The 112,927-nt window shown below is 73.0% G+C and carries 79 protein-coding genes and 2 pseudogenes; 58 read left to right on the top strand and 23 right to left on the bottom strand.

Features of this window, described 5'->3' with window-relative positions; genetic code table 11:
- Nucleotides 1-151 precede the first annotated feature (151 nt).
- The 9 genes from AQJ30_RS26895 to AQJ30_RS26935 all read left to right on the top strand — a co-directional run bounded on the left by AQJ30_RS26895 (nt 152) and on the right by AQJ30_RS26935 (nt 15,399).
- A complete protein-coding gene (locus tag AQJ30_RS26895) occupies nt 152-1,591 on the top strand; it encodes a gamma-aminobutyraldehyde dehydrogenase (RefSeq protein WP_067239134.1) in 1,440 nt (479 codons plus the stop codon).
- A gap of 295 nt (nt 1,592-1,886) precedes the next feature.
- Complete coding sequence (locus AQJ30_RS26900; protein WP_079084324.1) at nt 1,887-5,609, top strand: LamG domain-containing protein; 3,723 nt, start codon at nt 1,887-1,889, stop codon at nt 5,607-5,609.
- Between the two features lie 993 nt (nt 5,610-6,602).
- The gene (locus AQJ30_RS26905) at nt 6,603-12,164 is read left to right on the top strand and encodes an RHS repeat domain-containing protein (protein ID WP_245727148.1); all 5,562 of its coding nucleotides are present in this window, start codon (nt 6,603-6,605) and stop codon (nt 12,162-12,164) included.
- A complete protein-coding gene (locus AQJ30_RS26910; protein ID WP_159052394.1) occupies nt 12,151-12,618 on the top strand; it encodes a hypothetical protein in 468 nt (155 codons plus the stop codon). The genes AQJ30_RS26905 and AQJ30_RS26910 overlap by 14 nt, the downstream gene beginning before the upstream one ends.
- 174 nt (nt 12,619-12,792) lie before the next feature.
- Nucleotides 12,793-13,203, top strand: coding sequence for a hypothetical protein (locus AQJ30_RS26915; protein WP_067239139.1), 411 nt, complete (start codon nt 12,793-12,795; stop codon nt 13,201-13,203).
- Nucleotides 13,200-13,802, top strand: a complete 603-nt coding sequence (locus AQJ30_RS26920; RefSeq protein ID WP_067239142.1) for a class F sortase — start codon at nt 13,200-13,202, stop codon at nt 13,800-13,802. Before AQJ30_RS26915 ends, AQJ30_RS26920 begins: the two co-directional genes overlap by 4 nt.
- 89 nt (nt 13,803-13,891) lie before the next feature.
- The gene (locus AQJ30_RS26925) at nt 13,892-14,383 is read left to right on the top strand and encodes an RNA polymerase sigma factor (protein ID WP_067239145.1); all 492 of its coding nucleotides are present in this window, start codon (nt 13,892-13,894) and stop codon (nt 14,381-14,383) included.
- Nucleotides 14,367-14,954 (top strand): hypothetical protein, encoded by a 588-nt coding sequence (locus tag AQJ30_RS26930; protein ID WP_245727137.1) that lies wholly within the window; start codon nt 14,367-14,369, stop codon nt 14,952-14,954. Before AQJ30_RS26925 ends, AQJ30_RS26930 begins: the two co-directional genes overlap by 17 nt.
- A 55-nt stretch (nt 14,955-15,009) precedes the next feature.
- Entirely contained in the window at nt 15,010-15,399 is a 390-nt protein-coding gene (locus AQJ30_RS26935; protein ID WP_067239147.1) for a hypothetical protein, read from the top strand.
- Between the two features lie 49 nt (nt 15,400-15,448).
- Here AQJ30_RS26935 and AQJ30_RS26940 read toward each other — a convergent pair whose 3' ends face one another.
- Nucleotides 15,449-16,348, bottom strand: a complete 900-nt coding sequence (locus tag AQJ30_RS26940; protein WP_067239150.1) for a hypothetical protein — start codon at nt 16,346-16,348, stop codon at nt 15,449-15,451.
- 98 nt (nt 16,349-16,446) lie between these two features.
- Here AQJ30_RS26940 and AQJ30_RS26945 point away from each other — a divergent pair, with 98 nt between their 5' ends.
- Nucleotides 16,447-18,687 (top strand): heavy metal translocating P-type ATPase, encoded by a 2,241-nt coding sequence (locus tag AQJ30_RS26945; protein WP_067239152.1) that lies wholly within the window; start codon nt 16,447-16,449, stop codon nt 18,685-18,687.
- Nucleotides 18,688-18,761: 74 nt separating this feature from the next.
- Nucleotides 18,762-19,256, top strand: a complete 495-nt coding sequence (locus AQJ30_RS26950; protein ID WP_067239155.1) for a hypothetical protein — start codon at nt 18,762-18,764, stop codon at nt 19,254-19,256.
- Here AQJ30_RS26950 and AQJ30_RS26955 read toward each other — a convergent pair.
- The 3 genes from AQJ30_RS26955 to AQJ30_RS26965 all read right to left on the bottom strand — a co-directional run bounded on the left by AQJ30_RS26955 (nt 19,249) and on the right by AQJ30_RS26965 (nt 22,470).
- A complete protein-coding gene (locus AQJ30_RS26955) occupies nt 19,249-20,406 on the bottom strand; it encodes a serine hydrolase domain-containing protein (protein WP_067239157.1) in 1,158 nt (385 codons plus the stop codon). The genes AQJ30_RS26950 and AQJ30_RS26955 overlap by 8 nt on opposite strands.
- A 170-nt stretch (nt 20,407-20,576) precedes the next feature.
- Entirely contained in the window at nt 20,577-21,260 is a 684-nt protein-coding gene (locus tag AQJ30_RS26960; protein ID WP_067239159.1) for a glycerophosphodiester phosphodiesterase, read from the bottom strand.
- A 34-nt stretch (nt 21,261-21,294) separates the two neighbouring features.
- A complete protein-coding gene (locus AQJ30_RS26965; RefSeq protein WP_067239297.1) occupies nt 21,295-22,470 on the bottom strand; it encodes an adenosine deaminase in 1,176 nt (391 codons plus the stop codon).
- A gap of 97 nt (nt 22,471-22,567) precedes the next feature.
- On the opposite strand from AQJ30_RS26965, the gene AQJ30_RS39565 reads away from it, so the two are divergent.
- Nucleotides 22,568-23,326, top strand: a complete 759-nt coding sequence (locus AQJ30_RS39565; protein WP_245727138.1) for a DUF4190 domain-containing protein — start codon at nt 22,568-22,570, stop codon at nt 23,324-23,326.
- Here the strand turns inward: AQJ30_RS39565 and AQJ30_RS26975 are convergent.
- Entirely contained in the window at nt 23,319-23,903 is a 585-nt protein-coding gene (locus tag AQJ30_RS26975; protein ID WP_067239162.1) for a riboflavin biosynthesis intermediates N-glycosidase, read from the bottom strand. The genes AQJ30_RS39565 and AQJ30_RS26975 overlap by 8 nt on opposite strands.
- A gap of 213 nt (nt 23,904-24,116) precedes the next feature.
- Here AQJ30_RS26975 and AQJ30_RS26980 point away from each other — a divergent pair, with 213 nt between their 5' ends.
- The 7 genes from AQJ30_RS26980 (at nt 24,117) to AQJ30_RS27010 (ending at nt 31,910) form a co-directional block, all read left to right on the top strand.
- Entirely contained in the window at nt 24,117-25,679 is a 1,563-nt protein-coding gene (locus AQJ30_RS26980; protein ID WP_067239164.1) for a gamma-aminobutyraldehyde dehydrogenase, read from the top strand.
- Nucleotides 25,680-25,730: 51 nt separating this feature from the next.
- Nucleotides 25,731-26,981, top strand: coding sequence for a polyamine ABC transporter substrate-binding protein (locus AQJ30_RS26985; protein WP_067239166.1), 1,251 nt, complete (start codon nt 25,731-25,733; stop codon nt 26,979-26,981).
- Nucleotides 26,978-28,144 carry an ABC transporter ATP-binding protein gene (locus tag AQJ30_RS26990; protein WP_067239169.1) on the top strand — a complete coding sequence of 389 codons (1,167 nt, stop codon included), beginning with the start codon at nt 26,978-26,980 and terminating at the stop codon, nt 28,142-28,144. The genes AQJ30_RS26985 and AQJ30_RS26990 overlap by 4 nt, the downstream gene beginning before the upstream one ends.
- A 2-nt stretch (nt 28,145-28,146) precedes the next feature.
- On the top strand, nt 28,147-29,076 hold the full coding sequence (locus AQJ30_RS26995; RefSeq protein ID WP_067239172.1) for an ABC transporter permease: 930 nt from the start codon (nt 28,147-28,149) through the stop codon (nt 29,074-29,076).
- The gene (locus AQJ30_RS27000) at nt 29,076-29,876 is read left to right on the top strand and encodes an ABC transporter permease (RefSeq protein WP_067239174.1); all 801 of its coding nucleotides are present in this window, start codon (nt 29,076-29,078) and stop codon (nt 29,874-29,876) included. The genes AQJ30_RS26995 and AQJ30_RS27000 overlap by 1 nt, the downstream gene beginning before the upstream one ends.
- Before the next feature lie 27 nt (nt 29,877-29,903).
- On the top strand, nt 29,904-31,334 hold the full coding sequence (locus AQJ30_RS27005; protein ID WP_067239177.1) for an NAD(P)/FAD-dependent oxidoreductase: 1,431 nt from the start codon (nt 29,904-29,906) through the stop codon (nt 31,332-31,334).
- A gap of 123 nt (nt 31,335-31,457) precedes the next feature.
- Nucleotides 31,458-31,910, top strand: coding sequence for a hypothetical protein (locus AQJ30_RS27010; RefSeq protein WP_067239180.1), 453 nt, complete (start codon nt 31,458-31,460; stop codon nt 31,908-31,910).
- Nucleotides 31,911-31,940: 30 nt separating this feature from the next.
- Here the strand turns inward: AQJ30_RS27010 and AQJ30_RS27015 are convergent, their stop codons facing one another.
- Both AQJ30_RS27015 and AQJ30_RS27020 read right to left on the bottom strand, forming a co-directional pair.
- Nucleotides 31,941-33,623, bottom strand: coding sequence for a PucR family transcriptional regulator (locus AQJ30_RS27015; protein WP_067239182.1), 1,683 nt, complete (start codon nt 33,621-33,623; stop codon nt 31,941-31,943).
- Nucleotides 33,624-33,765: 142 nt separating this feature from the next.
- A complete protein-coding gene (locus AQJ30_RS27020; protein ID WP_067239185.1) occupies nt 33,766-36,294 on the bottom strand; it encodes an ATP/GTP-binding protein in 2,529 nt (842 codons plus the stop codon).
- Nucleotides 36,295-36,587: 293 nt separating this feature from the next.
- Between AQJ30_RS27020 and gabT the strand changes: the two genes are divergently transcribed.
- The 3 genes and pseudogenes from gabT (at nt 36,588) to AQJ30_RS27030 (ending at nt 40,617) form a co-directional block, all read left to right on the top strand.
- Nucleotides 36,588-37,922, top strand: a complete 1,335-nt coding sequence (gene gabT, locus AQJ30_RS27025) for a 4-aminobutyrate--2-oxoglutarate transaminase (RefSeq protein WP_067239187.1) — start codon at nt 36,588-36,590, stop codon at nt 37,920-37,922.
- 442 nt (nt 37,923-38,364) lie between these two features.
- Nucleotides 38,365-38,943, top strand: a pseudogene (locus tag AQJ30_RS37335) (phosphatase PAP2 family protein); the annotation flags it as partial.
- Between the two features lie 210 nt (nt 38,944-39,153).
- Nucleotides 39,154-40,617 carry an aldehyde dehydrogenase family protein gene (locus AQJ30_RS27030; RefSeq protein WP_425424172.1) on the top strand — a complete coding sequence of 488 codons (1,464 nt, stop codon included), beginning with the start codon at nt 39,154-39,156 and terminating at the stop codon, nt 40,615-40,617.
- A gap of 97 nt (nt 40,618-40,714) precedes the next feature.
- Here the strand turns inward: AQJ30_RS27030 and AQJ30_RS27035 are convergent.
- Nucleotides 40,715-43,622, bottom strand: a pseudogene (locus AQJ30_RS27035) (glycoside hydrolase family 3 C-terminal domain-containing protein).
- A 367-nt stretch (nt 43,623-43,989) separates the two neighbouring features.
- Here AQJ30_RS27035 and AQJ30_RS27040 point away from each other — a divergent pair.
- The 6 genes from AQJ30_RS27040 (at nt 43,990) to AQJ30_RS27065 (ending at nt 52,837) form a co-directional block, all read left to right on the top strand.
- Nucleotides 43,990-45,693: an extracellular solute-binding protein gene (locus AQJ30_RS27040; RefSeq protein ID WP_067239188.1), complete on the top strand. Its 1,704-nt coding sequence runs from the start codon at nt 43,990-43,992 to the stop codon at nt 45,691-45,693.
- A 27-nt stretch (nt 45,694-45,720) separates the two neighbouring features.
- Nucleotides 45,721-46,785 carry an ABC transporter permease gene (locus AQJ30_RS27045; protein WP_067239190.1) on the top strand — a complete coding sequence of 355 codons (1,065 nt, stop codon included), beginning with the start codon at nt 45,721-45,723 and terminating at the stop codon, nt 46,783-46,785.
- The gene (locus AQJ30_RS27050) at nt 46,782-47,741 is read left to right on the top strand and encodes a carbohydrate ABC transporter permease (RefSeq protein ID WP_067239192.1); all 960 of its coding nucleotides are present in this window, start codon (nt 46,782-46,784) and stop codon (nt 47,739-47,741) included. The genes AQJ30_RS27045 and AQJ30_RS27050 overlap by 4 nt, the downstream gene beginning before the upstream one ends.
- Nucleotides 47,742-47,902: 161 nt before the next feature.
- A complete protein-coding gene (locus tag AQJ30_RS27055) occupies nt 47,903-49,897 on the top strand; it encodes a beta-galactosidase (protein ID WP_067239193.1) in 1,995 nt (664 codons plus the stop codon).
- A complete protein-coding gene (locus AQJ30_RS27060; RefSeq protein WP_067239195.1) occupies nt 49,894-52,092 on the top strand; it encodes a glycosyl hydrolase family 95 catalytic domain-containing protein in 2,199 nt (732 codons plus the stop codon). Before AQJ30_RS27055 ends, AQJ30_RS27060 begins: the two co-directional genes overlap by 4 nt.
- A 31-nt stretch (nt 52,093-52,123) precedes the next feature.
- Entirely contained in the window at nt 52,124-52,837 is a 714-nt protein-coding gene (locus tag AQJ30_RS27065; protein WP_067239196.1) for a glycoside hydrolase family 12 protein, read from the top strand.
- 60 nt (nt 52,838-52,897) lie between these two features.
- Here the strand turns inward: AQJ30_RS27065 and AQJ30_RS27070 are convergent, their stop codons facing one another.
- Both AQJ30_RS27070 and AQJ30_RS27075 read right to left on the bottom strand, forming a co-directional pair.
- Nucleotides 52,898-54,946: a glycoside hydrolase family 31 protein gene (locus AQJ30_RS27070; RefSeq protein WP_067239198.1), complete on the bottom strand. Its 2,049-nt coding sequence runs from the start codon at nt 54,944-54,946 to the stop codon at nt 52,898-52,900.
- Between the two features lie 183 nt (nt 54,947-55,129).
- A complete protein-coding gene (locus AQJ30_RS27075; RefSeq protein ID WP_067239200.1) occupies nt 55,130-56,143 on the bottom strand; it encodes a LacI family DNA-binding transcriptional regulator in 1,014 nt (337 codons plus the stop codon).
- A 440-nt stretch (nt 56,144-56,583) separates the two neighbouring features.
- On the opposite strand from AQJ30_RS27075, the gene AQJ30_RS27080 reads away from it, so the two are divergent.
- The 7 genes from AQJ30_RS27080 (at nt 56,584) to AQJ30_RS27110 (ending at nt 66,031) form a co-directional block, all read left to right on the top strand.
- Entirely contained in the window at nt 56,584-58,527 is a 1,944-nt protein-coding gene (locus AQJ30_RS27080; RefSeq protein ID WP_067239202.1) for an acyl-CoA dehydrogenase family protein, read from the top strand.
- Between the two features lie 243 nt (nt 58,528-58,770).
- Nucleotides 58,771-60,060, top strand: coding sequence for a 1-deoxy-D-xylulose-5-phosphate reductoisomerase (gene dxr, locus AQJ30_RS27085; RefSeq protein WP_067239203.1), 1,290 nt, complete (start codon nt 58,771-58,773; stop codon nt 60,058-60,060).
- The gene (locus tag AQJ30_RS27090; protein WP_067239205.1) at nt 60,057-61,361 is read left to right on the top strand and encodes a M50 family metallopeptidase; all 1,305 of its coding nucleotides are present in this window, start codon (nt 60,057-60,059) and stop codon (nt 61,359-61,361) included. Before dxr ends, AQJ30_RS27090 begins: the two co-directional genes overlap by 4 nt.
- Nucleotides 61,362-61,532: 171 nt before the next feature.
- The gene (ispG, locus tag AQJ30_RS27095; protein ID WP_067239207.1) at nt 61,533-62,693 is read left to right on the top strand and encodes a flavodoxin-dependent (E)-4-hydroxy-3-methylbut-2-enyl-diphosphate synthase; all 1,161 of its coding nucleotides are present in this window, start codon (nt 61,533-61,535) and stop codon (nt 62,691-62,693) included.
- Between the two features lie 139 nt (nt 62,694-62,832).
- On the top strand, nt 62,833-63,681 hold the full coding sequence (locus AQJ30_RS27100; protein WP_067239209.1) for a GNAT family N-acetyltransferase: 849 nt from the start codon (nt 62,833-62,835) through the stop codon (nt 63,679-63,681).
- Nucleotides 63,682-63,714: 33 nt separating this feature from the next.
- Entirely contained in the window at nt 63,715-64,248 is a 534-nt protein-coding gene (locus AQJ30_RS27105) for a GNAT family N-acetyltransferase (RefSeq protein ID WP_067239210.1), read from the top strand.
- Nucleotides 64,249-64,330: 82 nt separating this feature from the next.
- Nucleotides 64,331-66,031: a proline--tRNA ligase gene (locus AQJ30_RS27110; RefSeq protein ID WP_067239212.1), complete on the top strand. Its 1,701-nt coding sequence runs from the start codon at nt 64,331-64,333 to the stop codon at nt 66,029-66,031.
- A 69-nt stretch (nt 66,032-66,100) separates the two neighbouring features.
- Here the strand turns inward: AQJ30_RS27110 and AQJ30_RS27115 are convergent, their stop codons facing one another.
- Genes AQJ30_RS27115 through AQJ30_RS27125 form a run of 3 tightly spaced genes read right to left on the bottom strand, consistent with a single transcriptional unit; the run spans nt 66,101 to nt 68,128 of the window.
- The gene (locus AQJ30_RS27115) at nt 66,101-67,000 is read right to left on the bottom strand and encodes an aminoglycoside phosphotransferase family protein (protein WP_067239214.1); all 900 of its coding nucleotides are present in this window, start codon (nt 66,998-67,000) and stop codon (nt 66,101-66,103) included.
- Between the two features lie 28 nt (nt 67,001-67,028).
- Nucleotides 67,029-67,526 carry a ferritin-like domain-containing protein gene (locus AQJ30_RS27120; RefSeq protein ID WP_067239216.1) on the bottom strand — a complete coding sequence of 166 codons (498 nt, stop codon included), beginning with the start codon at nt 67,524-67,526 and terminating at the stop codon, nt 67,029-67,031.
- Nucleotides 67,523-68,128, bottom strand: coding sequence for a hypothetical protein (locus AQJ30_RS27125; protein WP_067239218.1), 606 nt, complete (start codon nt 68,126-68,128; stop codon nt 67,523-67,525). Before AQJ30_RS27125 ends, AQJ30_RS27120 begins: the two co-directional genes overlap by 4 nt.
- Nucleotides 68,129-68,374: 246 nt before the next feature.
- Here AQJ30_RS27125 and rimP point away from each other — a divergent pair, with 246 nt between their 5' ends.
- From rimP to AQJ30_RS27165, 9 genes are all read left to right on the top strand, one after another.
- Nucleotides 68,375-68,872 (top strand): ribosome maturation factor RimP, encoded by a 498-nt coding sequence (gene rimP, locus AQJ30_RS27130; RefSeq protein WP_067239220.1) that lies wholly within the window; start codon nt 68,375-68,377, stop codon nt 68,870-68,872.
- A 2-nt stretch (nt 68,873-68,874) separates the two neighbouring features.
- Nucleotides 68,875-69,873 carry a transcription termination factor NusA gene (gene nusA, locus AQJ30_RS27135; RefSeq protein WP_067239221.1) on the top strand — a complete coding sequence of 333 codons (999 nt, stop codon included), beginning with the start codon at nt 68,875-68,877 and terminating at the stop codon, nt 69,871-69,873.
- A gap of 90 nt (nt 69,874-69,963) precedes the next feature.
- Nucleotides 69,964-70,260: a YlxR family protein gene (locus AQJ30_RS37345; protein WP_079084325.1), complete on the top strand. Its 297-nt coding sequence runs from the start codon at nt 69,964-69,966 to the stop codon at nt 70,258-70,260.
- 146 nt (nt 70,261-70,406) lie between these two features.
- Nucleotides 70,407-73,499 carry a translation initiation factor IF-2 gene (gene infB, locus AQJ30_RS27140; RefSeq protein ID WP_067239223.1) on the top strand — a complete coding sequence of 1,031 codons (3,093 nt, stop codon included), beginning with the start codon at nt 70,407-70,409 and terminating at the stop codon, nt 73,497-73,499.
- A 153-nt stretch (nt 73,500-73,652) separates the two neighbouring features.
- Nucleotides 73,653-73,946: a DUF503 domain-containing protein gene (locus AQJ30_RS27145; RefSeq protein WP_067239225.1), complete on the top strand. Its 294-nt coding sequence runs from the start codon at nt 73,653-73,655 to the stop codon at nt 73,944-73,946.
- 37 nt (nt 73,947-73,983) lie between these two features.
- Nucleotides 73,984-74,433, top strand: a complete 450-nt coding sequence (rbfA, locus tag AQJ30_RS27150; protein WP_067239227.1) for a 30S ribosome-binding factor RbfA — start codon at nt 73,984-73,986, stop codon at nt 74,431-74,433.
- The gene (gene truB / locus AQJ30_RS27155) at nt 74,430-75,335 is read left to right on the top strand and encodes a tRNA pseudouridine(55) synthase TruB (RefSeq protein WP_067239228.1); all 906 of its coding nucleotides are present in this window, start codon (nt 74,430-74,432) and stop codon (nt 75,333-75,335) included. Before rbfA ends, truB begins: the two co-directional genes overlap by 4 nt.
- Nucleotides 75,336-75,602: 267 nt before the next feature.
- A complete protein-coding gene (locus AQJ30_RS27160; protein ID WP_067239230.1) occupies nt 75,603-79,148 on the top strand; it encodes a S1C family serine protease in 3,546 nt (1,181 codons plus the stop codon).
- A gap of 133 nt (nt 79,149-79,281) precedes the next feature.
- On the top strand, nt 79,282-80,238 hold the full coding sequence (locus AQJ30_RS27165; RefSeq protein WP_067239232.1) for a bifunctional riboflavin kinase/FAD synthetase: 957 nt from the start codon (nt 79,282-79,284) through the stop codon (nt 80,236-80,238).
- Between the two features lie 129 nt (nt 80,239-80,367).
- Here the strand turns inward: AQJ30_RS27165 and AQJ30_RS27170 are convergent, their stop codons facing one another.
- From AQJ30_RS27170 to eccE, 3 genes are all read right to left on the bottom strand, one after another.
- Nucleotides 80,368-83,754 (bottom strand): SCO5717 family growth-regulating ATPase, encoded by a 3,387-nt coding sequence (locus AQJ30_RS27170; protein ID WP_245727139.1) that lies wholly within the window; start codon nt 83,752-83,754, stop codon nt 80,368-80,370.
- 391 nt (nt 83,755-84,145) lie between these two features.
- A complete protein-coding gene (locus AQJ30_RS27180) occupies nt 84,146-84,931 on the bottom strand; it encodes a hypothetical protein (protein WP_067239237.1) in 786 nt (261 codons plus the stop codon).
- Nucleotides 84,931-86,115, bottom strand: coding sequence for a type VII secretion protein EccE (gene eccE, locus AQJ30_RS27185; RefSeq protein ID WP_067239239.1), 1,185 nt, complete (start codon nt 86,113-86,115; stop codon nt 84,931-84,933). Before eccE ends, AQJ30_RS27180 begins: the two co-directional genes overlap by 1 nt.
- Before the next feature lie 376 nt (nt 86,116-86,491).
- On the opposite strand from eccE, the gene eccB reads away from it, so the two are divergent.
- Nucleotides 86,492-88,012 carry a type VII secretion protein EccB gene (gene eccB, locus AQJ30_RS27190; protein ID WP_067239240.1) on the top strand — a complete coding sequence of 507 codons (1,521 nt, stop codon included), beginning with the start codon at nt 86,492-86,494 and terminating at the stop codon, nt 88,010-88,012.
- 22 nt (nt 88,013-88,034) lie between these two features.
- The gene (mycP, locus tag AQJ30_RS27195; RefSeq protein ID WP_079084327.1) at nt 88,035-89,333 is read left to right on the top strand and encodes a type VII secretion-associated serine protease mycosin; all 1,299 of its coding nucleotides are present in this window, start codon (nt 88,035-88,037) and stop codon (nt 89,331-89,333) included.
- A 50-nt stretch (nt 89,334-89,383) separates the two neighbouring features.
- On the opposite strand, the gene AQJ30_RS38525 is transcribed toward mycP, so the two are convergent.
- The 3 genes from AQJ30_RS38525 to AQJ30_RS27210 all read right to left on the bottom strand — a co-directional run bounded on the left by AQJ30_RS38525 (nt 89,384) and on the right by AQJ30_RS27210 (nt 92,907).
- Nucleotides 89,384-89,932, bottom strand: coding sequence for a hypothetical protein (locus AQJ30_RS38525; RefSeq protein ID WP_159052395.1), 549 nt, complete (start codon nt 89,930-89,932; stop codon nt 89,384-89,386).
- Between the two features lie 21 nt (nt 89,933-89,953).
- Entirely contained in the window at nt 89,954-92,269 is a 2,316-nt protein-coding gene (locus AQJ30_RS27205; RefSeq protein WP_067239242.1) for a hypothetical protein, read from the bottom strand.
- Nucleotides 92,270-92,370: 101 nt separating this feature from the next.
- Nucleotides 92,371-92,907, bottom strand: coding sequence for a hypothetical protein (locus AQJ30_RS27210; protein WP_067239244.1), 537 nt, complete (start codon nt 92,905-92,907; stop codon nt 92,371-92,373).
- A 493-nt stretch (nt 92,908-93,400) separates the two neighbouring features.
- Between AQJ30_RS27210 and AQJ30_RS27215 the strand changes: the two genes are divergently transcribed.
- A complete protein-coding gene (locus AQJ30_RS27215; protein WP_245727141.1) occupies nt 93,401-93,745 on the top strand; it encodes a WXG100 family type VII secretion target in 345 nt (114 codons plus the stop codon).
- A gap of 72 nt (nt 93,746-93,817) precedes the next feature.
- On the top strand, nt 93,818-94,117 hold the full coding sequence (locus AQJ30_RS27220; protein ID WP_067239245.1) for a WXG100 family type VII secretion target: 300 nt from the start codon (nt 93,818-93,820) through the stop codon (nt 94,115-94,117).
- 146 nt (nt 94,118-94,263) lie between these two features.
- Here AQJ30_RS27220 and eccCa read toward each other — a convergent pair whose 3' ends face one another.
- Complete coding sequence (gene eccCa, locus AQJ30_RS39570) at nt 94,264-98,376, bottom strand: type VII secretion protein EccCa (protein ID WP_245727142.1); 4,113 nt, start codon at nt 98,374-98,376, stop codon at nt 94,264-94,266.
- 185 nt (nt 98,377-98,561) lie between these two features.
- Here eccCa and eccD point away from each other — a divergent pair, with 185 nt between their 5' ends.
- Complete coding sequence (gene eccD, locus AQJ30_RS27235) at nt 98,562-100,076, top strand: type VII secretion integral membrane protein EccD (RefSeq protein WP_067239247.1); 1,515 nt, start codon at nt 98,562-98,564, stop codon at nt 100,074-100,076.
- A gap of 143 nt (nt 100,077-100,219) precedes the next feature.
- Nucleotides 100,220-101,737: an outer membrane protein assembly factor BamB family protein gene (locus AQJ30_RS27240; protein ID WP_067239249.1), complete on the top strand. Its 1,518-nt coding sequence runs from the start codon at nt 100,220-100,222 to the stop codon at nt 101,735-101,737.
- A 60-nt stretch (nt 101,738-101,797) separates the two neighbouring features.
- On the opposite strand, the gene AQJ30_RS27245 is transcribed toward AQJ30_RS27240, so the two are convergent.
- Nucleotides 101,798-102,106 carry a DUF397 domain-containing protein gene (locus AQJ30_RS27245; protein WP_067239250.1) on the bottom strand — a complete coding sequence of 103 codons (309 nt, stop codon included), beginning with the start codon at nt 102,104-102,106 and terminating at the stop codon, nt 101,798-101,800.
- 317 nt (nt 102,107-102,423) lie between these two features.
- Here AQJ30_RS27245 and rpsO point away from each other — a divergent pair, with 317 nt between their 5' ends.
- The 5 genes from rpsO to AQJ30_RS27270 all read left to right on the top strand — a co-directional run bounded on the left by rpsO (nt 102,424) and on the right by AQJ30_RS27270 (nt 107,855).
- Nucleotides 102,424-102,714, top strand: coding sequence for a 30S ribosomal protein S15 (gene rpsO, locus AQJ30_RS27250; RefSeq protein WP_067239252.1), 291 nt, complete (start codon nt 102,424-102,426; stop codon nt 102,712-102,714).
- A 302-nt stretch (nt 102,715-103,016) separates the two neighbouring features.
- Complete coding sequence (locus tag AQJ30_RS27255) at nt 103,017-105,239, top strand: polyribonucleotide nucleotidyltransferase (RefSeq protein ID WP_067239253.1); 2,223 nt, start codon at nt 103,017-103,019, stop codon at nt 105,237-105,239.
- Nucleotides 105,236-106,615 carry a M16 family metallopeptidase gene (locus AQJ30_RS27260; RefSeq protein WP_067239255.1) on the top strand — a complete coding sequence of 460 codons (1,380 nt, stop codon included), beginning with the start codon at nt 105,236-105,238 and terminating at the stop codon, nt 106,613-106,615. Before AQJ30_RS27255 ends, AQJ30_RS27260 begins: the two co-directional genes overlap by 4 nt.
- A 26-nt stretch (nt 106,616-106,641) precedes the next feature.
- Nucleotides 106,642-107,394 carry a 4-hydroxy-tetrahydrodipicolinate reductase gene (gene dapB / locus AQJ30_RS27265; protein WP_067239257.1) on the top strand — a complete coding sequence of 251 codons (753 nt, stop codon included), beginning with the start codon at nt 106,642-106,644 and terminating at the stop codon, nt 107,392-107,394.
- An 8-nt stretch (nt 107,395-107,402) separates the two neighbouring features.
- Nucleotides 107,403-107,855 (top strand): tetratricopeptide repeat protein, encoded by a 453-nt coding sequence (locus tag AQJ30_RS27270; protein WP_067239259.1) that lies wholly within the window; start codon nt 107,403-107,405, stop codon nt 107,853-107,855.
- A 121-nt stretch (nt 107,856-107,976) separates the two neighbouring features.
- Here the strand turns inward: AQJ30_RS27270 and AQJ30_RS27275 are convergent, their stop codons facing one another.
- Both AQJ30_RS27275 and AQJ30_RS27280 read right to left on the bottom strand, forming a co-directional pair.
- Nucleotides 107,977-108,528: a YdbT family protein gene (locus AQJ30_RS27275; RefSeq protein ID WP_067239260.1), complete on the bottom strand. Its 552-nt coding sequence runs from the start codon at nt 108,526-108,528 to the stop codon at nt 107,977-107,979.
- A 92-nt stretch (nt 108,529-108,620) separates the two neighbouring features.
- Nucleotides 108,621-108,884, bottom strand: coding sequence for a hypothetical protein (locus tag AQJ30_RS27280; RefSeq protein ID WP_067239262.1), 264 nt, complete (start codon nt 108,882-108,884; stop codon nt 108,621-108,623).
- A 213-nt stretch (nt 108,885-109,097) separates the two neighbouring features.
- On the opposite strand from AQJ30_RS27280, the gene thyX reads away from it, so the two are divergent.
- The 3 genes from thyX (at nt 109,098) to AQJ30_RS27295 (ending at nt 112,780) form a co-directional block, all read left to right on the top strand.
- A complete protein-coding gene (gene thyX, locus AQJ30_RS27285; RefSeq protein ID WP_067239264.1) occupies nt 109,098-109,826 on the top strand; it encodes an FAD-dependent thymidylate synthase in 729 nt (242 codons plus the stop codon).
- A 212-nt stretch (nt 109,827-110,038) separates the two neighbouring features.
- The gene (gene dapA / locus AQJ30_RS27290) at nt 110,039-110,938 is read left to right on the top strand and encodes a 4-hydroxy-tetrahydrodipicolinate synthase (protein ID WP_067239265.1); all 900 of its coding nucleotides are present in this window, start codon (nt 110,039-110,041) and stop codon (nt 110,936-110,938) included.
- A 156-nt stretch (nt 110,939-111,094) separates the two neighbouring features.
- On the top strand, nt 111,095-112,780 hold the full coding sequence (locus tag AQJ30_RS27295) for a ribonuclease J (RefSeq protein WP_067239267.1): 1,686 nt from the start codon (nt 111,095-111,097) through the stop codon (nt 112,778-112,780).
- Nucleotides 112,781-112,927: the final 147 nt, after the last annotated feature.

The raw sequence follows: 112,927 nt of genomic DNA on the forward strand, positions 1-112,927 counted from the left end.
GCAAGGTCGAGGCGATGAAATTCGTTGTCTACGTGACGGAAGCCTGCGGATTTCGCAGCTACGGCGGGATCGGGGGTGTTGAAAACGTCGGCTCTCCGATTAGGCTGGGTGTCTCAGTCATTGGACACCCCTGACCCTTGGAGGGCCGGCAGTGAGCACCGAGCTGCGTCGTCTGCGCAATTACATCGACGGTGAGTTCCGGGACGCCGCCGACGGACGGACCACCGAGGTGGTCAACCCCGCGACCGGCGAGGCGTACGCGACCGCCCCGCTGTCCGGGCAGGAGGACGTCGACGCCGCCATGGCGGCCGCCGCCGCGGCCTTCCCCGGCTGGCGCGACACCACCCCCGCCGAGCGCCAGAAGGCCCTCCTGAAGATCGCGGACGCGTTCGAGGCGCGCGCCGAGGACCTGATCGCCGCGGAGGTGGAGAACACGGGCAAGCCCGTCGGGCTCACCCGCACCGAGGAGATCCCGCCGATGGTCGACCAGATCCGCTTCTTCGCGGGTGCGGCGCGGCTGCTCGAGGGCCGCTCGGCCGGCGAGTACATGGAGGGGCTCACCTCGATCGTCCGCCGCGAGCCGGTCGGCGTCTGCGCGCAGGTCGCGCCGTGGAACTACCCGATGATGATGGCCGTGTGGAAGTTCGCCCCGGCGATCGCCGCGGGCAACACGGTCGTGCTGAAGCCGTCGGACACCACGCCGGCCTCCACCGTCCTGATCGCGGAGATCCTCGGCGAGATCCTGCCCAAGGGCGTCTTCAACGTCATCTGCGGCGACCGCGAGACCGGCCGCATGATGGTCGAGCACCCCACCCCGGCCATGGCCTCCATCACCGGCTCGGTCCGCGCCGGCGTCGAGGTCGCCAAGTCCGCCTCCGCCGACGTCAAGCGCGTCCACCTGGAGCTGGGCGGCAAGGCCCCGGTCGTGGTGTTCGAGGACACCGACATCGCCAAGGCCGTCGAGGACATCTCCGTCGCCGGGTTCTTCAACGCCGGCCAGGACTGCACGGCCGCCACGCGCGTGCTGGTCCACGAGTCCATCCACGACGAGTTCGTCTCGGCGCTCGCCAAGACGGCCGCCGAGACCAAGACCGGCCACCCGGACGACGAGGACGTGCTCTTCGGCCCGCTGAACAACCCGCGCCAGCTCGAGCAGGTCGCCGGCTTCATCGAGCGGCTGCCGGCGCACGCCAAGGTCGAGGCGGGCGGCCAGCGGGTCGGCGACAAGGGCTACTTCTACGCCCCGACGGTCGTCTCCGGCCTGAATCAGGACGACGAGATCATCCAGAACGAGGTCTTCGGCCCGGTCATCACCGTCCAGTCCTTCAGCGACGAGGACCAGGCGGTCGAGTGGGCCAACGGCGTGGAGTACGCGCTGGCCTCCTCGGTGTGGACCAAGGACCACGGTCGCGCCATGCGCCTGTCCAAGAAGCTCGACTTCGGCTGCGTGTGGATCAACACCCACATCCCGCTGGTCGCCGAGATGCCCCACGGCGGCTTCAAGAAGTCCGGCTACGGCAAGGACCTGTCGGCGTACGGGTTCGAGGACTACACCCGCATCAAGCACGTGATGACGTCGCTGGACGCGTGACCCCGGACCGGGCCGCACCGCCCGGGACCTGACGAGGCCCGCACCCTTGGGGGTGCGGGCCTCGTCGTCTGTGCCCCCGGCGCTCCCCAGGGGGCGGGAAACCGGCGGTCACCTGCCCGTTCTCCGGTGCTGTGACGCAGAACACCCTTGACCCGCGTGATCCGAACACAAGATCATCACAGCTCTTGTTAAGGAAAATTAAAGAAACGGGTGGGGCGTGTTGACCCAACAACGGTGGCGCGGCTGGCGTCACGCGATACGGAGCGGGGCGGTCACCGTCGCACTCCTCGGGGGAATGGTCCCGGCGCTCGGCGCCGGGGCGACCGGAGCCCTCGCCGCCGACGGCGGCACCGCGGCGGCGGCCGACGAGACGCCCGAGGCCAGGGCGAGTGCCCTCGCGGCCAAGACCGGTGAGCGGGTGGGCGTCGGCGCGGCGACCACCGAGTCGACCCAGGTGTTCGCCAATCCCGACGGCAGCTTCACACAGGAGATGAACGCGGCGCCGGTCCGCGCCCAGCGGGACGACGGGACCTGGGCGGCCATCGACACCACGCTGGTGCGCGACGCCGACGGTTCGGTGCGGGCCCGCAACACCACCGCGGACCTCACGTTCTCGGGCGGTGGCACCGGCAAGCGGCTGGTCACCCTGGCGGACGACGGGCACGAGCTGTCGCTCGGCTGGCCCACCGCACTGCCCGCGCCCCGCCTGGAGGGCGCGACCGCCACCTATGCCGACGTCCTGCCCGACGTCGACCTGCGGCTGACCGCGTTGAGCACCGGCTACACGTCCGTCCTGGTGGTGCGGACCGCCGAGGCGGCGAAGAACCCGGCACTGGACGGCATCAGGATGAGCCTCGCGGGTGACGGCCTGGACGTCACCCCGACGAAGGACGGCGGGTTCGTCGCGCGCGACGGCGACGGCACCCCCGTCTTCGAGAGCCCGGCGGGTCGGATGTGGGACTCGGCAGGTGACACCGCGGACGCCGACACCGCGGGCGCCACCACGCAACTCGCCCGCACCGCGCCCCTGACGACACCGTCGGCCTCCGACGCGCCGACCCCAGCGTCCGGCACCCCCTCCCCGGAGCCCGCGACCACCGCGCCCGGGCAGGCCCCGGCTGCCACCCCGCTGCCCGCAGCCCACGGCGAGCCGGCCCCCACCGAGGGCCCCGGCACCGGCGACGCGGTGGCCGACCTCCCGCTGAAGGTCACCGGCACGACGCTGCAGATCACGCCCGACCCGGCGCTGCTGCACGGCGAGGACACCGTCTTCCCGCTGTACATCGACCCGCCGACCAAGGGCATCTCGCTCGGCGACTGGACGGCGCTGGCCTCCAACGGCACCAAGTACTGGAAGTTCGACGGGGACAAAGGCGTGGGGCGCTGCTCCAACTACGCCGGTTACCTCTGCTCCAACAGCCCGTACACCCAGCGCATGTACTTCGAGTACCCGCTGTCCTCGATCCACGGCAAGAAGATCCTCGACGCGACGTTCGAGGTGTACCAGACGTGGACGTTCACGTGCACGCCCCACTGGTACGACCTGAGCCACGTCACCTCGGGCATCTCCTCGAGTACCACCTGGTCCTCCCGCCCGAGTGCGGACGACCTGATGGGCGACCGGTCCGTGGCCTACGGCCGGGGCAGCCTGTGCGACCCCTCGCAGCCGGCGAACTGGGTGCGCTTCAGCGACAACGTCGCGGGCGGTGAGACCAACGAGAACCTGACGCCGACCCTCGCGGCCCACGCGGCGAACAAGTCGGCGCAGATCACCTTCTCGCTCACCGCGCACGACGAGTCGGACGCGGGCGCCTGGGCGCGCTTCCGCAACGACGCGAAGCTGTCCGTCACGTACGTCTCCTACCCGGACAAGCCGACCTCGTACGGCGTCCAGCAGGGCACCACCGGGCGTGCCTGCAACGCCTCCACGCTGCCCTTCGCCACCAGCGACACCACGCCGAAGATGCTCGCCACGGTGCAGTCGGCGGACGGCTCCAACGCCCAGCTGCGCGCGCTGTTCGAGGTGTGGAAGGCGGACGGCTCGAGCCGGGTCTGGTACGCGGCCTCGCCGGATGCGGCCTGGGTCGCCGACAACGCCGTGCGCGACGCGTCCACGGGTGCGCTGGCCGCCCAGACGAACTACCGGATGCGGGTCAAGACGCAGGCCTACTACAAGACGGACCGGGGCGACACCGGTGTGCTCGACTCCTCCTGGTCGTCCTGGTGCTACTTCCGAGTCGACACCGACTCGCCACCGCCCCCGGTCGTCACCAGCGCGGACGGCACCTACAAGCCCGCCGAGACCGACCCCGCCGCGGGTGGTGTCGGCACCCCGGGCAAGTTCACCTTCACTCCCGCCGACACCAACGCCACCACGCCCGGCATCCAGTCGGACGTCGTCAGCTACCGGTGGAAGCTGAACAGCGGCGCGCTCTCCCCACCCATCAACGTGTCCACCGGCGCCTCGACCACCGTGTCGATCACCCCGAACCAGGCCGGTGAGAACACCGTCCAGGTGTGGGGCTACGACGCCGCGAGCCACAGCTCACTGACCGGCTACTACAGCTTCCTGGTCAAGGGCGCCGAACTGCCCTCGGGCACCTGGCACCTGGACAACGGCACGGCCGACGCGACGACCGCGACCCAGCACCCGCTGACCAACAACGGCGCCACCTGGGACACCCTGTCCCGCAGCGGCACCGGTGCGGCCAAGCTCAACGGCACGACGGCGTACCTGAACACCGCCGGTCCGGTCCTCGACACCACGAAGTCCTTCACCGTCTCCGCCTGGGCGCGGCTGACGAAGAACGACGTCAACTACACCGTGCTGTCCCAGGCCGGTACCAACGCCTCCGGGTTCCAGCTGTACTACTCCAGCAGCTACAAGGCGTGGGTCTTCAACCGGCACCAGACGGACGTCGTCAACCCGGGCATCACCCGCTCGATCGGCACCCGGCCGCCGGTCCTGAACGCCTGGACGCACCTGACGGGCGTCTACGACGCGGCCAACCAGACGGTCCAGCTCTACGTCAACGGTGTCCCGCAGGGCACTCCGGTCGCGTTCACCACCCCGTGGAAGGCGTCCGGCAACCTGCAGATCGGCAGGCTCTGGTACGACGGCGGCGGCAAGGAGAACTTCTCCGGCACCATCGACGAGGTGAAGGTCTGGTCGCGCGCCCTCGCCGACACCGAGGTCGCCCACGAGGCGTGGCTGGAGGACGAGGACCTCAGCGACGGCACCGCCGGCGACCCCGTCCCCGCCCTCGTCGCCCGCTGGGACGCCACCGACACGGCCAACGCCACCGGCACCACGGTCAAGGACACCAGCGGCTTCGCCCGTAACCTCACCCTCAACGGGGCGGCGCTCACCACGATCACCACGGGCGACCCCGACATCGGTGAGGAGGTCACGTCCCGTCAGACGATGGGCCTCAACGGCACCAGCGCCTACGCCACGGCCACCGGCCCCGTCGTCGACGACACCGGCTCCTTCACCGCGACCGCCTGGGTCACCCTCGACCCGGCCAAGTTCACCGACACCACCAAGTCCTACGCGGTGCAGGTGTTCGGCCAGTCCGGCACCAGCCAGTCCGCCTGGGGCGTCTGGTACGAGCAGCCCGCCGGCAGCGCCCAGGGCCAGTGGACCTTCGGCCGCCCGGACAAGGACGGTACCGGTGCGGTCTGGACCCGCAGCGACTCCACGGCGTTCGCCACCGCCCAGCTGGGCGTCCCGGTCATGCTCACCGTCGTCCACGACGCCCAGGCGGCCGCCGACCCCGACGACACCTCCCGTCTCGGCGGACTCAAGCTGTACGTCGACAGCGCCCTGATGGGCGACGAGGACGGGGTGTCGTACTCCGCCCCATGGCAGGGCACGGGCGCCTTCGAGATCGGCCGGGCGAAGATCAACGGCGCTGCCGCGCGCTACTTCCCCGGCACGATCGACAGCGTCCGCGTCTGGGCGGGAGCCACCTCCACCGGCGCGATCGCCGACCGGCGCAACGCCGAGCAGCAGTAACGACCGACCGGGACAGGGCGGGCGTCCCCACGCCCGCCCTGTCCCGCGCTGTCCTTTTCCGACCTCCGAGAACCGGGACCCACCGTGTCTTCCTCACCACCCCCGAAACGACGTGTGCCAAGGGCGGTCGTCCGCCGCTGGCTCGGCCGCGGCGCGCTGATCGCCGCGCTCTCCCTGCTGCCGCAGGTCGTGGCCCCGTCGGGCTACGACTTCACCGCCCAGGCGCAGTCCGCGGCCGGCCGCAAGAAGCTGGAGAACCGGCCCGAGGCCAGGATCGACAAAGTGGGCGTGCTCAAGCCGAGCACGTCCAAGGCCCCCAGGGACAAGGCCGCACCGGCCGTCGCGCAGACGCGTGAGCGGCTGGGCCGGGCCGCCTGGCCCACCGCGGGCAGGGCGACCGCCGACGTCCCGCCGACCGGTGGGACGTCCCTGACCGTGGGCGGCCTGGGCGTGACCCTGGACCAGATGCCCGCCGCCGCGGCGAAGAGCAGGCCGACGACCAAGGCACTCGCCTCCGCCCCGGCCGGGAAGGTCGCCCTCGGCGTCCAGTCCCGGACGGCCGCGCAGAAGGCGGGCGTCAACGGCGTCCTGCTGCACCTCGCCCCGTCCGGCGGCGTGGGCAAGCTGCGCGTCTCCCTGAGCTACGCCTCGTTCAAGGACGTCTACGGCGGCAACTTCGGCCCCCGGCTGCGTCTGGTGACCCTCCCGGCGTGTGCGCTGACCACCCCGCAGAAGGCGGCGTGCCGCACGCAGACACCGGTCGCGGGCGCCGACAACGACGCCGCGTCCCAGACGGTGAGCGGCACCGTCTCCACCCGCACCCCGATGCTGCTCGCGGCCGCGGCCACGGCCGACGGTTCCGGCGGCGGCAGCGACTACGGGGCCACCCCGCTGGCGCCGACCGCGACGTGGGAGGCCGGCGGCAGCGCCGGCGACTTCAGCTGGAACTACCCGCTGCGCGTGCCGCCGGCGACCGCCGGCCCGTCGCCGAACCTGTCGATCTCGTACTCCTCCGGTGCGGTGGACGGCCGCACGGCCGGCGAGAACAACCAGACGTCGGTCGTCGGCGAGGGCTTCTCGATCACCGAGTCCTACATCGAGCGCAAGTACGCCACCTGCAAGGACGACGGACAGTCCGGCAAGGGCGACCAGTGCTGGAAGTACGCCAACGCCACGATGGTCCTCAACGGCAAGGCCGTCGAACTGGTCAACGCCTGCACGGACAAGGCGGCCTGCGACAGCGCGGCCCTGTCCCAGGCGTCGGGCGGCACCTGGAAGGTGAAGAACGAGGACGGCACCCGCGTCGAGCACCTGACGGGCGCGACCGGCAACGGTGACGACAACACCGAGTACTGGAAGGTCACCGACGCCTCCGGCACCCAGTACTTCTTCGGCAAGCACCGCCTGCCCGGCTGGAGCGACAAGGGCACCACGGACACCGCCGACGACGACCCGGTCACCAACTCGGTGTGGACGGTACCCGTCTTCGGTGACGACTCGGGTGAGCCCTGCTACAAGTCGACCGGCTTCGCCGACTCCTGGTGCAACCAGGCCTGGCGCTGGAACCTGGACTACGTCGTGGACACCCACGGCAACGCCTCCACGTACTGGTACGCCAAGGAGACCAACTACTACTCCAAGAACGCCGACACCACGGTCAACGGCACCGCCTACACCCGCGGCGGCTACCTCAACCGCATCGACTACGGCCTGCGTAGCGACCTGATCTACAGCAAGCCCGCCGCCCAGCAGGTGCGCTTCACCTACGCCGAGCGCTGCGTCGTCTCCGGCGGCTGCTCCAGCCTCACCTCGACCACCAAGGCCAACTGGCCCGACGTGCCGTTCGACATGATCTGCGCCTCGGGCACCAAGTGCACCACGCAGATCGGCCCGTCGTTCTTCACCCGCAAGCGCCTGACCGACGTCACCACGTCGGTGTGGACGGGCAGCGGCACCACCCAGCGGGACGTGGACACCTGGCACCTGGACCAGAGCTTCCCCGACACCGGTGACGCCTCCTCGCCGAGCCTGTGGCTGAAGTCCATCCAGAACACCGGCAAGGCCAACGGCACCACGGCCCAGCTCCCGCCCGTCGTCTTCGGAGGCATCCAGACGGCCAACCACGTCGAGGGCAGCGGCCCGGACACCCTGCGCTACATCAAGTGGCGCGTGCGGACCGTCAAGTCCGAGACCGGCTCGACGACCACGGTCAACTACTCGGACCCGGACTGCATCTGGGGCACCGGCATGCCGGCGGACATCGACAAGAACACCCGCCGCTGCTTCCCCGTCAAGTGGTCCCAGTCGGGGGCCACCCCGGTCACCGACTGGTTCCACAAGTACGTCGTCACCTCCGTCTTCCAGGACGACCCCTACGGCCACGGCGACACGGGCGAGACGTACTACGACTACCAGGGCGGCGCCGGCTGGGGCTACGCCGACGACGAGGGCCTCACCAAGTCCTCCAACCGCACCTGGTCGCAGTGGCGCGGCTACGGCAAGGTCGTGGAGACCTCCGGCGACTCCGAGGGCCCGCGCTCGAAGAAGTCCACGCTCTACCTGCGCGGCCTGAACGGCGAGAAGGAACTCGACGGCACACCCCGCGTGGAGAAGGTCACCGACTCCACCGGCACCGCCCTCGACGACGCCCGCCAGTACGCCGGCTTCGTCCGCGAGACCATCGTCTACAACGGCACCGACGAGGTCAGCGGCACGATCAACACGCCCTGGTCCTCCCGTACGGGCAGCCACACCTACGGCTGGGGCACCACCGACTCCTGGATCGTCCAGCCCGGCCAGACCAGCACCCGCACCAAAATCTCCACCGGCACTCGCACGGTCACCCAGAAGACCACGTACGACACCACGTACGGCATGCCGCTCACGGTCGAGGACAGCGGCGACGCCGGCAAGGCCGGCGACGAGACCTGCACCCGCACCGGCTACGCCCGCAACACGACGGCGTGGCTCGTGAACCAGGTCAGCCGGGTCGAGGTCTACTCGGTGCCGTGCACGGCCCTGCCGTCCGTCCCCGGCGACGTCATCTCCGACGCCACCACGGCCTATGACGGCCAGGCGGTCGGAGTGGCGCCCAGCAAGGGCGACATCACGGCCACCTACCGGGTCGCGAGCTACGACGCGGTCACCAAGGCGCCCGTCTACCAGCAGGTGTCCGGCTCGACGTTCGACAAGCTCGGCCGCCCGCTCACCGAGACCAACGCCCTGGGCCGCACCGTCGGGACGAGCTACGTCCCCGACGACACCGGCTACGGTCCGCTGACGTCGAAGACCACCACCGACCCCAAGCTGTACAGCTCCACCACCGAGGTGGACCCCGCGTGGGGCACCGCGGTGAAGACCACCGACGCCAACGGCAACGTCACCGAGTGGTCCCTGGACGCACTCGGCCGGGTCCGCGAGGTCTGGAAGCCGGACCGCTCCCGCGCGCTCGGCAACGCGGCCACGCTGGTCTATGCGTACAGCATCAACAACGACAAGGAGACCTGGCTCCGCACCGACGCCCTGAAGGCGGACGGCAAGACGTACAACAGCTCGTACGAGATCTTCGACGGTCTGCTGCGGTCCCGGCAGAAGCAGGTCCCCGCGCCGGGCGGCGGCCGGGTCATCTCCGAGACCCTGTACGACGACCGCGGCCTGGCCTACGTCACCAACGACCAGGTCCACGACAACCTCGCCCCCTCGGGCACCCTGGCCAACACCTTCCCCGGCTCGGTCCCCGCCTCCACCGAGACCGTGTACGACGCCGCGGGCCGGGCCACCGCCTCCATCTTCCGGGTCTACGACCAGGAGAAGTGGCGCACCGGGACCGACTACCAGGGCGACCGCACCGCCGTCACCGCCGCCGCGGGCGGCACCGGCACGCTGACGATCGTCGACGCCCGCGGCCGCATCGTCGAACACCGTGAGTACGGCGGCCCCGCCCCGACCGGGACGGACTACACCCGCACCCTCTTCGAGCACGACCCGTCGGGCCGGCTGACGAAGATGACGGGTCCGGACGACGCCGTCTGGTCCTACGGCTACGACCTGCGCGGCCGCAAGACCACGTCCACCGACCCGGACAAGGGCACCGTCACCACGACGTACAACGACGCCGACCAGCCGGTCACCACCACGACGACCCTGGAGAAGACGACCCGCACCCTGGTCACCGACTACGACGAACTCGGCCGCAAGACCGGCACCTGGGACGGCGTGAAGGACAACGCCCACCAGCTGACCAAGTTCACCTACGACAGCCTCGCCAAGGGCCGGGCCACTGCGGCCATCCGCTACGTCGGCGGCACCACCGGCAAGATCTACTCCCAGGTCGTCACCGGCTACGACAGCCTCGGCCGCCCCAAGGGCGCCAAGACGGTCATCGCCGCGAGCGACCCGCTGGTCGTGGCCGGGGCGCCGCAGACCTTCACCACGTCCACCGTCTACAACATCGACGGCACCGTCCAGTCCACCTCGATGCCCGCGCTGGGCGGCCTGCCCGCCGAGACCGTGGCCAACAGCTACAACGACCTGGGCATGCTCACCGGGTCCGAGGGCCTGACGGACTACGTCCAGAACATCGGCTACTCGCCTTACGGCGAGATCGAGGAGACCCGCCTGGCGACCTCCACGGACGCCAAGCAACTGCAGGTCCTCAACCGCTACGAGGACGGCACCCGCAGGCTGGTCAACTCGCACACCGTCGACCAGACCAACGCCGGCTACACCAGCGACGTCGACTACACCTACGACGCCACCGGCAACGTCACGTCGGTCACCGACAACGCGGGCGGCAAGGACACCCAGTGCTTCGCCTACGACGGCCACCGCCGGCTGTCGGAAGCCTGGACGCCGGCCTCCGGCGACTGCGCCACCGCCCGTTCGGCGACCGCGCTCGGCGGACCGGCCCCCTACTGGACGAGCTGGACCTACAAGACCGGCGGCCTGCGCGACACCCAGGTCGAGCACAAGGCCACGGGCACCTCGACGACCGCGTACGGCTACCCGGCCCTCACCGCCACCGGCGGCGGCCAGCCGCACACCCTGACCTCCGTGACGGTGGACGGGGGCGCGGCGAGGACCCTGCAGTACGACGAGCAGGGCAACACCACCCAGCGGTACGGGCCCACCGGCGTCGCGCAGAGCCTCACCTGGGACATCGAGGGTGAGCTCGTCCGCCTCACGGAGGGCACCAAGACCACCGACTACCTCTACGACGCCAACGGCGACCTGCTGATCCGCCGCGGCACCGACCAGACCGTCCTCTACCTCGCCGGCCAGGAACTCCACTACGACACCGCCGGCAAGAAGTTCACGGCCCAGCGCTCCTACCCTGCTGGCGACGCCACCGCCGTCCGCACCGAGACGGGCCTGACCTGGATGGTCGACGACCACCACGGCACCGCCTCGATGACGGTGGACGCCACCACCCAGGCGGTCACCCGCCGCTACACCAAGCCGTTCGGCGAGACCCGGGGCGCGACACCGCCCGCCTGGCCCGACGACAAGGGCTTCCTCGGCAAACCGGTCGACGCCTCGACCGGCCTGATCCACGTCGGTGCCCGTGAGTACGACCCGGTCCTCGGGCGGTTCCTCTCGCTCGACCCGGTCCTCGTCCCCGAGGACCACGAATCCCTGAACGGCTACGCCTACGCCAACAACACGCCCGTCACCAAGGCCGACCCCACGGGTCTGCGTCCCATCACCGACTGCGAGCGCGGGTGCAGCGACGGCAAGGGCGGCACGTACCACGACTACATGACGATGGGCCCCAACGGCACCTGGGTGTACCACTCCACGAAGACGTACACGGTCAAGGTGCCCGGCACGTCCAGCACGTACATCAGCGCCACCGTCACGACGCGCGCCGGCCGGACCACCTCCGTCGACGTCGCCGTCTTCAAGAAGCCGAGCTTCAAGAAGGGGCCCAACCCCGAACCGGAGCGCAAGAGCGGCAAGAAGGGCGAGGTGATGGACCTCTCCGCCCAGGAACTGGTGATGCTCTGGGCCAAGGGCGGACCGTCCGACGTCACCCTGCCGCCGGACGGCGAGTTCGTCCGCCAGCTGCGCACGGAGGACCACTTCAGGTCCTTCATCCGGAAGATGCAGGGGCTGATCAAGGACGGCGTCTACCACACCGGCAAGGAGTCCTTCGACAAGTCGCACGCCGATCGCAGCGACGGCGAGAAGATCTGGGAGGGTCTCACCGACGTCACCGGCTTCCTCACCGAGGGCATCTACGGCGGCAGCCCCGCGAGCATGGCGCTCGGCTCGTACAACCTCGACTACCAGCTGCTCGGCGTCGCCTGCGAGCCGCCCCGGACCGACTCCGAGTGGGACCACGGCGCCCTGGTCGGGCAGGTGGACGTGACGGTGTCCAACACCATGACGGTAGCCTCGGCCACGCGCAGCCTCTCGGACGACGGATACAAGAACGGTAGTTCCAACCCGGTCATGAAGGCGGGCTCCGACGTCGCCAAGCAGATCTGGCCCGACGGACAGAAGGACATCACCGTGAAGATCCACTGGACCGAGGAGATCTATGTGCCGTACTAGGACGAGCACCAGGAGGAGCCGACGGCTCCTCCTCGCCGCCACCGTCTCCGCCGTCCTCCTCACCGGGGTGTCCGGCTGCGGCGGCGAGGAGGAGGCGCCCGTCCCGAAGGCGAGCCAGGTCGTCGGCCTGTGGAAGAACCCCGGCGGGGACTGGATCGACTTCCGCAAGGACGGAACGGGCACCCTGTCCGCCGGCGCGCAGCTGCAGCTGAACTCACTGGTGAAGCCGTCGGAGACGAAGGCCGTCTGCGCCTTCTCCTGGGGAATGGACACCGTTCCGGCGGGGGGAGGCAAGTGGGTCGCGATGACCTTCCCGGAAGGGCAGTGCGGCTCCCTGGGGAACTCCGGTCTCAACTACTACTACCGGGAATCCTCCGGGGAACTGCTCCTGGCGAATCCCGTCGAGGCTCCCAAGCCTGAGGAGGTCTACGCCCGCTCGGCAGCGACCTCCTGACGCACCACCGGTCACCGCACCGCGGTGACCGCCCCACGGCGGGGAGACGGCCTTCCGTCTCCCCGCCGTTTCCGTTTTGCCATCTCTTTACAACCCGGTCCGCCGCTGCGTCGTCTCTCCGCTCGATCCATCCCGGCCCGCCGACCACGGGCCGCCGACGAAGGAGAGCGATCGATGCGCCGAACCGTCCTCAGTGGCCTGGCACTCGCCGGCACCGCGCTGCTCGCGGGGGCCGTGCCCGCGTTCGCCGACGCGAGCCCCACCCAGGTGCCCCGCACCGCGGCGGCCACGGCCGTCCCGAGCACCGCGCCGAGTGCCGCGCCGAGCGCCGCCCCGGGCACCGGCGCGACCCCGAGCCCGGTGCCGCGCACCGGGAGCGCGGAACCCACCGTGGCCCCCAGCACCGTGCCCGGCCGCGGCCAGGTCCGGGTCGTCCCCTCCGGGGCGCCCGACACCGGTGTGGCGGCCGCCTCCGCCGGTGAGTCCGGGAACACCGGCGCGCTCGTCGGCGGGGGAGCGGCCGTGCTCGCCGGGGCCGGCACGGCCTTCCTCGTCGTACGGCGTCGGCGGGCGACCGGGGCATGAGCCCGCTCTCCCGGCGCGCCGTCGTCGGCGCGGCGGCCACCGCGCTGCTCACCGGCTGCGGCGGACCGAGGGCCGCCCGCCCGGCGGCCAGCCCGGGCGCGCGGCGGTCCGCGTCCCGGGAGAGCGCGGCGCCCCGGCCGTCCGGCGCCGCGCCGGTGCGGCTGCTGGTGCCGGCCATCGGCGTCGACACCCCGGTCCTGCGGCTGGGGCTCGCGGCGGACGGCACCGTGGAGGTGCCGCCGGTCACCGCGCACGACCGGGCGGGCTGGTACCGGTACTCGCCCCCGCCGGGGCAGGTCGGACCCTCGGTGATCCTCGGCCACGTCACGGTCGGCCCCTACGGGGACGGCGTCTTCCGCCACCTCGCGCGGCTGCGCCGGGACGACGGGATCACCGCGCGCCTGGAGGACGGCCGCACCGCGGCGTTCGCCGTGCGCGAGGTGCGCACGGTCGCCAAGGCCGACTTCCCCGCCGACGAGGTCTACGGCGACGTGGACCGGCCGGAGCTGCGGCTCATCACCTGCGGCGGACCCCGGACGGGTGACGGCTACCCGGCGAACGTCATCGTCTTCGCCGCGCTCCGCGCCGCCGGCCCCTGAGCCCACGGCATCCCGGTCCCGGGCCGGCGGAACGTACGCCGCCGGCCCGGGGTCTTCCTCCCCGAGTTCCCCCACGACCCTGGAGAACGGTGAAACGGTCCCGCGACAGGGAGGCGTCCGAGTTGTTCGCCGCCCTGTACCCGCGCCTCGCCGGCTGGTGCCGCCGGCTCGTCGACGACGACGGGACGGCCCACGAGATCGCCTCCGAGTCCTTCACCCGGCTCTGGGCCCGCTGGACGGCCGTCGACGAGCCGCGCGGCTTCCTCTACGTCACCGCGGCCAACCTGGTCCGCGACCACTGGCGCAAGCTGGAGCGCGAGCGCCGGGCCGTGCGCCGCGCCACCACCGAGGCCGCCGTGCGGCCCCCGCAGGAGCAGGACGACCCCTCGGTACGGCTGCTGGTGCAGTCGCTGCCCGGACGGCTGCGCGTCCCGATCCTGCTCCACTACTACGCTGACATGCCGATCCGGGAGGTGGCCGTGCTGACCGGACGCAAGGAAGGGACCGTCAAGGCCGACCTGCACGCGGCCCGCGAACTGCTCCGCGTCCACCTGAGGAGGAGCCTTGATCCCACACGCTGACGACGGGCGCCCCGACGACCGGCGCGTCGGCGGAGGGCTGTACGGGGGGCCGTACGGGCCCGGGTCCGGCGACCAACGCCTCGACGACGGCCTCGGGTCCGGGCCCGACGACGAGCTCGCCGTGATCCTGCGGCCGGTGTCCGACCACCTCGGCCCGCCGCCCGGACGGTACGAGGCGGTCCGCCGCGCCGCCTCCCGCCGACGGCTGGCGCGCACCGCCGCCGGGGCCGGACTGACCTGCGCCGTCGCCGCCCTCACCGCCTTCCTCCTGGCGCCCGGCGCGTCCGAGGCCCCGGCCCGCCCCACACTGCCGCTCGCACCGCCGCCCCCCGCGAGCAGCGCCCCCGCCGCACCGGCCCCGTCCGCTTCACGGCCCCCGTCCACACCCCCGTCCCGCTCCCCCTCCCCGTCCCCCTCGTCCGAGCCGAGCCGGACCCCGGGCGCCCGGACGGGCCCGTCGGCGATGCCCCGCACGGCCCCGTCGACGGCCCCGGCCGTCCCGACGGCGAGGCAGGGGCGGACGGTGGCCCCCACGCAGGAGGCACGACGGGACGTCGCGGACATCCCCTAGAGTCCTCGTCCACGTCCCTCAAGGGACCCTCTGCCGCGACCCCCAGGAGGACTCAGTGCCACACCCGCAAGGGCTCACTCCTGAGGAGAAGCTCGCCCAGGCGAAGAGGCAGCTGGGCCTCCCGCGGATCGTCGTGATCTGCGGCTCCACCCGCTTCATGACCGAGATGGCCGAGGCCGATCTGCGGGAGACCGGAGCCGGAAGGATCGTCGTCAGGCCGGGCTGTGACCTGAAGTCGCCGCACGAGCTCTGGTCCGATCCCGCCGGGGCCGAGGCGCTGAAGGCCCGACTCGACGAGCTGCACCGGGCGAAGATCCGGCTCGCCGACGAGGCGCTCGTGGTGGGCGACCACATCGGGGAGAGCACCCGGGCCGAGATCGCCTACGCCCGGTCGCTGGGCAAGCCCGTACGGTTCACGCACCCCGAGGTCGACCCGGACGCCTGACCTCTCAGCCGGAACTCCGGGCGGGGGACGGCCGGTTCGTGGGCGCGTGTCAGTGCCCCTGGCCGGTCGTGGTGGTCGTGAACGCCGCCGTGTGGACCTTGTCGGCCACCTTGAAGTCCAGGAACAGGCGGTACGTGCCCGGGGTCGGGGTCGTGGCCGTGAAGGTGACCTCCGGGCCGGAGGGCGTCGTGCCCTTCGCCTCCTCGTGCGGGTGCACGTGCAGGTAGGCCAGGTCGCCGGAGCGCAGGGCGACCAGGTGGCCGTGGGCGCCGAGGTACGGCTGGAGCGTGGTGACCGGACGGCCCGCGCGGGAGACGGTGAAGGTCAGGTCGCTCTCCCGGCCCGGGGTCAGCGCGCCGTCCAGCCGGACGGTGTAGCCGTCGACGGTCGCGGTGGTCGCCGGGGAGGGGAGGGCGTGGGCCGCGTACCGCCCGGTGACCGCCAGGTCGGAGCCCAGTGTCAGGCCCTCCTTCGCGGCGGCCGGCGTGAAGTCGGCGAACACCCGGTAGCCGCCGGCCTCGGGCAGCTCGACGGGGGTGCTCCAGGTGCCGTCGGCCGCGCGGGTGGGGTGCAGGTGGCGGTAGGCGATCAGCTCGCGTGAGGCGACGATCAGGTGCAGCTGCTTGCCGTGCTCGGTGCGGTACCCCGTCACAGGGGCGCCCTCAGCGTCCCGGACGACGAACCGCAGCGTGGTCCGTGCGCCGGCCGGAAGCGAGTCGGTCTCCAGGTCGAGCGTGTAGCCGTTCTCGGTGACCTGGAGGCCGGCGGGGGCGTGGGCGGTCGTCGGCTCCTGTGCGGCATGGCCGTCGTCGTCCGCCATCGACGCGTGCGCCGTCTCCTGTGTACGGCCGCCGTCGACCGGGGCGACCGCGCTGCCCACGCCGTAGGCGGCCGCGAAGGCGGCGGTGAGCGCCGCGGCGAAGGCGCCGGTCTTCCTGAGGGGGCTCATCCGGATCTCCTTGCGTCTCGATACCCATGGGGGGTATACATGGCGGCACCTTATACCCCCTGGGGGTATAGAGAAAAGGGAAGGGCCAGGGAGGAACAATGACCACCACCGCCCCCGGCGGCACCGCGGTCGAGCTCGCCATCGGCGGCATGACCTGCGCGTCCTGCGCGGCGCGCATCGAGAAGAAGCTCAACCGCATGGACGGGGTCACCGCCACCGTCAACTACGCGACGGAGAAGGCGAAGGTGACCCACGCGGACGGGGTGTCCGTCGCCGACCTGATCGCCACCGTCGAGGCCACCGGGTACACCGCCCGGGAACCCGTCGCGCAGGCACCCGACACCCCGGTCACCGACCCGGTGGACGAACTGCGGCCGCTGCGCGAGCGGTTGGTCACCGCCGTCGTGCTCGCCGTGCCGGTGATCGCCCTGGCGATGGTCCCGGCGCTCCAGTTCGACAACTGGCAGTGGCTGTCCCTCACCCTGGCCGCCCCCGTCGTCGCCTACGCCGCCTGGCCGTTCCACCGTGCCGCCTGGACCAACCTGCGCCACGGCGCCGCCACCATGGACACGCTGATCTCGGTCGGTGTCTCGGCCGCGTTCCTGTGGTCGCTGTGGGCGCTGTTCCTCGGCGACGCGGGCACGCCCGGCATGCGCCACCCCTTCGAACTGACCGTGGAGCGCGGCGGCGGCGCCGGGAACCTCTACCTGGAGGCGGCGGCCGGCGTCACCGCGTTCCTCCTCGCCGGGCGCTTCTTCGAGGCCCGCTCCAAGCGGCGGGCGGGCGCGGCCCTGCGGGCGCTGATGGAACTGGGTGCCAAGGACGTGACGGTGCTCCGCTCGGGCCGCGAAGAGCGGGTACCGGTGACCGAGTTGAGGACCGGTGACCGCTTCCTCGTCCGGCCCGGCGAGAAGGTCGCCACCGACGGCGTCGTGGTCGAAGGGACCAGTGCCGTGGACGCCTCGATGCTCACCGGGGAGTCCGTCCCGGTCGACGTCGCCGTCGGCGACACGATCACCGGCGCCACCGTCAACGCGGGCGGCCGGCTGGTCGTCGAGGCCACCCGGATCGGCGCCGACACCCAACTCGCCCGCATGGCACGGCTCGTCGAGGACGCGCAGAACGGCAAGGCCGCCGCCCAGCGGCTCGCCGACCGCATCTCCGGCGTCTTCGTGCCCGTCGTCATCGGGCTCGCGCTCGCCACGCTGGGCTTCTGGCTGGGCAACGGGGCCGGCCCCACCGCCGCGTTCACCGCGGCCGTCGCGGTGCTGATCATCGCCTGCCCGTGCGCCCTGGGCCTCGCCACCCCGACCGCCCTCATGGTCGGCACCGGGCGCGGCGCGCAGCTCGGCATCCTCATCAAGGGCCCCGAGGTGCTGGAGTCGACCCGGCGCGTGGACACGGTCGTCCTCGACAAGACCGGCACCGTCACCACCGGCCGGATGACCCTGCTCGCCGTCCACACCGCCGACGGCGAGGACGAGAAGGCCGTACTGCGGCTGGCCGGCGCCCTGGAGCACGCCTCCGAGCACCCGGTCGCCCGCGCGGTCGCCGCCGGAGCCGTCGAACGGGCCGGCGCCCTGCCGGTGCCGGAGGAATTCGCCAACGTGCCGGGACTCGGCGTCCAGGGCGTCGTCGAGGGGCACGCCGTGCTCGTCGGGCGCCGACGGCTGCTCGCCGAGTGGGCGACGGAGCTGCCCACCGCGCTCGTGGCCGCCGCCGAGGAGGCCGAGCGCAGCGGTCGTACGGCCGTCGCGGTGGCCTGGGACGGGCGGGCCCGCGCGGTCCTGGAGGTCGCGGACGCGGTGAAGGACACCAGCGCGGAGGCGGTACGGCGGCTGCGCGCGCTCGGCCTCACGCCCGTGCTGCTCACCGGCGACAACCGCGCCGTCGCCGAGGCCGTGGCCGCCGAGGTCGGCATCGCCGAGGTGATCGCCGAGGTCCTCCCCGAGGACAAGGTCGCCGTCGTACGGAGGCTGCAGGACGAGGGACGCACCGTCGCCATGGTCGGCGACGGCGTCAACGACGCGGCCGCCCTCGCCCGGGCCGACCTCGGACTCGCCCTCGGCACCGGCACCGACGCGGCGATCGAAGCGGGCGACCTCACCCTGGTCCGCGGCGACCTGCGCGTCGCCGCCGACGCGATCCGCCTCGCCCGGCGGACACTCGGCACCATCCGCTCCAACCTGTTCTGGGCCTTCGCGTACAACGTCGCCGCGCTGCCGCTCGCCGCGGCCGGGTTGCTGAACCCGATGATCGCGGGCGCCGCGATGGCCTTCTCGTCGGTCTTCGTGGTGAGCAACTCGCTGCGCCTGCGCGGTTTCCGCCCGCAGTCCTGAGAGCCGGGCGGGCTGCCACGAAAGGCGGGGAGGGCGAGTTTTGAACGTGTTCAAGAACGGCGTACGCTCAGGCCATGAGCGACAGAGCCGCCCTGCTCCAGGGCATCCGCGCGTGGCTGGTCTTCTTCGTCGTCTGCCTGGTGCTCAGCGGCGCCACGGCCTTCCCGCTCGTCCACGAACTGCGCTGGACCGAGAGCCTGTTGCGGAGCCTGTCCGTGCCGGAGCACCTGCCCGGGCTGATGCACTGGATCGAGCGGGTGCGGCAGGGGCTCGACGCGACCGACGCCGAGTACCCCTTCGTGCTGTACGGCACGGACTGGCTCGCCTTCGCCCACCTGGTCATCGCGGTCGCCTTCTGGGGGCCCTACCGCGACCCGGTCCGCAACATCTGGGTCGTCGAGTTCGGCATGATCGCCTGTGCCGGCGTCGTCCCGCTCGCCCTGATCTGCGGGCCGGTGCGCGGCATCCCCTTCTGGTGGACGCTCGTCGACCTGTCGTTCGGGGTGTTCGGGGTGCTCCCGCTGTGGGTGGTGCGCAAGAAGATCCAGCGCCTGGCGGCGGCTACCTGAGCGCGGCCAGGGCGATCCGCTGCGCCACCGGGTTCATGCCCTCGCCCTTCGCGTCCGTGGAGTTGACCGAGAACACCAGCGTGCGGCTCAGGTCGCGGGTCGCGGCCAGCACGGTGCTGTAGCCGTACCGGGCGCCCGACTTGAGCCAGTAGACCCGGCCTTCGTGTTCGAACCGCTGGAGCCCCGCCGAGTAACTGGCGCCGGGGACGTCCGCGGGCACGGTGAACATCTCCTCCAGCTGCGGAGCGGGCACCAGCTCCCCGCGGAACAGCCGGGTCAGCAGCCGTTCGAGGTCGGCCGCCGTGGAGATCATCCCGCCGGCCGCCTCGTCGGCCGGGACCCACTCGGTGACGTCGACGAACTCGGCCGTCCCGTTGGCCCGTTGCACCTTCTGGTAGCCGTGGTTGTGCGGGCCCCGGATGCGCGGGTCCGTGCCGGGGAAGGAGGTGTCCCGCATCCCGGCGGGGCGCAGGACCAGGGCGGTGGCGGCCGAGGCGTACGGCCGGCCCGTCACCTCCTCGACCAGCAGCCCGAGCACGGTGTAGTTGATGTTGAGGTAGTGCTGTCGCGTCCCCGGGTCGAACTCCGGGCCCTTGGCCACCGCCGAGGCCACGACCTGGCGCGGGCCGAGCTGCTCGAAGCGGTGGGCGTAGAGCTCCTCGAAGGAGTCGCCGAGGCCGTCGCCGGCCGGGATGCCGCTGGTGTGGTTGAGCAACTGCCGTACGGTGACGGGCCGGAACGCCGGTCCGAGCAGGTCCGGCAGGTAGTGCTGCACGGGCGCGTCCAGGTCGATCCTGCCGTCCGCCGCGAGGCGCAGCACGGCCGCCGCCGTCACCACCTTGGTCGTGGAGCCGGCCCGGAAGCGCGCCCGCGGATCGGCCGGCCGGCCGCTCGCCAGGTCGTGCACCCCGGCGCTGCCGCGCCAGCGGCCGTCGTCGCCGCCGACCCGGACCAGCGCCGCGGTGGCGTCGTCGTCCGGCAGCCCGGCCAGCGCGGCCCGGAGCGCGGCGGCGTCCGGCCCGGCCACGGTCCCGGCCCGCACCGCCGACGGAGGGGCCGGCGCGGCCGACGCGGGTGCGGCCAGCGGACCGGCGGCGGCCAGCAGGGCGACGGACAGGGCGAGGACGGTCGTACGGCGGTGCACACGCATGCGGGACTCCTGGGGGCCGAGGCGTCGGGAAGGGCTGCGTGATCATCCTCGGCGCGGCGGGAGCCGCACGGATCGTCGCCGAGGAGGGGACGCATCCCTGGCCGACCCCCGACCAACCCCCCACATCAGCCCGGGAGTTGTCGGGGTTACCCCCTAGAGGCCGCGACCGCTCACGCCTCCCTCAGCGCGCACAGGACGTCGACGCGGTTGGTGGTGATCGAGTCCACGCCCAGGTCGATCAGGCGGCGCATGGCGCGGCGGGTGTCGGGGGTCCACACGGACAGCAGCAGGCCGGAGTGGTGGACGCGGGCCGCGAGGGCGCGGTCCACCAGGGACCAGCGGTAGTTGAGCCAGCGCGGCCGGACCGCGTCCAGCAGGGCCGGACGCGGGGGAGCGAGGCTCGTGCAGGTCAGCGCGATCTCCGCGGACGGGTCGGCGCCCCGCACCGCCAGCATCGCCTCGGCGTCCGCGCAGTAGTACACGCGGTCCTGCGCCCCGGCCTCCCGCACGGCGTCCACCACCCGGCGGGCCGCGCGCACCTCCCGGGTGCCGGGCAGGTCCAGCATCACCCGGCTGCCGTCGGTCGCCGCCAGCGCCTCGGCCAGTGTCGGCACCCGGCCCCCGGTCACCCCGTGCACCTCGGCGGCGGAGAGCGCGCGCAGCGGCCGGTCGTGCTCCCACAGCCGGTTCAATGTGTCGTCGTGCAGGAGCACCGGCACGCCGTCCCGGGTGAGCCGTACGTCGATCTCCACCGCGTCCGCGCCCAGGCGGAGCGCGGAACGCAGGGAGTCGAGGGTGTTCTCACGGAAGCGGTAGGGGTCGCCCCGGTGGGCCACCGCAGTCACGGTCTGCATGCGCCCATTGTGGTGGGCGCCGGGGCGCCCGGTGTCAGGCGGTCAGCCAGCGCGTCGTGTAGGCGTCGATCTCGTCCGTGATCCGGGCCTTGCCGGGTGCGTCCAGGAAGGACGCCTCCACCCCGGCCTTGGCGAGGCCGGCGAGGCCGCGCTCGTCGAGGTCGAGCAGGCGGGCGGCGACCGCGTACTCGTTGTTCAGGTCGGTGCCGAACATCGGCGGGTCGTCGGAGTTGATCGTGACCGGCACGCCGGCCCGGACGAACTCCCGGATCGGGTGCTCGTCGAGCGAGCGGACCGCGCGCGTGGCGATGTTCGAGGTCGGGCACACCTCCAGCGCGATCCGCCGCTCGGCGAGGTGGGCCAGCAGCTTCTCGTCGCGCGCGGAGCTGGTGCCGTGCCCGATGCGCTCGGCGCGCAGGTGGGTCAGCGCGTCCCAGACCGTCTCCGGGCCGGTGGTCTCCCCGGCGTGCGGCACCGAGTGCAGGCCCGCAGCGATCGCCCGGTCGAAGTACGGCTTGAACTGCGGGCGCGGGACGCCGATCTCCGGGCCGCCGAGCCCGAACGAGACCAGGCCCTCCGGACGCACCCGGTCGTCCGTGGCGAGCCGCGCCGTCACCTCGGCCGACTCCAGACCGGCCTCGCCGGGGATGTCGAAGCACCAGCGCAGCACCGTCCCGAACTCCTTCTCGGCCGCCTTGCGCGCGTCCTCGATGGCGTCCATGAACGCCCGCTCGTCGATGCCGCGCCGCACCGACGAGTACGGGGTGATGGTCAGCTCCGCGTAGCGCACCTGCTGGCGGTGCAGCTCCCGGGCCACCTCGTACGTCAGCAGGCGGACGTCCTCCGGGGTCCGGATGAGGTCGACGACGGACAGGTAGACGTCGATGAAGTGGGCGAAGTCCGTGAACGTGAAGTAGTCCGCGAGGGCCTCGGGGTCGGTCGGCACCTTGGAGTCGGGGTGCCGGGCGGCGAGCTCGGAGACGATGCGCGGGGAGGCGGAGCCGACGTGGTGGACGTGCAGCTCGGCCTTGGGCAGCCCGGCGATGAAGGCGTGCAGGTTCCGGGGGACGCGGGCGGCGTCGGAGGTGGTGGGGCCGCTCGGAGCGGTGGGCTCGGTGGCGCCGGCGGGTGCGTCGCGGTGGTCGGTCAAGGGGTCCTCCCCGGGGCGGCGTCCCCCGCGGCCGGTGGCCGCCGGACGGGACGCGGTGATCGGCTGATCGGTGTCTCGCGGATCATCGTAGGCCGGGAGCGGGGCGGTCCGGGCGGGGGCCGTAGCATGACGGAACGTACGACGGAGGGGGCTCCACATGTCCGAGGACGCGACACCGGCAGGAGCACCGCGGGACGCGCGACCGCCGGGGGAGGGGGAGGAGCGGGCCGAGTCGCCCGTCGATCCCTTCGCCCCGCCGGCCGACCCGTTCGCCCCGCCCGCCGACCGCGACCCGTTCGCTCCACCGGCCGCCCCCGGCTCCTTCGCCCGGCCGGAGGGCGCCGACCCCTTCACCCCGCCGGTCACCCCCGCTCCCGGTCCCGCCGCACCCCCGCCGCCGCACGGCCCGTACCCCCCGTACGCCGGGTACGACCCGTACACCCCCTACGGCGGCGCCCCGCACCCCGTCACCCCGAGCGTCCCCCAGGACGGCGCCGTCCCCCCGCCGCCCCTCGCGCCCGGCGGTCCCGGGCAGGTGCCGTACGGCTATCCGGGCGGCCCGGGCTTCCCGCCCCCGCAGGGCCACCCGGGCGGCGGCCACGGGTTCCCGCCCGTGCCCGGCCACCCGGCCGGCCCCGCGTTCCCCGTGCCCTACGGATGGCCCGGGATGCTGCCCCCGAGCAACGGCATGGGCACCGCCGCGCTGGTGTGCGGCATCGTCTCGGCCGCCGGCTTCTGCCTGTGGCCCCTGGCCATCGTGCTGGGCGTCCTCGCCGTGATCTTCGGCGTGATGGGCCGGGCCAAGGCGGCCAAGGGCGAGGCCACCAACCCGGGGCACGCCCTGGCCGGGATCATCTGCGGCGCGGCGGGCTTGCTCATGGGTGTGGGCGTGGTCCTGCTGCTGATCCTCAGGTGACCCGGTCCGCTTCCCCCCGCAGCCGCCTCCGCGCCTCCATCAGCGCGAATCCCAGCAGGTTCGGCCCCCGCCACCGCTCTGGGTCGCCCGCCGCCGCGTCGTCCGCCGCGAGGCCGATGCCCCAGACCCGGTCCACCGGGCTGGCCTCCACCAGCACCCGCTCCCCGGTGTTCACCAGGAACTCCCGCAGCGCCGGGTCGGACGAGAACTTGTGCACGCTGCCCTCGACCACGATCCCGGACCGCTCGCGCTCCCACACCGCCTCGTCGAAGTCCCGCACCAGCCGCCCGGCCTTCTTCGCGTCCGCGGGGTGCTCCGCGGCCAGCACTCGGCGCTCGGCCTCGGCATCCGCGAAGAGCCGCGCCTTGCCGGCCATCATCCAGTGCTCGGCCGTCGCGTAGGCGACCCCGTCGACCACGAAGGGTGACGGCCACCACTGGCTCAGGCAGCTCGGCCCCACGCGTCCGTCCGGCCGCGGCCGGTGCCCCCAGAAGTAGAGGTACTTCACCGTCGACCCCGCCCGGAGCGCCCTGATCAGGGACTCCCGGGAGTCGATCCTCCCCGTGTCGTTCACCATGCACGCGAGTGTCGCAGGCACCACGGACACTGCGTCCGTCCTTTTCCGCGTCGACTCGACACCTGGTCGACAGATTCCGTCGCGTAACCGAAAGGCAACAACGGAATCCCTTGTGAGGGTCTCATCGCTCTGTCAGGATCGGCACTCAAATCGAGCTGGAGCTACGCCACCCCACCCCCGTGCACCTGCGGGGCGACGGCTCAGGAGAGCGACATGCAGAACCCGGACACCGCCCCTGTGGACGGATCCGACGGAATCACCGCCCTTCCCGCCTTTCCCGCTCAGGAGCGCTTCGCCCAGGGCGCGCAGTTCATCGGCGGCCGCTACCGCCACGGCACCTCGGCGGCCACACACACCGTGGTCGACCCGGCCACCGGCCGCGACGTCCTGACGTACGCGCTGGCGAGCACCGACGACGTCGACGCGGCGGTCGCCGCGGCGCGCGCCGCCTTCCCGGGCTGGGCCGGGGCCACCCCCGGCGAGCGCTCCGACGCGCTGCACCGCTTCGCCGCCGTGCTCGCCGACCGCGCCGAGGACCTGGCCCGCGCCGAGTCCCTCCAGTGCGGCAAGCCGCTGAAGCTCACCCGTGAGTTCGACGTGCCGGGGACGGTCGACAACACCGCGTTCTTCGCCGGCGCGGCCCGCCACCTGGCCGGGCTGTCCGCCGGGGAGTACTCGGGGGACCACACCTCGTACGTGCGCCGCGAGCCCATCGGCGTCGTCGGCTCCATCGCGCCGTGGAACTACCCGCTGCAGATGGCGGCGTGGAAGGTCCTCCCGGCGATCGCGGCGGGCAACACCATCGTGCTGAAGCCCGCCGAGCTCACCCCGCTGACCTCGCTGCTGTTCGCCGAGGCCGCCACCGCCGCCGGCATCCCGGACGGGGTGGTCAACGTCGTCACCGGCACCGGCCGGGAGGCGGGCGAGCACCTGGTCGGCCACCCGGACGTGGCCATGACCTCCTTCACCGGCTCCACCGCGGTGGGCCGGCGCGTCGCCGAGGTCGCCACCGCCTCCGTCAAGCGCCTGCACCTGGAGCTCGGCGGCAAGGCGCCGTTCGTGGTCTTCGACGACGCCGACCTGGAGGCCGCCGCACAGGGCGCGGTCGCGGGCTCGCTCATCAACACCGGGCAGGACTGCACGGCCGCCACGCGCGCGTACGTGCAGCGGCCCCTGTACGAGGCGTTCGTCGCGCGCACGGCCGCCCTGATGGAGACCGTCCGACTGGGCGACCCCTTCGCGCCCGGTACCGACCTCGGCCCGCTGGTCTCCGCCGCCCAGCGCGACCGCGTGGCGGGCTTCGTCGACCGGGCCCGCGCCTACGCGCGCGTGGTGACCGGCGGCGAGATCCCCGGCGGGGAGCACAGCAACGGCGCGTACTATCGGCCCACGCTGGTCGCCGACGCGCCCCAGGACAGCGAGATCGTCCAGGCGGAGATCTTCGGCCCGGTCCTCGTGGTGCTGCCCTTCGACACCGACGACGACGGCCTCCGCCTCGCCAACGACACGCCGTACGGGCTGGCGGCGTCGGCGTGGACCCGGGACGTCTACCGGGCGAACCGGGCGACCCGCGAGATCAGGGCCGGCTGCGTGTGGGTCAACGACCACATCCCCATCATCAGCGAGATGCCGCACGGAGGCTTCGGGCAGTCCGGCTTCGGCAAGGACATGTCCGCGTACTCGTTCGAGGAGTACACGCAGATCAAGCACGTTATGTTCGACAACACGGCGGTTGCTGCGAAGGACTGGCACCGCACCGTCTTCGGGGACCGATAGCAAACGGGCCGCCTGACCCGCGGCCGACCCTCCCGGAAGGGCACCACGCGCATGGAGCAGTACGAGCCCGACGACCGTCTCTCACCGGCCCAGGTGGCCGCGATGCGGCGCAGTCTCCGCAACGGCCGGGCGGCCCTGACCCGCCGGTCGCTGCTGCGGGCCTCCGCGGGCGGCGCGCTGGCGCTGGGCGGCCTCGGGTCGCTGAGCGCCTGCGGGATCCCCGCGGCCGGCAAGACGGCGGGCGGCACGTCCGCCGAGGACCACTCGGCGCAGGAGAAGAAGATCGCCTTCTCCAACTGGACCGAGTACATGGACGTCGACGACAGCGGCAAGCACCACCCGACCCTCGACGCCTTCACCAAGCGGACCGGCATCAAGGTCACGTACACCGAGGACATCAACGACAACAACGAGTTCTTCGGCAAGATCAAGCCGCAGCTCGCCGCCGGCCAGGACACCGGCCGCGACCTGATCGTCCTCACGGACTGGCTGGCCGCCCGGCTGATCCGCCTGGGCTGGGTGCAGAAGCTCGACCCGGCCAACCTGCCGCACGCCTTCGCCAACCTCTCCGGCCAGTTCCGCAGCCCCGACTGGGACCCCGGGCGCGCCTACTCCTACCCCTGGCAGGGCATCTCCACGGTGATCGCCTTCAACAAGAAGGCGCTGGACGGCGTCGAGGTGACGTCGGTCTCCGACCTGCTCGACAACCCCAAGCTCAAGGGCCGGGTCGGCTTCCTCACCGAGATGCGCGACACCGTCGGCATGACGCTCCTGGACCTCGGCAAGGACCCGGCGAGCTTCACCGCCGACGACTACGACGCGGCGATCGCCCGCCTCCAGAAGGGCGTCGACCGCGGCCAGATCCGCCGCTTCACCGGCAACGACTACACCTCCGACCTCACCAAGGGCGACCTGGCGGCCTGTCTGGCCTGGGCCGGTGACGTCGTCCAGCTCAAGGCGGACAGCCCCGACGTCGACTTCATCGTCCCGGACAGCGGCTACCTGACGTCCAGCGACAACCTGCTGGTCCCCAACAAGGCCCGGCACAAGACCAACGCCGAGCGGCTGATCGACTACTACTACGAGCCGCAGGCCGCCGCCGAGCTCGCCGCCTACATCAACTACGTCTGCCCGGTGGACGGCGTGAAGCCCTACCTGGCCAAGATCGACGCGGACGCGGCGAACAACCCGCTGATCATCCCCGACAAGGCCATGCAGGCCAAGTCGCACGCCTTCCGCTCGCTGAGCGCGAAGGAAGAGACCGCATTCGAAGCGCAGTTCGCGAAGCTCACTGGGGCGTGACCACGATGAAGACCACGAACGACAGCGGCGGCGACGTCCGCCTGACCGGCATCGGCAAGACCTACGGCGCCTTCACCGCCGTCCACCCCCTGGACCTGACCGTGCCCCAGGGCTCGTTCTTCGCGCTGCTCGGCGCGTCCGGCTGCGGCAAGACCACCACCCTGCGCATGATCGCCGGCCTGGAGGAGCCCACCACGGGCACCGTCCACCTCGGCGACCAGGACGTCACCCACCTGCCGCCCTACAAGCGCCCGGTGAACACGGTGTTCCAGTCCTACGCCCTCTTCCCGCACCTCGACATCTTCGAGAACGTCGCCTTCGGCCTGCGCCGGCGCGGCATCAAGAGCGTGAAGAAGCAGGTCGAGGACATGCTGGAGCTGGTCCAGCTCGGCGAGCAGGCGCGCAAGAAGCCGCACCAGCTCTCCGGCGGCCAGCAGCAGCGCGTCGCGGTGGCCCGCGCGCTGATCAACCACCCCAAGGTGCTGCTGCTCGACGAGCCCCTCGGCGCCCTCGACCTGAAGCTGCGCCGCCAGATGCAGCTGGAGCTCAAGCGCATCCAGACCGAGGTCGGCATCACCTTCGTCCACGTCACGCACGACCAGGAGGAGGCCATGACCATGGCCGACACGGTCGCCGTGATGAACGCCGGCCGTGTCGAGCAGCTCGGCGCGCCCGCCGACCTCTACGAGAACCCGCGGTCCACGTTCGTCGCGAACTTCCTCGGCACCTCCAACCTGATCGAGGCCGAGGTCGACACCCGCAGCGGCGACGACATCGTCCTGCGGGCCGGCGGCGGCAAGCTCGTCCTGCCCGCGGCGCGCTGTACCGCGCCCACCGCGGCCGGCGGGAAGGTGCTGGTCGGGGTACGCCCCGAGAAGATCTCCCTGACCCACGCGGACGACGCCGGCTCCATCCCCGAGGGCCGCAACCGCATCACCGGCACCATCGCCGACGCCAGCTTCATCGGCGTCTCCACCCAGTACGTCGTCGACAGCGCGGTCTGCCCCGAGCTCGCGGTGTACGCGCAGAACGTCGAGCGCGACGGCCGCCTGGTGCCCGGCGCGGAGGTCGTCCTGCACTGGAGCCCGGCGCACACCTTCGGGCTCGACGCCGACCAGGACATCGACGCGGGCGTGGGGTCCGTCGAGGAAGAGGCCGCGTAGCGATGTCGACGCTCACCGAGGCGCCCCCGCCCCTCACCCCCGCCGCCCCCGCCAAGAAGCCGCCGCGCCGGCGCGGCCGCTGGACGCCGTACTGGCTGCTGCTGCCCGGACTGCTCTGGCTGGTGGTGTTCTTCGCGCTGCCGATGATCTACCAGGCGTCCACGTCCGTGCAGACCGGCTCCCTGGAACAGGGCTACAAGGTCACCTGGCACTTCGCGACCTACTGGAACGCGCTGGGCGACTACTGGCCGCAGGCCCTGCGCTCGGTGCTGTACGCGGCCGCCGCGACGATCCTGTGCCTGCTCCTCGGCTACCCGCTGGCCTACCTGATCGCCTTCCGCGCGGGCCGCTGGCGCAACCTGATCATGATCCTGGTGATCGCGCCGTTCTTCACCAGCTTCCTCATCCGCACCCTCGCCTGGAAGACGATCCTCGCGGACGGCGGACCGGTCGTGGGGGCGCTCAACACCCTGCACGTGCTGGACGTCACCGACTGGCTCGGCTGGACGGCCGGGGACCGCGTCCTCGCCACCCCGCTCGCGGTGGTGTGCGGACTGACGTACAACTTCCTGCCGTTCATGATCCTGCCGCTGTACACCTCGCTGGAGCGCATCGACGGACGGCTGCACGAGGCCGCCGGCGACCTGTACGCCAGGCCCTCGACCACCTTCCGCAAGGTGACCTTCCCGCTGTCGATGCCGGGCGTGGTCTCCGGGACCCTGCTGACCTTCATCCCGGCCTCCGGCGACTACGTCAACGCCGAACTGCTCGGCTCCACCGACACCCGCATGATCGGCAACGTCATCCAGACCCAGTTCCTGCGGGTCCTCGACTACCCGACCGCCGCGGCCCTGTCGTTCATCCTCATGGCGGCGATCCTGCTCATGGTCACCTTCTACATCCGCAGGTCCGGGACGGAGGATCTGGTCTGATGCCCGTCGTCACCTGGCTCAAGCGCCGGCTGGTCGTCATCGCCGGCCTGATCACGCTCGGCTACCTGCTGCTGCCGAACATCGTCGTCACGGTGTTCTCCTTCAACCAGCCCAAGGGCCGCTTCAACTACGAGTGGCAGCAGTTCTCCACCGCGGCCTGGCAGGACCCCTGCGGGGTGTCCGGCCTGTGCGGCTCGCTGTCGATCAGCCTGCAGATCGCCCTCTGGGCGACGATCGGCGCGACCGTCCTCGGCTCGATGATCGCCTTCGCGCTGGTCCGCTACCGCTTCCGGGCCCGCGGCGCCGTGAACTCGATGATCTTCCTGCCGATGGCCATGCCCGAGGTCGTCATGGCCGCCTCGCTGCTCACCCTGTTCCTCAACCTGGGCGCCCAGCTCGGCTTCTGGACGATCCTCATCGCCCACATCATGTTCTGCCTCAGCTTCGTCGTCGTCGCCGTCAAGGCCCGCGTGATGTCGATGGACCCGCGCCTGGAGGAGGCCGCCCGCGACCTCTACGCCGGACCCGTGCAGACCTTCCTGCGGGTCACCCTGCCCATCGCCGCCCCCGGCATCGCCGCGGGCGCGCTGCTCGCCTTCGCGCTGTCCTTCGACGACTTCATCATCACCAACTTCAACGCGGGCTCGACGGTGACCTTCCCGATGTTCGTCTGGGGCTCGGCCCAGCGCGGGACGCCCGTGCAGATCAACGTCATCGGGACGGCCATGTTCCTCGTCGCCGTCCTGCTCGTCCTGACCGCCATGGTCATCAGCAACCGCCGCACCAAGCGCAAGGCGTGATCCGGAACACCGTAGGGAGTTGACATCATGGCCCCACGCGCCATGAGTTCTGCACATCACTGGACGAAGGCACTCTCCGAAGCCCGGCCGGTCCCGTACTGGCTGGAAGACCCCGGCAGGCCCCGCCCCGAGCCCGCCCTCACCGGCGCCGAGACCTGCGACCTGCTCGTCGTCGGCGGTGGCTACAGCGGCCTGTGGACCGCGCTGGTCGCCAAGGAGCGCGACCCGGGGCGGGACGTGGTCCTGATCGAGGGCCGCGAGGCGGGCTGGGCCGCCTCGGGCCGCAACGGCGGCTTCTGCGCCGCCTCCCTCACCCACGGCCTGGCCAACGGCCTCAGCCGCTGGCCGGACGAGATCCACACCCTCCAGCGGCTCGGCGAGCGCAACCTCGACGAGATCGAGCGGGCCGTCGCCCGGTACGGCATCGACTGCGACTTCGAGCGCACCGGCGAGATCGACGTCGCCACCGAGCCCTACCAGGCACGGGAGCTGCGCGACTGGTACGAGGAGACCGAGCGCCGGGGCCTCGCCGATGGCGTCGAGTTCCTGGACGCCGACGCGGTGCGCGCCCAGGTCGCCTCGCCCACCTTCGAGGCCGGCCTGTGGGACCGCCGGGGCGTGGCCATGCTGCACCCCGCCAAGCTCGCCTGGGGCCTGAAGCAGGCCTGTCTGCGCCTCGGCGTGCGCCTGTACGAGCACACCCCCGCCCTCACCCTGGAGCCGTACGGCGCCGCCGGCATGGCGGTGCGCACCCCCTACGGGCGGGTCCGCGCCCGCCAGGTGGCCCTCGGCACGAACGTCTTCCCCAGCCTGGTCCGACGGGTGCGCGCCTACACCGTCCCGGTCTACGACTACGCGCTGATGACCGAGCCGCTGACGCCCGAGCAGCTGACGTCGGTCGGCTGGGAGAACCGGCAGGGCCTCGGGGACTCGGCCAACCAGTTCCACTACTTCCGGCTGTCCGCCGACCACCGCATCCTGTGGGGCGGCTACGACGCGATCTACCCCTACGGCGGCCGGGTCCGCGCCGAGTACGACGACCGGCCCGAGACCTACGCCAAGCTCGCCGGGCACTTCTTCACCTGTTTCCCGCAGCTGGAGGGGGTGCGCTTCACGCACGCGTGGGGCGGCGCCATCGACACCTGCTCCCGCTTCTCGGCGTTCTTCGGCACCGCCCACCAGGGCCGGGTGGCCTACGCGGCCGGCTACACGGGCCTCGGGGTGGGCGCGACCCGGTTCGGCGCCGAGGTGATGCTCGACCTGCTCGCGGGGGAGCGCACCGAGCGCACCGAGCTGGAGATGGTCCGCAGGAAGCCGCTGCCCTTCCCGCCCGAGCCGTTCGCCTGGACCGGCATCGCCCTCACCAAGTGGTCGCTGGCCCGCGCCGACGCGCACGGCGGGCGGCGCAACCTGTGGCTGCGGGCCATGGACCGGCTCGGCCTGGGCTTCGACAGCTGACGCGGCCCGGCCCGCCGTGACCCGGCCTTCGGGAAATAGGTGGGCCGAACCCGCGTAATGCCCGGCCGGGACCTCCCTCTCCCTCGTGACGCGACCGCGTCCACGACACAGAGGGAGGTCGTCATGACTGGGGCGAAGACGGCGGTCGAGTGGCTGGCATCCGTCGCACCGGACCCCGAGGCGTGCCGCTGGGAATGGGAGCGCAACCCCCACGGGGTCGCGCTGCTGCCCGCCGGCCGGGCCTGGGACGTCCTGATCCTGCCGGGCGAGCTCGGCTACCCCACGCTCGACGTGCTCACCCGCGTCCTGGACCGGCCGGGCCCGGTGCTGGCCGACTTCGGGGACGACCGGATGGGGTTCTTCGTCCCGCCGGGCACCGCCGCGCGCTGGGTCGGCACCGGCATCCGCACGGCCGGCAGCGGCACCTGGATCGTGGTGCCCCACCCGGGCCGGGCCGCCCGTGGCGTGCGCTGGCTGGTGTCACCGGACGGCTCCGGCACCCTCACCGACCCCGCCCTCCTGGAACTGGCCCTGCACGAGGCGGCGGCCCAGCGCGCCCGGGGGGAGGAGACCTAGGCGGCAGGCGGCAGGCGGCAGGCGGTCGGGCTACGGGCGGGTGTGCGCGCCCGGCCCCTGGTCCGACGACGTCGCCTTCAGCGCCAGCCACAGCTCCATGCGCACGTCCGGGTCGTCCAGGGAGCGGCCGAGGATCTCCTCCACCCGGCGCATCCGGTAGCGCAGGGTGTGGCGGTGGACGCCGAGGTCCGCCGCGGCGGCGTCCCACTGGCCGTGCCGGGACAGCCACGCCCGCAGCGAGGCCACCAGGTCACCGCGCCCGGTCGCGTCGTGCTCGTACAGCGCTCGCAGCAGACCGTCCGCGAACGCCCGCACCGCGTCGTCCGCGAGCAGCGGCAGCACCGAACCGGCGGCCAGCTGCTCGTGCTCCACGCACACCCGGCCCCGCCGCCGCGCCACCGACAGCGCCTGCTCGGCCTGCTTGTAGGCGGAGGCCGCCGCGATCGGCCCGGCCGGCGCCGACAGCCCGACGACCAGCTCGCCGTCGTCCCCGGCCTCGCGGGCCCCGCCCGCGGGCCGCCCGGCCTCCAGTGCCGCCGCGAAGTCCGCGCACGCCGTCACCGCGGCCCCGCCGTCCGGCGCCAGGACGACCAGCCGCTCGCCCTCCGGGACCACCAGCACCGCCTCGCCGGAGCGGGCCGCGGCCGCCTCCAGCGCCTCCGCCAGCGCGTCCAGCGGGGCGCCCGTCGCCTCCGCGGACTTCGCCGCGGCCCCGCGCGCCGGGGCCGGCCCGTCGGTGTGGGCGCGGGCCGCGGGGCCGGGCGCCGCCTCGGCGACGATCATCCGGAACGGGGCGTCCAGCAGCTCGCCGTACAGGTCGCCGGCGACGGCGCGGGCGTGGTCCGGCTCGCCCGCGAGGAGCATGCGCAGCACTGCCGCGCCGATCCGCTGCTCGGCCGCGTGCAGCGAGCGCGAGCGCTCCGTGATCAGGGTGAGCAGGGCGATCGCCGAGTGCACCGCGTACCGCTCGGCGGTGCCCGGGGCGGCCGCGGTGCCGACGGCGAGCGCGGCCCGCGGGCGGCGGCCGGTGCCCAGCGAGTGCAGCTCGACCCGGTCGTCGGCGTCGGGTCCGCCCGGGCCGCCCACCACCGAGGACGCCGGCGCCGGCCGCTCCCGCAGCCGCTCCACCTCCGCCGTCAGCCGCGCCGCCCTGCGGCCCGCCCACTCCGGCGCGGTCGCCACGACCGCGCCGGAGGCGTCGTACAGCGCCGCCCAGCCGTCGACCTGTTGCGCGAGCGCGGCGAGCAGCCCCTCGGGGCCGGCCGTGAGCGCCTGCCGGGTCAGCTCCCGCTGGGCCGCGAAGCCCGCGGTGACCGCCCGGTACTGGTCGGCCGCGATCGCCGCCGACACCGCCTTGCTGATCGCCAGGAACGGCGTGCGCCGGGGCACCTCCAGCAGCGGCAGCCCCTCCTGCGCGGCGGCGTCGACCAGGGCCGCGGGGACCTCGTCGTAGTTCACCCCGACCGCGAAACCCAGCCCGACCACGCCGGCCCCCGCCAGGCGCCGCACGTAGCGCCGCATCGCCTCCGGGTCCTCCGCGTCCAGCTTCAGCGCGGTGATCAGCAGCAGCTCCCCGCCCTCCATGTACGGCACGGGGTCGGCGAGTTCGCTGACGTGCGCCCAGCGCACGGGCACGTCGAGGCGGTCCTCGCCCGCGCGCACGGTCAGCTTGAGCGCGGAGTGGTGGACGAGCGAGGCGAGGGTGGGGGGCATGGCGCCTTCAGGTCGGCGGACGTGATCGTCGGGTGATCGTTTGGCCACATCGTATGAAGGGCCTGGGGCGATTCTGCCTCACTGGAGGAGTGCCGTGCGTCCGTTCGACCGTGACGCGGTACGCCCCCGCCCCCGCCGGGCCTCAGCCCCGCAGGTCCACCAGCAGCGGGGGAGCGTGCTCGCCCGTCACGGTCGTCAGGGACAGCACCGCGTGCCCCGGCGGCACCTCGTGCGCCAGCTGCGACGCCGACCAGCGCTCCCGCTCGACCTGCCGCACGGTCACCGCGTCCGTGGTCACCGCCCTGCCCGTCACGAGCTTGCGCAGGGCGTGGATGGCCCGGGTCATCGGCTGGTCGGCGAACACGGTGTGCTTCGCGACCTCCGTGGTCTCCACCCACTCGGTGCCCCAGGCCTGAGCGAACCGGTTGCCGTCCCAGGTGGTGACCCCGCTGAACGCCATCCGGCAGCCGACGGCCCCGTACAGCGGCCCGTGCAGGGCCTCCGGGACGTCGCCGATCGTGCGCAGGGTGAGCAGCACGCCCGCGTTCTGCGAGCGCAGCCGCTGGACGCGGCGCACCGACTCCGGGGTGATCGCGCCCGTGGCGTCGTCCAGGACCAGACAGGCGAAGTGGGCGCGCCGCCCCTGGCGGACCACGGCGTGGAACTGCGCGAGGACCAGCCGGGTGAGCAGCCGCCCGGCCTCCTCGTGGCCCCGCTCCGGCAGGTCCACGCGGACCCGCAGCGGGTGGTGGGCCACGGCCCGCAGCGAGAAGGGCCGCTGGGCGCCGCCCCCGCCGAAGAAGTCCGCGAAGGCCGGCCGGTCCAGCAGCGCCAGCCGGTCGGCGAGCGCCCGGCCCGCGTCACCCGGCACGCCGGTCTGCCGCATCCGCGCCTCCAGCTCGCGGCGCATCACCTCGTGCCCGGCGAGCGCCTCGCGCAGCGCGGACACCGCCGCCGGCTCGCCCTCCAGCAGCTCGCGCAGCACGGGCAGGGTCGGGAAGCGGCCGTGCACCGCCCGGTACGGGCCGAGCAGCTGGGCGAGCGCGGTGGCCGCGCCCTGCGCCCCGACCGTGTCGAGGTCGCCGACCAGCGCCTCGGCGAGGATCGCGGCGGCCTCGTCCGGGTCGTCGGACTCGGCGTAGGGGTCCAGGTCGTACCCCGAGGCCGGGTCGCCGATCCGGACGACCACGTCGAAGGCGGCGTCGGAGCCGAGCCGGGCGCCGGGCGCGGAGACCGCGACCACGGCGCACGCCCCGGTGAGCGCCTGCAGGGCCAGCGCCTCGGTGACCGGCTCCACGAGGGTGCGCGTCTTGCCGGACCCGGACGGCCCGACCGCGAGCAGCGAGGTGCCCAGCACCTCGGGCCCGAGGGCGGCGCCCGCGTCGTGGTACGGCAGCGGGGAGCGCTCGGCGGCCACCCAGCGGCCGATGCGCACCTGGTCCGCGAGCAGGTCGTGCCGGGCCGAGCGGCGGGGCAGGTCCCGGGCGCCGGAGGGGTGCGTCCAGGCGGCGCCGCCCTGGCGCAGCACGGTGTCCCGGAAGGCGGCCAGCCCGGCGTCGCGGCGGGCGGCGGCGAAGGCGACGTCGATCCGGGCGCAGTCGACGTCGTTCATCCGGCCGCCGGCCACCTCGGCGGTGAGCAGGTCGGCGGCCTCCTCCTGCCCGGCGTCGCGCAGCGCGGGCCACTGCGAGCGGGGGCGGGCGACCGGCCGCGGCGCGCTCGGCGCGGCGGCCGCCTTGCGGGCCGCGAGGCGCTCCTTGGCGTACGGCAGCCAGCCGCCGAGCCGGGCGAACGGCCACAGCACGAGCAGCGTGATGACCGTGTACAGCGAGTCCGTGAACAGCGGTGACGCGAACAGTTCGTAGCTGCCGGAGACCAGTACGACGAGGGAGAACAGCGGGTCGACGACCGGCAGCGCGTTCCAGCCGACGCCGAACGCGTCCGGGAAGACGAAGCTCAGCGTGACCAGGGCGGCCAGCGCGGCGAGCAGCGCGCGGGCGGGCTGGGGGCGGCGGCCGACGAGGTGGCGCACGGTGTCGGGCCAGGAGCCCAGCCGGCCCATGGCGTACAGCAGCACCGCGAAGAACACGCCGTCGTAGACCACCCGGGCCTCGGCGCCGTCCATGGTCCTCGGCGAGGCGATGGTGCCGCCCCACCACCAGTCGTCCGGCGTGAACAGGCGCAGCACCGAGAACTGGTACGGCAGGCTGCCCCGCCGCCACAGCGACCACAGCACCAGCGCGGCGACCAGCGGCACCAGCATGCCGACGACCGTGACCGGCGCGAGCCGCTCCGGCGCGTCCGCGCCCTTCGGCAGCCGGTAGCCGTGGCGCCAGATGCCCGGGCGGGCCTCGGGGCGCGGGGCGTCCAGCCAGTCGGCGACCGCGGAGGGCGGGGCAGCGGCCGGGGGCGGGGGCGTGCCGGGCGCCCGTCCGGGCGGCGGCGGCACGGCGGGCGGGCCGGACCGACCGGCGGCGTACCCCGACGGCCCGGACTGCCCCGACGGCCCGGACTGCCCCGACGGCCCGGGCTGTCCCGGCGGGCCCGCGGGCGGTGCGGCCGGGGGCGGGGGCAGGTCGGGGCGGGTCGTGGGGGGTTCGGGGGGTGCCGTGGGGCGTGGCACGGGGTTCGCGTGCGTGCCGCGCGCGTCCTGTGTCCCGTCGCTGTTCATCGCCGTTGCCCCCTGACCAGCCGTTCCGTCCACCGTCAGCGGTCAATCTAACGCCCCGGCAAGGGCAGTTCACCGTTTACGCGCCCGCAGCGCGCACCCGCCGCCCGTCCGGCCCCCCGCTCCCGCACGTCACGGCCCCTGCTCCGCCGTGGCGCGGCCGGGGTCCCTCTATGTCCACCACGGACAAGCCGGGTCCGGGAAAACGCCCACATGGAGCATGCCCACCCCCGGGCGCCCGGCCTAGCCTGCGAGAAAAGAACACACGCATCCGCAAGACCCCCCAGGAGCCCCTCATGACCGCCCTTCCGCAGGAGCGCCGCGTCGTCACCGCCATTCCCGGCCCGAAGTCGCAGGAGCTGCAGGCCCGCCGCGTCGCCGCGGTCGCGCAGGGCGTGGGCTCCACGCTGCCGGTGTTCGTCACGCGCGCGGGCGGCGGCGTGATCGAGGACGTCGACGGCAACAGCCTGATCGACTTCGGCTCCGGCATCGCCGTGACCACCGTCGGCGCCTCCGCCGAGGCCGTGGTGCGCCGCGCGTCCGCGCAGCTCGCCGACTTCACCCACACCTGTTTCATGGTCACCCCCTACGAGGGCTACGTGGCCGTCGCCGAGGCGCTGGCCGAGCTCACGCCGGGTGACCACGCGAAGAAGTCGGCCCTCTTCAACAGCGGTGCCGAGGCCGTCGAGAACGCCGTCAAGATCGCCCGTGCCCACACCAAGCGCCAGGCGGTCGTCGTCTTCGACCACGGCTACCACGGCCGCACCAACCTGACGATGGCGCTGACCGCGAAGAACATGCCGTACAAGAACGGCTTCGGCCCGTTCGCGCCCGAGGTCTACCGCGTCCCGGTCGCCTACGGCTACCGCTGGCCGACCGGCCCGGAGAACGCCGGCCCCGAGGCCGCCGCGCAGGCCATCGACCAGATCACCAAGCAGGTCGGCGCGGACAACGTGGCCGCGATCATCATCGAGCCGGTGCTCGGCGAGGGCGGCTTCATCGAGCCCGCCAAGGGCTTCCTGCCCGCGATCCGCCAGTTCGCCGCCGACAACGGCATCGTCTTCGTCGCCGACGAGATCCAGTCCGGCTTCTGCCGCACCGGCCAGTGGTTCGCCTGCGAGGACGAGGGCATCGTCCCGGACCTGATCACCACCGCCAAGGGCATCGCCGGCGGTCTCCCGCTAGCCGCCGTGACCGGCCGCGCCGAGATCATGGACGCCGCGCACGCGGGCGGCCTCGGCGGCACCTACGGCGGCAACCCGGTGGCCTGCGCCGGTGCGCTCGGCGCCATCGAGACGATGAAGGAGCTCGACCTCAACGCCCGGGCGAAGGAGATCGAGGCGGTCATGAAGGCCCGTCTCACCGCCATGGCCGAGAAGTTCGACGCCATCGGCGACGTCCGCGGCCGCGGCGCCATGATCGCCATCGAGCTGGTCAAGGACCGTGCCACCAAGGAGCCGAACGCCGAGGCGGCCGCCGCCCTCGCCAAGGCCTGCCACCAGGAGGGCCTGCTCGTCCTGACCTGCGGCACCTACGGCAACGTGCTGCGCTTCCTGCCCCCGCTGGTCATCGGCGAGGACCTGCTGAACGAGGGCCTGGACATCATCGAGCAGGCGTTCACCCGCATCTGACCGGACACCGTTCCGCGCGCATCTGAGAGGCCCGACGCACGTCTGTCGGGCCTCTCACGTGCACGGACGGCAGGGCGTGTGAAGAAGGTGTGCGAGGTGGATGGGGGGACGCCGGGAAGCCTGTCGTCCGGCCGGGGCCTGCCGTAGGTTCGGTCCAGATGAGAGATACACCCGCTCACAGGGGACTGTGGGCGACATCAGGCCGGGGCCTCCCCAGCTCCGGTCTGGCCGTGCCCTCGCGCACACCGGAGCCGTGAGGCTCCGCATCTCCACCGATCGGACGGTCGCACGCCCCACACCCCCCGGGGTGCGCGACCACCCGGTCCGGACGGCCGCCCCGGAACCATCCCCCCCTGTTCCGGGGCGGCCGACCTCCTTCTCCACACGGACCAGGGAGCCCGGCATCGTCCGGGCTCCTTCCGTTCTCTGACAGGCTGGACCCATGTCCACCGCTCCGCCCCGGCAGGCCCGCCGCGTTCCCGGGCGCGTGCGGCCGCGGTTCCCGGCGCTGCTGTTCGCCCTGCCCGTGCTGGTCTTCGCGCTGCTCACCTGGCAGGTCCTGGCCGACGGGCCGCTGCTGCGGGCCGACGAGCGGGTCAGCCGGTGGCTGGTGCGGCCCGACCGGGCGGGGGAGCTGCTGTCCGACCTCGGCAACGTGCAGGTCGCCCTCCCCGTGCTGCTGGCCGTCGCCGGGTACGTGGCCCTGCGCGGCCGGGCGGCCGGCGTGGCGCGCTGGTGGCTGCCGCCCCTCGCGGCCCTGCTGTGCCTGGCGCTTGTGGGGCTCGTGGTGGTCCCCGTGAAGAACTGGACCGACCGGCCCGGGCCCCCCGTCAACCCCCCGGCCACCGGCTACTTCCCCTCCGGCCACACCGCGACCGCGCTCCTGGCGTACGGCGGCGCCGTGCTGGTCCTGCTGCCCTGGCTGCGCGGCGACCGGGCCCGCCGGGGGGCCGTCGCCGTGGGCGCGCTCCTCGTCCTCGGCGTGTCGTACGGGCTGGTCCGGCGGGGCTTCCACTGGCCGCTGGACGTCGTGGCGAGCTGGTGCCTGGGAGCGGTGCTGCTCGGCGCCCTGGGCGCGGTCGTGCACAGGGCGCACGCCGATCACGCCAAAGCGGCGCACCCCGCCCCCGCACTGCTACGCCCCGGACAAACGTCCCCGCCGGGTGCCGCGCCTACCGTGGACCCCGAACGCCACAGCACATCCCCAACGCGGAAGGGCCGGGACTCGCACATGCCCCAGGAACCCGTCGTGGGCGCCGCCCACGCCTTCTGGCTCGCCGGCCGCCAGGCCACCGGCACGGACACCTTCGAGGTCACCTCGCCGTGGGACGGGCGGACCGTCGCCACCGTCAGCGTGCCCACGGACGCCCAGACCGAGGAGGCCGTGGCCGCCGCGTACGCCGTCCGCGAGGACTTCGCGGCGACCCCGGCCCACGTCCGGGCCGCCGCCCTGGACCACGTCAGCCGGCGGCTGGCGGAGCGCACCGAGGAGATCGCCCGGCTGATCTCCGCCGAGAACGGCAAGCCGATCAAGTGGGCCCGCGGTGAGGTCGGCCGCGCCGTCTCGGTGTTCCGCTTCGCCGCGGAGGAGGCCCGGCGCTTCAACGGCGGCGAGGCCCAGCGCCTGGACACCGACGCCGGCGGCCAGGGGCGCCTCGCGCTGACCCGCCGCTTCCCCAAGGGCGTCGTCCTCGGCATCGCGCCGTTCAACTTCCCGCTGAACCTGTGCGCCCACAAGGTCGCCCCGGCCATCGCCGCCGGCGCCCCGATCATCCTCAAGCCGGCGCCGGCCACCCCGCTGTCCGGGCTGGTCCTGGGCGAGCTGCTGGCCGAGACCGACCTGCCGGCCGGCTCCTGGTCGATCCTGCCGGTCCCCAACGACCGCATGGCCGACCTGGTCCAGGACGAGCGCCTGCCGGTCATCTCCTTCACGGGCTCCGAGAAGGTCGGCTACGCGATCATGGATTCGGTGCCGCGCAAGCACTGCACCCTGGAGCTCGGCGGCAACGGCGCGGCCGTCGTCCTCGCCGACTGGGCGAGCGACGCCGACCTGGACTGGGCCGCGACCCGCATCGCGACCTTCTCCAACTACCAGGGCGGCCAGTCCTGCATCTCCGTGCAGCGCGTGATCGCCGACGCCGCCGTGTACGACCGGCTGCTGCCGCGCATCGTCGCCGCCGTCGAGGCCCAGGTCACCGGTGACCCCGCCGACGACGCCACCGACGTCGGCCCGCTGGTCAGCGTGGACGCCGCCCAGCGCGTGGAGTCCTGGGTGAACGAGGCCGTCGACGCCGGGGCCCAGCTGCTCACCGGCGGCAAGCGCGACGGCGCCTCCTACGCGCCGACCGTCCTCACCGACGTGCCGGCCGGCACGACCCTGTCCTGCGAGGAGGTCTTCGGACCGGTCCTCACCGTGCAGAAGGTCGACGGCGAGGCCGCGGCGTTCGCCGCCGTCAACGACTCCAAGTACGGCCTCCAGGCGGGCGTGTTCACCCATGACGTCCAGGTCGCCTTCCGGGCCCACCGCGCCCTGGAGGTCGGCGGCGTGGTGATCGGTGACGTCCCGTCCTACCGCGCCGACCAGATGCCGTACGGCGGTGCCAAGCAGTCCGGCGTGGGCCGCGAGGGCGTGCGGTTCGCCATGGAGGACTACACCTACGAGCGCGTCCTGGTCCTGACCGGGCTCGCCCTGTAACCACCCCTCCCGGCCGACGGCCCGAGCCCGCTGTGCGGGGGCTCGGGCCGTCGTCGTACGGGCACTCGGCCCCCGTCGACCCCGTCGCCCCCGTGGTTCAGGCGGAGAAGCCGACGTGCGCGAGCCGCAGCGGGCCGCGCAGCGCCAGGCGCAGGTCGTGCGTCCCGCCCGCGACGGGCAAGGGGGCCTCGACGGTCGTGTAGTCGTACGGCCCCGGGGCGCCGGGGAACTCCACGGCGGCGCGCGCGCCGCCCGCCGACAGCTCCACCGTGCCCGCGCCGCCCGCCAGTTCCAGCCGCACGGTGCGCACGCCGGCGCCGAAGTCGCAGGCGCGGTACAGCAGTCCGGCCGTCCCTCCGGAGGCCGGGGTCACCGCGTCGCCGGAGACCTTCGTGCGGTCCACGAGCGCGGCCCCGCCGTGCTCGTCGAAGTCGGCGGCGGACAGGCCCCGTCGGAGCACCGGGCGGGGGGCCGCGGGCTCCCCGTCGAGCGTGACGGTCGCGCGCAGCCGGACGTCCTCGCTGGAGGCGCCCACGAGGACGTCGTAACGGCCCTGCTCCAGGCGCCAGTCGCCGCGCGCCACGTCCCAGAACGCGAACGCCCGCAGCGGTACGGCGAACTCCAGCCGCCTCGTCTCCCCGGGCGCCAGCGTCACCCGGCGGTGCGCGAGGAGTTCGCGGCGCGGCCGGGGCACCGAGGGCTCCACCGCGCGCGTGTACAGCTGAGCCACCTCGTCGGCGGTCGTGTCCCCCGCGTTGGTGAGCGTGAAGAACACCCGCAGGGCGCCGTCCGCGACCGCCGTGACCAGGTCGGCGTAGCCGAAGGGCACGTACGACAGGCCGTGGCCGAAGGGGAACAGCGGGGTTCCCTCGAAGTACCGGTACGTCTGGCGGCCGCCGATCACGTCGTAGTCGAGCAGGTCCGGCAGGTCGGCGTCGTCGGCGTACCAGGTCTGCGGCAGCCGGCCCGCGGGCGCGACGTCCCCGGCCAGCACCCGGGCCAGCGCCGTGCCGGCCGCCTGGCCGCCGTGCGCGGTCCACAGCGCGGCCGCGAGCCGCCCCGGCTCGAACGCGTACGGGTACGCCGACACCAGCACCAGGACCGTCCGCGGGTTCGTGGTCCGGGCCGCTTCCAGCAGCCGCTCCTGGTGCGCGGGCAGCCGCAGGGTCGTGCGGTCCTCGGTCTCCCGGCCGCGGATGTGCGGGTCGTTGCCCGCCACCACGAGGACCACGTCGGCGTCCGCGGCGGCCCGGCGCACGGCGTCCGTCCCGTGCTCGGTGACGACGACCTCGAAGACCTCGGCGGTCTCGTGCCCCCCCGGCGGCCGCGCGGACCCCGGCGGCCTCGGCGCCCTCGGGACCCCCCGGGGTCTCCGCGGCAACCTTCACCCCGTCGGCGGCGACCGAGACGGGACGCCCCGTCCCCAGGTGCCGCAGGAGGTGACCGGTCCCGTGCTCCCCCCGGCGTTCCAGCCGGAACGTCTCCTGGACGACCCAGCCGCCTGGCTGGTCGGCCGACGCGCGCAGGTACCCGTCCTCGGCCACCGACAGGTAGCGGCCGTCGGGCGCGCGCAGCGTGAGCACGCCGTCGCCCCAGTCGGCCAGCGCGAACTCGGTGCCGACCGGGTCCGTGGTCAGCGGCGGCAGATCGGTGCGCCCCGCGAGCAGCGCGGGGTCGAGGGCGCCCTGCGCGCCCCGCGCCGGGCCGGGAGCCTCCGGTGCGGGCGGGACGTGCAGGAACGTCCCGGCGGACGTGCGCAGCCGGACCCGGTCCACGCCCTCCGCGAACCGCACCCGCTCGGCGCCGAACCGCTCGTACAGGCCCTCCAGCGGTGTCGACCGGTGGATCAGCGTGCCGCTGTACCAGTCGAGCTTGCACTCGTCGGCGAGCAGGCCGACCACCGCGAGCCGGGTGTCCGGGGCGAGCGGCAGCACCCCGTCGTTGCGCAGCAGGACCACCGCCTGCTCGGCCGCCCGCCGGGCGAGTTCCCGGTGCTCCGGGGTGTCGAAGGCGCCGGAGCGCGCGTGCGGGTCGTCGTCCGGGTCGAACTCGCCGAGGCGGAACCGGACGGACAGCTGGCGGCGCACCGCCGTGTCCACGTCCGCCTCGGTCAGCAGCCCCCGCTCCAGCGCCCCCCGGACCCGGGCCGCGATCGGTGCGCCGTCCGTGCCGTGGTCGGTGAAGCTGTCCACGCCGGCCACGAGCGCGGCGGCCGTCGCCTCCTCGTGGGTGTCGAAGTAGTGCTCGGAGTCCACCAGGTTGGAGGGCGCGCCCGCGTCCGAGCAGACCAGCAGCTCCTGGTCGGTCCAGGTCCGCAGGTGCTCGCGCAGGTGGGGCGAGACGTGGTTGGGGCGGCCGTTGACCAGGTTGTACGCCGGCATCACCCCGGCCACCGCGCCCGCCTCGACCGTCGCCCGGAACGCCCGCAGGTCGTACTCGTGCAGCACCCGCGGGCGCACCGAGGAGGAGGTGACGTCCCGGCCGGTCTCGTTGTTGTGCGCCAGCCAGTGCTTGAGGACCGGGGCCGTGCGCCAGTACACCGGGTGGTCGCCGCGCAGGCCCCGGGTGTAGGCGGTGGCGATCGCCGAGGTCAGCTCCGGGTCCTCGGAGTAGCCCTCCTCGTTGCGGCCCCACAGCGGGTGGCGCAGCAGGTTGACCGTCGGCGACCAGACGTTCAGGCCCACCCGCCCGTCGCGGGCGCACATCGCGCGGACCTCCCGGGAGACCGCCTCACCCACCCGGCGCACCAGCTCGGGGTTCCAGGTCGCGCCGAGCCCGACCGCCTGCGGGAACACCGTGGCGGGGCCCATCCACGCCACCCCGTGCAGGGCCTCCTGGCCGGTGCGGAACGCGGCGACGCCCAGACGCTCCACGGCGGGGGCGAACTGGTGCAGGAAGGAGACCTTCTCGTCGAGGGTGAGCCGCGACAGCAGGTCGTCGACGCGCTTCGCGAACGGCAGCCGCGGATCGCGGAAGGGCGGCGTGGGCGGCGGGGATGCGGTCACGTGGGGTTTCCCTTTGCGCTGGAGCGGGGGAGGGCTTTCGAAGCGCTTCGATGCTCATTCGACGACCGTGCGGGTGTCAAGACGCCCGGCGCCACCAACCGGTCCTCCCGCCCACAGCTCAAGCGCGGCAAGAGGGCAGTCAACTCCCGTGCCCAGCCGAGGAATCTTGGAAGCGACTCTTGTGCGCCCCCCGGCCTTCACCTAACCTCGCTGCACATCGAAGCGCTTCGACTGTCCGCCCGCCTCGTCGCCGGGGCACCCGCTCACCGGAAGCCGCTTCCGCTCAGCCAGTTCCACTCGAGACACCGCAGCCGACGGCCACCGCCGGGTGTCCTGGTGCGCCACGAAGGCACGAAGGGTTGACGCAATGACGCCGAACGCCGCTCCCTCCCCGTCCGGTTCCCCCGGGCCGAGCCGGCGGGGGTTCCTCGCCTCCACGGCGGTCGCCACCGCGGCCGTGGCCGGCGGGATGCCGCTGCTCGCCGCGTGCGGCGGCGCGGACAAGGGCTCGCGCGAGGGGACGACCTCGGGGAAGGACGCGAAGCGGCTGCTGCCGGCGTACGTGGCCGGCAACGTGGTGACACCGGACATCCCGTCGAAGAACGGCTCGTCGATGGGGTTCACCGCCAAGCTCGACGTGGCCACCTTGAAGACCTCGGTGCCCAGGAAGCTCGGCAAGGGCGGCAAGGTCACGGTCATGTCGCCGTTCTGGGGCTCGCCGCCCAAGCAGGACAACCCGTACTACACGTCGATGAACGCCCTGACCGGCGTCGACGTCCGGTGGCGCAACCAGGACGGCACCACCTACGACCAGAAGCTCGGCGCGGTCCTCGCCTCCAGCGACGTCCCCGACGTGGTGGTGGTCCCCGGCTGGAACATGATGGGCAAGATCCCCAGCGCCGTCATCAGCAAGTTCGCCGACCTCGGCCCCTACCTGTCCGGCGACGGGGTCAAGGACTACCCGAACCTCGCGGCGATCCCCACCGACGCCTGGCAGCGCTCCCTGTTCGGCGGCAAGCTCATGGGCCTGCCGATGCCGGCGTCGTACGTCACGAACATCGTGCCGCTGTACCGCCAGGACGTCTTCCAGCGCGAGGGCTACCGAGTCCCCACGTCACCGGACGAGTTCACCGCGCTGTGCAAGGACATCACCAACGCCAGGGCCAAGCGGTGGGCCTGCGGCGACATGAAGTGGACCGCGTTCAACATCTGGGGCGTCTTCCCCGGCTCGGACAAGCCGCTGTGGTGGAACCTCGTCGACGGCAAGCTGGTCAACCGCGTCGAGACCGACGCGTACCTGGAGGCCCTGGAGTGGACGCGCAAGCTGTTCGCCGCCGGGTACGTCCACCCCGACTTCAAGCTCGGCAAGAGCCAGGCCACCGACCCCAGTGCCAAGTTCGCCGCCGGTGAGTTCCTGATCTACAACAACGACATCTCCAGCTGGTACGGCCAGCGCGCCTCCCAGGCCACCCAGAACCCGGACTTCCGCATCTGGGGCATGGACCTCTTCGGCCCCGACGGCGGCGACCCGACCCTGTGGGCCGCGGAGCCCGCCGGCATCTTCGCCTTCGTCAACAAGAAGGCCCCCGAGTCCGTCGTCCGCGACGTGCTGGCCGTCGCCAACGTCACCGCGGCTCCGTACGGCACCAAAGAGTGGATGATGACCAACTACGGCGTCGAGGGCACGCACTACACCATCAAGAACGGCGTCCCCGTCAAGAACGACCGGGGCAACAACGAGGTCAACAACGCCTTCGTGATGATCGCGAGCCCCGCGTCGACCCTCGCCCACCCCGACTTCCCCGACATCACCGAGGGGCAGGTCGCCTGGCAGCAGAAGATGGGCGGCTTCACGCGGAAGACCTCCTTCTGGGGCCTGCAGATCACCGAGCCCTCCCGCTACGCCAACCTGGCCAGCAACTTCGAGCAGCTCGAGGACGACATCGCGCGCGGCCACAAGAAGATCTCCGACATGCAGCGGGCGGTCTCCGACTGGAAGCGGCAGGGCGGCGACAAGCTGCGCGACTGGTACCGGAAGCTCCTCGACGAGAACGGCCCGGCGGCGAACTGACCAGGTCCTGAGGCAAGGAGAACGGCCGTGTCCCACAGCACGGTGCCTCGGGACGGCGCCGAGGCCAGTACCCCCGCGACGACCCCGGCGCAGTCCGGCGGCTCGACCGGCTCGACCGGTTCCTCCACCGGCTCCACCGGTTCCCCCCGGGGGCGGGGCGCGGGCCGGGCGAGCCTGCGGCACCGGTTCCGGCGCGACCGCGTCCTGATCCTCATGACGCTGCCCGCCGTCGTGCTCGTCCTGGTCTTCGCCTACCTGCCGATCCTCGGCAACGTCGTCGCCTTCCAGGACTACGACCCGTACCTCAGCGACAACGGCGTCGTGTCGATCCTCAACAGCCCCTTCGTGGGCCTGGACAACTTCCGCCGGATGTTCGAGGACCCGGCCTTCTGGAACGCCGTCGGCAACACGCTGGTGCTGTTCTCCGTCCAGCTCCTGCTGTTCTTCCCCGTCCCCGTGCTGGTCGCGCTGCTCATCAACAGCGTGGTCCGGCCCCGGGTGCGGGCCGTCGCCCAGGCCGTGCTCTACCTGCCGCACTTCTTCTCCTGGGTCCTGGTCGTCGCCGTGTTCCAGCAGATGTTCGGCGGCGCCGGGATGCTCTCCCAACTGCTGCGGCACCACGGGTACGACGGCCTGGACATCATGACCGACCCGGACACCTTCCCCTTCCTGCTCACCGCGCAGAGCGTGTGGAAGGACGCCGGGTGGGGGATCATCGTCTTCCTCGCCGCGCTGGCCTCGGTGCCGACCGACCTGTACGAGGCGGCCGCGATGGACGGCGCCGGACGCTGGCGCCGCATGTGGCACGTCACGCTGCCCGCGCTGCGCCCGGTGATCGCCCTGCTGCTGGTGCTGCGCGTCGGCGACGCCCTGACCGTGGGGTTCGAGCAGATCCTGCTCCAGCGCGACGCCGTGGGCACGGACGCGGGGGAGGTCCTGGACACCTTCGTGTGGTGGAACGGCGTGCGCAACCAGGACTTCGGCTACGCGGCCGCCGCCGGGCTGGTCAAGGGCGTCGTCAGCATCGGGCTGGTCCTCGCCGCGAACAAGGTGGCCCATCTCATGGGCGAGCAGGGGGTGTACAAGAAATGACCGCCGTCGTGGGCCCATCCGTGGGCGATCCGGTACGAGGACGCGGTGCCGGTCCGCGCCGCCGGGGCGCGCCCGCCCGACCCGCCTGGGAGGAGGAGCCGTCCGCGGCCGGCCTCGCGGGCAAGGGCGTCGCGCTCTCCCTCGCCTGCCTGGCGATCCTGTTCCCGCTGTGGATCGTCGTCGTCACCAGCCTCTCCTCGCGCGCGACCATCGACGAGGCGGGCGGACTGGTGATGGTGCCCAAGGGCCTCACCTTCATCGCCTACCGGGAGCTGCTCAGCGGCGGCCAGGTCACCCGGGCCGCGCTCGTCAGCGTCCTGGTCACCCTGGTCGGCACGGTGTTCTCGATGACGGTGTCCGTGCTGTGCGCGTACGGGCTGTCGCGGACCGGGTCGCTCGCGCACCGGTGGCTGCTGATGCTGCTGCTGGCGACGATGTTCTTCAGCGCCGGGCTGATCCCCACGTACCTGCTGGTGCAGAGCCTCGGGCTGACCGACACCTACCTCGCGCTGATCCTGCCGAGCGCGGTGAGCGTGTTCAACATCCTCGTGCTGCGCGGGTTCTTCATGGGGATCTCGCCCGAACTCGTCGACAGCGCCCGGATCGACGGGGCGGGGGACGTACGGATCCTCTGGCAGATCGTCATGCCGCTGTCCCGGGCGGTCCTCGCGGTGATCACGCTGTTCTACGCCGTCGGGTACTGGAGCGCGTGGTTCAACGCGTCGCTGTACCTCAACGACCAGGACATGATGCCGCTGCAGAACGTCATGATCCAGCTGGTGCAGAAGCAGGAGGCGCCGGTGGGGCTGAGCCAGGCGATCAGGACCGGGCAACTGTCGGGGCTGGCCGTCCAGATGGCCGTCATGGTGATGGCGCTGCTGCCGGTGGCGGTGCTGTCGCCGTTCGTCCAGAAGCACTTCAGGAAGGGAATGCTGACCGGAGCGGTGAAGGGCTGACGCCCGGCCCAGGATCGAGCGCCGTGGCGCCGGGTGCCGGTGGGCCCGTGCGGCGCCGTCGTGGCCGCTCGCGCAGTTCCCCGCGCCCCTGAGGTCGGCAGGGTGACCGCCTGCCGTTCCGCTCGGCCACCCCCACGTCCCCGCACACCCAGCGAGGTTCCATGAACGCGTCCCACCCGTCCCAGCGGCGCAGCCTCGACGCCGTGACCCGTGGTCGTGTCCTGTTCGGCGGGGACTACAACCCCGAGCAGTGGCCCGAGGAGACCTGGCGCGAGGACGTCCGGCTGATGCGGCGGGCCCGGGTCACCTCCGTCACCCTCGGTGTCTTCTCCTGGTCGACGATCGAACCCGAGCCGGGCGCACGGGAGTTCCGCTGGCTCGACACGCTGATGGACCTGATGCACGACCACGGCATCGACGTCGTCCTCGCCACCCCCACCGCCTCGCCCCCGCCGTGGATGGGCCGACTGCACCCCGACACCCTGCCCCGGGACGCCGACGGCCGCACCGAGTGGTGGGGCGGCCGCCAGCACTTCTCCCACTCCAGCGCCACCTACCGCCGCTACGCCGCCGCGATCACCGAGGACCTGGCCGCCCGCTACGCCGGCCACCCGGCCCTCACCCTGTGGCACATCAACAACGAGTACTGCACCTACGACCACGGCGACGAGGCCGCGGCCGCCTTCCGCCGCTGGCTGCGCGAGCGGTACGGCACCCTCGACGCCCTCAACACCGCCTGGGGCACGGCCTTCTGGAGCCAGGGCTACGACACCTGGGACGGCGTCCTGCCCCCGCGCCGCGCCCACTACCTCACCAACCCCGCCCAGCTGCTGGACTTCCGCCGCTTCACCTCCGACATGCTCCTGGAGTGCTTCCGCGCCGAGCGGGACATCGTGCGCCGGCACACCCCGCACCTCCCGGTCACCACCAACTTCATGCCGTTGTGGAGCGGGCAGGACGCCTGGCGCTGGGCGGGCGAGGAGGACGTCGTCTCCGTCGACCTCTACCCCGACCCGCGCGACCCGCTCGGCGCCCAGCACGGCGCGCTGGTCCAGGACATGACCCGCTCCCAGGCCGGGGGCGGCCCCTGGATGCTCATGGAGCAGGCGGCCGGCCCGGTGAACTGGCGCGGCGTCAACCACCCCAAGCCCCGGGGCCTGAACCGCCTGTGGTCCCTGCAGGCCGTGGCCCGCGGCGCCGACGCGATCCACTACTTCCAGTGGCGCCAGTCCCGCCAGGGCGCCGAGAAGTTCCACTCCGGCATGGTCAGCCACGCGGGGGAGCACGGCCGCACCTTCCAGGAGGTGGTGGAGCTCGGCGCCGACCTCGCCCGCATCGGACCCGAGGTGGCCGGCCGCCGGGTCGGCGCCGACATCGCCGTCCTGCACGACTGGGACGCCTGGTGGGCGAGCGCCCAGGACGGCCGCCCCTCCGCCCGCGTCGACCTGCCGGACGTCCTGCACGCCTGGCACCGCGCCCTGTGGGAGGCCCACCTCACCACCGACTTCGCCCACCCCGAGCACGACCTCGGCGGCTACCGGCTCGTCGTCGTCCCCCAGCTCTACGCCCTGACCGACGCGGCGACCGACCACCTCCTCGCCTACGTCCGCGCCGGCGGCACCCTGGTCAGCGGGTTCCTCACGGGCGTCGCCGACCAGGACGACCGCGTCCGCGAGGGCGGCATGGACGCCCGGCTGCGCGCCCTGTTCGGCATCCGCACGCTGCACGAGTGGTGGCCGCTGGAGGCGGGGGAGACGGCCCCCTGCGACGGCTTCGACGGCACCCTGTGGTCGGAGGAGATCGAGTCCGACGACACGGCCGACGAGACGATCCCCTACGTCGGCGGGGAACTCGACGGGCTGCCCGCCGTCCTGCGCCGGGGCCGCGCCTGGTACCTCTCCACCCTCCCGGAGCCGGACGCCCTGCGCGCCCTGCTGACCCGCATCGCCACGGACGCCGGGGTCCGGCCCGTCCTGGCCGGACTCCCGGCGGACGTCGAGGCCGTGCGCCGGGGCGACCTGCTGTTCCTGCTCCACCACGGGCGCGAGCCGGTCGTCGTCGACGTCCCCGGCACCCACCACGACCTGCTCACCGGGACCGCGCACACGGACCGGGTGCCCCTCGGCCGCTACGGAGCGGTGGTGCTGCGGTCATGAGCGCCGGCCCCGTCCACGGCACCTGGGAGCCCGAGCCCGCCGCCCGCTGGGAGGACGCCTTCCTCACCGGCAACGGCCACCACGGCGCCCTGGTGTCGGGCGACCCGGAGGCCGACCGGGTGATCGTCACCCAGCACACCCTGGTCCGCCCCAACGGCTCGGAACACGCCGGGCCGCCGGAGCTCGCCGACCGGCTCACCGCGCTGCAGGACCGCCTGCTGGCCGGCGACCCGCGGGCCGCCGAGGACTTCACCGACGGACGGCCGCTGCAGTGGGTGCAGCCCTTCCACCCGGCCTTCCGCGTCCACCTGGACCGGACCGTGCCGGAGCCCCGCCCCGCCTACCGGCGCCGCGTCGACTTCACCACCGGGGTGGTCGAGGCGACCTGCGGCGACTGGCGCAGCCGGGTCTTCGTCTCCCGCGCCGACGACGTGGTCGTCCAGTACGTCACCGCGCCCGGCCCGTCCCTCACCCTCTCCCTGGACCACCGCCTGCCCGGCGCCCCGGCCCGCCTGGGCGTCGGCCAGGGGGCCGTCCTCACCCCCGAGGGCGCCGTGCTGAGCCTGCGGGCCCGCTACCCGGGCGGCGACCGCGCCTACACCGGCGTCACGGTCGCCGCCGTCACGGGCGGCACGACCGCCCTCGGCCCGCGCGGCCTGCGCGTCGAGCACGCCGACGCCCTCCTGCTGCTCACCCGCGTCCACCGGCACACCGGCGACCTCGACGTCGTCCCCGCGTCCCGCGCCCTGCGCGACCTGGCGCGGGAGCCGTACGACGACCTGCTGGAGCGGCACCTCGCCCGGCACCGCGGCGCCTACCGCCGCGTCACCCTCGACCTGCGCGCCGACCCCGCCGAACGCGAGCTGCCCGGCAGCGAGCTGCTGAAGCGTCCGGGCAGCCCGGCCCTGCTGGAGCGGCTCTTCGCGGCCGGCCGCTACCACCTGCTGTCCTCCTCCGGGGTCCTGCCGCCCCGGCTGACCGGCCTGTGGACCGGCGAGTGGTCCACCGCCTGGTCGGGCGCGTTCACCCTGGACGCCAACCTGGGCCTGCAGACCGCCGGCGCCGCGGCCGCCGACCTGCCCGAGGTCACCGAGGCCCTGGCCGCTCTGGTCCGGCGCCAGCTGCCCGACTGGCGGGACAACGCCCGCGCGGTCTTCGGCACCCGCGGCGCCGTCGCCCCCGCCCACACCGACGGCGAGTCGGGCCACTGCGTCCACTTCAGCCGTGAGTACCCGCTGCACCTGTGGACCGCGGGCGCCGACTGGCTGCTCAAGCCGCTCGTCGACCACGACGACACCCGGGGCGCACGCGACCCCCGCACGGCCGCCGCCCTCGCCGAAGTCGCCACCTTCTACGAGGATTTCCTCACCCGCACGGACGCCGACGGACGCCTCGTCGTGGTGCCCTCCTACTCCCCGGAGAACCGGCCCGCGAACGCGGGCTGGGGCACGCTCGACGCGGCCATGGACCTCTCGGCGGCCCGCCACGCCCTGCGCACGGCCGCCGCCTACCACCTCGGCACCCCGGACGCCGACCGCTGGCGCGCCCTCGCCGACCGGCTCCCGCCCCACCGGGTCAACGCCGACGGCGCCCTCGCCGAATGGGCCCGCCCGGAGCTGGCGGACTCCTACGACCACCGGCACCTCAGCCACCTCTACGGCGTCTGGCCGCTCGACGAGATCACCCCGTACGACACCCCCGCCCTGGCCGCCGCCGCGCACCGGGCGCTGGAGCTGCGCGGCACGGAGAACGACTCCGCGCACGGCCACCTCCACCACGCCCTGGTCGCGGCCCGCCTCCGGGACGGCCGGCGGGTCGCGCAGGCGCTCACCGCCGTGCTGGAGGGCGACTGCTTCCACCCCTCCCTGATGAGCGCCCACTACCCGAACCGCGACGTCTACAACGCCGACGCCGCCCACACCCTGCCCACGGTGCTCGTCGAGGCGCTGGTCCAGTCGACCCCCGACCGGCTGGTCCTGCTCCCCGCGCCGCCCCCGTCCCTCCGCGAGGGCGAACTGCGGGGCGTGCGCACCCGGTTCGGGGCCCGGGTCGACCTCACCTGGACGTCCGACGGCGCAACGGCCGTCGTCCGCCCGACGCGCACCGCGCGCGTCGACCTCAGGACCCCCTCCGGTGCCCGGCCGCTCGACCTGGTCGCCGGAGAGGACCGCGTCGTCCGTCTGGAGGCGCGGTGAACCCCCTCCCCCCACCCATGGAAGGGACACCATGGCAGCACGCACACCGAGCCGTCTCACCCGGTTGGCGCTGGCGGCCGCCCTCGCGATCGGTGCCACGGTCGGCCTCGCCTCCGCCCCCGCCTCGGCCGCCGTCTGGAGCTCCTGCGACCAGTGGGGCACCACCACGCTGAACGGCTACACGCTCTACAACAACATCTGGGGCTCCGGCGCCGGCAGCCAGTGCGTCTGGGCCAACTCCGGCACCAACTGGGGCGTGTGGGCCGACCACCCCAACACCGGCGGCATCAAGTCGTACCCCGACGCCAAGAAGGTGATCAACAAGTCGATCACCTCGCTCTCCTCGCTCACCAGCAGCTACAACGTCACGGTCCCGTCGTCCGGCGCCTACAACACGTCCTACGACATCTGGGACACCGACTACGACTACGAGATCATGCTCTGGGTCAACAAGACCGGGGCCGTCGGACCCCTCGGCACCTCGCAGGGCACCGTGACGCTGGGCGGGCACACCTGGACCGTGTACAAGGGCAGCAACGGCGCCAACGAGGTCTTCTCGTTCGTCCGCACCTCGAACTCGACCTCCGGGACCGTCAATGTCCTGCCCATCCTGAAGTGGATCAAGGACACCAAGGGCTGGTTCGGCAACGAGACCATCGGCGACGTCCAGTTCGGCTACGAGATCACCTCGTCGTCCGGCGGCCTGAACTTCCAGACCAACAACCTGACTGTCAGCAGCAGTTGACCCACCGATCGGAGCGGAAGGGCCGGCTTCCCCCGCGGGGAGCCGGCCCTTCCCGCGCGCCTACTCCGCGACCGGCAGCCGCGCGCCGTCCCGCAGGAACAGCGGGATGCGCTCCAGCGGCGCGTCCACGGTGACGGGCCCGCCGCCCGCGTACGCCGCGCCGGTCCACGCGTCGGTCCAGCCCGCGCCGGCCGGCAGGTGCACCGTGCGGGTGGTGGCCCCCGCCTCCAGGACCGGGGCGACCAGCAGGTCCCGCCCCAGCAGGTAGGCGTCCGCCACGTCCCAGGCCGCCGGGTCGTCCGGGAACTCCAGGAACAGCGGGCGCATCACGGGCAGCCCCTCCTCGTGGGCCTCGCGCATCACCTGCAGGACGTACGGCCGCAGCCGTTCCCGCAGCCGGAGGTAGCGCTCCATGACCGCGCCGGCCTCCTCCCCGTACGACCACACTTCGTTGGGGCCGCCGGTCATGTCCGGGCCCAGCGGCATGGCCGGGTCGCGGAAGCCGTGCAGGCGCATCAGCGGGGACAGCGCGCCGAACTGGAACCAGCGCACCATCACCTCGCGGTACGCCGGGTCGTCCGGGTCGCCGCCGTGGAAGCCGCCGATGTCGGTGTTCCACCACGGGATGCCGGACAGCGCCGTGTTCAGGCCGGCCGCAACCTGGCGGCGCAGGGTCGCGAAGTCGGTGCCGATGTCGCCCGACCACAGCGCGGCGCCGTAGCGCTGACTGCCCGCCCAGGCCGAGCGGTTGAGGGTGATCACCTCGTCGTCGCCGGCACCGGACGCGCGCAGGCCCTCGTGGAACGTGCGGGAGTTCTCGGCCGGGTAGAGGTTGCCGACCTCCAGGCCGGGGCCCGCCCAGTAGCGCAGGTTCTCCGGAAAGCCCGGCTTCAGCTCCGGCTCGCAGGCGTCCAGCCAGAACGCCGTGATGCCGTACGGCTCCAGGTAGTTCTCCCGGATCCGCGACCACACGAAGTCCCGGGCCTCGGGGTTGGTCGCGTCGTAGAACGCCACCTGGACGGTCGAGGCGACCTGCTTGTCCGGCCAGTCGGCGTGCGCCATCGGGCCGTACTGGGTGCCGATGAGGTAACCGCGCTGCTCCATCACCGGGTGGTTCTCCGACAGCGGGGACACGGACGGCCACACCGAGACGACCAGCTTGACGCCCAGCTCGTCCAGTTCGCGCACCATGGCCGCGGGGTCGGGCCATTCCGCCGGGTCGAACCTCCACTCGCCGAGGTGCGTCCAGTGGAAGAAGTCGCAGACGATCGCGCTGAGCGGCAGGCCCCGCCGCTTGTACTCCCGGGCCACCGACAGCAGTTCGTCCTGCGTGCGGTAGCGCAGCTTGCACTGCCAGAACCCGGCCGCCCACTCCGGCAGCATCGGTGTGCGGCCGGTCACCGCGCTGTAGCGGCGCTGCCCGTCGGCCGGCGTGCCCGCGGCGATCCAGTAGTCGATCTGCCGGGCCGAGTCGGCCACCCAGCGGGTGCCGTTGTGCGCCAGCTCCACCCGCCCGATGGCCGGGTTGTTCCACAACAGGGTGTAGCCGCGGCTGGAGGTCAGCACCGGCACGCTCACCTCGGCGTTGCGCTGCACCAGGTCGAGGACCAGGCCCTTCTGGTCGAACCGGCCGTGCTGGTGCTGCCCCAGGCCGTACAGCCGCTCCCCGTCGTAGGCGGCGAACCGCTGCTCCAGCCGGTGGTGGCCGCCCCCGACCGCCGTGTACAGCCGCGGTCCCGGCCACCAGAAGTGGGCGCGCTCCTCGGCGAGCAGTTCGGACCCGTCCTCCGTGCGCAGGAAGCGGACCAGGCCCTCGGCGTCCACCTCGACGGTCAGCGCGCCGACCGTCACCCGGCCCCGGCCGTCCTCGACCTTCACGGTGGCGGGGGCGGGCGGCGCCCCGTCGAGCAGGGCGCCCGGCAGGTCCTCCAGGACCGGCCCGCCGAGCCGCGCCCGGACCCGGACCGCGTCCGGACCCCACGGTTCGACGCGGACCGTCTCCTGGCGGCCGCTCCACTCCAGCGCCCCGCCCCGCTCGCGGAACGTGCCGACGGTCGGGGACGACTGCGCGAGGCTGACCTCGGGTGCGTGTGCGGCAGGCTGATTCACGTGGCGTGCTCCTGGAGGAGGGCAGACAGGGCGGTGCCCCGGGGCGGACCCGGTGCGCGAGTGACCTGGACGGGAGAAAAACCTCTGGACGGAGAGACGGAGAGACGGAGAGACGGAGAGACGGGGAGACGGGGAGATGGGGAGGCGGAGGAGACGGCGGGGACGGCGGGGGCGGTGGGGGAGTCAGCCGGCCGAGGGAGCGGGGCCGGAGCTCGCGCGGACGGTCAGCTCGGGCGCGAGCAGCACCACGTCGTCCTCGCGCCGCCCGTCGAGCTTGGCGACCAGGCGCTCCACGGCGTACCGGCCCATGTCCTGCGCGGGGATGGCGACCGAGGTCAGCCGCACGGACGCCTGGGTGGCGACCTGGTCGGGACAGATACCGACCACGGAGACGTCCTCGGGCACCGCCCGGCCCTGCTGGCGCAGCAGCGCGAGCAGCGGCTCCACCGCCGACTCGTTCTGCACGACGAAGCCCGTGGTCCCGGGGCGCTCGTCGAGGATCCGGGCGAGCGTCACGGCCATCGCGTCGTACCCGCCCTCGCACGGCCGGTGCAGCACCCGCAGCCCCGCCTCGCGCGCCCGGGACCGCAGTCCGTCCAGGGTGCGCTCGGCGAAGCCGGTGTGCCGCTCGTAGACCGCGGGGGCCTCGCCGATCACCGCGACGTCCCGGTGGCCCAGCGTGGCCAGGTGCTCCACGCACAGCGCGCCGGTCGCGGCCCAGTCCAGGTCGACGCAGGTCAGCCCGGAGGTGTCGGAGGGCAGCCCGATCAGGACCGACGGCCGGCCGGTCCGCCGCAGCAACGGCAGCCGCTCGTCGTCGAGTTCGACGTCCATCACGATCATCGCGTCGGCCAGCCCGCTCCCGGTGACGCGGCGGACCGCGTCGGGCCCCTCCTCGCCGGTGAGCAGCAGGACGTCGTAGCCGTGGAGGCGGGCGGTGGTGGCCACCGCGATGGCGATCTCCATCATCACCGGCACGTACATGTCCGTGCGCAGCGGGATCATCAGCGCGATGATGTTGGACCTGCTGCTGGCCAGGGCGCGGGCGCCCGCGTTGGGGTGGTAGCCCAGCACCCGGATGCTCTGCTCGACCCGCTCCCGGGTGGTGGCGGAGATGGACCGCTTGCCGCTGAGGACGTAGCTCACCGTGCTCGCCGAGACTCCGGCGTGCTGGGCGACCTCGGCGAGAGTGACCATCCAGCTCTCCAGGCGGTGTGAAGCGCTTCGACAGTGCGCGGGGCGAACAGGGGCGGTTTGAGGGTGGTTCGACAGTAGCTTCGGCGCGAGTCGGTGTCCATAGGTTGTCGAAGCGCTTCGACAGCTTTCTACTGTGCGCCGTACGACGCCGTGGCCGCCCCCGGCCCCGGTCCCGGCCCCATCCTTCCGCGCCCGTCGCCGGTGCGTCGCCCGACCGGCCCAAACCGCCGTACGTCACCTGGCGTGCCCGGCGACCGGGCCGCGGCCAGCGCGGCCAAGGGTCCGGGGCGTGCCGGCGCGCCCGTCCGGCGCGTCCCCGGCGTGCCAAGGCGTGCGCGCAGGGTGGTGACCTTGTCCGGGATCGGGTACCAACGATCGGGTAGCACCCGTCGGTAACCGAACGTCCCCCCCCATCCCGATTCGCGGCGAGGTGAGCCTCCATGTCCGCCAGCCCCATCGAGTCCGCTGGACGACCCACCGTCTCCGAACGCGAGGCACGCCAGGTGGCGGAGGCCGCCCGTGAGCAGGAGTGGCGCAAGCCCAGCTTCGCCAAGGAACTGTTCCTCGGCCGCTTCCGCCTCGACCTGATCCACCCCCACCCCACCCCGCCCGCCGAGGACGTCCAGCGCGGCGAGGAGTTCCTCGCCAAGCTCCGCGACTTCCTCGAGACGAAGGTCGACGGGGCGCTGATCGAACGCGAGGCCCGCATCCCCGACGAGGTGGTCGACGGGCTCAAGGAGCTCGGCGCCCTCGGCATGAAGATCGACCCCAAGTACGGCGGGCTCGGCCTCACCCAGGTGTACTACAACAAGGCGCTCGCCCTCGCGGGCTCCGCCTCCCCGGCGATCGGCGTGCTGCTGTCGGCGCACCAGTCGATCGGCGTCCCCCAGCCGCTGAAGCTGTTCGGCACCCGGGAGCAGAAGGAGACCTTCCTGCCCCGCTGCGCCCGCACCGACATCAGCGCCTTCCTGCTCACCGAGCCCGACGTCGGCTCCGACCCGGCGCGGCTCGCCACCACCGCGGTGCCCGACGGCGACGACTACGTCCTCGACGGGGTCAAGCTGTGGACCACCAACGGCGTCGTCGCCGACCTGCTGGTCGTCATGGCCCGGGTGCCCAGGAGCGAGGGACACCGGGGCGGCATCACCGCCTTCGTGGTGGAGAGCAACTCGCCCGGCATCACCGTGGAGAACCGCAACGCCTTCATGGGCCTGCGCGGCATCGAGAACGGCGTCACCCGCTTCCACCGGGTCCGCGTCCCCGCCGCGCACCGCATCGGCGAGGAGGGCCAGGGCCTGAAGATCGCCCTGACCACGCTGAACACCGGGCGGCTGTCCCTGCCCGCCTCGTGCGTCGCGGCCGGCAAGTGGTCGCTGAAGATCGCCCGCGAGTGGTCGGCGGCCCGCGAGCAGTGGGGCAAGCCCGTCGCCCACCACGAGGCCGTCGGGTCCAAGATCTCCTTCATCGCGGCCACCACCTTCGCCCTGGAGGCGGTGCTCGACCTCTCCTCGCAGATGGCCGACGAGAACCGCAACGACATCCGCATCGAGGGCGCGCTCGCCAAGCTGTACGCCTCCGAGATGGCCTGGCTGATGGCCGACGAGCTCGTCCAGATCCGCGGCGGCCGCGGCTTCGAGACGGCCGACTCGCTGCGGGCCCGCGGCGAGAAGGCGGTGCCCGCCGAGCAGTTGCTGCGCGACCTGCGGATCAACCGCATCTTCGAGGGCTCCACCGAGATCATGCACCTGCTGATCGCGCGCGAGGCCGTCGACGCCCACCTCTCGGTCGCCGGCGACCTCATCGACCCCGACAAGTCCCTGTCCGACAAGGCACGGGCGGGCGCGGGCGCCGGCGTCTTCTACGCCAAGTGGCTGCCCCGCCTCGTCGCCGGACCCGGACAACTGCCCAACGCCTACGCCGAGTTCAAGCACGGCGTGGACCTCTCCCCGCACCTGCGCTATGTCGAGCGGCACGCCCGCAAGCTCGCCCGCTCCACGTTCTACGCCATGTCGCGCTGGCAGGGCCGGATGGAGACCAAGCAGGGCTTCCTCGGCCGGGTCGTCGACATCGGCGCGGAGCTGTTCGCGATGAGCGCCGCGTGCGTGCGCGCGGAGATGCTGCGCCGCCAGGACGACCACGGCCGCGAGGCCTACCAGCTCGCCCACGCCTTCTGCGAGCAGGCCCGGCTGCGCGTCGACGCGCTGTTCACCCGGCTGTGGGCCAACACCGACGACCTGGACCACAAGGTCGTCAAGGGCGTCCTGTCGGGCACCTACGCGTGGCTGGAGGAGGGCATCGTCGACCCCTCGGGCGACGGACCGTGGATCGCCGACACGACCCCCGGCCCGTCCCTGAAGGAGAACGTCCACCGCCCGATCCGCTGACCGGCCCGCACGGCCCGTCCCGTTCCGTGTCCCCCGGGGTGTCCCCGCCCGGGGGACACCCTGTCCCCTCCACGGCCTGGCTCCGGCCACAATGGAGGCATGAGCGACAGTCCAGCCCCCGCAGGGCGCGGGCCGCAAGCCCCGTCTGCCCCACGACGCCCTGCACGCACTCTCGACGCACCGGGCGCCGACCCGAGTACATCCAGTACGCGGGACGGCGCCCGGCACGCCGAGAGCACGCACATGACGCCGCAGGGCCCGCCCTCCGGGCGGACGACGGAGCTCGCGGCCCGCGCCCTCGCCGACCCCCACCTCGTCTACGACCCCGTCGTGGGCGACGGCCCCAAGGACGTGGTGGTCCTCGGGTCCACGGGCTCGATCGGCACCCAGGCCATCGACCTCGTGCTGCGCAACCCCGACCGCTTCCGGGTCACCGGCCTGTCCGCCAACGGCGGCCGGGTCGCGCTGCTCGCCGAGCAGGCCCACCGGCTGCGGGTGCGGACCGTCGCGGTCGCCCGCGAGGACGTCGTACCGGCCCTGCGCGAGGCCCTCGCCGGTGCCTACGGCAGCGGTGAGGCGCTCCCCGAGATCCTCGCCGGACCGGACGCGGCCACCCAGCTGGCCGCCTCCGCCTGCCACACCGTGCTCAACGGCATCACCGGCTCCATCGGCCTGGCGCCCACCCTCGCCGCCCTGGAGGCGGGCCGCACCCTCGCGCTCGCCAACAAGGAGTCGCTCATCGTCGGCGGCCCGCTGGTGAAGGCCCTCGCCAAGCCCGGCCAGATCATCCCCGTCGACTCCGAGCACGCCGCCCTCTTCCAGGCCCTCGCGGCCGGCACCCGGGCCGACGTCCGCAAGCTCGTCGTCACCGCCTCCGGCGGCCCCTTCCGCGGCCGGACCAAGCAGGAGCTGGCGCACGTCACCGTCGAGGACGCCCTCGCCCACCCCACCTGGGCCATGGGCCCGGTGATCACGATCAACTCCGCGACCCTCGTCAACAAGGGTCTGGAGGTCATCGAGGCGCACCTCCTCTACGACATTCCCTTCGACCGCATTGAGGTGGTCGTGCACCCGCAGTCGTATGTCCACTCGATGGTGGAGTTCACGGACGGATCGACGCTGGCGCAGGCGACGCCCCCCGACATGCGGGGGCCGATCGCCATCGGTCTCGGCTGGCCCGAGCGGATCCCGGACGCGGCCCCCGCGTTCGACTGGAGCACGGCCTCGACGTGGGAGTTCTTCCCGCTGGACGACGAGGCCTTCCCCTCGGTCGACCTGGCGCGCCACGTCGGGCAGCTCGCGGGCACCGCCCCGGCGGTGTTCAATGCGGCCAACGAGGAGAGTGTGGAGGCGTTCCGCCGGGGCGCCCTGCCCTTCAACGGGATCATGGAGACGGTGACCCGCGTGGTGGAGGAACACGGCACGCCGGCCACGGGAACTCCGCTCACCGTGTCGGACGTCCTCGAAGCGGAGACCTGGGCCCGCACGCGCGCCCGGGAACTGGCGGCACAGACGGCGGAGGCCCGTGCATGACGACCTTGATGTTCATCCTCGGCATAGTGGTCTTCGCGTTCGGCCTGCTGGTCTCGATCGCGTGGCACGAGCTGGGGCACCTGTCCACGGCCAAGCTCTTCGGCATCCGGGTCCCGCAGTACATGGTGGGCTTCGGGCCGACCATCTGGTCGCGCCGCAAGGGTGACACCGAGTACGGCATCAAGGCGATCCCGCTCGGCGGCTACATCCGCATGATCGGCATGTTCCCGCCCGGCGACGACGGCCGCATCGTGGCCCGCTCCACCTCGCCCTGGCGCGGCATGATCGAGGACGCCCGTTCGGCCGCCTTCGAGGAGCTGCGGCCCGGCGACGAGACCCGCCTGTTCTACACGCGCAAGCCGTGGAAGCGGGTCATCGTCATGTTCGCCGGCCCGTTCATGAACCTGATCCTCGCGGTCGGCCTGTTCCTGACCGTGCTGATGGGCTTCGGCATCCAGCAGCAGACCACCACCGTCAGCTCCATCTCGCCCTGCGTCATCGCGCAGAGCGAGAACCGCGACGCGTGCAAGGCGTCCGACCCCGCCTCCCCGGCGGCCGCCGCCGGCATGAAGGCCGGCGACCGCATCGTCTCCTTCGACGGCCGCGGCACGAACGACTGGAACACGCTGTCCGACCTCATCCGCGACAGCGCCGGCAAGACCGTGCCGCTCGTCGTCGAGCGGGACGGCAAGCAGCTCACCCTGCACGCCACCATCGCCACCAACCTGGTCGCCAAGAAGGACGCCGCCGGGACCTACGTCCAGGGCCAGTACGTCAAGGCCGGCTTCCTCGGCTTCAGCGCGGCCACCGGCGTGGTCAAGCAGGACTTCGGCGAGTCCGTGAGCTGGATGACCGACCGCGTCGGCGACGCCGTCGACTCGCTCGTCGCCCTGCCCGCCAAGATCCCCGCCCTGTGGGACGCCGCCTTCGGTGACGGACCGCGCGAGCAGGACTCCCCGATGGGCATCGTCGGCGCGGCCCGGGTCACCGGCGAGATCGCCACCCTGGACATCCCCGCCTCGCAGCAGTTGGCGATGTTCGTGTTCGTGCTGGCCGGCTTCAACCTCTCCCTGTTCCTGTTCAACATGCTCCCGCTGCTCCCGCTCGACGGCGGGCACATCGCGGGCGCCCTGTGGGAGTCGCTGCGCCGCAACCTGGCCCGGGTGCTGCGCCGGCCCGACCCCGGCCCCTTCGACGTGGCCAAGCTGATGCCGGTGGCCTACGTGGTGGCCGGGATCTTCGTCTGCTTCACCGTCCTGGTGCTGATCGCCGACGTGGTCAACCCGGTGAAAATCTCGTAGCCACGCGGTATTCACGACGGCCGGGCACCCTGGGGCCCGGCCGTTCGTTCCTTCAGTTGGTTTCGGCGCAGCGATGTGCTGCGGGCCGGGCCGGTGCCGTAATCTCGAAGCCCGGGAGCCCGCCGCTCACGGGACCGGGACCTTGATCCACGACTTGGGGTTGCACAGCAGATGACTGCGATTTCACTCGGCATGCCGTCCGTTCCGACCAAGCTGGCCGAGCGCCGCAAGAGCCGGCAGATCCAGGTCGGCTCGGTCGCGGTGGGCGGTGACGCCCCGGTCTCCGTGCAGTCGATGACCACGACCCGCACCTCCGACATCGGCGCCACGCTCCAGCAGATCGCCGAGCTGACCGCCTCCGGCTGCCAGATCGTGCGGGTGGCCTGCCCCACCCAGGACGACGCCGACGCCCTCGCGACCATCGCCCGCAAGTCGCAGATCCCGGTCATCGCCGACATCCACTTCCAGCCCAAGTACGTCTTCGCCGCGATCGAGGCCGGCTGCGCCGCGGTCCGCGTCAACCCGGGCAACATCAAGCAGTTCGACGACAAGGTCAAGGAGATCGCCCAGGCGGCGAAGGACCACGGCACCCCCATCCGCATCGGGGTCAACGCCGGCTCCCTGGACCGGCGGCTGCTGCAGAAGTACGGCAAGGCGACCCCCGAGGCCCTCGTCGAGTCGGCCCTGTGGGAGGCGTCCCTCTTCGAGGAGCACGGCTTCCGCGACATCAAGATCTCCGTCAAGCACAACGACCCGGTCGTCATGATCGAGGCGTACCGCCAGCTCGCCGCCCAGAGCGACTACCCCCTCCACCTCGGCGTCACCGAGGCCGGCCCCGCCTTCCAGGGCACCATCAAGTCGGCGGTGGCCTTCGGCGCCCTGCTCAGCCAGGGCATCGGCGACACCATCCGTGTCTCCCTGTCCGCGCCGCCGGTCGAGGAGGTCAAGGTCGGCCTGCAGATCCTGCAGTCGCTGGGCCTGCGCCAGCGCGGCCTGGAGATCGTCTCCTGCCCGTCCTGCGGCCGCGCCCAGGTCGACGTCTACAAGCTGGCCGAGGAGGTCACGGCGGGCCTGACCGGCATGGAGGTCCCGCTGCGCGTCGCGGTCATGGGCTGCGTCGTCAACGGCCCCGGCGAGGCCCGCGAGGCCGACCTCGGCGTCGCCTCCGGCAACGGCAAGGGGCAGATCTTCGTCAAGGGCGAGGTCATCAAGACCGTCCCCGAGTCCAAGATCGTGGAGACCCTCATCGAGGAGGCCATGAAGCTGGCCGAGCAGATGGAGGCCGACGGGACCGCCTCGGGCGAGCCGTCGGTCTCGGTCACCGGCGCCTGACCCCCCGACGGGGCCGCGCGGCCGGGCGCCGCGCGGGCCCCCTGGGCGGGCCTAGAGGGGCAGGACAGCGCGGCGACAGCGCTCAGGCGCGCCGGGTACAGTGCGGAGATCAGGCATACCCCACCGTGAGGCCCCGCCCGTGTTGACCCAGACCACCTCCCGGGTCCTCGAACCGAGCGACCTGGACGCCGCCCTCGCCGTGCTCGACCGCGACCCCGTCACGAACGCCTTCGTGACCGCCCGCGTGCAGGTCGCCGGACTCGACCCCTGGCGTCTGGGCGGCGAGATGTGGGGCTGGTACGAGGACGGCATGCTCACGTCCCTGTGCTACGCGGGCGCCAACCTCGTGCCCATCGGCGCCACCCCGCGCGCCGTGCGCGCCTTCGCCGACCGCGCCCGCCGGGCCGGCCGGCGCTGCTCCTCCATCGTCGGCCCCGCCGAGTCCACCGCCCAGCTGTGGCGGCTGCTCGAACCGCACTGGGGCCCCGCCCGCGAGGTCCGCGCCCACCAGCCGCTCATGGTCACCGACCGGATGTCCGCCGACGTCGCCCCCGACCCGCTCGTGCGCCGGGTCCGCAAGGACGAGATGGACACGATCATGCCGGCGTGCGTGGCGATGTTCACCGAGGAGGTCGGCGTCTCCCCGATGGCGGGCGACGGCGGCCTGCTCTACCAGGCCCGGGTCGCCGAACTCGTCGGCTCCGGCCGCTCCTTCGCCCGCCTCGACGACGACGGCAAGGTCGTCTTCAAGGCCGAGATCGGCGCCGCCACCGCCCAGGCCTGCCAGATCCAGGGCGTGTGGGTGGCCCCCGAGTACCGCGGCCGCGGCCTCGCCGCCCCCGGCATGGCCGCCGTCCTGCGCTACGCCCTCAGCGACGTGGCCCCGGTGGTCAGCCTCTACGTCAACGACTTCAACACCGCGGCCCGGCGCACGTACCGCAGGGTGGGCTTCCGGGAGACCGGCGCCTTCATGAGTGTGCTCTTCTGACCTGGGCCGCGGCCCCCCTGTAGGCTCCCGCCCATGGACCTCGTCATCGGCCCCCTGGACCTCTCCGCCCACGTGGACGAGGCACTGGCCGTGCAGGCCGTCGCGTTCGGCCTCGGCCCCGACGAGGTGGCCGTCCGCCGCCAGATCGTCCTGCGGCACATGACGTACCCGGGAGCCCGGGCGCTCGGCGCGACCACCGCCGAGGGCCGCCTGGTCGGCTTCGTCTACGGCCTGCCCAACGACCGCGCCCACTGGTGGTCCACCGTCGTCGAGCCCTACCTGCGCGCCCGGGACAACGACCACTGGCTCGACGACTCCTTCGTCATCACCGAGCTGCACGTCCACCCGGCGTACCAGAACCGCGGTGCGGGCCGCGCCCTGATCACCACGATCACCGACAGCGCCACCGAGCCCCGCTCGATCCTCTCCGCGATCGACACCGAGAGCCCCGCCCGCGCCCTGTACCGCTCCCTCGGCTACCAGGACCTCGCCCGCCAGGTCCTGTTCCCCAGCGCACCCCGCCCGTACGCGGTGATGGGCGCCCCGCTGCCCCTGCTGCGGCCCTGACCTCCCCGGCGGATTTCCGGCGGCGGGCGGGCCGCGGCTAACCTCCATGCCATCACTGTTTCCTGGCAGGAGTACGAGAACCATGGCCAACGCACCGGTCCAGCGCATGTCGAACTTGATGGCGAAGACGCTGCGTGACGACCCGGCCGACGCCGAGGTCCTCAGCCACAAGCTCCTCGTCCGGGCCGGCTACGTCCGCCGCACCGCGGCCGGCATCTGGAGCTGGCTGCCCCTCGGCAAGAAGGTGCTCGCCAACGTCGAGCGCATCGTCCGCGAGGAGATGGACGCCATCGGCGCCCAGGAGGTGCTGCTCCCGGCCCTGCTGCCGCGCGAGCCGTACGACGCGACCGGCCGCTGGGACGAGTACGGCCAGGAGCTGTTCCGCCTGAAGGACCGCAAGGGCGGCGACTACCTCCTCGGCCCGACCCACGAGGAGATCTTCACCCTGCTGGTGAAGGACCAGGCGTCCTCCTACAAGGACCTGCCGGTCATCCTCTACCAGATCCAGCACAAGTACCGGGACGAGGCCCGCCCCCGGGCCGGCATCCTGCGCGGCCGCGAGTTCCTGATGAAGGACTCCTACTCGTTCGACCTGGACGACGAGGGCCTGGCCCGGTCGTACGCCCTGCACCGCGAGGCCTACCAGCGCGTCTTCGAGCGCCTCGGCCTGGACTACCGCATCTGCGCGGCCACCGCCGGCGCCATGGGCGGCTCCCGCTCCGAGGAGTTCCTCGCCCCGGCCGGCGCCGGCGAGGACACCTTCGCGGACTGCCCGAACTGCGACTTCGCCGCGAACACCGAGGCGATCAGCTACGAGCTGCGGCCGGTGGACGGCTCCGCGGTGCCCGCCGCCGAGGACATCCCCACCCCGGACACCCCGACCATCGAGACGCTCGCCGCCTCCCTCGGCGTCCCGGCCTCCGCGACGCTGAAGAACCTGCTGGTCAAGGTCGACGGCGAGATCGTCGGCGTCGGCGTCCCCGGCGACCGCGAGGTGGACCTCGACAAGGTGGAGGCGCACTTCGCCCCGGCCGTCGTCGAGATGGTCACCGAGGCCGACTTCGCGGCCCGCCCCGACCTGGTGCGCGGCTACGTCGGCCCGCAGGGCCAGGAGAAGCTCCGCTACGTCGCCGACCCGCGCGTGGCCCCCGGCACGGCCTGGATCACCGGCGCCAACAAGCCCGACACCCACGCCAGGAACGTCGTCGCGGGCCGGGACTTCGAGGTCGACGCCTACGTCGACGTCGTGGTCGTCCAGGAGGGCGACCCCTGCCCGCGCTGCGGCACCGGCCTCACCCTGGACCGCGCCATCGAGATCGGCCACATCTTCCAGCTGGGCCGCAAGTACGCCGACGCCCTCAAGCTCGACGTCCTCGGCCAGCAGGGCAAGCCGGTCCGCGTCACCATGGGCTCCTACGGCATCGGTGTCTCCCGCGCGGTCGCGGCCCTCGCCGAGCAGACCGCCGACGACAAGGGCCTGGTGTGGCCGAAGGAGGTCGCGCCGGCCGACGTGCACGTCGTCGCCGCGGGCAAGGCCCTGCAGACCGAACTGGCCCTGGACGTCTCCGAGAAGCTGCGCGCCGCGGGCCTGCGCGTCCTGGTCGACGACCGGGCCGGCGTCTCCCCGGGCGTGAAGTTCACCGACGCCGAACTGATCGGCGTCCCGCACATCCTGGTCGCCGGCCGCCGCTCCGCCGAGGGCGTGCTGGAGCTCAAGGACCGCAGGACCGGGGAGCGCGAGGAGCTCACGGTCGACGAGGCGATCGCCCGCCTCGCCGCGTAAGCGGGCCACGTCCGAGAACACGTCGGGGGGGCACCCCACGGTGCCCCCTCCGCCCGTTCACCCGCCCGGCTACAGCCACCCGGCGAACTCCAGCAGCAGTTCCGCGTCCTTCGGACGGCCCACGCGCAGGGCCCGCGCGCCCGACTCGACCGCGCGGAACAGCGTCCAGCCCCGCAGCCGCTCCCGGTCGACCTCCAGGGACTCGGCGAGCTTCTTCACCCGCCGCCGCGTGATGGACGCCCCCGAGGACGAGGCGATCAGGTCCTCCACCCGGTCCCGCACCAGCCGCGCCAGGTCGAAGGCGCACTCGCCGACCACCGGGTCCGGGCCCACGGCCAGCCACGGGAACCGCTCCCCGGCGAGCACCTTGCTCTGCCGGAAGGTGCCGTGCAGCAGCAGGTCCTCCGGCGGCGCGGCCAGCAGTTCCTCCCGCGCGGCGAGCGCCGTACCCACCAGCGGGGCCAGCTCCGGCTCCCGGTCCGCGACCGCGCGCATCCCCTCCGCCTGCCGCCCGGTCCGCCCGGCCACCGTCTCGAAGGAGTGGCCCGCCGGCGGCTCCACCCACAGCCGCCGCAGCGTCCCCGCCGCCTCCAGCAGCGCCTTGGCCTCGGGCAGCGACCGCACCGACACGTCGGGGTGCAGCCGCTCCAGCACCAGCGCCCCGTCCCCGGCGGGCCCGTCGAGCAGCTCCACGGCGCCCAGCCCGCCCCAGTGGGCCAGCGCGGCCCGCTCCGCCTCCGGCCGGAACCGGGCCGGGGCCAGCTTCAGCACGGCCGGGGTGCCGTCCGCGCGGCGCACCAGCGCCACCAGGCTGGAGCGGCCGCCCGGCACCTGCACGCGCTCGACGGTCAACTCGCGTAGAGCCGCGGCCTCGCGGACCGCCTCCGGCAGCTCCTCCAACCACGCGTCACCGTCCGGTGCGGTCTCCCCGAGTGCCCGCACCAGACGCTGCGGCGGTTCGAAAGCCATGCGCGAGTCGTTCCCTTCCTGCTCCTCGTCACACCGTCGGACGCGCCGTACCGGACACCGGCGGCGACACCGACGGCCCGGCGTCCCCCGTGTCCGTGCCCGCCCGTTCGGCGAGCCCAGGGAAGGCTACGCTGCCGCCGCGCCAGCGCACGGCCCGCACCGCGGCCTCCCGGAGCGCCCCGGCGGCCTCCCGGCGCCGCGCGCCCGTCGTGGCCCGCACCAGGTCGGAGTAGACCCCGGCCACGCGGTCCTCCAGCTCCGCCGCGAGCCGTACGGCCGTGGGGGCGTCCGGCACCGCGAACGGCAGCGCGTAGGCGGCGCCGGCCGCCACCGGCTCGGTCCCCAGGCCGCGCACCTCCCGGGCCAGCGCGTCCCGGCGCGCCCGGTGCGCGTCGTACGCGGCCCGGGCCTCGGTGCGGCGCCCCTCGGCGATCCGGCCGCCGACGACGCCGTAGCCGTACACGGCCGCGTGCTCGGCGGCCAGCGCCGCCTGGAGCGCCCGGAGGGCCTGCTCGTCCCGCTTCACTTCGCCCCCTCGGTCAGCAGGTACACGTGCGCGGCGCCGGCCGCCGCCACCGACGCCAGCAGCCGTGCCTGCTCGCCCGGCACGCCGAGCAGCTGCGTGGTCCGGGCGTCCGCCAGCGTCCGCTCGGCGGCGGCCAGCCCGGCGAGCGCGGCCCGGGGATCGGCCGGCACGGCGGCGGCCGACGGCTGCCCGGCGGCCGGTCCCGAGGCGGTCGCCGACGCCGACGGCGAGGCCCCGGCCGACGACGGTGCCGTGGGGGAGGCCCCCGCCGACGACGGTGCCGAGGGGGAGGCGGCCGCCCGGGCGCCCCCGAACGCCTCCACGTGCCGCAGCACCTCCGCCCGCAGCGGCGCCAGCCGCACCGCGAGCGCCGGGTGCACGGCGAGGACGGCGTCGTAACGGTCCAGCAGGGCCGCGCTGTCCCGCGCCGCACGCGCGCGTGAGCGCTCGGCCGCCGACGAGGTGCCGCCGTCGCGCTCCGCGCGCGAGGTGTCGTCGGCGTCCGACGAGCAGCCCGTCAGCAGGGCGGCCCCGGCGGCCGAGGCGAGCAGGGATCTTCTGCGCGGTCCCGGGGACCTGCGCGGCGGTGGGGGGTACGGCACGGCGGACGTCCTCGGGAGCTCGTACGAACACACGGGCGGGAGGTCACCCCGCCGTGATCACGGTACCCGCGCACCCCCGCGCGGTACGGCACCGGCTCGGCACCTCCCTCCGACCGGCCCACGGGCCCGCCGGGCACGGGCGCCGGACCGCCGGAGGCAGGACGCATCACTCCCCGCGACCGGATACCCTTTGACCAGACACGCGCCCCATCCCACAACAGCACACGCGGCCGAGGAGTCACCCGGATGAGCACCACCCAGAGCGAGAGGCTGCGAGAGCTGCTGGAGCCCCTCGTCACCTCCCAGGGGCTGGACCTCGAAGAGGTCGCCGTGGACTCCGTCGGACGCAAGCGGGTGCTGCGGGTGGTCGTCGACTCGGACGCCGGGCCCGACATGGACCGGATCGCCGATGTGAGCCGCGCGCTCTCGGCGAAGCTGGACGAGACGGACGCGATGGGCGACGGCGAGTACGACCTGGAGGTCGGCACCCCGGGCGCGGAGCGCCTCCTCACCGAGCACCGGCACTACGTGCGCGCCACGGGCCGGCTCGTGAAGTTCCAGCTGGCCGAGGGCGGCGACCTGGTCGCCAGGATCCTGACGGTCGACGACGAGGGACTGGACGTCGAGGTCCCCGGTGTGAAGGGCCGCCGGGCCACCGGCCGCCGGCTCGCCTTCCCGGAGATCGCCAGGGCGCGCGTGCAGGTCGAGTTCAACCGCAAGGACAAGAAGGAAGAGGAGGCGTAGCCGTGGACATCGACATGAGCGCCCTGCGGGGCCTGGTGCGGGAGAAGGAGATCTCCTTCGACCTGCTGGTCGAGGCGATCGAGTCGGCCCTCCTCATCGCCTACCACCGGACCGACGGGAGCCGCCGGCACGCGCGGGTGCAGCTCGACCGGGAGACCGGCCACGTGACCGTGTGGGCGAAGGAGGACCCCGACGACCTCGAGGAGGGCCAGGAGCCCCGCGAGTTCGACGACACCCCGTCCGGCTTCGGCCGGATCGCCGCGACCACCGCCAAGCAGGTCATCCTGCAGCGGCTGCGCGACGCCGAGGACGACGCGACGCTCGGTGAGTACGCCGGCCGCGAGGGCGACATCGTCACCGGTGTGGTCCAGCAGGGCCGCGACCCGAAGAACGTGCTCGTGGACATCGGCCGGCTGGAGGCCATCCTGCCGGTGCAGGAGCAGGTCCCGGGCGAGACGTACCCGCACGGCCTGCGGCTGCGGTCGTACGTCGTCCGGGTGGCGAAGGGCGTGCGCGGCCCGTCGGTCACCCTGTCGCGCACCCACCCCAACCTGGTGAAGAAGCTGTTCGCCCTGGAGGTGCCGGAGATCGCCGACGGCTCCGTGGAGATCGCCGCGATCGCCCGCGAGGCCGGCCACCGCACCAAGATCGCCGTCCGGTCCACCCGTTCGGGCCTGAACGCCAAGGGCGCCTGCATCGGCCCCATGGGCGGCCGGGTGCGCAACGTGATGGGCGAGCTGAACGGCGAGAAGATCGACATCGTGGACTGGTCGGACGACCCGGCCGAGATGGTGGCGAACGCCCTGTCGCCCGCCCGGGTGTCCAAGGTCGAGGTCGTCGACCTGGCCTCCCGCTCCGCCCGGGTCACCGTGCCGGACTACCAGCTGTCGCTGGCGATCGGCAAGGAGGGGCAGAACGCCCGCCTCGCCGCCCGTCTCACCGGCTGGCGCATCGACATCCGGCCCGACACCGAGCAGGCCGGCGGCGCGGGCGAGGAATAGATCCAAGCCGCGAGCCGCTAGGAATACGACAACAGCCGTTCGATCTTTGCCCCAAAGGGGTGAGGTCGGTACGGGGAGGTAGACTAAACAGTGTCTGGCCGGACGCCCGCCCGAGCATGCCCGGAACGCACCTGTGTGGGGTGCCGGGAGCGAGCGGCCAAAACTGATCTGCTGCGCATCGTGGCGGTCGGGGACGCGTGCGTCCCCGATCCTCGCGGTACGCTGCCCGGCCGGGGTGCCTATGTGCACCCCGCCCTGGTCTGTCTCGACCAGGCGGTACGCCGCCGGGCGTTCCCGCGGGCACTGCGCGTCCCGGGACCGCTCGACACAAAGGCGTTGCGTCAACACGTCGAGCAGACGACCGTTGCCGAGCAGGCAACACCGTAAGGAGTGTCGTGCGGAACCCCGCGCGGCCCAGGTACCTCGCGAGTCGAAAGCAGGTCGAGATTGCGATGAGCACTCGATGAGTACGCGATGAGTACGCCCATGAACTAGCGACGGTCCGGACGCAACCCGGACCTCAAAGGAGCGAAGTGGCTAAGGTCCGGGTCTACGAACTCGCCAAGGAGTTCGGTGTCGAGAGCAAGGTCGTCATGGCCAAGCTCCAGGAACTCGGTGAATTCGTCCGTTCGGCGTCTTCGACCATCGAAGCGCCCGTTGTACGCAAGCTGACCGACGCCTTGCAGGCCGGTGGCAACGGCAAGTCCGCCAAGCCCGCCCCCCGCAAGGCCGCTCCCAGGCCCGCCGCGCCGTCCCCGGCGCAGGGTGGGAGCACCTCCCCGGCGGGTGACCGCCCGGCCGCCCCGCGGCCGCCGGCCCCCAAGCCCGCCGCGGCCCAGACGCCCCCCGCCGCTCCGGCGGCGCCCGCGTCCACGCCCGCTCCGGGTCCGCGTCCGGTGCCGGGTCCCAAGCCCGCGCCGCGTCCCGCCCCGGCCGCCCCGGAGTTCACCGCTCCGCCGGCAGCCCCGGCCCCGGCCCAGAACGCCTCGCGCCCCTCCGGTGGCGCGCGTCCCGGCGCCCCGCGTCCGGGTGGCGCCCAGGGCGGCAACCGCCCGTCCTCCGGCCAGCAGGGCGGCCAGGCCCCGCGTCCGGCCGCCGCACAGGGCGGCAACCGCCCCGGTGGCGGCGCGCCGCGTCCCGGTGCCCGTCCGGCCGGCCCGCGTCCGGGCAACAACCCCTTCACCTCCGGCGGCAACGCCGGCATGGCGCGCCCGCAGGCGCCCCGTCCGCAGGGCGCCCAGCGTCCCGGCGGCCCCGGTGGTGCCCCCGGCACCGGCCCCCGTCCCCAGGCGCCCGGCGCCCAGGGCGGCGGTCCGCGTCCGCAGGCTCCCGGCGGCAACCGTCCGTCCCCGGCGGGCATGCCCCGTCCGCAGGGCGGTCCGCGTCCCGGCCCGGCCGGTCCGCGTCCCAACCCGGGCATGATGCCGCAGCGTCCCGCTGCCGGCCCGCGTCCCGGCCCCGGCGGCGGTCGCGGTCCCGGCGGTGCGGGTCGTCCCGGCGGTGGCGGCGGCGCCCGTCCCGGTGGCGGCGGCTTCGCCGGCCGTCCCGGTGGCGGTGGCGGCGGTGCCCGTCCGGGTGGCGGCGGCGGTTTCGCCGGTCGCCCGGGTGGCGGTGGCGGCTTCGGCGGCGGTCCCGGCGGCGGCGGCGGTGGCCGTCCCGGCTTCGGCGGCCGTCCCGGCGGTCCCGGTGGCCGTGGTGGCACGCAGGGCGCCTTCGGCCGTCCCGGCGGTCCGGCGCGTCGTGGCCGCAAGTCGAAGCGGCAGCGTCGCCAGGAGTACGAGGCGATGCAGGCCCCGAGCGTCGGCGGCGTGATGCTGCCGCGCGGCAACGGCGAGGCGATCCGCCTCTCCCGCGGCGCGTCGCTCACCGACTTCGCGGAGAAGATCAACGCCAACCCGGCGTCGCTCGTCGCGGTCATGATGAACCTCGGCGAGATGGTCACCGCGACCCAGTCCGTCTCCGACGAGACCCTCCAGCTCCTCGCGGACGAGATGAACTACACGGTTCAGATCGTCAGCCCGGAGGAGGAGGACCGCGAGCTGCTCGAGTCCTTCGACATCGAGTTCGGCGAGGACGAGGGCGACGAGGACGACCTGGTGGTCCGTCCGCCGGTGGTCACCGTCATGGGTCACGTCGACCACGGCAAGACCCGACTGCTCGACGCCATCCGCAAGACGAACGTCATCGCGGGCGAGGCCGGCGGCATCACCCAGCACATCGGTGCCTACCAGGTCGCGACCGAGGTCAACGACGAAGAGCGCAAGATCACCTTCATCGACACCCCGGGTCACGAGGCGTTCACCGCCATGCGTGCCCGTGGTGCGAAGTCGACCGACATCGCGATCCTGGTCGTCGCGGCCAACGACGGCGTCATGCCGCAGACGGTCGAGGCGCTCAACCACGCCAAGGCGGCCGACGTCCCGATCGTCGTCGCGGTCAACAAGATCGACGTCGAGGGCGCCGACCCGACCAAGGTGCGCGGTCAGCTGACCGAGTACGGCCTGGTGGCCGAGGAGTACGGCGGCGACACCATGTTCGTCGACATCTCCGCCAAGCAGGGTCTGCACATTGACTCGCTGCTGGAGGCCGTGATCCTGACGGCCGACGCCTCGCTCGACCTGCGGGCCAACCCGAACCAGGACGCGCAGGGCATCTCGATCGAGTCCCGCCTCGACCGCGGCCGTGGTGCCGTGGCGACGGTCCTCGTCCAGCGCGGCACCCTGCGGGTCGGCGACACGATGGTGGTGGGCGACGCCTACGGCCGCGTGCGCGCCATGCTCGACGACAACGGCAACAACGTCGCCGAGGCCGGCCCCTCGACGCCGGTCCAGGTCCTGGGCCTGACCAACGTCCCGGGTGCGGGTGACAACTTCCTGGTGGTCGACGAGGACCGTACGGCCCGTCAGATCGCCGAGAAGCGCGCCGCCCGTGAGCGCAACGCCGCGTTCGCCAAGCGCACGCGCCGCGTGTCGCTGGAGGACCTGGACAAGGTGCTCAAGGCCGGCGAGGTCCAGCAGCTGAACCTGATCATCAAGGGTGACGCCTCCGGTTCGGTCGAGGCCCTCGAGTCCTCGCTGCTCCAGCTGGACGTCGGCGAAGAGGTCGACATCCGCGTCCTGCACCGCGGCGTCGGTGCGGTCACGGAGTCCGACATCGACCTGGCGATGGGCTCCGACGCCATCGTGATCGGCTTCAACGTCCGCGCGGCCGGCCGCGCGGCGCAGATGGCCGAGCGCGAGGGCGTGGACGTCCGGTACTACTCGGTCATCTACCAGGCGATCGAGGAGATCGAGGCGGCCCTCAAGGGCATGCTCAAGCCGGAGTACGAAGAGGTCGAGCTCGGTACGGCGGAGATCCGCGAGGTCTTCCGCTCGTCCAAGCTGGGCAACATCGCGGGTGTCCTCATCCGCTCCGGCGAGGTCAAGCGCAACACCAAGGCGCGCCTCATCCGCGACGGCAAGGTCATCGCGGAGAACCTCAACATCGAGGGTCTGCGTCGCTTCAAGGACGACGTCACCGAGATCCGCGAAGGCTACGAGGGTGGTATCAACCTCGGAAACTTCAACGACATCAAGGTCGACGACGTCATCGCGACGTACGAGATGCGCGAGAAGCCGCGCGCGTAAGCGCCCGGGCTTCCGGGACGGTCCGGTCCGGGGCCGGTCGACGGAGAGTAATTTCCGTCGATCGGCCCCGGCCGTTCGTTGTACGGTGCTGGTGTCCCCGCCGATCGTTCGGCGGGCCCCTCCATCCCGTACCGGCGGGTCATCCGGACACACATGTATGTGGGGACCCTGTCCTTCGACCTCCTGCTCGGCGACGTACGGTCGCTGAAGGAGAAGCGCTCCGTCGTCCGCCCGATCGTCGCCGAGCTCCAGCGCAAGTACGCGGTGAGCGCCGCCGAGGTGGACCACCTGGACCTCCATCGCAGGGCCGGCATCGGCCTGGCGGTGGTGGCCGGCGACGCGGGGCACGTGACCGACGTGCTGGACCGGTGCGAACGGCTGGTCGCCGGGCGCCCCGAGGTGGAGCTGCTCTCGGTGAGGCGCAAGTTCCACGGCGACGACGACTGACTGTGCAACACGGAAAAGAAAGAACGGGAGACGACCAGTGGCCGACAACGCGCGGGCTAAGAGGCTGGCGGACCTCATCCGAGAGGTGGTGGCCCAGAAGCTGGTGCGCGGGATCAAGGATCCGCGCCTCGGCTCGCACGTCACCATCACGGACACCCGGGTCACGGGTGACCTCAGGGAGGCGACCGTCTTCTACACGGTGTACGGGGGCGAGGAGGAGCGGGCGGCCGCGGCCGCGGGCCTGGAGAGCGCCAAGGGCATCCTGCGCTCCGAGGTCGGCCGCGCGGCCGGCGTGAAGTTCACGCCCACGCTCGCCTTCGTCGCCGACGCCCTGCCGGACAACGCCCGCACCATCGAGGACCTCCTCGACCGGGCGCGCCAGTCCGACCAGCAGGTGCGCGAGGCGTCCGCGGGCGCCCGGTACGCCGGCGAGGCCGACCCCTACCGCAAGCCCGGTGACGACGAGACGGACGACACCACCGAATGAACCGCAGGACCACCGCGCCCGACGGCCTCGTCATCGTCGACAAGCCGTCGGGCTTCACTTCGCACGACGTCGTGGCCAAGATGCGCGGCATCGCCCGCACCCGCCGCGTCGGCCACGCCGGCACCCTCGACCCGATGGCGACGGGCGTCCTCGTCCTCGGCGTGGAGCGGGCCACCAAGCTCCTCGGGCACCTCGCCCTCACCGAGAAGGAGTACCTGGGCACCATCCGTCTCGGCCAGACGACCCTGACGGACGACGCCGAGGGCGAGATCACCGCCCGCGCCGACGCCTCCCGGGTCACCCGGGACGCCATCGACGCCGGCATCGCCAAGCTCAGCGGCGCCATCATGCAGGTCCCGTCCAAGGTCAGCGCCATCAAGATCGACGGCGTGCGGTCGTACAAGCGGGCCCGCGAGGGCGAGGACTTCGAGATCCCCGCCCGGCCGGTGACCATCTCCTCCTTCACGGTGCACGACGTCCGCGACGCCGTCGCCGAGGACGGCACCCCCGTCCTCGACCTGGTCGTCTCGGTCGTCTGCTCCTCCGGCACCTACATCCGGGCCCTGGCCCGCGACCTCGGCGCCGACCTGGGCACCGGCGGCCACCTGACGGCCCTGCGCCGCACCCGCGTCGGCCCCTACGGGCTGGACGCGGCCCGGACGCTGGACCAGCTCCAGGAGGAGCTGACGGTGATGCCGGTCGCCGAGGCCGCCGCCGCGGCCTTCACCCGCTGGGACGTCGACGCCCAGCGCGCCCGGCTGCTCACCAATGGCGTCCGCCTGGAGATGCCCGAGGAGTACGCGGGCGCCGGCCCGGTCGCCGTCTTCGACCCCGAGGGCCGCTTCCTGGCGCTGGTCGAGGAACAGAAGGGCAAGGCCAAGAGCCTGGCCGTGCTGGCCTGAACCGCACGCCGGGCCGCACGCCCGGACGGGGTCCGCTCCCCCGTGGAGCGGCGGACACGGGGTGCGCCCCCGCCGCTCCACGGTCCCCCCTCGGTTCCCCCACACCCAGGGTCTGTCCAAGTGCCCCAGCACCTTCACCCGCCCGGGCGGGCGCTCGGAGTGAACCGAGGGAGCGCAGGGGGGCGCGTTCGCCGGCCGCCCTGTCCCGCTGATCGTTTCCCGCCTACCGTCGAGGACGAGTACGCGGGCGTGGCGGGAGGTACGACGATGACGGCAGCCGTCCCACTCCCCGACGCCGCCCTGGTCCGCGTCCGGGACCTCGCCGGCCGCCCCCGTGGCGCCGGCTTCGTCGCCGACCACCACGGCACCGTCGTCACCAGCCACGAAGCGGTCGACGGACTGCCCCGGCTGGTCCTTCTCACCGCCGACGACCGCACCGTCGAGGTCGCCGCGGACGCGGTCACCCCCCTCCCCGAGCAGGACCTCGCCCTGATCCGCACCGAGGGCCTGGACGCGCCCCCGCTGCCGGTCACCGCCCGCGACCGGGTCGACGCCGGCACCTACGTACGGCTCCTCGCCGGCTGCTGGCGCGAGGCGCGCGTCCTGGCGTCGGCCTCCGTGACGTACACCGCCACCGACCGCGTCCACGTCGTCGAGGACGTGCTGGAACTGGCGATCGGCACGGCCGGCCGGGACGCGCTGCGCCTCGGCGGGGGAGCGGCCGGCGGCCCGGTCCTCGACGCGCGCACCGGCGCCGTGGTGGGCGTCGTCGGCACCGCCCTGCGGTCGGGCCACAGCGAGACCGGCTTCGCCGTGCCGCTGCGCCCCGCGACCGGCCCACTCGCCGACCTGCTCGCCCGCAACGCCGCGACCGTCCCGGCGTACGGCGCGGACCTCGGTCTCGCGGGCGTCCTGGAACTCACCGCCACCGCCCTCGGCTCCGACGGCCCGCCCGGCACGCTCCCCGGCCACCCGGCCGCCGGACGCCCGGACCCCGTCGAGCGCCCGGCCGTGCGGAACGAGGTGGCCGCCTTCCTGGCCGGCGACACCCCGGTCCTCGCCCTCGTCGGCCGGCCCGGCAGCGGCCGTACGACGGAACTCGCGGCGCTCGCCGCCCGGCGCGCCCGGGGCGCGGAACCCGCCCCCACGCTGTGGCTGCGCGGCGCCGACCTGGAGCCCGCGGACACCTCGCTCGCCGACGCCGCGCGCCGCGCCCTCGCCCGGGCCGCCCGGGTCGTGGCCGCGTCGCACGGGACGACCCCAGCGGACCTCGGCGACCTCGGCCCGGACCGCCTGGCCCGGCTGGCGACGGCGTCCGGCCGCCCGCTCCTGCTGGTCCTCGACGGCCCCGAGGAGATGCCCCCGGCCCTCCGCCCGGCCGACTGGACCCGCGCCACCGCGCGCTGGCTGGAGGAGACGGGGGCACGGCTGGTGCTGGGCTGCGGACCGGAGTACTGGGAGGCAGCGGGGACGGAATTCCCGCGGGGGATGCTGCACGGCGGTGCCCGGCACCCCGTTCCCCATGTGCCCTTGCCCGACCTCACGCCCGAGGAGGCTGCCCTGGCCCGCACCCGCCACGGCATCCCCGACGGCGCCCTGGGCGACGCCGACACCCGCCACCCCCTCACCCTGCGGCTGCTCTCCGAGGTCCTGACGGCCCTGCCCGACGGCTCCTGCCCGCCCGGCCCCCTCGACCGGGACGACGTGTTCGCGGCCCACCTCGACCTGATGTGCCTGCGGGTCGCCGTGCGCCTCGCCGCGGAGAACCGCCTGCGCGGCACGGCCGTGCGCCGCCTCGCCGCCCGGGTGGCCGGACAGGTCCACGAAGCCGCCCGGCGCAGCCTCGGTCCCGGACAGGGCGCGCTGGACCGGGAGACGTTCGAGGCGGGGTTTGCCTGGGGCCCGGCCCCCGCCCGTCTGGGCGGCGGCACCGGCTGGGCGTCCGCCGTCCTCACCGAGGGCCTGCTCGTGCCCGCCGGCAGCGGCTACCGCTTCGCCCACCAGGACCTCGCCGACTGGATCCAGGGCCTCCACCTCGACCTCGACGGCGCCCTGCATGCCCTGGTCCACCGTCCCCGCGTCCAGGAGGAGGACGACGGGCCCGGATCCGACCCGGTGCCGGTCCCGCACCACCGGATCGGCCCGGTGACCGAGGCGCTGCTGCACCTCGCCCGCCAGCACGGGCCGGGCGCCCTCGCCGAGCGGCTGCGCGACCTGGTCCACGCGACGGACGCCGACCCCGGGGGCTGGTGGGCACCCCGCCTGCTCGCCCACACCCTGCGCCGCGTCCCGGACGCGACGCCGTACACCGACGTCCTGCGGCTGCTGGCGGACCGTACGGCGGCGGTCCGGGGGCGGTGCGAGGGAGCGGGGGAGGGGGAGTGTGACGCGGCCGACGCGACGGACTCGGCCGACGGGATCGACGTACGACCGCCGTCGTGGCCCGACGCGTTCGGGCCCGCCTTCTGGGCCGGGCTGCGGCTCCCCTTGGAGACCCGCCTGGACCTCCTGCGCCGGCTCGTCCTCGCCGACCCCGCCCCGGACACCGACGCACCCCGCTACCTGGACGGCGTGGCCGCGCTCCTCGCCACCGCGCCCACCGCCGTGGCCGCGCAGCTCACCCGCTGGTTCGACGACGAGCGCCCGCTGCCCGCCACGCCGCACGCCACCGTCGCGAGGGCCGCGCAGGCCCTGCTGCACACCCACCGGCACCGGGCCCTGGACGACCTCACCGAGGTCCTGGCCGACTGCGCGCACCGCCGGGCCGACGAGCTGCTCGACGCGCTGGCCGAGGAGGAGCCGTCCGCGCTGTGCCGGGCCGTCGACCGGTGGGCGCACGACGAGCGGCCCGCGCGCCGGGTGGCCGTGGTGACGTACGGACTGCGCGCCGCCCCGCACGTCCGCACCGACGCCGACCGCGACCTGCTGTGCCACGCCGCCCTCGCCCTGCTCTCCCGCCCCGCCGACGCCGCCCTGCACGGCGGCGCGCTGGGCCTGCTCGTACGGGACCCGCGCACCCGCGCCCGCCACCTCCCGCAGGCCGTCGAGCACTTCCTGACGGGCGATCCGCAGCTGCCGCCGAGCGCGCTGCTCGCCGCCCTGGACACCCACCCCGAGCCGGTGCTCGACACCGTCCGGGCGCGGCTGCGACACCGCGACGCCGACCCCGGCCGGCTGCTGTGCGACCTGATCGAGGCCACCGCCGCCACCGCGGCCACCGCGCCCACCGGGGCCACCGGGGTCACCGGGGTCGTCCCCGCGCTGGTCCGGCGGGTCGTCGGCGTGGTGCGTGACGTGCTGGAGGAGCGTCCGGAGGCGGCCGGGGAGATCGCCGCGTACGTCGACCGCCGACTGGACCGGCCGGACGAGGTGCCGGACGTCCGCCCCGTCCTGCGCCCGCTGGTCACCGGGCTGCTGGACGGCGGCCCCGAGCGGGTCCGGGCGACGCTGGCCGCCGTGCTCACCGCGCCGGGCGCCCCCCGGTCGCGCCCGCTGCGGACCGAGCTGCGCGCGTTCCTGCTCGCGCACGAGAGCGAGCCGTCCGTCCTCGCCGCCGCCCTGCACGCGGCCGCCCCGCAGGAGGGCCCGCACGTGCGCGACCTGGTCCGCCGCGTCGGGCTGCTCCTGGTGCGCACGCCCGAGGGCGCGGCCCGCTTCGACCGGGACGTCGTCGACCTGGGCCGCCACGTCCCGGGCTTCGCCGCGCGGTTGGCGGCCTGGCTGACCGAGGAGCCGCAGGAGTGGGCGGCGGTGGTCGGCCCCGGCACCCGACGGATGATCGAGAGCCTGGCGGGGGTCCGGGTCCCGGCCTGACCTCGCGAGGGTGCGCACGTGCGCCCGGTCACACCTCCATGCCGATGCGGGCAGCGGGCACCCGGCATGGCACCCTTAGACCTGCGCAATCGGTCAACGGTAGATACGGACACGGGTTCGAGGAGCGGTCACAGTGCAGCGCTGGCGTGGCTTGGAGGACATCCCCCAGGACTGGGGGCGCAGCGTCGTCACCATCGGCTCTTACGACGGGGTCCACCGCGGCCACCAGCTGATCATCAAGCACGCCGTGGACCGCGCCCGCGAGCTGGGCGTCCCCTGCGTCGTGGTGACGTTCGACCCGCACCCCAGCGAGGTCGTCCGCCCCGGCAGCCACCCCCCGCTGCTCGCCCCGCACCACCGCCGCGCCGAGCTGATGGGCGAGCTGGGCGTGGACGCGGTGCTGATCCTGCCGTTCACCACCGAGTTCTCGAAGCTGTCCCCGGCCGACTTCGTCGTCAAGGTGCTGGTGGACAAGCTGCACGCCAAGGCCGTCGTCGAGGGCCCCAACTTCCGCTTCGGCCACCGGGCCGCGGGCAACGTGGAGTTCCTCGCCGAGCAGGGCACCGTCTACGACTTCGAGGTCGAGGTCGTCGACCTGTACGTGTCGGGCGAGGCCGGCGGCGGTGAGCCCTTCTCCTCCACGCTCACCCGGCGCCTGGTCGGGGCGGGCGACGTGACCGGCGCCGCCGAGATCCTCGGCCGCCCGCACCGGGTGGAGGGCGTGGTCGTCCGCGGCGCCCAGCGCGGACGCGAACTGGGCTTCCCCACCGCCAACGTGGAGACCCTGCCGCACACCGCCATCCCCGCCGACGGCGTCTACGCCGGCTGGCTGCACGTGGGCGACGAGGCGATGCCGGCCGCGATCTCCGTCGGCACCAACCCGCAGTTCGACGGCACCGAGCGCACGGTGGAGGCGTACGCCATCGACCGCGTCGGCCTCGACCTGTACGGCCTGCACGTCGCCGTCGACTTCCTGGCGTACGTGCGCGGCCAGGCGAAGTTCGACTCGCTGGAGGCCCTGCTGGAGCAGATGGCCGAGGACGTCAAGCGCTGCAAGGAACTGGTCGCGGAGGCGTCGGCCGGGCGGTGAGCCCGCCCCGCCGGGTGGCGGGTGCGGCGGAGCGGTGACGGAACGTGTGAGGGCGGCCGGTGTCGGTGTCGACACCGGCCGCCCTCGTGCTCCCGGGCCGCGGGCCGGGGCCCGCGGCCGCCCTGCCGCTTACTGGTGCTGCGGGGGTGGCGGGGGCGGGGTCTGGCCGTCACCCGGGGTCTGGCCGTAGTGCGGGGCCTGACCGTGGTCCGGGGCGTGGCCGTGGTCCGGCTCCTGGCCGTGGGCCTGGGGGTGGGGCTGGGGGTGGGCCTGACCCTGCCCGTGGCCCGCCGGGGCGCCGTGGGGCGGCTGCGGGTAGCCGGGCTGGGCCGGCGGGGCTGCCTGCGGGTACGGCTGCTGGCCCGGCTGCGGGGGGTACGGCTGGCCGTAGGGCTGACCGGGGGGCGCGGGCTGGGCGGGGTGTCCGGGGTAACCCTGGTGTCCGGGCTGGCCCTGGTGTCCGGGCTGGGGCGGCTGGGAGTAGGGGGAGGCCTGGGGGTAGGGCTGCTGCGGGGGGTACGGCTGGGCGCCCTGCTGCGGGTACGACTGACCCGGGACCGGGCCCGGCATCGGCTGACCCGGCCCGGGCTGACCCGGCATCGGCTGACCCGGCCCGGGCTGACCCGGCATCGGCTGGCCCTGGACCGGGTGGCCCGGCAGGGGCGGGGCGGCCACCGGGGGCGGGTTGCCGTCGCTCGTCCACAGGCCGTGGGCCTGCTGGTGCCGCACGAAGTCCTCGGCGACCATCGCTGCGAGGTTGAAGTACGCCTCCCGCACCTTCGGCCGCATCATGTCGAGGTCGACCTCGGCACCGGCCGCGAGGTGCTCGTCGAACGGCACGACCACGACGCCCCGGCAGCGCGTCTCGAAGTGCGCCACGATGTCCTCGACCTTGATCATCTTGCCGGTCTCGCGGACACCCGAGATGACGGTGAGGGAACGGGAGACGAGGTCCGCGTACCCGTGCGCCGACAGCCAGTCCAGCGTCGTACTGGCGCTGCTCGCCCCGTCGACCGACGGCGTGGAGATGATGATGAGCTGGTCGGCGAGGTCCAGCACCCCGCGCATGGCGCTGTAGAGCAGGCCGGTGCCCGAGTCGGTGAGGATGACCGGGTACTGCTTGCCGAGCACGTCTATCGCGCGCCGGTAGTCCTCGTCGTTGAACGTCGTGGACACGGCCGGGTCGACGTCGTTGGCGATGATCTCCAGTCCCGAGGGCGCCTGGGACGTGAACCGCCGGATGTCCATGTAGGAGTTGAGGTACGGGATCGCCTGGACGAGGTCACGGATGGTGGCCCCGGTCTCCCGGCGCACCCGTCGGCCGAGGGTGCCCGCGTCCGGGTTGGCGTCGATCGCGAGGATCTTGTCCTGGCGTTCGGAGGCGAGGGTGGAACCGAGGGCGGTGGTCGTGGTGGTCTTGCCGACGCCGCCCTTGAGGCTGATGACGGCGATGCGGTAGCAGGACAGCACCGGCGTGCGGATCAGCTCCAACTTCCGCTGCCGCTCGGCCTCTTCCTTCTTCCCGCCGAGCTTGAAGCGGGAGGCGGCGGCAGCGGGCCGGCCGCTCTTCGCCTTCTGCTTCTTGTTGATCAGCCGGTCGGACGACAGCTCCACGGCCGCGGTGTATCCGAGCGGGGCGGCGCCGGGGTTCACCGGCTGGCGCTGGTCGTGCCGGATGGGCTGCGGCCAGGCGGCACCGGTCCGCGGGTCCACGGGCGCGGTGGGCTGCGGCGGCTGCGCGGGGCCGGGCTGGGGGAAGCCGTAACCGTCCTGCTGGGCAGGGGGGGTGGGCTGGGCCTGCGGCTGCGGCTGGGGCTGCGGTTGTGACGGGGTCTGTGGCTGCGGCTGGGGCTGCTGGGGGAAGCCGTAACCGTCGGCGGGGGTGGCGGGCGGCGTGGGACCGGGCTGCGGGAAGCCGTACGCGCCGGGTGTGTGCGGGGCGTTGGGCTGCGCCTGGTGCGGGAAGCCGTAGCCCGGCTGGGAGTTGGGCGGGCCGGGCTGCTGCGCCTGATGGGGCTGGGCCTGGGACGGCTGCGGTTGGGGCTGGGCCTGCGGGGCGGGCGGCTGCGGGAAGCCGTAACCGGCCGGGGTGGGCTCGGGTGACGGGGCCTGGTTCCAGGCGGGCGGCGCGGGCGCGGGTGCCTGCGGGTGCACGGGCTGCTGCGGTGCGGGCGCGTCCTCGAACTGCGGCGGCTGCGGCTGCGCCGGCGGCTGCTGCTGGGCGGGCCACTGGGCGGCCGGTGCGGGGGCGGCGGGCTGGTACGACGGCGGCAGCGGCGGCACGTCGGCCGACGGCGCGGGCGGGGGAGCCCAACCGGGGTGGGCGTCGGCGGCGGGGCCGGGGGCAGGGGCCTCCGGGGCGGCGGGCGCGGGCTCCGGCTGGGAGGTCTCCTCCGCGGCGGAGGGGGCCGTGTGGTCGTCGGCGGGGTCGGCCGCGTCGGGCGCGGGGGAGTCCTCGTTCCGGGCGTCCGGCGTGCCGGAGGGGACGGCGGGGACGGAGGCGTCGGGCGCCGCCTCGGCCGGTGCCGTCTCGGCGGACGCGGTGGACGGAGCGGACGTGGCGGAGTCGTCGGTGTTCGCGCTGGTGTCGGCGCCGGCGTCCTGGCCGTCGTTCCGAGCGTCGGCAGGCGTCGGCTCCTCCTCCGCACCGGTCGGCTCCGACCCCTCGCGCTCCTCGGCCTTCTCCTCTGTGGCGGCGGCCAGGGCCTGGACCCCCTCGGTGGCGGCGGCGAGGTCGGCGAACTCCCGCTTGAGGGCGGCCGGCGCGAACTTCATGGTGGCCCCGCTTTCCAGGTCACCGTCGTCCTCGTCCCCGGCGACCGGAGCCATGGGCTCCGCAGCGGGCGGGGCCGGGGGCTGGGCCGTGGACCGGGCGGGGGGCGCCTGCGGCTGCGCCGCGGGTGCCGCCTGGGGCGGCTGCTGGGGCTGCACCTGTGCCGCTTGCGGCGGCTGTGGCGGCTGCTGCGGCTCGAACCCCGGAGGGAACGGCACGTCGGGTGCCGGGACGGCCGGGGGAGGCACGTAGGCACCCTGCGGCAGCGACGAAGGCGGAGCGGCCTGCGCGGGCGGCCCGGGCGGGAACGGCACCCCGGGCGTGTGCGGCAGGGGAGAAGCGGGCTGCGGGGCCTGCGCGGGCGGTGTGAGCGGTGCCGGCTGGAACGGAGCCGGAGCAGGAGCCGGCACCGGAGCAGGAGAGTGCGTCGCGGCGGGCATGGGCGGCGGCACGGCGGCCTGTCCACCTTGGGCCCCCGCCCCGGCCCCCGCCCCGGCCCACGCCCCGGAGGCCCCCGCCCCGGAGGCCTCCGCCCCGGAGGTCGCCTCCTCGGGGGCCGTCTCCGCCGACCCGTCCGCAGTGCTCCCGGAACCGGAGTCCCCGGAGGCGTTCTGCGTGTACCACGCCGGTGGTGCGTAGTCGATGGTGAACTCGCCCGTCATCTCGATGCCGGACTCCGCGTCGGGCTGGTCATCGCCGGGTGTGGCCCAGCCCCCGCGGATCCCGTCCCGATCGCTGCTCACAATTCCTCCTGGTGCGGTCGGCCCCTCTCCTGCCGTGCCGGGGCGACCATGTGTCGTTCGTATCGTCCGAAGTGCTGCGAATCCGAGGCAGTTCCGAGCGGTGCGCGACGCGGTCCACCGGCTCTCCCCCTGGGACGCGGACCACCTCTCCACGGGTACTGGCAGCGCGCCCTGTCCCAGCCTAATCACCAGTAGCCCCGACCCGTCAGGCCCGCCCGCTCCCGCGCAGCGGTCCGCTCCGTCACGCCGGGCACTGCAAAGCCGTACGTACAACTCGTAAGGCCACAAAAGGGACTGGAGCTCGGTCCCGGGTCCCGGACGGCGCGCCGGCCCGCGTCCCGTTCCCGTCGGTCCGCTCCTCGATCCTCCCCGGTCCGCTCCTCGGTCCCTCTCAGTCCACTCGTCGCGGCGCCCCCAGCAGTCCCACCTCGGCGTCCGTCGGCTGGGTCAGCACGTACTGCCGGTCCTGTCCGGCGCACCAGAGGGTGAGCCCGTCGGGGAGGTTCGGCAGGGCCTCGTACTCGGCGGGCGGCAGACCCGTGACCCGGCCGATCTCCCGGGCCTCGTCCGGCGAGACCCGCTGCACGCCCACCAGGAGGGCCTGGCGCATCAGCCGGGGCGCCACCGGGCTCAGGTACGGCAGCAGGGTGAGGACCGCCTGCCAGGGCGCCGACGTCACCCGCCCGCGCGGCGGACGCATGCCGCAGTCCCGGACCACCAGCACCGGCGCGCCCGCGGAGGCGCCCTGCGGCGGCACGCGCCCCACGTCGTGCACGGTCATCCCGGCCTGTCCGCCGCCGACGGCCTGGACCAGCTGGGCCCAGTGCTGCGGGCGGCCGGTCTCCACGGCGACCCGCGCGCCGGTCGCCGTGGCGCGCAGCGCCAGGACCTGCGCGGTCCACAGGCTGCCGATGAGAACGATGTCGTAGGGCGTGGGTCGGTTGAATCCCAGGACGGCGGGTTGACCCGCCGCGTTGACGCCCGCGACGACACCGTCGTCCCCGAGGGGCAGGGCCAGCGCGTCGACCTGGTCGAAGGTGAGGGTGTGCCGCGGATGCCGGGGACCGAGCAGACCGAACCCGGTCCGCAGCCGCTGCCGGAGCCCCGGGGCCGGGGGAGCGGAGGCGGGCACGGGCGCGGGGCGGGGAGGGGCGCCGGGATGCGTGGCCGGGTTCATCAGCGGGTGCCTCCGAGCGGCAAGGTCGCGAGGACGCCGGGCAGTTGTTCGTGGTCCAGGCGCACGAGGCCGGTGCGCGTCTCGCGCGCGGCGCGCTCCAGTTCCTGGCGGGCTGCCGCCAGCTCGTTGCTGCTGCGTCCCGTGACCCGCACGTGTCCGCTGACGGTCACCTCCCGGTGCCCGCCCCGGCCCAGCGTCAGGCTGAACGTCGTGGCCGGCGCCAGTACGGAGGTCAGCCGGGCCACCCATTGCGGCAGCCCGCCGGCGGAACCGTCGAGCGCCGGCCAGCGGCGCACCCAGTACGTGGTGTGCCGCCGGTTGTCGCAGCGCCAGCTGTCGCCCGACTCCTCGGTGCGCCGCCGGGGCACCGCGCCGGGCTCGTCCTGCGCGGCCGCCTGGGCGGTCACCATCGGGTTGGCGCACACCGACGTGGCGATCGCCGCCGACAGCTCCTCCTCGGTGAGGACGGTCACCCGGAAGCCCGCACCGGTCAGCCGGCTCGACAGGTGGTCGGCCGAGCGGACCAGGCACTTCTGCGCCCCCAGCAGGCCGCCGCCGCGCGCGGCGACCGCCTCGGGGCACAGCTCGGGGTCGAGCTTCAGCGCGATCCACACGATGCGCACCGCCGGTGCCGCCGTCCGGGCCAGCAGACCCTGGTAGTTGGTGACCACGAGCGACTGCTGCGGCAGGTGCGGGGCCGGCGCGGCCTGGGTGTGCACGACCACCTGGGCCGACTCCAGGCGTATCCCGTCGACGTCGAGCACGTCGCGCACCAGGCCGAGCGGCAGGGGCCGCAGCCCCCGCTCGGCTCGCAACGCCCCGGTGTCCGACTCGACCTGGAGCACCACCGTCAGGAAGCCGCCGTCGCCCACCATGCCGACGGGCCGCTGCTCGCCCTCCCGGGCGTGGCGGTACGTCCGCAGGTTCGGGTCGCACTCGACGGCGGGCGCGAAGCCGGAGTCGGTGCCCGGCGGCACGGCGCTGCGGGCGGCCAGGCGCCGACGCCCGCGCAGCGCCGCCGCGTTGACCAGCCACTCCGGCAGGGAGCGCCGACGACGCCGTACGAGCGCGAGGGCCACGAGCGCGGCGGCGGCCACGCCGGCCGGTACGAGCGCGACCGGCCCGCCGAGCCACCCGCACACCACGAGCGCGGCCGCCACCTCCAGCAGCACCAGCCGCTGCACGACGAACGAACCTCCGCGCCCCGTGCGCGTCGTCAGGTGCGGCGAGACGGAGTGCCCGACGACACCGGACCCGTCGGCGCCCCTACCCGTGATGCCGCCCGGCCGCACAGCGGACGGGGCCCCCGGTTGCGATCGCGACCGGCCCGGTGGTGCGAAGGCCATCACCCATCCCCCCCGAACTCTCGTGAACATCCGCGCGCCCACCGCCCGGCAGGGCCAGAGCACCCTACCGGTGCCGCACGCGGTACCACCCAACAGGCATAGTAGGGGCCGGGTCTGACAGCGCGGGCCCGCGAGGCGGGCGAGGGCGGGGGCGGGCCTCCCGCCGGGCCCGGCCGGGCCTCCACCACTCCGCACGGGGAGAGAGCGGACACAGATGGCATCACGGCGCGACGAACTCAACGCCTACACCTTCGCGAAGCGCCGCCTCCTCGCGTCCTTCCTCCAGCCGTCGCCGTCCGGCTCGGAGGAGGGCGCGCCCAGGCCCCTCGGCGCGGTCGTCCCGAGTGTCGTCGTCGGGGTGGTGGTGCTCGCGGTGTTCGGGGCGATCGGCCTGTTCAGCCCGACGGCGCCCAAGGGCTGGGACGCGCCGGAGGAGCACGTCATCGTGGCCAGCGACTCCACCACCCGCTACGTCGTGCTGAGGACGGACGGCAAGGCCCAGCTGCACCCCGTGCTCAACATGGCCTCCGCCCGGCTGCTGCTGAAGCCCGGCAGCAGCGTCCTCACGGTCGACGAGAAGGTCCTGGACAGCGGTGAGCCCCCGCACGGCGCGACGATCGGCATCCCGTACGCGCCCGACCGCCTCCCGTCCGCCGACGAGGCGGCCCGCGCCAAGCGCTGGGCGGTCTGCGAACGCCCCGCCGACGGCGGCCGCGCCCTCCAGAAGGCGGCCTTCGTCCTCGCCGGGAAGGAGTGGCAGCGCACGGAGGGCGGCGGGAAGCTCTCCGGGGGCGACCTGCTGTACGTCGTCGGTCCGGACGGCACGACGCGGTACGTCGTCGACGCCGGGGGCACCGCATACCGGTTGACCGACCCGTCCGACCGGGAACTGCTGAAGGCGCTCGACACGCGCGGCCGCGCCCCGCAGCGCGTCTCCCAGGACTGGCTCGACACGCTCCACCAGGGCGACCCGGTGTCCGTCCCGCACATCGACGGCATCCCGGGCGCCCCGGCGCACGCCTCCGCCGGCCTCGGGGCGTACGACCGGGTCGGCATGGTCATCAAGGCCTACGACGGCTCGGTCATGCAGTACTACGTGGTCCTGCCCGGCCGGGTGGTCCGCGTCACCGAGTTCACCGCGACCCTGCTGCTCAACAGCGGCGCCCTGCTCGCCGTCGGACAGGCGGGCGAGGCGCGGCAGGTCAGCCCGGGCGCGGTCGCCGACAGCACGGCGTTCGCGGGGGAGAAGGACTGGCCGTCGTACCGCCCGAGGACCGTCAACACACCCGGCGGCGCCACCGGCCGCGGCACCGTCTGCAGCGTCCTGCGCTCGGTGGACGCCAGGAGCGGCCGCACGACCCTGTCCACCTGGGCGGGCACCGGCTTCCCCGCCCCGCTGGCCACCGGCTCCTCCAGCACGTACGTCACGCCCGGCTCGGGCCAGCTGTACCGCCAGTTCAAGGGCACGGAGACCAAGGCCGGCGCCGTCTTCCTGGTGACCGACACGGGCCTGCGCTACGCCCTGCAGTCCAACAGCGACAGCGCGACCGACGACCAGGGCGTCGGCACCTCGGCCGAGAAGCGCCGGGAGGAACTGAGCGAGGCCCGGATCGCCCAGACCCGGCTCGGCTACGAGGCGGTCGATCCGGCGCCGGTCCCCGCGGAGTGGTCGACGTTCCTCCCGACCGGCCCCCGCCTGTCGGAGGCGGCGGCCCGCCTCCCGCAGGGCTCATAGCGGACGCGGAGGGGTGACGCTCATGAGGACGACCCGTGACTCCGTCGCGAGGGGCGGAGCGCGACCTCGCTTCGAAGCGCCTGCACGGCCGCTGCTCACGCCGGCCGTCGTCAAGGCACTGGCGGCGGCGACGTCACTCGTCCTGCTGACGCTGCTCCCGGCCGCTCCCGCCCGGGCGGCGGACGGCACTCCGTGCACGTTCCCGTCGAAGCCGTACGCGGGCAGGCCCTGGGCGCTGCAACGGGTCAACCTCGATGCCCTGTGGGCCCGTTCGACGGGCCGGAACGTCCGGGTGGCGGTCATCGACACGGGCGTGGACGTCAGGAACCCGCAACTGACCGAGGCCGTGGACGCGTCGAGGGGCAGGAACTACCTCCCGCCGACGAACGCCCGCGGCGAGAGGATCGAGCGCGGCAACGCGCACGGCACCACGGACCCCGTGGGCCACGGCACGCGCGTGGCGGGCATCATCGCGGCTCGCCCCGCGGACGGAACCGGCTTCGTGGGCCTCGCCCCCGGCGCCACGATCATCCCGATCGCCCAGAACAACGCGGAGGGCGACGGCACAGCCACCTCCCTGGCCGACGCGATCGACTACGCGGTGGACGCCGGCGCCGACGTCATCAACATCTCCCAGGACACGGCCGACGCGGTGGAACCCGACCCGCAGCTGGCGCAGGCCGTGGCCCACGCCCTCGCCCGGCAGGTGGTGGTGGTCGCCTCCGCGGGCAACGACGGCCTGGGCGGCAACGCCAAGCCGACCTACCCGGCGTCGTACGAGGGCGTCCTCGCCGTGGCCTCCTCGGACCGCAACAACGAACGCGCCCCGTTCTCCCAGTCCGGCGACTTCGTCGACGTGGCGGCCCCCGGCGTGGACATGGTCTCGACGGTCCCGGGCGGAGGCCACTGCTCCGACAACGGTACGAGCTTCTCGGCACCGTACGTGGCGGCGGTGGCCGCGCTCCTGAAGTCGGCGTACCCCTCCTGGACGGCCCAGGAGATCGTCGCCCAGATCGAACAGACGGCGGAACGCTCCATCCCGGGCCACGACCGCCTGGTCGGCTGGGGCGTGGTCGACCCACTCAAGGCCCTGACCGCCACCGACCCGTCCCACCCGATCACCTCCCCCCACCCCCAGGAGGGCCCACCCCCGCCCGAACCCCCGACGATCTCCCCCCTCCACCTGGGCGAATCCCCCGAACAACGCACCACCCGCCTGGGCACGTACGTGGTCATCGGGGGAGCGGTGGGGGCGGCGGCGCTGGGCGGGGTGGCGGTGGCGGTGCGGGATGGGCGGCGTCGGCGGGGGGTGGGGCGGTAAACGCGCTGCGACATGACCTCGCCTCTCGTTGCCGTCGTCGAATCGCGCCATCACCTGCACATCGGCGACTTCTCCACTGCCTGTGTGTAGTCGATGATGAGCTGCTTCATCGCTGTGTCGTCCCGATGCCGCGTCCCTACAGCTTGGATGGCGGTGAACAGGACCTGATCCTTCCGCTGACCACCTTCGCACTCGGTTGCTTTCCCGAAAGCCTGGTAACCCGAGTAGAGGTATCGGCCGTCGTCCGTCCTCTTGTCCGGGTCATCTAGGGTCATGCCGCGAGCGAACTCGAAGGTGGCCATGTCGTTCCACCATTCCCATGACGTCTGGACGACCAACTTCCCGTCGACGGAGATGGCGCACTTGGATGCCGCCCCTGTCTGTGAGGTCGCCTCGACGGTCACCTTCTTCCCCGAGGGGAGGAAGCCCGAGAGCGCCTTCGCGTTGATGGGTGCTCCGCAGGCCGACTGAGGAGCTACGTAATCTTTCTCGGCTTCAGTTTGATCCCCTGTGCATGCTGAGAGAGCGACAAGGAAGACGGCTGCCCCGGCGACAGCCGACAGGCGCCGTCGTCGTGCACCGCTGAGTGATCTCTTCATTATGTGCCCGCTAGGTCGGAGCTATCCAGGATTGTTCTGGCTGCCGGGAGCTTGCCCGCCAAGGACGGCACGCGCATTGATGAAGCCTTGGCGAGCCCCTTCGCGGGACCAGGTGTCGATGTCTTCCGCGTTATGCAAGTGGTAGTGGTCCGCTGCGCCGCGAGCTGCAGTACTCACGTACTCATTGTTCATGCTGAGCGCGGCTTGCCAGCTGTCACCCATTTTCTGGTACGCCTCCTCCAAGTGATGTCCCTCGGCGTCTTTGAAAACGGCTTCAAGGACAAGACTGGTGCCTGTTCCGGCAACACCACTGGCGAGTGCCCCCACCCAGGGGGTGGCGACGAACGATGTGCCAACCCCTACAGCGGTACCGACACCGCCAGAAATGGCGTTCTTGTACTGCGAGACGGAGTAGTCGAAAGCTTTGTCCTCGTCCGACCCCGGACTCCCGATGGCCTCCTGACGGGCGAGCCCGAGTACACCGGACACTTCACCCGACCGCTCCGAGAAGTACTTGACCGTCGTTTCCGCGTCCCCGGAGAAGCGCTGATCGGCTGAGAGGCCCGGATCCAGGTGGTGGTACATGAGCTTCTCCATGTAAGCCTCCTGGCCGACTTCGAGGGCCGCGTAACCATCGTCGTTCTGCCCTACAGCGAAGATGAACTTGGTTACGTCCAGGTGATTCAGCGCGGCGTCGGTTCCGGTCAGCGGGTAGAGCTTTTCGATCCCGGCCCACGAGTCCGAATCCCTTGAGACGTCGGACATGGCCCGATTGATGTCAGGAAAATATTCCGCAGCCATTTGACCCATGCTGTCCGACATGTACTCGTGCTCGGTGAGGCGTTCGGGGGTATCCGCCACTGAGGAAACGATGGCGTTGAACAGCCTGGCCTGCTGATCGTTGTGAGCGGGCGTCTCGATGGTTGGCATCTCACCCGCTGGGTGCCCTGTGGTTGCTGCTTCCAGGGCCATGGCCAGGTAGTTCTGTCCGGTGTGCAGACCTTCGCCGTCCGGACTGGTCTCACGGGGCCAGTCGCGCTCCTCGAACAGGTACTGGAAGTTGGAGAGTGACACCCTCCCTTTGTACGAGTTCTCGTCGTCGGAGTCTCGCTCGAACGGGTTGTTCGGATCGTCCTTGGACACATACGTCTGATTGAAGAAGTCCGCGGCTGCATCCGGGCTGTTGGAGAGACCTCGCAGGTAGCCCGTGACAGGATCGGCGCCGCTGTCCTCGCCGATACGGTTGAGGTACTGGCCCACACCGCCTGCTCCACCGAACTGCCAAGCGCGGTTGGGATGTGCACCATCGCCGGTGAGTTGCCGCTCCGCCTCCATGAGGCGGGTGCCGTAGTCCTTCAGGAACCGGTCGTCGTAGTCGCCGACCCGCATGAGGTTGCTCATCACCTGGAAGCCCATGGGGCCGAAGCTGCTCCCTCCGGCCCGCGCCTCGCCGAGGCCGATCATGTCACGCTTCCAAGAGCTCATCGCGACGGAGTCACTCTGCGATGCACTGGCCAAGGTGAGGCTCAAACCCCGCTGTAGGTCGTCAAGTTGTTCCCGGCGGTTGGCGTCGATGTCGCAGTTGCGCGGATCCGTGATCCCCGTCCAGAAGTCGAGCGTCTTCTTGGGGCCGAGATCGGTGGCGAACCGCTCGGCAAAGAGAGGATCGGCGCTGTAGTTCTTGAGACCGGTGGTGAGCAGGTCGAACTCTTTCACGGTGAGATCGGCGGGGTCCTTCTTGGCGAGCCTGGCCAGTTCGTCCGCCTTCTCGAGGGCCGCCGCCGCGCTGTCCCGGTCCTTGTACCGAGCATCCGAGAACCCCAGCTTGCTCTGGTCCGCCAGGGCCTTGAGGACCGTGCCGGCGGAGTTGTCGCTCTCCGTGGCCTTGTCGAGGATGCCCTGGATCTCGTCGCGGAGTGCGGTCACGTCGGCCGTCCGGTCGGGCCCGCTCGAGGCTGCCGTCTGCGGCGGGACGCTCGACGTGACCATGAAGGCGTCACCCGAGGGAAAGACGGAGAGGCTCTTCCTCCGGCCGTTCTCGACGGCGGTGGTGAGTTGCCGGTGGTAGCCCTTCAGTTCGCCCAGGGTGTCGACGAGGATCCGGTGGATGGTGCTCGCCTGGGTGTGGGCGTCCGCGAACTCGCCCGCCGTCGTGCCGATGAACTCCTTGCTCACCTGCTGGTTCATCCCGGCCCAGTTGGCCTTGATGGCCGCTTGGTGCAGGTCGGTCTCCGCGTCCTTCTTCAGCTCGCCGAGGTTCCGCACGAGGGTCGCCCAGTCGGTGACGGCGTCGTCGAGGAGGCTGAAGCTGGCGTGGAAGAGCGTCTCGAAGTTCATGGGGTCGTCCCTGGATCGGGCCGGTCGAGCGGGCGGAGTTGGAGGGGGAGAGGCGGCGCTAAACGCGCGGGGCAGGCCCGACAGCTACCACCGCCGTGGCCCTACCCCTTCTTCTTGCTCTGCTCCCCGTACACCCCGTTCGGCCGCCCCGGCTCCCCGACCCGTTCGTCGAACCCGGCGTCCAGCGGGGCGATGCTGCTGGTCCGCCGGGCGATGTAGCCGTCGTCCCCGTCGTGCAGCGCGCGCGTGACGTGCATGTGGTTCGCGATGTGCGCGCACGCGTCCATCAGGGACTTGAGCTGCTCCTCCCAGCGCGTGGACACGTGCTGGAGACCCGCTCCGAGGGCGAAGCCCTGCTGCGTCAAGTCGGTGGCCGCGGAATCACTCGTGGGGACGGCCACCCGGGCCCGGTCCCACAGGTCGTTGTACAGGGTGTGCGCCGACCTGCCCAGCGCGGCGAGGTCCTTCTGGCTGGCCTTGAGCACGCCGTACGTGCCCGGCGCCCCGGAGGAGCCGTGAGCGCCACCGCCACCACCGCCGGAACCACCGGCATCCGCGCCGTTCAGCCGCATGTGTGCCGAGTCCCGGCGCTGCCGCAGCGCCTCGGTCTTCAACTGCTCCCACTCGTCCCACGCCATGGCCGGACACCTTCCCCGTTGTGAACCCGCGCTGCCCGCACTGCCCGCGATTCCCCCCCGCCGGTCGGGCAGCGTTGCCTCCGGGCGGGCCGCCGCTGCCCCGGCCCACCCCTCGCGGCACAAGCTAGCAACTGCCACTGACGGTGCGTGCGGTGCGCACGCCCGTCACCGTCCTGACCACCGCATCATTCAGGCCAAGCTCCCGCCCGGCCCCGCGCTCCCCGACCCGTGAGCCCGTAACTTACGTGGCTCATGTCCCAGTTGGGGTCGGTGCCCGACGTGGGTAAGGTGCCGGTGTGTGCTGGGACCGCCGCGCTGTGCGATCGCACACCGGCGCACACCGGCGCACACCGGCGCACGCCGGACGGCAGGACACCCGCGCGTCGCCTGCCCCGTCACCGGCCTGCCCACCGGGCCCACCACGTCAGCGCCGCACCGATCCACGCCGACCACTCGACGTACCCCCGCACCACGGGAGAAAGGCAGGCTCACCGTGTCCACCCCGAGCCAGAAACTCGAAGACGCAGCGGTCGTCAAGCTGCAGCAGGACATGTACACCAAGTACGAGAGCATCCGCGCCCGCGTGCACGGCCTGCAGGGCGTCATCGACAGCCTCGAAGGACAGTGGGACGGCATCGGCCGCGCCGCGTTCGACGCGAAGCAGTTCGAGATCAACCAGTCCCTGCGCGCCATCGGGGGCATTCTCGGCGAGGTCATCGAGGCGATGACGACCGCGCGCACCATCAAGGACTCCAAGGAGGACGAGGTCCGCGCCGCGGTCAACAAGATCAACCTCCAGGACGGCGCGCCCACCGTCTCCCCCTTCACGTCGATGTGAGCCCCGGCGGACACCCGCCACCAGTCCACCGCACGCCGTCGGGCACCCACGAGAGAGCAGAGGGACCAGCGCATGAGCCGGAACAACGACGGACTGAACGTCACCTACAACGCACTAGACTTCGCCGCCACCAGGATCGCCAACGAGGCGAAGCTCCTCGAGCAGGACCTGGAGGAGCTCAGGAAGATGGTCGAGAGCAGCAAGCAGTACTGGGTGGGCGAGGCCCAGGACGCCTTCGACCTGAAGCTCGCCCGCTGGAAGAAGGAGGCCGACGACATCCACCAGGCGCTGACCGGCATCGGTCACGTGGTCGGACAGTCGGGCGGTACGTACATGGAGGGCGACAAGAAGGCGGCCGGCTACCTCCAGTGAGCCGTACCGGCGGCTGACGCCGGCCGAGGCGCACCCGACGGTGAGCCGCTGAGCAGGACCCTGGGTGGGCGTGCGCGGGAGACGCCCACCGTTCCTGTCTCCCGCTCGGACGACCGTCCCCACTCACCTGCCGCCGCCGCGCACCGTCACTCGCCGACCTCCCCCGCCAGCCCCACCTGCACCATCGGCTTCCCCCGCCGCCTGGACACGAAGATCCCCCGCCCCGCCGGCATCGCCCGCGGCCGCACCCCGCCCAGCAGGTCGCCCTCCGCCGGGTCACCCGCAAGGACGACACCCTGGGCGCCGAGTTCCTTCATGCGCTGCATGAACGGCTCGTACGACGCCCGCCCCGCGCCCGCCGTCGAGCGCGCGATGATGAACCGCACCCCCACGTCCCGCGCGAACGGCAGCAGTTCCGTGAGACCCGCCAGGGGATTGCCGCTCGACGTGGCGACGAGGTCGTAGTCGTCGATGACGACGAACACCGTCGGCCCCCGCCACCAGCTCCGCTCCCGCAACTGCTCCGGCGTGACGTCCGCCGTCGGCGTGCGCCGCCGCATCAGGTCGGCCAGCGCGTCCATGTGGTGCTGCATCTGGTTCGACACGGGGATGTACTCGGCCAGGTGCGAGGGCGGTGTCACGCCCAGCAGCGAACGGCGGTTGTCCACGACGAACAGCTTGCAGTGGTCGCCGTCGTAGCGCTCGCCGAGGCGCCGGACGAGCAGCCTCAGCAGGTTCGACTTGCCGGACTCGCTCTCGCCGAGCACCAGGAAGAACGGGTCCTGGTCGAAGTCCACGAAGACCGGCTCGAGATGGTCCTCGTCCAGCGCGAAGGACACGCCCCGCTCCGGGAAGCGGTCGCCGGACGGCAACCGGTCCGCGGCGAACGACCGCGGCAGCAGCCGTACGCCGGGAGCACCCGGCTGCTGCCAGTGCCGGCCCACCTCGGCCACCAGCGCCGACGTCGCGTCCGGCAGGTCGGCGTCCGAGGACAGGCCGTCGATCCGCGGGACGGCCGCCATGAAGTGCTGCCTCTGCGGCGTCTGTCCGCGCCCGGGGACACCCGTGGGCACGTTGGCCGCGACCTTGCGGTCGAACTCGGAGTCCATCGCGTCGCCGAGCCGCAGCTCCAGCCGGTTCATCAGGTGGTCCTTGAGGTTCGCGCGGACCTCCATCGCGCGCGACGCCGTGAGGACCAGGTGGATGCCGAAACCGAGGCCCCGGGCCGCGATGTCCAGCACCACCGGCTCCAGCGCCTCGTACTCCGTGCGGAACGCGCCCCAGCCGTCGATCACCAGGAAGACGTCGCCCCACGGCTGGTCGGTCAGCGGGATGTCGCCCCGCGCGCGACGGGCGCGGAAGTCGGCCACCGAGGAGATCCCGGCCGAACGGAAGTACTCCTCACGGCGGTTCATGATGCCGTACACCTCGGCCGTCGTGCGGCGCACGCGCTCCGGGTCGAGCCGGGAGGCGACCCCGCCGACGTGCGGCAGCCCGGCCACCGCCGACAGGCCGCCCCCGCCGAAGTCCAGCGCGTAGAACTGCACTTCGTGCGGTGTGTGGGTGAGCGCGAACGACGCCACGACCGTGCGCACCAGCGTCGACTTCCCGGACTGCGGCCCACCGAGGATCTGCATGTGGCCCGCCGACCCGCCGAAGTCGGCCCACAGCGGGTCGCGCCGCTGCTCGTAGGGCTTGTCGACGATGCCGACCGGCACCACGAACCGCCCCGCGCCCTCGTACCCCGGCAGGGTCAGACCGCGGCCCGCGACCGGCGCGAGGCCGGGCAGCAGGGCGTCGAGCGACGGCGGGCTGTCCAGCGGCGGCAACCAGACCTGGTGCGCCGCCGGCCCCTGCGCCTCCAGCCGGCGCACGACGACGTCCAGCACGGTGTCCGCGAGCGCGTCATCGTCAATGGAACCGGCACCGGTACCGGTACCGCCACTGGCACCGGAACCGCCACCGGCACCACCACCCACATCAGCACCGGAACCAACACCAGCAACGCCAGCTGCACCAGCACCAGCCCCAGGACCAGCCCCACCAGCCACCCCCGCCCCGTCACCCGACGCCCCCCGCTGGTGCGGCAGCACCCCCCGCCCCACCGGCACCCGCGCCGCCGTGAACAGCACGGGCCTGCGGTCCGCCGGGAGGAGCCCGCCGGACGACACGCGCGGCGCGCCGGAGCGGTACGCGCCGGAGACGTAGGCGGCCTTGAAGCGCACCAGTTCGTCGGTGCCGAACTTGAGCAGCCCGGACCCGGGGACGTTCGGCAGCTCGTAGGCGTCCGGGACGCCGAGCGCCGCGCGCGACTCGGCGGCGGAGAAGGTCCGCAGCCCGATCCGGTACGACAGGTGGGTCTCCAGGCCCCGCAGCCGGCCCTCCTCCAGCCGCTGCGAGGCGAGCAGCAGGTGCACGCCGAGCGAGCGGCCGATCCGGCCGATCTGCACGAACACCTCGATGAAGTCCGGCTTGGCGGTAAGCAGTTCGCTGAACTCGTCGATGACCAGGACCAGGGACGGCATCGGCTGCAGCGGGGCGCCGGCCGCGCGGGCCTTCTCGTAGGCGTGGATGTTGGCGTAGTTGCCCGCGCCGTGGAGCATCTCCTGACGGCGGTTCAGCTCGCCGCGCAGGGAGTCGCCCATGCGGTCGACCAGGGTGAGGTCGTCCGCGAGGTTGGTGATGACCGCGGCCACGTGCGGGAGGTGGGCCATGCCCGCGAACGTGGCGCCGCCCTTGAAGTCGGCCAGCACGAAGTTCAGCGTCTCGGAGGAGTGGGTCACCGCGAGGCCGAGGACCAGGGTGCGCAGCAGCTCCGACTTTCCGGAGCCGGTGGCGCCGACGCACAGGCCGTGCGGCCCCATGCCCTCGTGCGCCGCCTCCTTCAGGTCGAGCAGCACGGGACGGCCGTCCTCGCCGACGCCGATCGGCACGCGCAGCCGCTCCGCCTGCCCGCGCGGCCGCCAGGTGTGCCGGGGGTCGACGGCGGCCGCGTCCCCCAGGTCCAGCAGGTCGGTGAACTCCAGCCTCGCCAGCAGCGGTTCGTCGTCGTCCCCGCCGGACGCCACGCGCAACGGCGCCAGCTGCCGGGCCAGCGCCTCGGCGGCCTCGTACGACAGGACGTCCGGCGTGCCCTCGTAGGCGGGTCCCTGTGCGGACTCCAGCAGCAGGCTCGTCGGCCGTACGACGACGGAGAGGTCGCCGCGGCCGTGGGCGAGCTCGCCGGGCACGACCTCGAGCAGGGTGACGCCCTGGAGGCCCTCGGGGCTCGCCAGCAGTGAGGTCGGCGGCAGGGACACACCGTCCAGGACGACCACGACGTGCGGCTGTTCGGGCACGGGCGGCCCGGCCGGGTGGAAGCGCGGGCGCCCCTGCAGACGGGCGCCGAGCAGGTCCTCGAGCTCCAGCGGGTCGGCGCTGATCAGCCGGACGCTGCCGGCGCCGTCCGCGAGCCCGGGCGCCTGCGCATGGGGCAGCCACTTGACCCACTCCCACTCGGGCGCGGACTCCGGCGCCGCGGCGACGGCGACGACCAGGTCCGCGGGGGAGTGCAGCGCGGTGAGGGAGGCGGTCACCGCGCGCGTGGCGCCGCGCACCGTGGCCGGATCACCGCTGATCGTCAGGTGGAAGAAGGCCCGCAGCGACAGGGCGATCGGCAGGTCCTCCAGCAGGCCGTGGGTGGCGACGAACCGCTCCACCGCGCCGGCGGTCATCGGCTCCAGCTGGTCGGTGGGCGCGCTCTGCGGGGGCACCAGGGGGGTCGACAGGGGCTGGACCCCGAGGCCGACGCGCACCTGCCCGAAGTCCTCGTCGCCGGAGCGCCGCTCCCACACGCGGCTGCCCTCGGCGACCAGCGCCCACAGTTGCTCGGGCGAAGGGTGCAGATAGAACTGGGCGTCGCGCTGGGCCCGCGCGGTGTCCTGCGCGGCACGCCGCACCTGCGACAGGTAGCGGAGGTAGTCGCGCCGCAGGTCCGCCAACTGTCCGATGTTGCCCCGGCGGTAGCGGACCAGCATCGAGACGCCCAGGGCGAGGGTGGACGCCACCATCACCATGCCCATGATCTTCATGAAGGGCTGGGCCTGCGGGTTGAAGAAGAACACCACGGAGCCGCCCATGCCGAGCATGGGCAGCAACTGCAGGAGCGCGCCCTCCCGCTGACCCCGCGGCAGCTCCGGCGGCGGCTGGAGGACGACCTCCTCCGTGGGCACTTCCTTCGGCAGCGTCCGCGGCGGACGCTTGACGACGACGTGGCTCATTCGCACCGATTCCCTGGTCCGCCCGACCCGTTCGGCCCCCCGCCCCGTGTCCGGGGAACGTCGGTCGCGCAGCGCGATCCTACTGACCGTCACCGACATCGGCGGGCGATAAGGTGCCGGGTGAAAACCTGTGAGCAGGTGCGAACCGGCCCCGGCCGTACGCACTGACGAGGGGGAGACGACAGGTGAGCACGACGGCCTCCGCGCCGACCGGCGCGAGCGGCGGACCCGGCACCGCGGCCCCGTTCCCGGCGGGCACGCGGTCCGGCTTCTGCCGGGTCACCATCGTGGCGCCCGACGGCCGCGTCGACGTGGCCCTGCCCGACGACGTCCCGGTCGCGGACCTCTACCCGGAGGTCCTGCGCCTGTCGCGGCAGCGCCCCGCCGAGGGCGCCCCGGTCGGCTACCACCTGGTACGCCGCGACGGGACGGTCCTCGACAGCGCCCGGTCCTTCGCGGCCCAGCGCATCCTGGACGGCGAACTGCTCACGCTGCGCCCGTTCGCCCAGTCGCTGCCGCCGGCCGTCTTCGACGACGTCGCCGAGGTGGTGGCCGCCGCCGTCACGCGCGACCGCACGCTGTGGAGCGGCGAGCACACGCGCGTGGCGGGCCTCGTCGCGGGCGGGGTGCTGCCCGCGCTGCTCGCGTTCATGGCCTGGAGCTCCCAGACCCGCCACGACATGCACGGCCTGCAGGGTGTCCTCGCCGCCGTCGCCGGGGTTTTCCTGGTGACCTTCGCCTGCGTCCGCGCCCGCGTGTACGACGACCGTGCGTCGGCGGTCGCCCTCGGGCTCGGGGCGCTGCCGAACGTCGCCGTCGCGGGGTCGGGCCTGCTGCCGCCGTCCGACGGGCAGGGCGTCGGACGGCTCCAGTTCCTGCTGGCCTGCACCTTCGTGCTGCTGGCCGCCCTGGTGCTCACGCTCGTGTCACCCGGCGGGGACGGCCCCTTCGTGGCGTTCGTGTTCGCCTCGGCGGTCGCCCTGGTCGTCACCTTCGTGGCGCTCCTCGCCGGCTTCGAGCCCGTGGAGACGGCCGCCGTGTGCGCGCCGCTGTCCGTGTGCGCGCTCGCGTTCCTGCCGGGCCTGTCCGTGCGGTTCGCGCGGCTGCCCGTCGGCTACGAGCCGCCGACCCCGTCGGGCGGCTACGCGGACGAGGAGCCGACGGCGCAGCGACCGGTGGACGCCGAGCGCGTCGCCGCCCAGGCCCGCCGCGGCCACGAACTCCTCGTCGGCCTGGTCGGCGGCTGCGCGCTGCTCAGCGTGGGCGCCTCGCTGGTGCTCGGCTCCTCCGACGACCCCTGGGCGCAGCTCCTGGCCCTGGCGGGGGCGGTCGCCATGCTGATGCGGGCCCACCTGTTCCGCTACACCGCGCAGGTCGCGGCCACCCTGGCCGCGGGCCTCGCCGGTCTCGTCGCGCTCGGTCTGGGGCTCGCCCTGAACCCGCCGCGGTCGTCCTGGCACGACGCCCTGCACGGGGACACCGCCGCGCTCGACGTGCGCAGCGTGTGGCTGGTGGCCGCCGTCGCCGCGGCGGCCGCGGTCGTCACCTCCGTCGGGCTCATCACCCCGCGCCGGGGCGTCACCCCGTTCTGGGGACGCTTCTTCGAGATCGCCGAGGCGTTCGTCCTGCTGACCCTGGTCCCGCTGGCGCTCGCCGTGTTCGACGTGTACGCGGCGGCCAGGTCCATGGCCGGCACCTGACGCCCGGCCCACCGTCTCCCGGGGCGCACCGCGCGTACGTGCCCCGCCCCGGACCTCGCCGCCCCACGCGTGCGGTCCCCGCCGCTCGTCCGCCGCCCCACGCGTGCGTGCCGCCTCCCGTCCTGACGAAAGGATTCTCCAGCGTGAGCTTCGGCCCACCACCCTCCGTCTTCACCCAGTCCGCGGTCACCGCGCAGACGGAACAGAAGAAGCGCCGCCGCCGCACCTGGCTGCTCGTCACGCTCCTGGTCGCCCTCGTGGCCGGTCTCGGCACGGGAGGCTGGCTCCTGTGGGGCCGCGACGGCGGCTCACCCTCCGACGGCAGGTCCGGCGAAGCGGCCCCCGGCCCCCTCGACGTCCGTCAGACGGTGGAGAAGCCCCCCGCCACCACCACCGGCGCCATGGCCTTCCGCTTCTCCGTGGACGACATGAGCCCCGGCGAGCACTACGCGCTGCCCGGCATGTGGGCCACCGACACCGTCCTCGCCAAGGGCATCAACCGAACCCTGGCCGGCTACCCGATCGGCGCGGATGCCGCGCCCGGCAAGAAGCAGGAGAAGTGGACGGTTCGCCTCGACGGCCCGATCTGCGGCTACACCCCGCACGTCACCGTCGACCACCGCACCGCCGTCCTGTTCAAGGCCAGCGACCGCGAGGGGGCGTACTGCAACCACGTCGTCCTCGTCGACCTCGACGACGGCACCGAGGTCTGGGAGCGCACCTTCCCCGTCTCCATGGCGGGCCACTCCGTCAGCTCCCCGCAGCGCACGCCGGGCGTCACCCTCGCCCACGACACCGTCGCCGTCACCTGGGGCGGCGGCACCAGCGCCTTCGACCTGGCCGAGGGCCGCAGCAAGTGGCGTACGACGGTCTCCGGGTCCTGCCGGGACGACGGCGCCGCCGGAGGGGCCGGGCTGCTGATCCGGCGCACGTGCTGGAAGGAGGGCGCCCCCTCCAGCGACCTCTGGGACGGGACGACGTACTCCGTGCGCAAGGTCGACCCCGCCACGGGCGCGACGCTGTGGACGTACTCCGCCGCGAAGGGCGTCCGCGACCTGGCCGTGCCCTCCGCCGAGCCGCCCGTCGTCGGCGTGTCCGCGGGCGACACAGGGCTGACCGAACTGATCTCCCTGGACGCCGAGGGCCGCAACCGCGCCACGGTGAGCCTGCAGAGCGGCACCTACGTGGGGGAGTGCTCGTCCTTCGACTACCTGGTCATCGACGACTGCCCGACCATCGCCGTCGGTGACGGCCAGGTCTTCCTGCGCAGCAAGGACCAGACCGACCAGGGCACGTCCAACTGGATCATCGGCTTCGACCTGGCCACCGGGAACACCACCCGCAAGTTCGACTCCGGCCCGAACGCGCTGCTGCGGCCGGTGCGGATGAGCGGGCACCAGCTGCTCGCCCTGCGCACCAGCGAGGACGGCATCTCCCCGCACGCCCTGGTGAGCCTGGACCCCGAGACCGGCGGCGAGCGGCCCTACCTCTACTTCGGGCTGCCCGCGGAGGCCGCGCCCCTCACCTCGATCGACGACAACGACGTCCTCGTCCAGGACGGGCGGGTCTTCTTCGGCGCCAAGACCGCGGACGGGCCCGGCGAGGACCAGAAGAAGGCGTGGATCTACCTGGTGCTCGGCATCGGCGCGGCGAAGAAGTAGGCCACCGACGAAAAGGGGGCGTCCGGTGTCACCACCGAGCGCCCCCGCCGTACCCCTCGGCTACGGTGCGTCCGCCTGCGCGGGCACCCCGCCGTCGCGCGCGTCCGGCTCCAGGTCGAACTCGCCGTCCCGGGCACCCAGCACGAACGCCCGCCACTCCGCCTCGGTGTAGCGCAGCACCGTGTCCGGGTCGAGCGAGGAGCGCATCGCGACCGCGCCGGCGGGCAGGTACGCGATCTCCACCCGCTCCTCGTGCTCCTCGGTGCCCGGCGCGCAGTGCCACTCCACGTCCGAGATGTCGAGCGCGTACAGCTCGTCCCGCTCGCGTTCCTTGCGGGCCTTGCGTTCCTCGTCCGTCTCATCGGCCATGGCGGCTCCGGTCCTTCCTACGGGGCAACGAGCTGTACGACTACCCTACTTGGAGCATTCGTCCAGGTCAGAGGTTTCTCGTCGACCGCACTCGTTCGAGTGGTACAGCGGCGCCGGTCCACGGGGCCGGGCGGGCCGGCGGACGGGTCCGTCGAGGCGGGCTGCTACTCTTGCATTCGGCCGTTTGTGTACGCACCCCCGGAACGCACCGTTCTGGAGGTCGCGCCCAGCGGATCCCCGCCTTCCGAGTCACGGAAGCTCCCCCGAGACACAGACCGGGGGCACTCGGTGGCCACCACAGATCATGAGGAGTACGCGTGTCGCTCGACGCCGCCACGAAGAAGCAGATCATCTCCGAGTTCGGTACCAAGGAGGGCGACACCGGCTCCCCCGAGGTCCAGGTCGCCATGCTCTCCCGTCGGATCTCCGACCTGACGGAGCACCTCAAGACGCACAAGCACGACCACCACTCCCGCCGGGGTCTGCTGATCCTGGTCGGTCAGCGTCGTCGCCTGCTCCAGTACCTGGCCAAGAAGGACATCCAGCGCTTCCGTGCGCTGGTCGACCGCCTGGGCATCCGCCGCGGTGCGGCCGGCGGCGCCAAGTAGCACGCCGTGGAGGGAGCGGTTCCCGTGCCGATTCGGGGACCGCTCCCTTTGCCGTACGTGCGGAAACATGCGGACTGTCACTCACGCTTTGTAATGTGGTGGCAGGAAGCACGACGTGCGACACAGCATGACAAGAAGAGGAGGAGCGCACCTCGCCGCCGCCGGTCCTCGGTAGTGGCCCCCGGGCAACGACAGCCCCGGGTGCTTCGATCGAAGACCGGCCCGCACCAGACGGCGCGCTTCTCCACGACCGTCCCCCTGCCACACGGGCAGCCAGGGACGAGGACGAGGAGACATCACTAGTGGAGAACGAGACCCACTACGCCGAAGCCGTGATCGACAACGGCACCTTCGGCACCCGCACCATCCGTTTCGAGACGGGCCGCCTGGCCAAGCAGGCCGCCGGCTCCGCCGTGGCGTACCTGGACGACGACACCATGGTGCTGTCGGCCACCACCGCCTCCAAGAACCCCAAGGACCAGCTCGACTTCTTCCCCCTGACGGTGGACGTCGAGGAGCGGATGTACGCCGCCGGCAAGATCCCCGGCAGCTTCTTCCGCCGTGAGGGCCGGCCCTCCGAGGACGCGATCCTCACGTGCCGCCTCATCGACCGCCCGCTGCGCCCGTCCTTCAAGAAGGGCCTGCGCAACGAGATCCAGGTCGTCTGCACCGTCATGGCGCTCAACCCCGACCACCTGTACGACGTCGTCGCGATCAACGCCGCGTCCGCGTCCACGCAGCTGGCCGGCCTGCCCTTCTCCGGCCCGATCGGCGGCGTCCGCGTCGCGCTGATCAGCGGCCAGTGGGTCGCGTTCCCGACGCACACCGAGCTCGAGGACGCCGTCTTCGACATGGTCGTCGCCGGTCGCGTCCTGGAGGACGGCGACGTCGCGATCATGATGGTCGAGGCCGAGGCCACCGAGCAGACCATCAAGCTGGTCGAGGGCGGCGCCGAGGCGCCCACCGAGGAGGTCGTGGCCGCCGGTCTGGAGGCCGCGAAGCCCTTCATCAAGGTCCTGTGCAAGGCCCAGTCGGACCTCGCCGCCAAGGCCGCCAAGCCGGTCGGCGAGTTCCCGGTCTTCCTGGACTACCAGGACGACATCCTGGAGGCGCTGAGCGCCGCCGTGCGCACCGAGCTCGCCCAGGCGCTCACCATCGCGGGCAAGCAGGAGCGCGAGGCCGAGCTGGACCGCGTCAAGGCGCTCGCCGCCGAGAAGCTCCTGCCGGAGTTCGAGGGCCGCGAGAAGGAGATCTCCGCCGCCTACCGCTCCCTGACCAAGCAGCTCGTCCGCGAGCGCGTGATCAAGGAGAAGAAGCGCATCGACGGCCGCGGTGTCACCGACATCCGCACGCTGGCCGCCGAGGTCGAGGCCATCCCGCGGGTTCACGGCTCCGCGCTGTTCGAGCGTGGCGAGACCCAGATCCTGGGCGTCACCACCCTCAACATGCTCCGCATGGAGCAGCAGCTGGACACCCTCTCCCCGGTGACCCGCAAGCGCTACATGCACAACTACAACTTCCCGCCGTACTCCACCGGTGAGACCGGCCGCGTCGGCTCCCCGAAGCGCCGCGAGATCGGCCACGGCGCCCTCGCCGAGCGCGCGCTCGTGCCGGTGCTGCCCGCGCGCGAGGACTTCCCCTACGCGATCCGCCAGGTGTCCGAGGCCCTCAGCTCCAACGGCTCGACCTCCATGGGCTCGGTCTGCGCCTCCACCATGTCGCTGCTGAACGCCGGTGTGCCGCTCAAGGCCCCGGTCGCCGGTATCGCCATGGGCCTGATCTCCCAGGAGATCGAGGGCGAGACGCACTACGTCACCCTCACCGACATCCTCGGTGCGGAGGACGCCTTCGGCGACATGGACTTCAAGGTCGCCGGCACCAAGGAGTTCGTGACCGCCCTCCAGCTCGACACCAAGCTGGACGGCATCCCCGCCTCCGTCCTGGCCGCGGCCCTCAAGCAGGCCCGCGACGCCCGCCTCCACATCCTCGACGTGATGATGGAGGCCATCGACCGGCCCGACGAGATGTCCCCGAACGCCCCGCGGATCATCACCGTCAAGATCCCGGTCGACAAGATCGGTGAGGTCATCGGCCCCAAGGGCAAGATGATCAACCAGATCCAGGAGGACACCGGCGCCGAGATCACGATCGAGGACGACGGCACCATCTACATCGGTGCCGCCGACGGCCCCTCCGCCGAGGCCGCCCGCGCCACGATCAACGGCATCGCCAACCCGACGATGCCCGAGGTCGGCGAGCGCTACCTGGGCACGGTCGTGAAGACGACCACCTTCGGTGCCTTCGTCTCCCTGCTCCCCGGCAAGGACGGTCTGCTGCACATCTCGCAGATCCGCAAGCTCGCCGGCGGCAAGCGCGTGGAGAACGTCGAGGACGTCCTCGGCGTCGGCCAGAAGGTCCAGGTCGAGATCGCCGAGATCGACTCCCGCGGCAAGCTCTCCCTCATCCCCGTGATCGAGGGCGAGGAAGGCTCCGAGGACGACACGAAGGACGACACCGACAAGTGACGTCGAGCAGCTCCACGGCGACGGCCCGCACCTCCTCGGAGGCGCGGGCCGTCGCCCGTACCCAAACCCTCATCAAGGGCACCGACGGCACCGGCACGGTCCGCAGGACCACCCTCCCCGGCGGTCTGCGCATCGTCACCGAGACCCTGCCCTCGGTCCGCTCCGCGACCTTCGGCATCTGGGCGCACGTCGGCTCCCGCGACGAGACCCCCGCGCTGAACGGCGCCACGCACTACCTCGAGCACCTGCTGTTCAAGGGCACCCACCGGCGCAGCGCCCTGGACATCTCCGCCGCCCTCGACGCGGTGGGCGGCGAGATGAACGCCTTCACGGCGAAGGAGTACACGTGCTACTACGCGCGCGTGCTCGACGCCGACCTGCCGCTCGCCATAGACGTCGTCTGCGACATGCTCACCGGCTCGCTGATCCTGGAGGAGGACGTCGACGTCGAGCGCGGCGCCATCCTCGAGGAGATCGCGATGACCGAGGACGACCCGGGCGACTGCGTGCACGACCTGTTCGCGCACACGATGTTCGGCGACAACCCCCTCGGCCGCCCCGTCCTCGGCACGGTCGACACGGTCAACGCCCTCACCGCGGACCGCATCCGCCGCTTCTACAAGAAGCACTACGACCCCACCCACCTCGTGGTCGCCTGCGCCGGCAACGTCGACCACCAGAAGGTCGTCCGCCAGGTCCGCGCCGCCTTCGAGAAGTCCGGGGCGCTGCGCGACCCGGACGCCGTGCCCCTCGCCCCGCGCGGCGGCAGCCGCACCCTGCGCACCGCCGGCCGGGTCGAGCTGGTCGGCCGCAGGACCGAGCAGGCGCACGTCGTCCTCGGCATGCCCGGCCTGTCCCGCACGGACGACCGGCGCTGGGCCCTGGGCGTCCTCAACACCGCCCTGGGCGGCGGGATGTCCTCGCGCCTGTTCCAGGAGGTCCGCGAGAAGCGCGGCCTGGCCTACAGCGTGTACTCGTACACCTCGGGGTTCGCCGACTGCGGCCTGTTCGGCGTGTACGCCGGCTGCCGGCCCAGCCAGGTCCACGACGTGCTGAAGATCTGCCGCGACGAACTCGACCAGGTCGCCCAGCACGGCCTCTCCGACGACGAGATCGACCGTGCCATCGGCCAGCTCAAGGGCTCCACGGTCCTCGGCCTGGAGGACACCGGCGCGCTGATGAACCGCATCGGCAAGAGCGAGCTGTGCTGGGGCGAGCAGATGTCCGTCGACGACATGCTGTCCCGGATAGCGGCCGTGACCCCGGACGACGTCCGCGCGGTGGCCCGCGAGGTCCTGGGCCGGCGCCCGTCGCTGTCGGTCATCGGCCCCCTGAAGGACAAGCAGGCCGCGCGCCTGCACGACGCCGTCGCCTGACCCACCTGGCAAAGGAAGCAACAGACATGAGCAAGCTGCGCGTGGCGGTCCTCGGCGCCAAGGGCCGGATCGGTTCCGAGGCGGTCCGGGCCGTCGAGGCCGCCGAGGACCTGGAGCTGGTGGCCGCCCTCGGCCGGGGCGACTCGCTCCAGGCGCTGACCGACGCCGGCGCCCAGGTGGCCGTGGAACTGACCACGCCCGCCTCGGTCATGGACAACCTCGAGTTCTGCGTGGGCCACGGCATCCACGCCGTCGTCGGCACCACCGGCTGGACCGACGAGCGCCTGGCCCGCCTCCGGGAGTGGCTGGCCGGCTCCCCGCAGACCGGTGTGCTCATCGCGCCGAACTTCTCCATCGGCGCCGTGCTCACCATGAAGTTCGCGCAGATCGCCGCGCCGTACTTCGAGTCGGTGGAGGTCGTCGAGCTGCACCACCCGAACAAGGTGGACGCCCCCTCGGGCACCGCCACGCGCACCGCCCAGCTCATCGCCGAGGCCCGCGCCAAGGCCGGCACGGCCCCCGCGCCGGACGCCACCACGACCGCCCTGGACGGCGCCCGCGGCGCGGACGTCGACGGGGTGCCCGTGCACGCGGTCCGTCTGCGGGGCCTCCTGGCCCACCAGGAGGTCCTCCTCGGCGGCGAGGGCGAGACTCTGACCGTCCGGCACGACTCCCTGCACCACAGCAGCTTCATGCCGGGCATCCTGCTGGGCGCCCGCCGCGTGGTGACGACGCCCGGCCTGACCTTCGGCCTGGAACACTTCCTGGACCTGGGCTGACCCGGATCATGCGAGCCAAGCTGTCCTACCTCGTCACGGCTGCCGTCCTGGTCTTCTACTTCGTCCTGGTCGGCAGCCGGGGCGTGCTGCTCATCCAGTCCGGCACGGTCGTCACCGTCACCTTCGGCGTGGCGGTGCTGGTCCTGCCGGTCATCGGCCTGTGGTTCCTGTGGAAGAACACCCAGTTCGTCCGCCGGGCCAACGCCCTGGCCGCCGAACTCGACGCCGAGGGCGGCCTGCCCGTCGACGAGCTGCGCCGGTCCCCGAGCGGCCGCATCGACCGGGAGTCGGCCGACGAGGTCTTCGCCCGGCGCAAGGCCGAGACGGAGGCAGCGCCCGACGACTGGCGCACCTGGTTCCGCCTCGCCGTCGCCTACCACGACGCCCGCGACACCCCGCGCGCCCGCAAGGCCATGCAGCGCGCCATAGCCCTGCACGACGGCAAGCCCGTCCAGGCCTGAGCCACCCGCGCCCACAAGGCGCCGCGCAGCCGCTGAACGGGCGCGCGGAGCCGGCCGGGCGCAGCGGAGGGGCCGGCCCGCTCCCGGCGGACCGGCCCCTCCGCGCGTCCTGGGGGCGGCGTCAGCCCGCGTTCTCCGCGGCCCACGCCTCGACCGTGTCGGCGGCCCGGTCGAAGGCCTCGTAGCGCGCGAGGAAGTCCGCGTCGTGCGTGGTCAGCAGCGGTACGGCGGCCTCCGCGCCGTGGTCCCGCCGGACGAGGACGAGCGCCTGCCCCTGCACGGTCCGCGGCAGCCCCAGCCAGCGCACCGGCTGCTGCACGGTCCGCACCGCGCCGACCCGGTTCCACGGCACCGTCCGCGTCACGAGCAGCCCGACCTGCCGCAGCCCCTGCGAGCTGACCCACACACCCATCCGCAGCAGCCGCAGCGCCCCGGCGATCACCAACAGCGAGAGCCCGAAGACCGTGGCCGCCTCGGACACGGAGCCGGTGAGCGCGATGACGACCGCCGCGAACAGCACGAAGGAGGCCAGTAGCAGCAGGACCGCGGCCGTGCCGACCCGCCAGGGACCGGGCCGGTAGGGGCGCCGCCAGCGCTCGTGGTCGTCGTGGGGCAGTGCGACGTCGTCCGCGGCCTCGAAGGGGTGATCGGCCGTCAGGAAGGGCAGGGGCACGGGTGGTCCTCACTCGATCCATGCTGGAGCTGTGACCGGTGAGGTTATCCGCCCGTGACGCCGCTCACCACCTTCGCGGGCCCCGGCAGGAGTCAGTGTCCCCGGGGCGGGTGGGACGAGTCGGACGACTGGGACGCCTGCGACTGCTGCGTGGGCACCGAGTGGTCGAGCGACAGCGCCGGCATCCCCACGACCAGCGCGCCGACGAGCGCGGCCACGATGGTGAGCCCCAGCAGCCAGCGCCCGGCCATCTCACCGGCGGACGCGCGCTGTCGTGGGGGCGGGGTGACGTTGCTGCGGAACCGCTCCGCCTCGGCCAGGAAGGCGAAGGGGACGGGCTCGCGCCGACGGAACATCGGAGTGCCACTCCTTTTCTTGTCAGGGTCCTTGTCAGGGTTTGTGGTCGAACACGTGGACCTCACCGATTCAGACGCGCGAGTGACACAAAAGGTGCCGATGTCCGACAAGATCTTTTGGCCGTGCCCCAGCGGGTGAGGGTGCCCGGGCCCGCTCGGGTGCCCCGTAAGGTGGTGGCCAACCGCAGCAGTGATGGAAGGACCCCCACCCCCGTGACCAGCCCAGAGTCGCTCACGTTCCGCAGTGACGTCACCGTCGAGCTGGTGAAGTCCAGCGCCTCGGACGCCGACGTGCTCTTCGCCGCCCGCGTCTCCACCGCGGGCGAGCAGTCCCTGGCGGAGCTCAGCAAGGACCCCGAGCGCTCCAAGGGCCTGATCAACTACCTGATGCGCGACCGGCACGGCAGCCCGTTCGAGCACAACTCGATGACCTTCTTCATCAGTGCCCCGATCTTCGTCTTCCGCGAGTTCATGCGGCACCGCGTCGGCTGGTCGTACAACGAGGAGTCCGGCCGCTACCGCGAGCTCCAGCCGGTCTTCTACGTCCCGGACACCTCCCGCAAGCTGGTCCAGCAGGGCCGCCCCGGGAAGTACGAGTTCGTCGAGGGCACCCCGTCCCAGCACGCCGCGGTCAGCGACACCCTGCGGGAGTCGTACGAGCAGGCGTACACCGCGTACCAGAAGATGCTCGCCGAGGGTGTCGCGCGCGAGGTCGCCCGTGCCGCCCTCCCGGTCGGCCTGTACTCCTCCATGTACGCCACCTGCAACGCCCGCTCGCTGATGCACTTCCTCGGCCTGCGCACCCAGCACGAGCTGGCGAAGGTGCCGTCGTTCCCGCAGCGGGAGATCGAGATGGTGGGCGAGAAGATGGAGGCGGAGTGGGCCCGGCTCATGCCGCTCACCCACGCCGCGTACAACGCCAACGGCCGCGTGGCGCCGTAAGGCGGCACCGCGTGCCCGCGCGGTACACATGTGCGGTTCCACCGCCCGAAGTGTCCGTATTGCGGCATTTCTAGAAGTTCATCTAGCCTGATCAAACGGACCCGGCACTGCTTGAACCCCCGAGCAGGCAGTGCCGGGCTCCACCTTTGTCCGGACTTGTCGCGACCCCCCGAGGGCAGACCCCGTGATGAGCAACGAGTAGCGTGTAACCCATGGCTCCGACCTCCACTCCGCAGACCCCCTTCGGGCGGGTCCTCACCGCCATGGTCACGCCGTTCACGGCGGACGGCGCACTCGACCTCGACGGCGCACAGCGGCTCGCCACCCACCTGGTGGACGCAGGCAACGACGGCCTGATCATCAACGGCACCACCGGCGAGTCCCCGACCACCAGCGACGCGGAGAAAGCGGACCTCGTACGAGCCGTACTGGAGGCGGTCGGCGACCGGGCCCACGTGATCGCCGGAGTCGGCACCAACGACACCCACCACAGCGTCGAGCTGGCCCGCACGGCCGAGCGCACCGGCGCACACGGCCTGCTGGTCGTCACGCCGTACTACAACAAGCCCCCGCAAGAGGGCCTGTACCGTCACTTCACGACGGTCGCCGACGCCACCGGGCTGCCGGTCATGCTGTACGACATCCCCGGCCGCAGCGGCGTCCCGATCGGCACCGAGACGCTGGTCCGTCTGGCCGAGCACCCGAGGATCGTCGCCAACAAGGACGCCAAGGGCGACCTCGGCCGCGCGAGCTGGGCCATCGCCCGCTCCGGTCTCGCCTGGTACTCCGGCGACGACATGCTGAACCTGCCGCTGCTCTCCGTGGGCGCGGTCGGCTTCGTCTCGGTCGTCGGTCACGTCGTCACGCCCGACCTGCGCGCCCTCGTCGACGCCTTCGTCTCCGGTGACGTCCAGAAGGCCGCCGAGATCCACCAGAAGCTGCTGCCCGTCTACACGGGCATGTTCCGCACCCAGGGCGTCATGACCACCAAGGCCGCGCTCAGCCTCCTGGGCCTGCCGGCCGGCCCCCTGCGCCTGCCCATGGTCGAGTGCACCGCCGAAGAGATCGAGCAGCTCAAGATCGATCTTGCCGCGGGCGGGGTACAGCTTTAAACACCAGACTTCGCGCGCCGACCCGCGCACGCAGACTCCACAACTGAATACGCAGGCCACCGGTGCCTGCACCAGACAACGACAACTGCTTCTGCACGAACGTCACGCGCGCCACGTGCCCGACCGGTACGTGGCGTGCGTGGTGAGGAGAGTCTTTTGAGTCATCCGCACCCTGAACTCGGCCCGCCCGCGCCGCTCCCCGCCGGGGGCCTGCGGGTCACCCCGCTCGGCGGCCTGGGCGAGATCGGCCGCAACATGACGGTCTTCGAGTACGACGGCCGCCTGCTGATCGTCGACTGCGGCGTGCTCTTCCCCGAGGAGGAGCAGCCCGGGATCGACCTGATCCTGCCGGACTTCAGCTCCGTCCGGGACCGCCTTGACGACATCGAGGGCATCGTCCTCACGCACGGCCACGAGGACCACATCGGCGGCGTCCCCTACCTCCTGCGCGAGAAGCCGGACATCCCGCTGATCGGCTCCAAGCTGACCCTCGCCCTGATCGAGGCCAAGCTCCAGGAGCACCGCATCCGCCCGTACACCCTCGAGGTGGTGGAGGGGGACCGCGAGCGCCTGGGTCCCTTCGACTGCGAGTTCGTCGCGGTCAACCACTCCATCCCGGACGCGCTGGCCGTCGCCATCCGCACCCCGGCGGGCATGGTCGTCCACACCGGCGACTTCAAGATGGACCAGCTGCCGCTGGACAACCGCCTCACCGACCTGCACGCCTTCGCGCGGCTCAGCGAGGAGGGCATCGACCTCCTCCTCGCCGACTCGACGAACGCGGAGGTGCCCGGCTTCGTCCCGCCCGAGCGCGACATCTCCAACGTCCTGCGCCAGGTCTTCGCGAGCGCCCGCAAGCGGATCATCGTGGCCAGCTTCGCCAGCCACGTCCACCGCATCCAGCAGATCCTGGACGCCGCCCACGAGTACGGGCGCCGGGTCGCCTTCGTCGGCCGCTCGATGGTCCGCAACATGGGCATCGCCCGCGACCTCGGCTACCTGAAGGTCCCGCCGGGCCTGGTCGTCGACGTCAAGACGCTGGACGACCTGCCCGACGACGAGGTCGTGCTGGTCTGCACGGGCTCCCAGGGCGAACCGATGGCCGCGCTGTCCCGCATGGCCAACCGGGACCACCAGATCCGCATCGTCTCCGGCGACACGGTGATCCTGGCCTCGTCCCTCATCCCCGGCAACGAGAACGCGGTCTACCGCGTGATCAACGGGCTGACCCGATGGGGCGCGAACGTCGTCCACAAGGGCAACGCCAAGGTCCACGTCTCGGGCCACGCCTCGGCCGGCGAGCTGCTGTACTTCTACAACATCTGCCGCCCGAAGAACCTGATGCCGGTGCACGGCGAATGGCGCCACCTGCGCGCCAACGCCGAGCTGGGCGCCCTCACCGGCGTCCCGCACGACCGCATCGTGATCGCCGAGGACGGCGTGGTCGTCGACCTCGTCGGGGGCAAGGCGAAGATCTCGGGCAAGGTGCAGGCGGGCTACGTCTACGTCGACGGCCTCTCCGTCGGTGACGTCGGCGAGCCGGCGCTGAAGGACCGCAAGATCCTCGGCGACGAAGGCATCATCTCGGTCTTCGTGGTGATGGACTCCTCCACCGGCAAGATCACCGGGGGCCCGCACGTGCAGGCCCGGGGCTCCGGCATCGAGGACTCGGCCTTCACCGACGTCCTCCCGAGGATCACCGAAGTCCTGGAGCGCTCGGCCAGGGACGGCGTGGTCGAGCCCCACCAGCTGCAGCAACTGATCCGCCGGACGCTGGGCAAGTGGGTGTCCGACACCTACCGCCGCCGGCCGATGATCCTGCCGGTCGTGGTGGAGGTCTGACGCCCCGTCGGCCCGTCCGACCGTACGAACCCGGAGCGGGGCACCTCGATTTGCATCGGGGCGCCCCGCTCCAGTACGTTTACGGCTCCGCCTCCGAGGGAACCCGGTCAGCTTCGAGCATCGGGACCGCCCGGGAGGGGTGGAAAA

The sequence above is a fragment of the Streptomyces longwoodensis genome (genome assembly GCF_001514125.1).
GTDB lineage: Bacteria > Actinomycetota > Actinomycetes > Streptomycetales > Streptomycetaceae > Streptomyces > Streptomyces longwoodensis.

Bases quoted from the DNA above. Each gene is read 5' to 3' on its own strand.
- AQJ30_RS27060 (WP_067239195.1), top strand. From the start codon at position 49,894: ATGAGCGCCGGCCCCGTCCACGGCACCTGGGAGCCCGAGCCCGCCGCC.
- AQJ30_RS26980 (WP_067239164.1), top strand. From the start codon at position 24,117: ATGCAGAACCCGGACACCGCCCCTGTGGACGGATCCGACGGAATCACC.
- mycP (WP_079084327.1), top strand. From the start codon at position 88,035: ATGAGGACGACCCGTGACTCCGTCGCGAGGGGCGGAGCGCGACCTCGC.
- AQJ30_RS27065 (WP_067239196.1), top strand. From the start codon at position 52,124: ATGGCAGCACGCACACCGAGCCGTCTCACCCGGTTGGCGCTGGCGGCC.
- AQJ30_RS26950 (WP_067239155.1), top strand. From the start codon at position 18,762: ATGAGCGACAGAGCCGCCCTGCTCCAGGGCATCCGCGCGTGGCTGGTC.
- rimP (WP_067239220.1), top strand. From the start codon at position 68,375: ATGAGCACCACCCAGAGCGAGAGGCTGCGAGAGCTGCTGGAGCCCCTC.
- AQJ30_RS27160 (WP_067239230.1), top strand. From the start codon at position 75,603: ATGACGGCAGCCGTCCCACTCCCCGACGCCGCCCTGGTCCGCGTCCGG.
- dapB (WP_067239257.1), top strand. From the start codon at position 106,642: ATGAGCAAGCTGCGCGTGGCGGTCCTCGGCGCCAAGGGCCGGATCGGT.
- dxr (WP_067239203.1), top strand. From the start codon at position 58,771: ATGACGCCGCAGGGCCCGCCCTCCGGGCGGACGACGGAGCTCGCGGCC.
- AQJ30_RS26920 (WP_067239142.1), top strand. From the start codon at position 13,200: ATGAGCCCGCTCTCCCGGCGCGCCGTCGTCGGCGCGGCGGCCACCGCG.
- AQJ30_RS26975 (WP_067239162.1), bottom strand. From the start codon at position 23,903: ATGGTGAACGACACGGGGAGGATCGACTCCCGGGAGTCCCTGATCAGG.
- AQJ30_RS26940 (WP_067239150.1), bottom strand. From the start codon at position 16,348: ATGAGCCCCCTCAGGAAGACCGGCGCCTTCGCCGCGGCGCTCACCGCC.
- eccB (WP_067239240.1), top strand. From the start codon at position 86,492: ATGGCATCACGGCGCGACGAACTCAACGCCTACACCTTCGCGAAGCGC.
- AQJ30_RS27090 (WP_067239205.1), top strand. From the start codon at position 60,057: ATGACGACCTTGATGTTCATCCTCGGCATAGTGGTCTTCGCGTTCGGC.
- AQJ30_RS27270 (WP_067239259.1), top strand. From the start codon at position 107,403: ATGCGAGCCAAGCTGTCCTACCTCGTCACGGCTGCCGTCCTGGTCTTC.
- AQJ30_RS27105 (WP_067239210.1), top strand. From the start codon at position 63,715: ATGGACCTCGTCATCGGCCCCCTGGACCTCTCCGCCCACGTGGACGAG.
- AQJ30_RS27110 (WP_067239212.1), top strand. From the start codon at position 64,331: ATGGCCAACGCACCGGTCCAGCGCATGTCGAACTTGATGGCGAAGACG.
- AQJ30_RS26915 (WP_067239139.1), top strand. From the start codon at position 12,793: ATGCGCCGAACCGTCCTCAGTGGCCTGGCACTCGCCGGCACCGCGCTG.
- AQJ30_RS27080 (WP_067239202.1), top strand. From the start codon at position 56,584: ATGTCCGCCAGCCCCATCGAGTCCGCTGGACGACCCACCGTCTCCGAA.
- AQJ30_RS26985 (WP_067239166.1), top strand. From the start codon at position 25,731: ATGGAGCAGTACGAGCCCGACGACCGTCTCTCACCGGCCCAGGTGGCC.
- AQJ30_RS27280 (WP_067239262.1), bottom strand. From the start codon at position 108,884: ATGTTCCGTCGGCGCGAGCCCGTCCCCTTCGCCTTCCTGGCCGAGGCG.
- AQJ30_RS27050 (WP_067239192.1), top strand. From the start codon at position 46,782: ATGACCGCCGTCGTGGGCCCATCCGTGGGCGATCCGGTACGAGGACGC.
- AQJ30_RS27245 (WP_067239250.1), bottom strand. From the start codon at position 102,106: ATGGCCGATGAGACGGACGAGGAACGCAAGGCCCGCAAGGAACGCGAG.
- AQJ30_RS38525 (WP_159052395.1), bottom strand. From the start codon at position 89,932: ATGAAGAGATCACTCAGCGGTGCACGACGACGGCGCCTGTCGGCTGTC.
- dapA (WP_067239265.1), top strand. From the start codon at position 110,039: ATGGCTCCGACCTCCACTCCGCAGACCCCCTTCGGGCGGGTCCTCACC.
- AQJ30_RS27030 (WP_425424172.1), top strand. From the start codon at position 39,154: ATGCCCCAGGAACCCGTCGTGGGCGCCGCCCACGCCTTCTGGCTCGCC.
- AQJ30_RS27145 (WP_067239225.1), top strand. From the start codon at position 73,653: ATGTATGTGGGGACCCTGTCCTTCGACCTCCTGCTCGGCGACGTACGG.
- gabT (WP_067239187.1), top strand. From the start codon at position 36,588: ATGACCGCCCTTCCGCAGGAGCGCCGCGTCGTCACCGCCATTCCCGGC.
- AQJ30_RS26995 (WP_067239172.1), top strand. From the start codon at position 28,147: ATGTCGACGCTCACCGAGGCGCCCCCGCCCCTCACCCCCGCCGCCCCC.
- eccCa (WP_245727142.1), bottom strand. From the start codon at position 98,376: ATGAGCCACGTCGTCGTCAAGCGTCCGCCGCGGACGCTGCCGAAGGAA.
- ispG (WP_067239207.1), top strand. From the start codon at position 61,533: ATGACTGCGATTTCACTCGGCATGCCGTCCGTTCCGACCAAGCTGGCC.
- AQJ30_RS27205 (WP_067239242.1), bottom strand. From the start codon at position 92,269: ATGAACTTCGAGACGCTCTTCCACGCCAGCTTCAGCCTCCTCGACGAC.
- AQJ30_RS26955 (WP_067239157.1), bottom strand. From the start codon at position 20,406: ATGCGTGTGCACCGCCGTACGACCGTCCTCGCCCTGTCCGTCGCCCTG.
- AQJ30_RS27075 (WP_067239200.1), bottom strand. From the start codon at position 56,143: ATGGTCACTCTCGCCGAGGTCGCCCAGCACGCCGGAGTCTCGGCGAGC.
- AQJ30_RS27220 (WP_067239245.1), top strand. From the start codon at position 93,818: ATGAGCCGGAACAACGACGGACTGAACGTCACCTACAACGCACTAGAC.
- AQJ30_RS27020 (WP_067239185.1), bottom strand. From the start codon at position 36,294: ATGAACAGCGACGGGACACAGGACGCGCGCGGCACGCACGCGAACCCC.
- AQJ30_RS27040 (WP_067239188.1), top strand. From the start codon at position 43,990: ATGACGCCGAACGCCGCTCCCTCCCCGTCCGGTTCCCCCGGGCCGAGC.
- AQJ30_RS27005 (WP_067239177.1), top strand. From the start codon at position 29,904: ATGGCCCCACGCGCCATGAGTTCTGCACATCACTGGACGAAGGCACTC.
- AQJ30_RS27010 (WP_067239180.1), top strand. From the start codon at position 31,458: ATGACTGGGGCGAAGACGGCGGTCGAGTGGCTGGCATCCGTCGCACCG.
- AQJ30_RS27055 (WP_067239193.1), top strand. From the start codon at position 47,903: ATGAACGCGTCCCACCCGTCCCAGCGGCGCAGCCTCGACGCCGTGACC.
- AQJ30_RS26945 (WP_067239152.1), top strand. From the start codon at position 16,447: ATGACCACCACCGCCCCCGGCGGCACCGCGGTCGAGCTCGCCATCGGC.
- AQJ30_RS27015 (WP_067239182.1), bottom strand. From the start codon at position 33,623: ATGCCCCCCACCCTCGCCTCGCTCGTCCACCACTCCGCGCTCAAGCTG.
- AQJ30_RS27180 (WP_067239237.1), bottom strand. From the start codon at position 84,931: ATGAACCCGGCCACGCATCCCGGCGCCCCTCCCCGCCCCGCGCCCGTG.
- AQJ30_RS39565 (WP_245727138.1), top strand. From the start codon at position 22,568: ATGTCCGAGGACGCGACACCGGCAGGAGCACCGCGGGACGCGCGACCG.
- AQJ30_RS27115 (WP_067239214.1), bottom strand. From the start codon at position 67,000: ATGGCTTTCGAACCGCCGCAGCGTCTGGTGCGGGCACTCGGGGAGACC.
- AQJ30_RS26910 (WP_159052394.1), top strand. From the start codon at position 12,151: ATGTGCCGTACTAGGACGAGCACCAGGAGGAGCCGACGGCTCCTCCTC.
- AQJ30_RS27000 (WP_067239174.1), top strand. From the start codon at position 29,076: ATGCCCGTCGTCACCTGGCTCAAGCGCCGGCTGGTCGTCATCGCCGGC.
- AQJ30_RS26960 (WP_067239159.1), bottom strand. From the start codon at position 21,260: ATGCAGACCGTGACTGCGGTGGCCCACCGGGGCGACCCCTACCGCTTC.
- truB (WP_067239228.1), top strand. From the start codon at position 74,430: ATGAACCGCAGGACCACCGCGCCCGACGGCCTCGTCATCGTCGACAAG.
- AQJ30_RS27210 (WP_067239244.1), bottom strand. From the start codon at position 92,907: ATGGCGTGGGACGAGTGGGAGCAGTTGAAGACCGAGGCGCTGCGGCAG.
- AQJ30_RS26900 (WP_079084324.1), top strand. From the start codon at position 1,887: ATGGTCCCGGCGCTCGGCGCCGGGGCGACCGGAGCCCTCGCCGCCGAC.